Below are 115,343 nucleotides of genomic sequence, written 5' to 3'. Positions count from 1 at the left end.
AATATTAGCAAACAAACCAAGTTCTTTACGAAGTTTCAATAAACCTTGTTCTGGGCGAACTTTTGCATTTGGGTTATTATCATATTTTGGATCACCAATAGCACCAAGTAAAACTGCATCAGTATTTAAGCACAGATTCAGAGTCTGCTCCGGCAAAGGATTTCCAGTTTTATCGATAGCAACCGCTCCCATCAGCGCTTCTTCAAAAACAAATTCATGATTATATACTTCGCCAATGGCATACAAAGCTTTCTTAGCTTGTAAAATTACTTCTGGCCCAATTCCATCTCCCGGTAAAACTGCAATTTTTAAATTCATAATCTCTCGCTCTTTATGTCTTTAAATCCTTATTGTTCCTTAAAATTCTTATTTTGAAATATTTAGTTTCTTATTAAATCCCCTTCTATTTTAGAAGCTTCAATAATTTGATGAATATCTGCGTCTACAACTTCTTTTTTAATGTCAGCGAATTTCAAAAACTCGATGTAAACGACATCCAATTGTGTTTTTGTCAATTCGTACCCAACTTTTTTAGCACGGTAAGCCAAAGTCGCTCGTCCGCTTCTAGCTGTCAAAATGATTGAAGATTCATTAACTCCCACATCTAACGGATCCATGATCTCGTAAGTTGCTCTGTTTTTAATTACACCGTCTTGGTGAATTCCAGAACTGTGTGCAAAGGCATTTGCTCCAACAATCGCCTTATTTGGCTGTACAATCATTCCCATACTTTCAGAAACCAAACGGCTCATTTCGTTTAATTCTCTAGTATTAATGTTTGTATCTAAATTCAAGTAAGGGTGCTGTTTGAAAATCATCACTACTTCTTCAAGTGCTGTATTTCCTGCTCTTTCACCAATACCATTAATAGTGCATTCTATTTGTCTTGCTCCATTTATAGCTCCTGCGATAGAGTTTGCAGTTGCCATACCTAAATCATTATGACAGTGACATGAAAGGATTACGTTTTCGATTCCTTTTACGTTTTCTTTTAAGTATTTAATCTTTGCTCCGTATTCTTCTGGAAGGCAATACCCTGTTGTATCAGGAATATTTAAAACCGTTGCACCAGATTTAATCACTTCTTCACAAACTTTTGCAAGGAAAGCATTATCCGTTCTTCCTGCATCTTCAGCATAAAATTCAACATCTTCAACATATGATTTTGCGTGAGCTACTGCAAATTTTGCTCTAGCAATAATATCTTCGGGCGTAGTTTGTAATTTGTGGAGGATATGAGATTCTGAAGTTCCGATTCCGGTGTGGATTCTAGGTTTCTTAGCATGCTTCAAAGTCAGCTGCTGCAACATCGATGTCATTTTTTACGGCTCTTGTTAATCCGCAGACCGTTGCATTTTCTACAATTTTACAAATCTCAGAGACCGATAAAAAATCGCCCGGACTTGACACAGGAAAACCTGCCTCGATAATATCAACTCCCATTTTGTCTAGTCGTTCTGCGATAACTAATTTCTGTTTAGTATCTAACTTACATCCTGGAACTTGTTCACCATCGCGCAAAGTGGTGTCAAAAATTTGAACTTTCTCTCTATTCATATTCATTAATTTAATGTAATTTCACATTGTGATAACAAATATATATTGTACTTATGCAGTACGAAATTCAATTTAATGAAATTATACTGTTCATAAATCATTTTATATCCAGTTAATTACTTTAAAATCAATAAGTTATATTATTATTTTTTACAATGGCTAACCATCAAAAAGATTTCTTATTTGTTCTGATTAAATCGCTTTCCAAATCTGAAAAAAGACAATTCAAAATTTTTGCGAGTCGCTTAGAAACCAGTTCGAACACAAAATTTATCGAGCTGTTTAATATTTTGGATAAATCTGAAACGTATGATGAAAAGCTTATTTTAAAAAGCGGAAGCATCAAAAAAGTTCAGCTATCCAACTTAAAATCATACCTATACAAACAAATCCTTGTTAGTATTCGCTTGAATATTCCGAGTCAAAATATTCGTTATCAATTACGCGAACAAATAGATTTTGCTGTTATTCTTTATAATAAAGGTTTGTACAAACAGAGTTTAAAAATTCTGGACAAAACAAAACAGCAAGCTTTGGAAAATGATGAAAAATATATGGCGTATGAAATTGTAGAATTCGAAAAATTGATCGAATCGCAATATATTACGCGAAGTATTCAAGGCCGCGCTGATGAATTGGTTATTCAAGCAAAAGAATTGAATTACAGAAATACGATTTCAAGCAAACTATCGAATTTGTCGCCGCAATTGTATGGAATAATGCTGAAAACGGGTTATGTGAAAAGTGATGCCGAATACAAATATATCGACGATTATTTTAACCGACATATAGCAAAACTTGATGAAAGCAAATTTGGTTTCAGAGAGAAATATTGGTTTTATAATGCTAATTTATGGCGCAGTTTCTTGGTTCAGGATTTCTTGGCGAGCTACAAATATGCCTATAAATGGGTAACGCTATTTTATGATAACCCGAATATGATTTATTTGAATCCGGTATTTTTCTTAAAAGGAAATCATTATTTCTTGGAATCGCTTTATATGCTGAAATATACCTCTAATTTCAAAAGATATCTTTCACTTTTAGAAGAAACAATTAAAGATCCGAGATTTCCGGTAAACGATAACATTGCATCACTATCATTTCTTTATATATATAACAATAAATTAAATCTACATATCTTAGAAGGAACTTTTGCTGAAAGCGAGTATTTGATTCCGGAAATTTTAGAAAGACTGAAATTACACAGCGAACATCTTGATGAACATCACGAAATGTTGTTTTTCTACAAAATTGCTTCAATTTATTTTGGAAATGAAAAATATAATGAATGTATTCTTTATTTAGATAAAATCATCAACAACAAGAACTTGACGATGCGTGAGGATTTAATGTGCTTTGCAAGACTTTTGTCATTGATTGCGCATTATGAATTAGGAAAAGATTATTATTTAGAAAATCATCTTAAAAGCACCTATAAATTCTTATTGAAAATGAACGACTTACATGAAGTTCAAAAAGAGATTATTAAATTCTTAAGAAACTTAAATAACTTTTATCCGGCAGATATCAAGAAGGAATTCAAAAAATGCACGCCCGTTTTGTTGAACTTGAAAAGAGTACTTACGAGAAAAGAGCTTTCTTGTATTTAGATATTATCTCGTGGTTGGAAAGCAAAATTGAGAATCGCAAAATTGCTGATATTATTAAGGAAAAGGCGAAATTGAACAGCAGATAAAAATTTCAATTTTTATCCCGAGGCCTCGGGACCAAATTCCAATAAAAAAAGCGTGGGAAATTTAATTTTCCGCGCTTTTTGTCATTTCGACGAAGGAGAAATCTTCGTAAGTAGCTCTGCAAAGATTGACGTTTTTGGGAATGGAGCTACTTGTGGAGATTTCTCCTTCGTCGAAATGACAAACTATTCGCAAAAACAAACCCGACAGGTTTTTAAAACCTGTCGGGTTTGTTATGGAATTTAATAGACATAAAAAAATCCTAAACTCCAGCAATTGGAATTTATTGAAGTTTTATTCAACTATATTAGAAGTCGTAACATAAAAATCTTTATCAACTTCTACTTTTCTATCTTCATTTTCAGTCTTCACAGATTGCCATTCTGTTGTTGGCTTTAACCACATTTCAACACCATTTAATTTTACTCTTACCGGCATGTCAAACTTAGCAACGCAATTTGTCCAATGATATCCAAAAGTTCCATTTTTGAACATATATTCAAAAACCGGAATTTGAGTTGTAGTCAAGTATTGAGCAAAAACTCTATTGAAATTAATTCCTGATTGTTCGTTGATATAATCCTGAATCTGTTTGCCAGTAACAGTTTGATGATAAAATGTTTTATTCATTCCTCTTAGAATAGCTTTCCATTTTGCATCATCATTAATTACCTGACGAATCATATGAAGCATAGAAGCTCCTTTTGGATACATATCTCCTGAACCTTCATTGTTTACATCATAATGACCAATAATTGGAGTGTCATTTTTAATGTTTTTTCTGCATCCAATAATATATTCAGATGCGAGCATCTTTTCCATAATAATATTCTAGAAAAAGGCTTTCAGAATAATTTGTGAAGCTCTCATGAACCCACATATCTGCAATATCCTTATACGTGATATTATTTGCAAACCACTCATGTCCAGACTCATGAATAATGATGAAATCAAATTTCAATCCCCAACCAGTTCCGCTTAAATCACGCCCTAAATAACCATTTTTGTATGCATTCCCGTAAGTCACCGAACTTTGGTGCTCCATTCCTAAATACGGAACTTCAACCAATTTATAACTGTCTTCGTACCAAGGATAAGGTCCAAACCAGTTTTCAAAAGCTTTAAGCATTTTTGGAGCATCTTTAAATTGCTCTTTCGCTTTAGCCAAATTATCTCTCAAAACATAGTAATTGCAATCTAAATCACCTTTTTCTCCTTTATAAACCTCAGAGAAATTAACGTAATCACCAACATTGATATTTACACCGTAATTATTAATTGGATTCGAAACGTACCAATTGAATGTTTTAGTTCCGTCTTTTTCTTTCTTAACACTTTGCAATCTCCCGTTTGAAACATCAGTCAAGTCTCCAGGAACATTCACACTGATCAAAATATTATCAACTTCATCATACATATGATCTTTGCATGGCCACCAAACGCTTGCGCCCAATCCTTGACAAGATGTTGCAATAAAATCTTTTCCGTTATTGTCTTTTTTCCAAGAAAATCCTCCATCCCAAGGAGCTCTTACCGCTTCTTTAGGTTTTCCTTCATAATACACTATGATTTCTTTTGTATCTCCTATTTTTTGCTCAGCTGTTAATTGAATAATAAATGCATTTCCATCTCTTTCAAATTTCAATTCTTTTCCATCCTGAGTTACTTTAGTAATCTGCATTGGCTCCTGTAAATCAATTTGCATTTTACTATTATTCTTTAAAATTGAATAATTCTTAAGAACAGTATAACGAACTGTATTTGAACCTGAAATTGATTTCTCAGAAGGATTTACTTTTACATCCAAATGGTAATATTTCAAATCCCACCAAGCTCTTTCTTTTGTTATGCTTCCGCGTAAAGTATCCTGATGTGTAAAAACGGTTTCTGACTTATTTAAAAGCCCTTGTGCATTTGCGCCGAAACCAACTAAAAAAGCGATAAAAGCGCCACCAATGTATTTCTTCATTATTTAAAAATTTGTAAAAAAAGATACGTAAACCTATATAGTCTTCAGCAAATGTAAACAAACTGTTTAAGTTTTTGAAAATTTTATGATTTACGAAACAAAAAAACAAATCCCGACAAAAATTAAATACTCTTGTCGGGATTGATTTTTAAACAATTACAGAATTTAATTATTCAAATTGGATTCGATTATATAAAAATTCTTGTCAACTACTAAAGCATTCTGCTCTCCTTTCACATTCATATCTTGCCATTCTGCAGTTGGCTTGAGCCAAGTTTCAACGCCATTTAGAGTAACTTTAATAGGCATGTTGAAATTTGAATTGCAATTGATCCAATGAAAACCTAATCTATGATTAGCGAAAAAATATTCTAAAGTTGGCACTTGTGCTGTTCTTAGATATTGATCAAAAACAGTCTTTAAATTAATACCCGATTGTGTGCTTATATAATCTTCAATTTGTTTAGTAGTAACAGTTTGATGATAAAAAGTACTATTCAAACCTCTTAAAATTGATTTCCATTTGTCATCATCATTTACAAGTTGGCGAATTGTATGCAACATGTTTGCTCCTTTTGGATACATATCTCCAGAACCTTCCTTATTTACATCATAAATACCAATAATGGGCTTGTCATTGCTAATTTGCTTTCTTAAACCTTTTATATAAGCATTTGCGAGCATCTTTTCCGTAATAATATTCTACAAATAATGCTTCTGAATAATTGGTAAAACTCTCATGAATCCACATATCAGCAATATCTTTATAAGTGATATTATTGGCAAACCATTCATGCCCAGATTCATGTATAATGATGTAATCAAATTTCAAGCCCCAGCCGGTTCTACTCATATCATGACCCAGATAACCTTTTTTAAATTCATTTCCGTAGGTAACAGAGCTTTGATGTTCCATTCCTAAATAAGGTGCTTCGACCAATTTATAGCTGTCTTCATAAAACGGATAAGGTCCAAACCAGTTTTCAAAAGCTTTCAGCATTCGTGGAGCATCTTTAAAATGTTCTTTAGCAACCGCCAAATTATCTTTTAAAACATAATAACTACAATCTAAATCGCCTTTTTCGCCTTTAAATTTTTCAGAGAAACTAACATAATCTCCAATATTAATGTTTACCCCATAATTATTGATTGGGTTGGCAACATACCAATTGAACGTTTTGGTTCCGTCTTTTTCTTTTTTAACGCTTTTTAGTCTTCCGTTTGAAACATCGGTCAAATCTCCAGGGACATTTACCCTGATCAACATATTATCTACTTCATCGTACATATGATCCTTGCACGGCCACCAAATACTAGCGCCAAGCCCTTGACAAGATGAGGCAATAAAGTCTTTTCCGTTTTTGTCCTTTTTCCATGTGATCCCTCCGTCCCATGGCGGATTAACAGCTTCTTTAGGTTTTCCTCCAAAAAAATCACAATCTCTTTTGTTTCACCAACTTTTTGATTTTCGGTTAAATAAAGAAAAAACGCATTTCCGTCTCTTTCAAATTTTAGATCTTTTCCATTTTGAGTCACCTTTGAAATGTTCATTGGTTCTTGAAGGTCAATCTGCATTTTATTATTTTCAGATAAAACAGTGTAACGCACAGTATTTGAGCCTACAATTGTTTTCTCAGACGGATTCACTTTTATATCCAAATGATAATATTTCAAATCCCACCAAGCTCTTTCTTTTGTGATGCTTCCGCGCAAAGTGTCTTGATGTGTCAAAACATCTGTTTTACTAAAAATGGATTGCGCCTGTGTTTGAAAATTGGAAATAAAAGCGAGCAAAATAGCGCCAAAATACTTTTTCATAGAATAACTTTATTATTAACAGAACATTTAGTTAGCGAACTGAAAATTAGGAATATATTTTAGAATAGAGTAAAAGTTTATTGGTTATTACCCATACGATTCTAGTACAATCTGAGCGCCTCTCTTCAATTGTCTTTTTCCAACAATGCCATTGACAATAAGTCCTAAGCCAGACAATACAGCACCATAAAAAATAATTCCACCACCTGTTCCTATAGAAAACACCAACCCAAGAGTTGAAAGAACAAGGCCAATTATAATGTTTCTAGTAAATTTTCTTGAAAAATCTTTTCGGGCAAGACCGTTTAAACTGTCAATTTTTTTCAGAATTGAAACTGGAATTTTGATGCTTCGCTGTTCAATAATATTGCTGACAATAAAGTAATTTTCTTTAGAATGACCATCTGAAAATTCCCCGAATTTCCCGTTTTCAATAATCTTATCGAGTATGCTTTCAAAGTTTTGTAGCAGTTCTTCGTCTGTCAAATCTTTATTGCTGTTTTCAATAATATCCTCGATATTCTCTTCAAATTCAAGTCTTTTTTCAGATAAATATTCGATTTGTTCCAAAGGAGAAAGATCCTCAATATGTCTTTTTTCAGGCTCTTTCTCCGTTTGATTATTTTCACGCTCTTCTTTAAGAATAGTTTCGATATCAATATTTCTGGAAATCAATATTTCCTTTGCTACAAGTAACGCATCAGGATTGTATTTGCTGGCGTTTTTAGTCAGCATTAAAATCAGATCATCATTGGAATGATCTACAAAACGTTTTCTGAAAGTTTCGATATCCATAAATTAAATATTTACGTAAATATCAAAAAATAATTTTTATTTTAACATAATTTAGTAAATATTTTTTCGCAAATTCACTACTTCTGACGCTTTTTCAAAATTTCGACAACGTCATTCAATTGGTAGCCTTTTGCTTGCAGTAAAATTAGATAATGAAAAAGTAAATCGGCACTTTCGCTAAGAAACAAATCATCATTATCATCTTTTGCTTCGATCACAACTTCAACAGCTTCTTCTCCTACTTTTTGAGCAATTTTGTTAATTCCTTTTTCGAATAAAGAAGCAACGTAACTTTTCTCTGAATCAGCATTTTCTCTTCTAGTTTTGATGGTATTTTCTAATTGAGAAATAAAACCATAATTTGCATCATTTGGTTCCTGCCAACAAGTATCTGCGCCTGTGTGGCATGTCGGCCCAACTGGTTTTGCTTGAATCAAAAGTGTGTCTCCATCACAATCGTTTTTAATGCTTACTAAATTTAAAAAGTTGCCACTCTCCTCGCCTTTTGTCCAAAGTCTTTGTTTTGAACGGCTAAAGAATGTTACTTTTTGCGTTTCTATTGTTTTTTGAAGCGATTCTTCGTTCATATAACCCAACATCAGAACATTTTTAGTCTCTGAGTCTTGAATTATAGCCGGAATTAATCCGTGTGCGCTTTTGATATCGATTTCCATAATTATTTTAGATTTTAGAATTCAGATTTTAGATTACTGAACTCTTTTATTTTTAGATTTTTTGGAATTTGGAATTTCAAAATTGGTGTTTTTTACAACCTTACTTCAATTCCGTTGTTTCTTAATTCTTGTTTTAAAGCTTTGATTTCGATTTCTTTAAAGTGAAAAACACTTGCTCGCTAATGCGGCGTCTGCTTTTCCTTTTTGAAACGAATCAACAAAATGCTTGCATGTTTCCTGCTCCTCCTGAAGCTATAATTGGAATATTTACTAATTCTGAAAGTTTAGCCAAAGCTTCGTTTGCAAAACCATTTTTAGTTCCGTCATTATCCATCGAAGTGAACAGAATTTCACCTGCTCCACGTTCTGCAACTTCAACGGCCCAATCGAACAAATTTAATTCAGTTGGCACTTTTCCTCCAACTAAATGCACAATCCAATGTCCGTCAATTTGTTTGGCGTCGATTGCAACCACAACGCATTGGCTTCCAAATTTCTGAGCCAAATCATTAATCAATTGCGGATTTTTAACTGCCGATGAATTGATTGAAACTTTATCAGCTCCGTTATTCAGCAGAATATCAACATCTTCAACAGATGAAATTCCACCTCCAACCGTAAACGGAATATTGATTTTTTCTGCAACACTTCGCACCATATTTACAAGCGTTTTGCGTCTTTCTTCTGTTGCCGAAATATCTAAAAAACCAATTCGTCTGCACCTTCAGCCGAGTAAATCTCAGCCAATTCCACAGGATCTCCCGCATCACGCAGGTCAACAAAATTAACGCCTTTTACGGTTCTTCCGTTTTTTATATCTAAACAAGGTATTATTCTTTTTGCAAGCATTTTTAATTTGGTTGTTGGTTGTTGGTTGTTGGTTGTTGGTTGTTGGTTGTTGGGCAATATGATAAACTATCAACCGACAACCAATAACTATCAACCTATTATGTAATTCTCTAATTGTTTTAAACTGATTCTTCCTTCATAAATTGCTTTTCCGATGATTGTTCCTTCACAGCCTAATTCAGCTAATTTTGGCAATTCATCGAAAGTTGAAATTCCTCCTGAAGCGATTAGCTTTATTCCTTTGGCTTCGGCTAAAATTTTGCTATACAAATCAAAACTTGGACCTTGAAGCATTCCATCTTTAGCAATATCAGTACAAATTACATATTCAATTCCTTTTTTCATATAATTTTTTATAAATGGAACTAAATCTTCATTTGAATCTTCTAACCAGCCAGAAACTGCAATTTTTTCATCTTTAGCATCAGCGCCTAAAATGATTTTCTGTGAACCATATTCTGAAATCCATTTTTCGAAAATGGCTCTATTTTTTACAGCAATACTTCCGCCAGTAATTTGATTTGCACCACTTTCAAAAGCAATTCTCAAATCATCATCCGATTTTAATCCGCCTCCAAAATCAATTTTCAAGCTCGTTTGCGTTGCTATTTGTTCCAATATTTTATAATTGACAATTTTGCTAGATTTTGCACCGTCAAGATCTACTAAATGCAGATATTCGATTCCGTGTGCTTCGAATGATTTTGCCACTTCAAGCGGATTCTCATTGTAAATTATTTTGGTATCATAATCACCTTTGGACAAACGAACGCATTTTCCTTCAATGATATCTATGGCTGGTATTATTCGCATTTAATTTTAGATTTTAGATTAACGATTTTAGATTTTAGATTCTCCAAAACCGATTAATATTTTTATTGAATTTTGATATTGAAATTGATTTTTGATATTAAATTTTTACATTTTTAAGAAATTGCCCAAAATCTTTTCCCCAACATCACCGCTTTTTTCTGGGTGAAACTGGGTTCCGTAAAAATTATCTTTTTGCAATGCCGATGCGTATTCTACGTCATAATTTGTTGTTGCGATAGATTCTGTGCAATTTGGAGCGTAAAAACTATGAACCAGATACATGAACTCATTCTCAGAAATGTCTTTAAACAAATCGGTTTTTAAATCATAAATCTGATTCCATCCCATTTGTGGCACTTTTACATTGTTTGAAAATTTCAAAACATCAACGTCAAAAATTCCTAAGCCTTTTGTATTTCCTTCTTCTGTTTTATTGCACATTAATTGCATTCCAAGACAAATTCCTAAAACAGGCTGTTTTAATTGCGGAATCAAACTATCCAAACCGCTTTCGCGAAGTTTTGCCATTGCCGAGCTCGCCTCACCAACACCAGGAAAAATCACTTTATCAGCCGATTTGATTTCTTCTGGATTATTGCTCAAAACAGCTTTAAAACCCAATCTTTCAATAGCAAACATAATGCTCTGAATATTTCCTGCTCCGTAATTTATTATTACTATTTTCATTTGTTTTTTGTTTGTTTTGTTTCAGGTTTCAGGTTTCAAATTACTCAACAAAACGTGAAACCTAAAGCTTTAAACTTGAAACAAAATTTGATGTTGTTTAATATAATTTATCTGAATTCGCATTTAACAAATCTATAAATTCTTCAAATGTTTCACATACTTTTTCGTTTGTAGTATTCATGAAAATTCCATTTCTGCTCTTCATATATCCCATCGAATGAGAATTTATTAAATAATCGCAAAAAGCGATATAATCAAGATTCTGGTCGAATTTATACTCTTCATATATTCTTTCTAAAGACCACAATGAAAACATATTTTTATTCCATTCAAAATCTACAAATCCGTTTACTTTCAAATAAAAAGATCTAAAGTCTTTTGGAAATTTAAAATTCAATTTCTTTTCAAACTCTAAAATTAATTCCTCTGAAGCACCAGATTGTAATTTTATACCTGCTTCATTCCAAATAGATATTGTATAATTAAATAAATCCATTAAAAAAAATTACATTTTAGAGACAACCAGAAACTTGAAACTTTAAACCTGAAACAAAATTCTTTAAAGCATTCCCTTCGTTGAAGGCAAAATCATTTTTTCAGTATCTCTTTTTACGGCTACTTTTATTGCTTTAGCGAAAGCTTTAAAAATCGCTTCAATTTTGTGATGCTCGTTGATTCCTTCTGCTTTGATATTTAAATTGGCCTTTGCACCGTCTGTGAATGATTTAAAGAAGTGATAGAACATTTCTGTCGGCATTTTGCCCACCATTTCACGTTTAAATTCTGTTTCCCAGATCAGCCAGTTTCTTCCTCCGAAGTCAATTGCTCGCTTGTGCTAAACAATCATCCATTGGAAGGCAGAATCCGTAACGTTCGATTCCTAATTTATTTCCTAATGCTTTCGCAAAAACTTCGCCCAATGCAATTGCGGTATCTTCGATTGTATGGTGTTCATCTACTTCTAAATCGCCTTTTACAAGAATTTCTAAGTCCATTTGCCCATGACGGGAGATTTGATCTAACATATGGTCAAAAAATGCAATTCCGGTATCGATTTTACTTTTTCCTGTTCCGTCAAGATTTAGATTGATGTAAATATCCGTTTCGTTTGTTTTTCTTGTAATTGAAGCTGAACGCGCTTCTAATTTCAAAAACTCATAGATTTTCTTCCAATCCATTGTTTGCAAAACGATTGTCTCGTTTAATTCTTCACGTTTTGCCGAAATTTCATTGCTTCCCGCTCCGTCAGTATCGTTCATGAAAATCGCTTTTGCGCCAAGGTTTTTAGCCAATTCCACATCTGTCAAACGATCTCCTAAAACAAAAGAATTTTCTAAATCATATTCTGGATTATTCAAATATTTAGTCAACATTCCTGTTCTTGGTTTGCGTGTAGGCGCATTTTCTTCTGGAAAAGTTCGGTCAACGAAAATTTCATCAAAAACAACTCCTTCGTTTTCAAAGGCTTTTAAAATAAAATTCTGTGTTGGCCAAAAGGTTTCTTCCGGAAAACTATCCGTTCCTAAACCATCCTGATTGGTTACCATTGCTAATTCATAATCCAATTCATTGGCGATTTTTGCCAGATATTGAAATGCTTTTGGATAAAATTCTAGTTTATCTAGGCTATCTAATTGTAGATTTTCAGGTTCTAAAACAATCGTTCCGTCACGATCGATAAAAAGTACTTTTTTCATATTTTTTTTCTGCCACAGATTACACAGATTAAATGGATTTTTCTTTTTTGCCACGAATTATACAAATTTCACTAATTCAATTCGTGTAAATTCATGTAATTCGTGGCAAAAAAATTATACACAAACAGAATAAAAAATCATGTTAATCTATATAATCTGTGGCTATATCTTTTTTAACTTAATAATTTCAATTCTTTAATTACAATAGCGTTTTCTTCTTTTGTTCCAATGGTAAAGCGAAGACAATTTTCACATAAAGGTTGTGTAGTTCTATTACGAATTACGATTCCTTTTGCGATTAACTGATCATATCTTTTATTAGCGTCATCAACTTTAGCCAAAATAAAATTGGCTTCTGTTGGATACACTTTTTCAACAAAACACACTTCAAGTAACACTTTAAGCAATTCTTCTCTTTGTTCAATAATTGAAGCTATTTCTTGTTTTATTTTTTCAGAATCTTTCAAACGCTCGATCGCTCTTTGTTGCGTTAATTCGTTTACGTTATAAGGAGGTTTGATCTTGTTTAAAATTGAAATGACAGCTTCAGAAGCATAGCAAATTCCTAAACGAATTCCAGCCAACCCATAAGCTTTAGAAAGCGTTTGTGTTATCACTAAATTCGGATAAGCATCAATTTCTGCAAGCCAACTTTCTTTATTTGAAAAGTCTATATATGCTTCATCAATAACCACTAAACCTTTGAAATTCTGGAGCAATTTCACCACACTTTCATCTGAAAATGAATTTCCTGTTGGATTATTTGGCGAACATAAAAAGATGATTTTTGTATTCTCATCAACTGCTCCTAGTATCTTTTCTACTTGTGGCTGAAAATCTGTTGTTAAAAGAATTTCTCTGTTTTCAACCGCATTAATATTCGCCAAAACACCATACATTCCATACGTTGGCGGAAGTGAAATAATATTGTCTTTATTTGGTTCGCAGAAAGCTCTGAAAAGCAAGTCCAAGACTTCATCGCTTCCGTTTCCTAATAAAATCTGATTTTGTTTTATTAGATTATTTTTAGCCAAAATAGCTTTAACTGAATTCTGTTGTGGATCCGGATAACGGTTTACGCCATTTTGATACGGATTTTCATTCGCATCCAAAAAAATCATGTCGGCTGTGTCAAAATCTTCAAATTCATCTCTTGCAGAAGAATATGGTTTTAAAGACTTTACGTTTTCTCTTGTTATTGTATTTATATCGAATGTGCTCATTGTGTTATTTTTTTCAAGAAGCAAGAACCAAGAAGAAAGAAAGACATCATAAAATCTTGCTTCTCTGCTCTTTTTCTTCCTTTTTCTTTTATTCTAAACTCTTTAATCTCAACGTTACTGCATTCTTATGAGCTTGCAAGCCTTCAGCTTCCGCCATTGCTTCAATCGCTTTTCCGATGTTTTGGATTCCGGTTTTAGATATTTTCTGAAACGTCATTGATTTCATAAAACTATCCAGATTTACACCGCTATAATTTTTAGCATAGCCATTTGTAGGCAAGGTATGATTTGTTCCTGAAGCATAATCTCCAGCACTTTCAGGCGTATAATTTCCAATGAAAACTGAACCTGCATTTACAATTCCGTTACAGTAGAAATCATCGTATTCTGAACAAATTATAAAGTGTTCCGGACCATACTCATTGATTAGATCCAAAGCAATTTGATCGTTTTCAACATAAATCAATTTCGAGTTTTGAATTGCTTTTTCAGCGATCGCCTTTCTTGGAAGAACTTCTAATTGTGATTGGATTTCATTTTCAACTTCATTGATTAATTTTCTCGAAGTCGAAACCAAAATCACTTGACTGTCTGTCCCATGTTCTGCCTGAGACAATAAATCCGAAGCCACGAAAGCTGGAACCGCTGTATCATCAGCCACGATCAATAATTCTGATGGTCCAGCCGGCATATCAATCGCAACACCAAATTGTGTTGCTAATTGTTTGGCCACGGTCACAAATTGATTTCCTGGTCCGAAAATCTTATACACTTTTGGGATTGATTGTGTCCCGAAAGTCATTCCTGCAATAGCCTGAATTCCGCCAACTTTTAGAATTTTAGTTACACCACATAAATTGGCGGCGTATAAAATTGCTGGATTAATTTTCCCTTTTTTATCTGGTGGCGAACACAATACGATTTCTTTGCAACCTGCAATTTCAGCCGGAACTGCCAACATTAAAACAGTCGAAAACAAAGGCGCAGTTCCGCCAGGAATATACAAGCCGATCCTTTGAATTGGTCTTTTTTCTTGCCAGCAATTTACTCCTTCAACAGTTTCGATCTCAATTCTGTCTGTTTTCTGTGCACTATGAAATTTATAAATATTGTTTTTTGCTAACTCGATAGCTTCTTTCAACTCATTCGGAATCAAACTAATAACTTCATTGATTTCTTCTTGTGAAACTTCATAATTACCTAATGAAATTCCGTCGAAAATTGAAGTATATTTCGCGACAGCTTCATCTCCTTTTCTCTGAACTTCTTTGAAGATTTCTTTTACCGTAACCTCAATATCATCAATAGTTTGAGTTGGTCTTTTTAATATTTCTGACCAGATTTCTGGTTTTGGATTGTCTATTTTATTCATGTTTTTTTGCTTTATGCTTATTTGCTATAGGCAATAAGCTATAGGCTTTAAGCTTTTTTAACTTTGTGTTTTTTTCTTTGGCGTAAAGCTTAAAGCTTATTGCCTAAAGCGCGCAAAGCGCATTAAAGAACCATTTTCTCAATTGGGCAAACTAAAATTCCTTCTGCTCCTACTTCTTTTAATTGATCGATTACATCCCAAAAAGTATCTTTATCAATTACGGAGTGAACACTGCTCCAGCCTTCTTGTGCCAAAGGAAGAACTGTTAAACTTCTCAAAACCGGAAGAATTTTTCCAACCGCTTCAATTTTATCGTTTGGAACGTTCATTAAAATATATTTCGAATTTCTGGCTCTTAAAACGGCTTGGATTCTGAATTTTAAAGTATCAATGTGTTTTTGGATTTCTGGAGATACTTTTGGAGAAACCGCCAGAACTGCTTCACTTTTTAAAATTACTTCAACTTCTTTTAAGTTGTTTTTGAAAAGTGTGCTTCCGCTTGAAACGATATCTACAATTGCATCTGCAAGTCCAATATTTGGAGCAATTTCAACCGAACCAGAAATTTGGTGAATATCTACAGTTAATCCAAATTTACTGAAATATTCGTTTACTGTATTTGGGTAAGAAGTCGCAATACGAAGTCCTGCTAAATCTTGAACGGAATTGTATTCGAAAGTTTTAGGAACGGCAACTGAAACTTTGCATTTTGAGAATCCTAATTTTTGAACTACTTCGATTCCTTTTCCTTTTTCTACTAAAAGATTGTCGCCAACAATCGCTAAATCTACTACTCCATCAATTAAATATTGAGGAATGTCTGAATTTCTAAGGTATAAAACTTCAAGAGGAAAGTTTGAAGCTTCAGCTTTTAACTGGTCGATTCCGTTGTTGATTGAAATACCGCAATCTTTAAGGATTTGAATGCTGTCTTCGTTTAAACGACCTGATTTTTGAATTGCAATTTTTAAAGTACTCATTTTTTTAGTTGTTGTTTGATTAATAGTTTGAGTACAAAGAATTGGTATAAAAAAACCCGTTTGATGTACTCAAACGGGTTTTAAAATATGATGATTTACACGCATACCATTAACACATCGCTTGAGAGCAATAATGAAAATGATGATGATGTAATTGATTTGAAATCATTGTTTGGTTTGTTTTATAATTCTTTGATTCGGTTGCAAATATACTAGTTAATTTCATAAAAAAGCAATTTTTAATATAACTTAACGATAGTTTATTGTTAAATAAAAATTGAAGTGTCGTTTTCACTGCCGATTTTCAATTTACTATAACGTTTTCTTAATCTTCTTTAAAAGTCAAGATTACAGTTGTTCCTTCTTCTAGTTCGCTCTCTATTTTGAGCTTGATATCCAGTAATTCAGTAGTTCTTTTGACAATAGACAAACCTAGCCCAGTACCTTTAATTTCAGGATGATCAGTTGAATTTGATCTGAAAAACGGATTCATGATAAATTCTAAATCTTCTTTCGCAATTCCGATTCCATTATCTTTTATTTTGCAGATCGTCTTGCCGTTTTGCTTTAAAAGCAAAACCAAAATGCTACCTCCGTTATTTGTGTATTTAATTGCGTTTGAGATAATATTCCTTAAAATCGTAATCATCAAAAATGTATCCGACTGAATATAACAATCGGTAATCGCATCAAATTTTACTTTAATATTCTTTGCACTAATCTTTTCAGAATTCAATGTCAAAACATCTAAAATCAATGAATTCAAATAAATCGATTCTGTTTTAATATTCTGTTTCTGATTCTCAAAACGCGCCATCATAAGCAATTGATCTACAAGCGCATTCAAATGATCAACTTCGTTTATGCAATAATTAATCTTTTCTTCATATTCCTTATTATCACGAGGTTTGCGAATCAAAACTTCAAGCGTTCCTTTAATTACTGTAAGAGGCGTTCTTAGCTCATGTGAAGCGTCTGAAGTAAACTGTTTTTCGCGTTCAATAGCGTCTTCAATTCGGTTTAATAAATTATTTATGGTTTTTGAAAGTGTAAATAATTCGTCACGTGTTTTCGGTAACGGAATCCTCGTTTTTAAATTGTCTTTTGTAATTATTTTAGACGTATTTATAATTGCATTTATTGGCCTAATACTTCGTCCAGCAAAAAACCTCGCAATTAAATAAAGTACTACCAAGATTATTGGAAAAGCAATCAACAAAGTATCCAAAAGGTTTCCTAATACTTTAGCCGAGTCAGAAAGCGACATTGCAATGATCAAATAACCTACTTTTTTAGACTTTATATGAAGCGGAATTTGAATTTGCCTGATTTTATTGCCCAATAATTTGGTATCAAACAATTCATAATGATCTTTACTTTCGTGGTAAACTAATTTTTCGTTTTTTAAATTTGGAGATTTTTCAATTATTCTCTTATTCAAATCCAAAAACTGAACAAAAACCGGATTAACATCAACAGAATTGTGCTCTCGCTCCTCCCATTCTTCGGCATCCATAAAAATCACCTTATTTTTTTCGATTCTGATTTCTTTTAAATGATCGTTAATTTCAATCATCAAATTTTCATCAATATGCTTGTAAACAGTAAATTTTACAGTAAAATAAGTAGCTGAAAAAACCACCAATATTAACAATCCCGTAGTTATGATATAGTTTAAAGCGATTCTGTGCTTAAAAGATAGTTGTTCCATTTACAAATCATTAGCTATATAACCAATTCCACGAATCGTTTTTATATAATCTTCTTCAATTTTTAAATTGAGTTTTTTTCTGATGGCATTCATAAAAACATCAATTACGCCTGTATCATACTCAAAATTAATTTCCCAAACATCTTTTAAAATTTGGTTTCGAGTACAAACTTTACCTTTATTCTGAATTAAATAGGTCAGCAATTCAAATTCTCTCTGTGTAAGCGCCACTTCTTCCTCATCTTTAAGCACAATATGTTTCGACAAATCAATTTTTATGGTGCCAAGCGTTAGTTCCTGATCTCCTTTTTTATGTCTGAAATGAATTTTAATACGTTCCACAAGCTCCTCAAAACTAAAAGGTTTCTTGATGTAATCATTTGCACCAGCTTTTAGGCCGGCAATTGTTTCTTGCACAGTATCTTTTGCCGTCAAGAAAATAATCGGAGTATGCTGATCTTTGATTCTGATCGCCTTACACAGATCCAAACCGTTAATTTTAGGCAACATCCAGTCTAACAAAATTAAGTCATATTGATGCTCCTGAACCAATTCAAATCCTTTCGAGCCATCATTGGCCGTTGTCACCAAATAACCTTCCTCTTGTAGTCCTTGCCGCAGAAATTGCACAATTCCTAATTCATCTTCAACTATTAAAATATGCATGTATTTACGATTTAGATATAAAACTGAATCCCTTCTTAGTTTGTCAAAGATAAAAATTTTCATACTTAGAAATAGCCTTAATGCTCTATAATAAACCAATTTAATCATCTTAAGACAACATTAAGTTAACGCTAAGCAAGGTAAAAGCATATCTTCATCTGCCATTCATTAATGCAAATTAATTTTGCATAAAATATAATACCATGGTTTTTTATAAAAAGTTTTCACCTTTTTACAATCTCGCAATCTTCTATTTTTTAGTTAGTTTTTTATTGCGAATTGTTCTTTTCTTTCACCCAATAACACAGAGCTCATTTACAATCCTTGAAAGTTTAAAGATTTTCAGTTTAGGATTAGTTTCTGACTTTTTTGTTTTTGTATTGGCGAGTGGATTTTTATGGCTTTATTTAATTTTCATTTCTAATACAAAATACAACAAACCATACGGATACATTATCCTTAGCGGTTTTGTTGCTTTGCTCTTATATATTGCTTCAGGAAAAAGCATATTAGATGAATACGGCGGTGCTTTGCCACGAATTGTTTTAATATTTGTTGGAATAAAAACACTCCTTTTTTCGCTATTGCTTTTTCTTCCAAAATGGAGAGACAAAATCAGATATTGGTTATTTGCTTTTGTTATTTTCCTTTACGTTTTATTGATTCTTCAAAATGGATTGAGCGAATATTTCTTTTGGAATGAATTTGGAGTAAAATACAACTTCATTGCAGTAAATTACTTGATTTACACGAATGAAGTAATTGGAAATATCATGCAATCTTATCCTGTGGTTCCTATTTTTTCAGTTCTTTTTATTATCACTGCCACTATTACTTATTTTATTTTAAAAAGATCCAAAAACTATCTGGAAGAAATTCCTAATCTAAATGAAAAATTAAAAATTTCAGGAATCTATTTAGGTCTGTTTTTGATTTCTTTATTTGCAGTTCCAACGATGTCAAAAACTGAAAACTCTAAAAATGTTTTTGTCAACGAATTGCAATCAAACGGAATATATAAGTTTTACTTGGCTTTCCAAAACAACAAATTAGATTATTTCAAGTTTTACAAGACATTGCCGAATGATAAGGCATTTGCTAATTTAAAAGAGCAATTTCCTAATATTTCAGGCGACAATACTACCAGAAAAATCACTAATGATTCTCTTGAAAATCATAAAAATGTTGTCCTGATTACAATCGAAAGTTATAGTGCCGATTTTATGAAGGCTTACGGAAACAAACAAAACATTACTCCTTTCCTTGATAGCTTAGCACAAAAAAGCTTGCAGTTTACCAACTTGTACGCCGCAGGAAATAGAACTGTTCGCGGTCTTGAAGCAGTGACTTTATGCTTGCCTCCAACTGCGGGCGAAAGCGTTGTGAAACGCGAAGACAACAAAAACAAATTTTCAACTGGATCTGTTTTTAAAGAAAAAGGCTATAACGTAAAATTCATGTATGGAGGCGATGCTTTCTTTGACAACATGAGAGATTTTTATTCTGGAAATGGATATCAAATTGTAGACAAATCAAGCTTTTCTCCAGAAGAAATCACGTTTTCAAATGTTTGGGGAGTTTGTGATGAAGATATGTACAATAAAGCAATCAAAGTAATGAACGCCGAAGCTAAGGAAAACAAACCTTTCTTTAATCATATTATGACGGTGAGCAATCACAGGCCATTTACATATCCTAATAATAAAATTGATATTCCAGGTGATATTAAATCTCGTGAAGGCGGTGTAAAATATACTGATTTTGCGCTTCGAAAATTCTTCGAAATGGCAAGCAAACAAGCTTGGTTCAACAATACTGTTTTTGTTATTGTGGCCGACCATTGCGCTTCAAGTGCAGGAAAAACGCAACTTCCATTAGACAAATATAGAATTCCGGCCTTTATTTACACGCCAAATCAAAAACCAGCGCAATACAACCAATTGATGTCGCAAATTGATTTAATGCCGACGCTTTTTGGAATGTTGCATTTTGATTATGAAAGCAAATTTTTCGGCCAAGACGTTTTTAAAACCGATTATAAACCGAGAGCTTTCATCGCAACTTATCAAGACTTGGGACTTATAAAAGATAATGTTTTGACTATTTTGTCGCCAAAACAAGTAGTAAAGCAATATGCCTTAAAATTAAAACCAATGGCAGGAGTTGCCAAGGATTTTCAAATTATGTACGAAGAAAGTCCATTGAAAACTGAAAGAACCGATTTGGTAAATGATGCCATTTCTTATTATCAATCAGCTTCTTATTTATTAAAAGAAAAACAATATCAGTTTAATGATTTAAAAGCAAAACATGCCAAGTTGTATGCTGATGAAAAATTATAAGAAGCCATAAAAACAAAAAAGAAAGCCTCAAATTCCTAAGAACTTGAGGCTTTCTTTTTTATTTGAACTTGATCGAAACTTAATCGTTTTGATTTTTCATTCCGAATAAATCACCTTTTTGGTATAATTTTAAATCGTCTTGCAAAGCTGGATAATTTCTTTGAGTAACAGCTGGAGCATCTAAAGTGCTTAAATCTGGTTTTCCAGCATTTACCCACGCTGTGTACCAAAAACTTGCTGTTGCGGCGATCGCTTTTCTCATTTGAGACTCAACCATTCCATTCAGATCTTTATGCAATTTCTCAGCATATTCTTCAGAGAAAACAGCAGTATTGTATTTTGTTTTCAAAATTTTGCCTTCAGCATCTTTCTTAAACACACCATCTTCTGGAGTTGAAGTTCTCAATTTTTTGTCAATGTCCAATAACGGCTTAACTAAACTATGTGTATCATTAATCATAGCCCAAGTTGCTTTATGAACATCTTCATAATATTGTGCTTCAGGAACATTTAATTTATAGTTTTTTGCGAATAATTCTGGCAATCTGCTTTCCCAAAGTGAATGAATTCCTTTTTGATCGCTCAATTGTCCGTCATGATTTGCAGAAGTATGCAAAGGCATGTGCGCATCTCCAATATAATGACCTAAATCTGCGGCAAGAAATAAAATTTCAGCTCTGTTTTTATCTTTAAAAGCTTTAGTCAACTTTGCCATCATTTCTTCAATGTACCATGGTAAAATTCCATTGTCATTTAAGAATTTAGCATCATATTTTTGTTTTGCTTCTTCTAATGTCTGTGGCAAACTCTCAGCAGGTCCAACATTTTCCATATCAAAATAATGTCTCCCATTCTCTTCTTTATAATTTAAAGCATATTTACGAATGTCTGGAACTGAAGCCTCTTGAGTAATAAAATCAATGTGATTGTAAAAGAATACTTGTACTTGTTTTGGCAAAGCCATTACAGTCGCTTTGTTGATTCTTTCATGGCCAACAATACCCCATGATAAAGTAAAAAAACCAATAATTAAAGCAAATAAGGCGATTAACCTTGGTCTCATTCTGAAGTTTTTCATTTGTTTTTTGTTATTTGAGGGGGCAAATCTACACATAATTTAAAGATAATTCAAAGAATACTATTTAAGATTGTACTAATTTAATTTTTTGTCCATTTTGAGCTTTATAAGTGCCATAAGTTTATTTCTGGCTCAAATTTTATTTGTAAGTTTGATTTTACAATTTAACAAAATCACTATGCGCCTTGTTCCTTTACATCTATTTCTTTTCTTGACTACAATTTCATTCGCACAAGAAGCTGATATCCAACTAAAAAATGTTAGCGATACTATTTTAAACACTAAAAGAACATTAAAAATTGCCGAGCCATTTAATGTGGAAACTGCAATGTTGAAATTATTTCCAGGGAAAATATACCATTACGCTGATAAAAACACTTTTATAAGTTGGAAATGCAAATCTTGCAAACCTGCTCCTTTTCTAGATGTAAACGGTGTTGAAGGAGATCAGTTGTTCCCTTATACAGAAGGCGTTGCTACCAGACTTTTAGCTAATATTGATTATAAAGATTCCAAAGGAAACCAGTTTAAAATAGTAACATTTAATCACTCTGTTCATGATGAGGATGGACTTCAGACAGGGCGTTTTTCTGGAGGACTACTTGGTTTGGCAAAATTTGCAAAAAATGGCAATTCTTGGGAAATGAAATCTTTTCAACCCGCAGTTGCCGCATTTGGTTCTTTTGCGCAATGTCCAATTCCAAAATTGGTTGAAATTGGAGAAGACCAATATGCTTTGTCTCTTTTACATGCAAATGGTGGTGCAGGCGCTCCGTACAACGGTTATTTTTACATAATTGCAGGATTTGACGGGAAATACCAACCTTTAATGGAAGTTGACAATTACTCACTTACAAATAGTATTAGTTCACAATGGTCAAGCTCTTATGCTGTTATTACAGATAACAATAAAAAATTTTTCAGAGATTTTAAAATTATTACAACAGGTTCATACAAAAAAGCTAAAGGAACAGAAGATGATTTTGAAGTTGATTTACCTGCTGAACTTACAGAAATGGCAAAAACTAAAAAGCAATTTAACTTTGTAGTCGAAAGGCATTATTCATTCAAAGGAAAATTTTACAAAATGATTGACAAACCAATCGTAAAATTCTCCAATGTGAAATAACATTATCCTAAATAAACAATCGAAACTAAGCTTAAAACTGCTATAAAAATCCAAAGAAAAACACCTTGAAGCAAAGGCTTTACTCCTACTGCTTTTAAAGTTGTAAAATTTAAAGTAGCGCCAATCAAGAACAAAGTTATCGTCAATCCAATTTTTGCAACATTTACAATATGTGGCGCAAAATGAGAAATATTTGGAACGTAAGAATTCAACAACATTGCCAAAATAAACAGTCCGATGAAATAAGGAATCTTTATTTTTGTCCCGACGTTTCGGGATTTGTTCTTGAAAATCACGGCTGTAATAAGCGAAATTGGAATAATCCATAATGCTCTGGCTAATTTTACCGTTGTCGCAATTTGCAAAGCTTCAGCACCATATTTATTTGCTCGCGCCAACAACAGAACTGGTATCATGAATGGCAATGGCGCACCATAACCCAAAATCTTTTTGAGATAGATCCAATTGATGTCCAATAAACGGAAAAACAAATAATGCAATTGAATTTAGGATAAAAATAACGCCCAATGCAATCGAAGTCTGATTTTCATTTGACTTGATTACTGGCGAAATCGCCGCAATTGCGCTTCCTCCGCAAATTGCTGTTCCGCACGAAATTAAGTGAGATGTTTTTTCTCTGTTTTCAACCATTTCCCTAATAGAAATCCAAAAATTAAGGTGCTGAAAATTGAAAATACAGTTAATACAAAACCTTCTTTTCCAGCTGAAAAAGCGCTTGAAGCATTCATTCCGAAGCCTAATCCAACAACGGAAAGCCGCAATAAAAATGTAATTGCTTTGGCATTAAATTCTACAAATGGATTTCCGAAAACATTCACAAGCACAATACCTAATAACAAAGCAATTGGTGGCGAAATAATCGAAAATAAGCACAACAAAATTACTAGAGCAAAAAGTAATTGTTGCAAAGATTGATTGATTTCAAATAATTGTGATGCTGTTTGTTGTTTTGTTTTCAAAATAAAGGTAATTGATATTTACTTTGCAAAGGTCAGCTGTTTTTAGCAGAATCACCAATCGCAAATAACAATCTGCTATAACTTTAAGTTATAGTGATACGAGATATTTTGAATAAACAATTCTGATAAAGGATCTGACTTCCCTAATAAAGTAATAATATAAAAATATCTTTCGATAGTTAAATTTTTCACATCCAAAACCGTCAATTCTTTGTTTTTCAATTCATTGCCAACAGCATGAATAGACATAAACGCAAAACAATCTGAATTTAAAAGATAGGATTTTATGCTTTCTGTACTTCCTAACTGCATTTCAATTTGCAAATCAGAAAGTTTCAATTTTATATTTTTTAAAGCAAATTCTATAACTTCAAGTGTTCCTGAACCACGTTCTCTTGTTATGAATTTCATTGATTTTAAATCATTTACCGAAATTTCATTTTGCTTCGCCAACGGATTTTTACTGCCGCACACTAAAACCAATTCATCTTTTAAAAACGGAATATATTTAATCGACTGATTTTTAGATTGCCCTTCAACAATTCCTATTTCAATTTCTTTATTAATCAAAGCATTTTCAATCTGCTCTGTATTTCCATTCAGCAAATTGACTTTTATATCTTTTTGTTTTTGGTGAAAACGTGCCAAAACTGGAGAAATAACATATTGAGAAATTGTTGTACTTGCTCCTAATCTCAGCAAACCTTGACGCTCACTGATAAATGAACTCATTACAAAATCTATTTCACGGTAAATTTCAAAAATATCTTTGGTATGTTTTAATAGAATTTGCCCAGCTGGAGTCAAAGCTATTTTAGAACCGTTTCGTTCAAAAAGTTTGGTTTTATAAGTTTCTTCGAGTTCTTGAATGTGTTTTGAAACTGCAGGTTGTGTAATATACAATTCGGTCGCCGCTTTAGTAAAGTTAAGGCGGAGCGCAACAGTGTAAAATACTTTTAGCCTGAAATCCATAATCATAAATTTTTAATTCCTAATCCACTTTTTTTTGCAACGAAATAATTTAAAATTTACAATAAAAGTTCAGGTCGATACTCAAAATGCATTGTGTCATAATGTTTCCAATTTCCTCCCCAAATAAAACCGTATTTTTCGAAAATTGAAATTAGCTTGAGTGGAATTTGATTTCTATACGAAAGAGTAGCATCTTCATTTTTACATTTACAATCCCATTGCCAATAACTAGAATTTTTGACATTAATATCAATTGTCATTCCAAAACTATGCATACTCAATCGGTTTGTTCCTGAAATTTTCCTCCAACTAAATGTTCCTCCAATATCACTAATGTATTTTTTAAATTCTGGATTATTATCTAATTCTTCCGAGAGTTTTTTTACTATTTTATCAATTCCATTTACGGTCGTTACTTTTACACTCTGATTAACTAATTTCGGACACCAAATGATTTCAGTCATTTTTGATTCAACTTCTGATTTTGAACTTCCGTAGATTTTCTTAAAAAAAGCTTCATTTCGAATTCTTCCTGGATCTTCCTTTGGAACAAAATTCTTATCTGCTCTATTATAAACAAACTTAAATTGATCCTCAATATCAGGATTATCTAAAAGTTCTTGATCCGTTTTATTTTTAAAATCATCATAAATTAAACTTGATTTATCTCTAAAAATAATTTTATTGTCTTTATAACCAACAATTTGATCTGGATATGCTTTAATTAATTTTTGAACATTCAATGGAATTTCTTGAGAAAAAGCATTTTGAAATATAAGGACTAAAAAAAGGAATTGTTTCATTTAAAAACGTTTTAATTGTGAAGAACTAAAAGTCCATTCAGGGGTTTTCAGAGAAGTTCCAAAATCAACAGCGTACCAAGGACTTAACGAACTATTATTTGGATTTTTCAATATTTGAATTTCCTGTGCTGGCATATAACTTTGTGCCAAAAGAATAATTTTCTGATTGTTTTTTGGATTCACAGCCATATCAACTACAATAACTGCATGACCCGGAAAGCCTCCTTTTATGAAAACATCCCCTATATTTATATCTAAAACATTAATTGGTTTCAGTTCTTTTTCTAGCGAAGCCGTCCCTGCATACATAAAAACCGTCTCTAAGTATTTCCAGTAAGTTTCATAACTGTCAGATGGTTTTGCAGTTTTAACCCAACTTGTTTTATTGCCTTTAACTGCAATTCTGTAACCTGAGACCCATTTACTAAAATCAGCTCGAAAACCGTTTGTAAAATTAAAATGTATTTTATCGTATTGTTTTTGGCTATAAAAATAATCCGCTCGCAAACGCATCACGGCATCAGCGCATTGGTGCAGATCCTGTTTTCCAATGGGCAAATCCACAACCGCTTCATAAACGTTTCTATTTGGTTTTGCAGATCCATCAAAATACAAAACATTTGAACCCTGGGGTTTTAATGGAAGATTTCGCAAAAAAGATCCAAACGAAGTTTTAGGCTCCTCTTCTCTCACAAATCCCTGAGGCAGTTGAAAACGTTGCTGGATCGTGTTTTCCAAAAGATTGCTTTTGTTGGTATTATCTGTCTTCGAAAATGAAAAAAGCAAAAAATCACCGTCAAGAATACTACAATAAAAAAGAATTTAACTTTCATAATTTTAGACTTTATATTTTATAATCACAGATTAAAAAACGCTAAGAATTCGATTATATTTCATTACAGTAAACCATTCCGTTGTTAATTGAGCTAAGATTAAAATCAGCAACCAAACTCGCTTACTATTTAGTCCCTAAGGGACAACTTTACTTATCACATATTTTTTTCTACCAACATCAAGCTCCTAACGGAGCTAAAACAAATAGCAAACAATCCCGTAGAGATTAAATATTGGTAACCTTTATCAAATATTCTTTTTCTACCAACATTAAGCTCCTAACGGAGCTAAAACAAATAGCAAACAATCTCCTAGAGATTAAATATTGGTAACCTCTTTATCAAATATTCTTTTTTCTACCAACATCAAGCTCCTAACGGAGCTAAAACAAATAGCAAACAATCTCGTAGAGATTACATATTGGTAACTTAAAGCCTAACAACATTCTTTATGTCCCGTAGGCAAAGCACAAAAACTACAAAAGTCCATTATACTTCCGAACAAACCATTCCGTTGTTAATAAAGCGGCAATTAAGATCAACAACCAAACCCAGTCAATTATTGGTGTTTTTGTTGAAACGTTTTTCTCGATTGATTTGTATTCTTTGTTTTCTAAAAGCGTGTTAATCAAATCATCTGCCTGATTTTCGAAGAATGCTTTTCCATTAGTTTGTAAAGCTAATTGTTTTAGTTTTAAAACGTCAGGATTTACGAATTGTTTTTCGATGTCAAAATCTAAAATCTCAAAATGACTAGAATACGAAGTATTTGAATTTAATTCTTTTACTGTAAAATTGTATTTTCCGGCAGTTAATCCGTCTAGATTTACGGAATAGGAATTATTTCCTTTTAATAAATCGTAGTTTTTGCTTTGTTTCGTTTCGGCATTTGTAACTGAAATTGTCAATCTTGCTTTTTCGTCAAATTCGTAGTTTTTATTGAAATATTGCGCATTGATGACAAGTTCATCTCCCGAATTATAAAAACTTTCATGCGTTACCACCAAAGATTTTTTTGAAGCCGAAGTTGCCAAAAACTGAATGATCTTATCTATAAAAACATCATATTTTTCAAAAGATTGATTGTCGATATGACTCTGCAAACGCCATTTCCAGCTGTTTTCTCCTAAAAGAAAAGCAGTTCTTTTTCCTTGATTTTCGGCGAAAGCCAATAAAGGTGCATTTGTAGAAACATTTCTGATTCTTGAAGAAAGCAAAACCGAAACATTTCCGTTTGTTGAAATGCTTCCGAATGCATTTTGTAATGGAGGAAAATTTTCGAAACCTATATTATCGATTGCAAACAGATTAAACTGAGATTGGAATTCAGATAAATAATCTTCTGTTTGTCCGCTCATTTTAAAAATCAGATTGTTTTGTTGCTGATTTAAAAAATTGAAATCGGTATTGTTTCCTGTGATGATGAAGATATTTCTTCCTGCATTTTTATTGTTGTCAAAAATGGCTTTGAAAGATGCATTTGGTTGATATAAAACCAAAACAGAAGCTTCTTGCAACTGATTGATATCATTTGGTTTAACCAAAATCACTTTACGTTGGGCATTAACTTCAATTGAACGTCTTAAAGCCGCAATATCTGGATGATTTATAGCCGAAACAATTGCTATTGTAGATTTTTGATCGATGATCTCTACTGCAAAATTCTTGATATTATTGTAGCTGTTTTTCTCTTTTGCATTTGAAGAAACACTAGCTCTAAAAATCTGCAACCCCACTTTATCTGCAGGCAAAAGCAAATTTATTGAAGCTGTTTTCTTAGAAGGCGAAAAAGAAACTTTCTCTTTTGCAACAACTGAATTCCCTTGCGAAATAGTAAAATCAGCAGTTGTAGCTTTGTCTCCTGAATATTGAAGAAAAACTTCGACAGGAAATTTATTTTTATTAAAAGCGTATTTATTTACATTAAGTTGATTGATTTTTAAATCGAAAAAAGTGGTTGTATCTCCCACAACCAAAGGATAAACTTTATTAGCAGGATCGAATCTATAAACGTAGTCGTTTCCTGTAGTCTGATTTCCGTCGGTAATAATTACGGTTGGGAAAGTCAGGTTTTTGTTGATGCTTTTTAGATTTTTGGCAACTTCATCAAGATTGGTTTGATTGCCTTTGAAATCAAATTTATCCGAAGATTTAAAATCGGCATCAAATTGATACGATTGAATTTCAAACTTTTCCTTTAAAGCAGGATTTGAAATCAATTTTTGATACAATTCAACAACTTTTTTATCTGATTTTAAAGCTGTTATTGAACTTGAATTATCAACTGCAATTGCCAAAGGCGTTTTTATAACTTCAAGCGAATTTTTCGAAATTATTGGGTTTATCAATAAAACCAATAATCCAAAAATGGCCAAAAAACGCAAAAAAGCCAAAAACCAAATCAGATTCGATTTGTTTTTGGCTTTAAAAAATATTGAAAATACGACAACCCACCAGCAATTATTAAAGAAAGCAATAATAAAAAAATCGTGTTTGTAGTCATATATTATTTGGGTTTATAGTTTATAGTTTTTGGTTTATAGTTTTGGTTGCAGAACAATAAACAACAAACCATAAACAATCAACTCCTTAGGTAAGCATTCCTCCGCAAACGTTAAGAACTTGTCCTGTAACGTAAGCACTCATATCTGAAGCTAAGAAAAGACAAGCATTTGCAACATCTTCTGTAGTTCCTCCACGTTTCAATGGAATTCCGTCTCTCCATCCTTTTACTACATCTTCAGGTAATTTTGCAGTCATTTCAGTTTCGATGAAACCAGGGGCGATTGCATTGCAACGAATATTACGAGAACCTAATTCAAGCGCTACAGATTTTGTGAAACCAATTGCACCTGCTTTAGAAGTCGCGTAGTTAGTTTGACCAGCGTTTCCAGAAACACCTACAACAGAACTGATATTGATAATAGAACCAGCACGTTGTTTCAAAAATGTTTTTTGGATTGCTTTTGTCATATTGAAAACCGACTTCAAGTTAACATCAATAACTTGGTCAAAATCAGCTTCAGACATACGCATTAATAAGTTGTCTTTTGTAATTCCGGCGTTGTTGATCAAAATGTCAACCGTTCCAAAATCAGCCAAAACAGCGTCAACAAAAGCTTGTGCTTCATTGAAATCAGCCGCATTCGATTGATAACCTTTCGCTTTTACTCCCAAACTATTCAATTCAGCCTCAAGAGCTTCTGCAGATGCGACAGATGAACTATATGTAAATGCTACGTTTGCGCCGTGTTTAGCAAAAACTTCAGCAATTCCTTTTCCAATTCCGCGACTAGCGCCCGTAATGATTGCTACTTTTCCTTCTAGTAATTTCATATTAAGGTATTCGTTTTTATTTTTTGAAATACAAATATAGATTATTTGGGCGTTTAATAAAATTTGAAGTACAAAAAATGGCATTTAATCTTCTTTTTTAACCCAAAAAAGCAACCCAAAAATTGGATTGCTTTTAGCTCAAAAAAATAAAAACAAAAAATAAAATCTATAAATAATTTTGTCGCGTTAGTAAATACCCGATTGCAAGCAATACAGCCACAATAAACATCTTAAAAATAGCAGATTGAAATTTTATCGTTCCGTTTTGTTTGTCTTCTTTTCGCTGTTTTGTCAGATTTATAACCATTACAGGAAAAATTATAAGAATTGAGGCATACAAATAATATCTTGTGTATTGCGGATATGATTCTGAAAACGTAAGCAATACAAATCCCCAAAAAAGGAAAATAACATTCACCGGAGTTATAATTCTTTTCATCATACTTTAGCAAATATTTTTATTATTTATTAATGATACTCTTCTTTAAAAAATAGTGAAAAAAAGCAACCCATAAAATGGGTCGCTTTACCTCCAAAATTAAAACAAAACTAAAAACTAATTAAGTTTCCAAGTGGTCATCCTAAATGGACTTGATGCACTTGTAAATGTATATACAGGATCTGAATAGAATAATCTGAAGCTTTCCGCTTTTACATAAAGTCCTTGAGGATCCATGAAATATTTATCAATACTAGCCAAGAAAGCAGGTGTTGCAACAGTAGTGTTTCCGTTCCAAGATTTATGCTTTAAGATTATTTTCTTGCCTGCCGCATCTTCTTGAACAGTTACATGATGTTGTAGCGCGCCTCTTCCCACGAAAGTGTAATAAATAAAAGTTCCGATAGAATGATTACCATATATCTGAATAGAAGCAATACTTTGTCCTGCCGGCAAAGCCGCATTAACTTTTTCTAGCTCAGCATAAAATAAAGGTGAATTTGCAGGAGAATCTATCGTATAATCATCTACAAAGAATCCAAACCATGCTAATGGCTGTCCAGGAAGCATAAATTTATAATCATCTGTAAGAACCAAAGGTTTATCAGTGTATTTTATAATTGCAGATACACCGCCCGTTCCAGTTGCTGTAAAACTTCCATCAGCATCATTATAAATGAAATTAGAAAGTTTTTGTCCTCCAACTTCAACGGCTGGACTTACAATAATTCCAGTTGGCGTGTAGCCAATTCCCATGTTGTAGCTAACAGAATAACCAGATTCAATAGAATTTGAGTTTGCAAAACGCGTTGCCGCTGTAAATGAAAAATCAAATTTATGAATGGCTTTACCATCGTTTGTTTCAAGAAGTCTAAAAAGTGGTCTTTCTTCTCCACCAATAACATTTTGCTCCATATCTAGATTCTTAGACAAATTTGCCCAATCATCTGCAGTTGCTTTTACAAATCGAACTTCATGATTATTTCTGTTGGCTTTAAAAATGATTTCTCCATTTTCTTGTCCGTAATAAAGAAATTGAAAATCTCCTAAATAACCTTTTGCTCGCAATGCTGGAATTGGATAATTGTTTGAATCTGATAAAAGGTGAATTCTGTTGTGTGTCGTAAAAGTCAAACTTACTGTACTTCCAACTTGAATTGCGTATTCACTTTTATACGTTTTTGTGTCATCATCAAAATCAGAAGCCATTTGCACAGTTCCATCTTTTGCAAACGTAAACAAATGAGTATAGCCTCCCAAAACTGTATTATCAGTAAAATAAACCGCTTTCCATCCATATTGTGACGAAAGCAAAGCCTCGCTTAATTCCGCTTTTTGATTATTTAAACGTGTCGTAGGCGTTTCTTCAAATAGTTGTTCTGCATCTGTATTATTGTTACATGCAGTCAATTGCAGTATTAAAATAGCCGCAAATAAATACTTATATAGTTGTTTCATTTTCATAATGCTAATTTTAATTTATTACAGATGTTGTATTTTTTTCGGCTTCATCTCTCAAAGCGTAAAAATCCATATTAAAAGCTTCTTTGAAATATTTTACCACAATTGCTTCTTTAGCTTTTAAAGCTTGAAGCGCAAAAGGACTTTGAATACCTGCCAAAAATGTCGCATATTCAGCTTTTGAATAAATCAGAATCATTGAAGCTGTTTCGGCAAAATCCTCATTAATATTTGATCTTGCATAACTTGTAATAAAGCCAAGCTCATTTGATTCTGGAATTTCATAATTGTACCAATCAGCTGTATAACCGCCTGGAGTTAATGTTTTCCAAGTTTTTTCATCAAAAGGCTTGTTTTGATTTAAAATATGAATGTATTCGTGCTGAATGGTATGTATGAACTCTGATACGTTTGCACGGTTTGACTTATCAATATAATCTGTTTCAAACAAAGTAACTCGTTGTCCTCCTTCGGCCAATCCTAAAGTTCTTGTTCCAACACTATTTAAATTGACCCCTCCAACCAAAACAATTTCTCGTGGCGCAATTTTCTTTACAAAGTCCGGCCCGCCAATTGCGGCGTAACTTTTAAGCCATATTGTTTGCACTATTTCAAGAGCTGGTTTTACTTTATCAACTGTAGGCGGAAATAAATAACGGCTATTGTCTACCGTGTTTTGATTCCATTTATATTGAACATTAATATTATATGGTTTTAGATAAGTACCATCAATCCAGTTATCTAAACTTGTTTTTTCAGGTTGCGTAAAATCTAACTGACTCTCTCCTACAAGATCATCACTGCCACATGAAAATAGTGTTATTGAAACTAGTGCTAAAACCGCAATTTTATTATATTTTAATAATTTCATAATTTTCAATTTTAAGATTATCTAGGATTTAGTTCTATACCAGTGTTTGAAGCATGCAACGGAATCTGCAAAGCTCTTCTGTTGTCATCTTTTACCAATGTGTTCGCTGGTTTGTTTGATGTTTCGTGTTTCACAACAATGTTGAAACGCTTAATATCAAACCATCTAAGTCCTTCGTGAATAAAATCTCTTCTTCTTGTTTCTGCAATTGCTTTTACATAAGAGGTCTGTACCGGTGTCATTGCATAGAATGGAGTATATTCATCTGCAATTACAGGGAATTTAGCCACTACTTTTGCCTCTGTTAATTTATCTGTTGTTGGATTATAAGTTGGAGTTCTTGTCGCTAAGAAATACTCTAATTCTGCAGTAGCTGTAGCGATATCGCCTTTCATTACGTGAGCTTCTATTCTGTTCAAGAAAAACTCGTCATTGCTTAATAAAACTTCAGCAACGTAAGGATCTCCAATTCCAGCTGTTACATTAGAATATTTAAAGTATTCATAGAATTTTGGAAGAAACAAAGTAATACTTCCGTTTGAAGAATAGAAGTTGTAATAATAAGCTTTATTAAAAAGGTTTGTAGTTGATCCGAAAATTTCCGGACGACGCAAACCTGATAAATTATAGCGGTTTAAAGAGTATAATCTCCCTACAATGGTATTTGCTGAAACAATCAATAAATTGGTTTCAACATCACTTGCACCATATTTTAACTGTTGATCTTCTACACCTATAGATTCATAAGTTGCAAAATCTCTTAATTTGCCTACTGGTTTCGAACCTAAATCGTTAGACAATTCAATAACTTTATCCCAGTTTCCTTTTACTAAATAAAATCTACTTGCAAAGGCTTTCGAAGCGACGACATTAAAGTGGAACTTTGGTTCTTTATAATCGTTTGTCACATACTTTAAACCATCTTCGATATCTTTTTCAAGAAAAGCAAAAACTTCAGCAATTGTATTTCTTTTGTATTTTGTCAGCAATTCTGTTTCTGGTTTTGTTACATACGGAATCCCTAAATCAGTATTAGCCGTCGATGGATTATAACGCTTTGACCATAATGAAACCAGCATAAAATGTGAATATGCTCTTGCCATTAGAGCTTCGCCTTTTTGCGGATTCAAACTTGCTGGATTCCCTAATTCTTCAATTGCTTGCAATGCTTTGTTGGCGTGAGCGATTGCTTTATAACAAGCATCCCAATAATAGGCTTGAGTATCAATATCGGTTGCTTCTGTGTTGATTTCCCAATTGTAGTTTTGCTCATTTTTTATTAGTGTAGTAGCTAAACCACTGTCAAAAACATTATCAGACATTGTTTCAGCAATCTCAAAATAACTCATTTGAGGATAAGCTTCTACCAATAATTCCTTTATTTTTTCTGGTGTATCAATTTCTGTTCTATTATCTGGTTTCTCTGATAAGAAATCATCGCGACTAGTAATACTTATAAGTATCAATAGGGACAATGCTATTTTTAAGTTTTTCATGATCTTGACTATTATAATGAAAGGTTTAAAGTAAATGTGTATTGAGAAGTAACTGGCAAAGCAACTCCTCCAGAATTACGAAACTCAGGATCTTGTCCGTTTAATCTTTTATCAGAATAAATCAACCAAGGATTTACCGCCGAACCTTTTAAAGTAAAGGTGCTCACTCCTATTTTTTTCTTGAAGTCGCTAGGAAATTCCCAACTCAATGAAATGTTCTTCAATCTGACAAAATCTCCATCGGCAATACGAACATCTGAATAGTTGTAAGTATTATAAGCTCTCGCTAAAATTCGATCACCTCCATAATTAGCATTCAAACGTTTGTCTGCGATAACTGGCACATTTGTAAAATTTTCATCTCCCGGATTAATCCATCTATTTGTAAAATCTTTTGTAAATACGGTCAAGTCATCATAAGTGCTATCATATACTGGGTTTAAACGCACCTTATTTCCTCCTGAACCTACGAAAAACACATATAAAGACCAGTTTTTGTATGTAAATGTATTGGCTAAACCAATTGATTTATTCGGCTCAATTGATCCTTCATATTTCAAATATTTAGTAACATTCAAATTATCCTGAAAGTTGGCATCTGTAATGTTGTTTTCAGCTCCGTCCTGCAATATAAATGTTGGAAGACCTTGATTATTCAAACCTGTAAATTGATAAGAATACAATGAATTTCTAGGATGACCTACTGTATTCCCTCCATTTGCATCAATTAAATCAAACGCAGTTGGAGTGTTTTGCAACTTTGTAATTTCTTGATTATAAATTGAAAAATTAAGATTTGTTGACCATTTAAAATCTTTTGCATCAATGTTTTTAGTTGTAAATGCAACCTCCAAACCTTTTGTTTCCATATCAGCATTATTACCTTGTCTGATCCTTTGACCACCAACACCTGAAGTAATTACATAATCAACCAAGTCAAAAGCTTTACGACGGTAAACATCTGTTGTAAATTGAATTCTGTTATTGAACATGCCAAGATCAACCCCAATGTTAGTCTCAAACTGTTTTTCCCAAGTTAAACTTCCATTTTGTAGTTCTTCAATTCTAATAGCTGATTCTCTGTCATCAAGTCCGAAACGGTCTGTAATAGCACTTTTATAAATCGCCAAAGAGTTTGTTGCAGGTCCTGCAGTCGCCGTTAAACCATAAGAAGCTCTCAGCGCCAAAGTATTTACTGATTGCACATTTTTCATGAAGCTTTCTTCGGCCACATTCCATTTTCCACTAAAAGTATAAGTTGGCAACCATCTTGAAGAATCGCTGTCTCCTTGCCTGTTAGAACCATCATAACGCCCTGTAACAGAAGCCGTGTAACGACGATCGTATGTATAACCTACTTTTCCAAAGAAACCAACTGTTCTTTCTTTTTCTTCATTAAAACCATAATACGAATCTCCTGCGTTTATTATTTTTTCAATAATTCTTGGATCCGTAAAAGCTGTCAATCCTCTATCATATTGTAAACCTGCGGCTGTAAATTGATCGCTTGTTCTGTCAACCACTCTCATTTCGGTTCCAAATAAACCTTCTAGTTCATGTTTTTCGTTGAAGATGTTTCTGTAATTAACACTGTTTCTTAAATTATATGAAACCATGTCATTTGTAAACTTTCTTAAGAATCCTCCGTTTGGCAAAACCGATTCTTTTGGGGCTGTCAAATCATTAGGATCTTGATATAAAAAGATGTTTTGATCTCTCACCAGAGTATTTACTCCATCTTCACCAATTGCAGTTCCTGCTCTATAGGCTCCAACAACGTTTGATCCTTCTAAGATTTTATGCTCACGGCTTGTGTTTGCATAACGAGCCGAACCTGTTAAATTATAAGTCAAGTGCGAATTGATCTTGTAATCCAAATCCAATTGAAAGCGAATATCTTTTACCTCGATTTCCATGAAATTGTTGGCTAATTCGTTTACGATATTCATTTTAGCCCAGTTATTTCTGTAGTATTCTAAGTTGCCATTTTCATCATAAGGCCTAAGCGTTCTGCTCGTATTCAAAACATAATTAAATGGATTGATGTCGAAATCACGTGTCACTTTTCCAAAAACAACATCTTTTTCACTCTCATAACTTCCTGGTGCGCCTTGATCACGAACAGAAGCAAGCGTAGATAATGTAACATTCAATTTGTCATTGATAAAAAATGTACCTTTAATATTAGATGAAAGCTGTTTTACATCATCAGCAATTGTCCATCCTGGATCTGTATAATACCCTAATGAAGCATAAAAAGTATTGTTTTTTCCTCCGCCAGAAAAACTTAAAGAGTGGTTTTGCGTAATAGCCGGTCTAAACAAAACACCAAACCAGTCTGTGTTTGCTTGCTCGTATTTTTTCAAAAAGTTATTACGGCTCACAGGATCATTATTTACTAAATAAGTCCCAGTTTCTGGATTGTACGTGTTTATGGCTCTTCCTAAAATATTATACGCACCTCCGTATCTTCCATTTACTGTAGATGGCAAATCCAAATAACCTTTCGCTTCCATTTCCTTAAAAATACTCATAGATTCCTGAGAATTCAAGATATCGTACTGACTGTAATTAGGAACCGCTCTTACAGTTTGTTCTAATCCGTAAGAAATTTTCAACGGAGAATCTCTTCGTCCTTGTTTGGTATTCACGACCACCACTCCATTCAATGATCTTGATCCATAAATTGACGTAGCCGATGCATCTTTAAGAATTTCAATGCTTTGAATGTCGTTTGCATTCAAACCGGCAACAGATGAGCTTAATAAAGTTTCAGAATTTCCAGATGCCAAGTCGGCAAATGTTAAATTAATAATGTCCTCTTGTACCACACCGTCAATTACCCACAATGGTTTTGTGTCTCCAAAAATTGAAGACGAACCACGAACTGTAATTTTAGGCGCTGTACCAAAAGTCCCCGTGACATTTTGAACTGTAACTCCGGCGACTTTTCCTTCGATCATTCGGCTTACGTCAACTACTCCATCTATTTTTAATTCACTTCCAGAAATTTTACTGATTGCTCCTGTAAAAGTTCTTTTAGATGTTTTTTCATAACCTGTTGTTACTACTACTTCTTTTAGGTTTTGGCCTAATTCTGTCAAAACGATAGTTGGAGAAGTATTTGAAGTACCAATTTCTTTTGTTTCCATACCCACATAAGAAACCACTAAAACTGTACTGTTTGCAGGCATTTCGATAGAGAAATTTCCATCAAAATCTGTCAAAACTGCAATTTTGGTTCCTTTTGCCAATACTGTTGCTCCAGGAAGCGGGTTTCCTGTCACATCGGTTACTTTCCCTTTTATAATTGGTCCCGCAGTAAATATGTTTGATAAAGCAACATGATTTGCAGTGCTTGAAAATGAATCTTCAGACACACTTTTTTGCAAAACAATTTGATTGCTTACTTCAGAAAAAGTAATATTAAAAGGCAATAAAATTCTATTCAAGATACTTGAAAGTGTTTCTTGATTGGCCTCGATGCTGACCTTTTGGTTTAATTGAGGCAATCTTGAGTTATAAGAAAATTTTACCTGCGCCGATTTTTCAATTTTAGACAAAGCATTGTCTAATGTCAAATTCTCAACTGTAATGGTAACTTTAGTATCTAATTTTTTTGCCCATTTACACTGTTTGCCATAGTAACACTTGAAAATATAAGTGCTAAGACAAACTGAAATAGTGTTATTTTCATGATTCGATGGAGTAATCGTTGTTTACCAACTGGTTTTTTCATAATTTTGGTTTGTTTTGATTAATACTGATTCGCGTGTATTTTAAGAAACGAACTGAATTGTTCTTTACAGAGAGCAATTCAACCCAATAAGTGTCGAGAATGTTACAGCATTTCGGCACTTTTTTTATGCTTTGGTTTTTACATAGGCTTATACTATTAGTTTGGTTTTTGGTTAATTTTTGGTGTTAAATTTTAGGTTCAATCAAAAAACGTTTTACAATTACAGTTATAAAACAAAAATTAATTGCAACCTTCAGAAGTTATAATAATCTGATTTCCATTCATTTCAAAATTGGTTGTAGCACTTATACTTTTACAGACAATCTTAAGTTTTTCGGGCAATGGCTGATCGCTCAATGAAGTGGTCAAATGGCAATCTTTCAATTTATTTTTAGGATAATCAATCTTGACTTGATAGGCTTGTTCAATTGTCTCAAAGATTTGAGAAACGGGAATATCACTAAATTCAAAACTCAATTGCTCAATATTGCCTGCGCTCTGAACCAATTCCTTATCTTGTGTGACATTTGTTATTTTATTGAATTTCAGCTCGTTTCTAAAAAAGCGAAGCGCCTGATTCGGAAGAAGCACTACTTCCTCCTGATTTGCTTTGGCAACCAAATCATTTGATTTTACCTTCACTTTACCGGTGCGCACAAGAACTTCAACATCTGGCTGATCAGAAAAAGCTTTAACTCTAAAACTAGTTCCAACAACTTTTGTGACAATCTCATTTGCGTAAACGAAAAAAGGCTTTTTAGGATTTTTACTAATTTCAAAGAAACCTTCGCCGGATAAATACACCTTTCTTTCGTTCCCGGTAAAGATTTTAGGGTAACTTAATTTACTATTTGGCTGTAATAAAACTGAACTTCCGTCAGATAATGTGATAATTTGAGGATTATTCGAATTGTTTGTCTGCTCTACTAAGCCTTCACTATTTTCGGCTATCAGTTCTTTATAAGTGACAATATTGTCTGCTGGTATATAATTTTTATAATACCATACAGCAATCAAACAAAAGAATAAACTGGCGACAATTCCAGTAAAAAAATAGTTTTTGAAAAACTTAGTATTGGCATTTTTGCTGAAAAGAATTTCATTTTCTTTTTCTTCGATTTTCAGCCAAGTCTTTTGAAGTGCTTTTTGAACATCAGATCTTTCTAAATCTGAGTCAGGAACTTTCATTGCCAATAGTAAATGCCTAGCATCTTCTACCAGTTTGGCACGTTCAAGGCTTTCTAAAGTCCATTCTTCCCAACCATCTTGATCCATTTTAAGTAAGATCCATGATTGAAAAGATTCATCAGACAAGAAGTCTTCAATTTGAGTATATGTGTTACGTTTTTGCATCTAAAAATGAGGTTACAAAAACATAGAGGACAGCTCTCTTATTATATACTCACTAAATTGTGATTTTTTTTATTTTTTTTGAAAGAAAATTAAAAACTACTTGCAGATAGCAGAAGAAATAAGGCAAAATTACCTTTCCAATCCTTGCGAAGACTCATCAATCCACGATGCAACAAATTACTAGCAGATTGATAGTTAACATCTAACATTTCTGCAATTTGTTCTACACTTAAACCTTGATGATATCGAAGATATATAGCTTCTTTTTGACGCGCTGGTAAATCATTCAATAGTTTGTTCAGGTGGATAATTTTTTCTTTGGCATCATCATCAGCTTCGTCTAAAAGTTGGTGATCAACTGAAAATTCAAGAAGGAAGGCTATTGAATCTGTGCTGGCAGTTTTTCGAAAAATATGATCGCGTTCATGCAAACGCGCAATTCGCTTGCGCACACTGGACAGCAAATAAGCTTTTACGACAACTGAAGATTGCAATGAATTTCGATAAATCCAAATATCAGTAAAAACATCCTGAATACAGTCTTGGACTTTTTCCTCAAATGGAGAAAGCGAATTTCCGTATCGAACTAAATCAGCATAATATCTTTCAAACAACATTGAGAATGATTTTTCATCACCATCTCTCAATTTGTTCCAAAGCGTATTATCATCAAATAAATTGGACGTTAAGGTTGAAGTTTTCATTATCTATTTGGAGCAACTTTCTCTTTTAAAATAATTTTTATTAATAGAGAGATTATAATTTTTTAACAATATCTTTCACTTTTGTGCGATAAATATATAAAAGCTAATATTTAAAACCAATTTATTTACACAAAAGAGACAGTTTTCTAATATTAAAAACTGTCTCTTTTTATTGATTTAAAAGGGATTTTGTGCGAATGTTAAAATTCCTTTTTTCTAAGACATAATTCTAATTATAAGACTTTTCATCTTAAAAAAAGCGATTTAGTCTTTGATGAATTTTACTGCCGAAGTACCCGAATTTGTTTTAACTTTCAATATATAATTTCCTGTTTGTAGTTTTGAAACATCAATTTTTGAAACATTTTCAGCATGAGGAATCGCAATAATTAATTGTCCCAACATATCATAAACAGACATTGCTTGCTTTTCAACTTCAACTTTAGAATTGATATTCAAAATATCTTTAACTGGATTTGGATAAATATTGAAGTATTGTGAAAACTCAAAATCCTGCGTTCCTAAATTTTTAAAAGTTGAAGATGCTTTATTGGTTAAGATTGGGAAATTATAATCAAAGTAAATATTGGCTTCATTTTCAAAAGTGTCACCAACTTTTAAAGTTGGCAAGGTTTTGATTTTAAAGGCGATATACCCATCATTATGCGCATCATCAAAAGGAAGTTTTATCTTTTCAAAAATAAATTCCACCTTATTGCCCTCCGAGATTTTTATTATATAAGAATGGCTCGAACTTGTTGGAACCAATGTCGAAATATCAAATTTTGACAAATCAATCATATCTTTCACTACTATATTTTCAGCATAATAAGTTCCTATATTTTCAAAGCGAATCAAATAATGTACATATTCTCCAATTAATTCAGGTTTTATAATATTCCCTTCTAAACAAGTTTTATCATTGGGATCGACTGCGCCTACAACTATTTGATTTAAAGCAAAATAATTATCATCCGGAGTTATATCAATTTGCTCAGAACTAATTACTGCTTTAAGTTTCAGTATGTCATTATTATTAACTGGAGGCGTTTCTGTTGGTGAATTTAAATTCATGTCAACTAAAATTTCTTTCATCTCCAATGGTTTTAAATTCTCAAATTTCCATGATAAAGTATTTGTTTTTTCACTTGAAATTTGAGGAACAGCGCTTATTACATCTAAAATAGCATCATCATAACTCAAACTAATCTCGCCCGATTGTGGAATATTTCCTTTGTTTTTATAAATAATTTTATATTTGGTATAAAAGCCTGGCCTCGCTACATCTAGCGGTAACATTGTGATTTCTAAATCTGGTTTTGGATTTTTTAGACTAATACAAAAATCCCTAGAATCAATATTAGTAGCTAATGGAATAGTTAGTTTTAATGATGCTGGAGAAACCGTAAAATACTCACTATTTTCAAGTAATGGTGTTATTGTATAAGTTCCAGCCTGAACAGTTATGTTATAATTACCTGAATTATCAGAAAATAAATAGTCAGTCAGAGTCCCATTTGAAATACTATATTTTAAATTTGATACAAACGGATCTAAAGCATCACAACCATCGTTAAAAACATCAATCTTATTTTTTCCTTGAACTGTATAAAACGCTTCTCCTGGTACGAATGAGCAATATGAATTTACATTGCATTTTGTATAATTATATTGCTTTAATAAATTTTGAATTCTTAAAATGTTGTTCTGATCAACACAGATGTATTCTAAATTTGGACAAGAGCTAAAAGTGAGGTCTGCCTCCCATATTTCCATTTTTCATAAAAATAGTTTTTAATGGCGTATTGTTATCACATTTTAAACTTTGCAACTTTTTTAATTCACCTAAGCTTAGAGTTGAAAGCATATTATTTTCACAACTTAGATAACTAATAATCGGAGAATTATCAAAGTTTAAAGAAACAAGTTTATTCGAGGCACACTCTAATCTGTCTAATTTCGATATAGTGCTTAAATCTAGAGAAGCAAGCTCATTCAGTTCCACATTTATTTTAAAAAGTTCACTACAACCCATTAAATTTATTGAAGTCAGTTTGTTTTTGTAACAACTTACCACTTTAAGCCCTTTTAAATTACTAAGGTCTAAATTTTGAAAATTGTTAAACGCAACATCAAGATCTTGCAATTGAAGCAAACCTGACAAATTAATAGAGGTAAGTTTATTGTTCGAACAGTATAAATTCATTAAAACCTTTAAATCTCTTACATCTAAAGTTGCAATATTATTATAACTACAATTTAATGTAACGAGATTTTTAAAATATGCTATTCCTTCCAGATTCGCTATATAATTGAGACTACCTCCGGGAGAAACATCCAAATAAATCAAATTTTCAGCTTCACTAACTTCAATTTCATTATTACCGTTTAAATCTACTGCCGTATAATCTCCAAACTTATTTTTCGCTTTATTGCTAAAACGATCGATACTTAATAGTTTCGCTTTAAAATTAGCATCCGGAATATTGATTATTTGAGAATTTACTGAAGAAAAAATACACAAAGCCAGTAATAGCAAGTAGTTCTTGGTCATAGGATTAGATTGTTTTTGTTTTTTTAAATATATAAAATCAAAAACTTAAAACCTAAAATTTCATAAAAAAAGCCTTACTAATTAAAGTAAGGCTTTTTGGCTTTTTAATCTATTTGAAAATAACTTAGAACGCTACATTCCAACGTGGTAATTTTCCGTTTGCATCTAAGAAATTTTGTAATACTTGTCCTTCAACAGCAGTTGGGATTGCTTTTGCATCAGCATTGAAAGTTTCATACCAAACTACTTCAAGCTCAGAAATGTTCTCTAATTTCATTTGTGCTGGCCAAGAATATTTTCTTCCCGTTTTTGCAAATTGATGTCCGTTTACAATTTTATCATATAAACCTCCATTTTTGGTTTTTAACGTTCCATCATTTTGAACTGTTCCAGTAGAACCTACCATGATCAATTCTTTCTCTCCTCCTTCAACAGCATAAACTACAAAAATTCCTGCACTTCCTTCTGGAGCGTTGCAAACTTCTTCTAAACTGTCTTCAATAGTAAAAGCAAAACTGCTTGTTGCTTTAAACTTTTCTAATTCTTTACTCATATTTTCTTTTCTAGCTTCTAAGATACTGAGGTTCTGAGATGCTACGTTTTTTCTATATATACCTCAGTTTTTAAAATGTAAAAAAGTCTCAACTAATAATTGAGACTTTTTGGAATTTATTATTTCAAGACTTGAAGATTATCCAAGTACTTCTTTTACTTTTTTACCAATTTCAGCTGGTGAATCAACAACGTGAATTCCGTTGTCTCTCATGATTTGTTTTTTAGCGACAGACTGTATCGTCAGAACCTCCAACAATAGCACCTGCGTGACCCATTGTTCTACCAGCAGGAGCAGTTTCTCCAGCGATAAATCCAATAACTGGTTTACGGTTACCATCAGCTTTAACCCATTTAGCAAGCATCAGCTTCTAATTGACCACCAATTTCACCAATCATAATGATTGCTTCAGTTTCTGGATCATTCATTAATAATTCAACCGCTTCTTTAGTTGTAGTTCCAATGATTGGATCTCCACCAATACCAATAGCTGTAGTGATTCCTAAACCTTGTTTTACAACTTGGTCAGCGACTTCATAAGTTAAAGTTCCTGATTTAGAAACGATACCAACTGTTCCTTTTTTGAAAACGAAACCTGGCATAATACCAACTTTAGCTTCACCTGGAGTAATAACTCCTGGGCAGTTTGGTCCAATTAATCTTGAACTTCTTTCTTTAACATAATTATTTGCTTTAATCATATCTGCTACAGGAATTCCTTCTGTAATAGCAATAATTACTTTAATTCCCGCGTCAGCGACTTCCATAATTGCATCAGCGGCAAAAGCTGGCGGAACAAAAATGATAGATGTATCAGCTCCAGCTTGATCAACAGCGTCTTTTACTGTATTAAAAACCGGACGGTCTAAGTGGCTTGTTCCACCTTTTCCTGGAGTAACACCTCCAACAACATTAGTACCGTACTCAATCATTTGAGAAGCGTGGAAAGTTCCTTCACTTCCTGTAAATCCCTGAACAATTATCTTGGAATCTTTATTAACTAAAACACTCATGATATATATTTTATGTAGTTTTTAAATTTGTGTTGCAAAAATAAGGTTTTGTAATGTATTTTGCCTCTTTTATTGTCAAAAAAATATTAAGAAAATTGACTCATCTGATAACCTCTAAAAAGTTTATCATCTTTTATTTGCCAAATAGTTGAAAAATGTGCCAATAACATCTCTTCTCGAGGGTTTTCAATAGTTTTTACATAATGTGAGTAACGTATTGAAACTAAGTCATCTTCCTCAATAATATGACTGATTCTGACCTTAGAACGCACATACGCACGACTTAAATCATTTGCCATATCCAACATCGAATTATAATCCATTTCGATCAATCCTTTTGTACTGTGCCACTCCAATTTTATTTCTGGATGCAAGTACGTTTTCATGATTTCGCTATCAATTAAGGCATCCGACTTATAAAATTTTTGAACAAATTCTTTTATAGACATATTACTTCAATTTATTTAGAATTTCAGGAATCTTTTTGATATTGGCCAATTGCTTTAACTTTTCTCTTGACTCTTCTATTGGTGTTCCAAAATATGATTTTCCGCCTTCAACTGATTTGGTCACACCAGTTTGCCCCATAATAACAGCCTTTGCTCCTATTGTAATGCCACTCGTTGTCCCTACTTGTCCCCAAAGTGTTACTTCATCTTCAATAATTACACATCCAGCAATACCGGTTTGCGATGCAATTAAGCATTTTTTTCCGATTATAGTGTCATGTCCAACGTGAACTTGATTGTCAATTTTTGTTCCGGCCCCAATAGTTGTATCACCCGTAACTCCTTTGTCAATTGTACAAAGAGCACCTATTCCAACGTTGTCTTCGATTACTACACGCCCTCCAGAAATCAACTGATCGAAACCTTCTGGACGTTTTTTATAATAAAAAGCATCTGCCCCTAAAATAGTTCCTGCATGAATAATTACATTGTCACCAATAACTGTATGATCATAAATTGAAACATTTGAATGAATCAAACAGTTTTTACCAATTTTCACATTATTTCCAATAAAACTATTCGGCTGAATTACGGTACCTTCACCAATTTCTGCGGTTTGCGCAATCGCAACATTGGCAAATTGAAATGGTTTAAAATGTTTGGTCAAAGTATTGAAATCTCTGAAAGGATCATCAGAAATCAAAAGCGCTTTTCCTTCTGGACAATCTACTTTTTTATTAATCAAAACAATAGTTGCGAGCAGATTGCAAAGCTTTGTCATAATATTTTGGATGATCAACAAAAACAATATCACCAGGCTCTACAACATGAATTTCGTTCATGCCCAAAACCTGAAAGTCTTTGTCACCAATAAATTCGCAATGCGGCAAATTTGCAATTTCTTGTAAAGAATGACTCTTTGGAAATTTCATATAGTATAATTAGAAAATTTGTCAATTAGAAAATGAGTCAATTAGAAAATAAATTTACAAAAATTGTGTTGATCGAAAAATTATCTAATTGACACACTGTCAAATTATCTTAATTTAAAAAATTGTTAATTAGAAAATGAGTCAATTAGAATATGAATATACAAATTTTTGCTGATTCACAAATTTTCTAATTGACTCATTGTCAAATTATCTTAATTAAGAATTACTCTTTTACACGCTCCATGTAAGAACCTGAAGCTGTATCAATTTTGATTTTATCACCTTCGTTGATAAACAAAGGAACGTTTACAGATGCACCTGTTTCAACAGTAGCATTTTTTGTAGCATTTGTAGCTGTATTTCCTTTTACTCCTGGCTCAGCGTAAGTAACTTCAAGAATTACAGATGCAGGCATATCTACAGATAAAGGCAAATCTGTTTCTGTATTAATTTGAACCATTACATTTGTTCCTTCTTTTAACAAATCTGGAGCATCTAAGATGTTTTTGTTTAAAGAAATTTGCTCAAATGTTTCAGCATTCATAAAATGAAATTCATCTCCTTCTGGATATAAAAATTGGAATGTATGTGTCTCAACACGAATAACATCAATTTTGTGTCCTGCAGAAAAAGTATTGTCCAACACTTTACCTGAAGTTAAACTTTTAAGTTTTGTTCTTACGAAAGCTGGGCCTTTTCCAGGTTTAACGTGAAGAAATTCAATAATTTTATAAATGTCGTGATTAAATTTAATACACAATCCGTTTCTAATATCTGATGTAGATGCCATTGTAATTTATTTTATTTTATTTTTTGTTGAATCGTCGAATCGTTTAACTGTTTTTTCGATTAAACGATTAAACAAATAAACAATTAAACTTTTATTTTAATAGTTTCCTGAATAACCTTTCATAATTCCTCGTGATGAGTTTCTGATAAAATCAAGAATTTCATCTCTCTCAGGAGTCGCTTCCATCTCAGCTTCAATAATACTCAAAGCTTGTGTTGTGTTATAGTTCTTTTGGTATAAAATTCTGTAGATTTCCTGAATTTCTCTGATTTTCTCAGTACTAAAACCTCTTCTTCTTAAACCAACTGAATTGATACCAACATATGACAATGGCTCTTTTGTCGCTTTTGTATAAGGAGGAACATCTTTTCTTACCAATGATCCACCTGAAATCATTGCGTGATCTCCAATATGAATAAATTGATGAATTGCCGCCAATCCTCCAATTACTGCGTGATTTCCAACAACTACGTGGCCAGCCAAAGCAACACCATTTACAATAATTGCATTGTTACCAATTTCACAATCGTGTGCAATGTGCGCATACGCCATTACCAAGCAATTGTTTCCTAGAACAGTTTGTCCAGATGCAACTGTGCCCCTATTAATGGTTACACACTCTCTAATTGTACAATTATCTCCGATGATAGCAAGAGAATCTTCACCGCCGAATTTTAAATCTTGTGGCACCGCAGAAATTACAGCTCCCGGAAAAATGTTGCAATTTTTACCGATGCGCGCACCTTCCATGATGGTCACATTTGAACCAATCCAAGTACCATCACCAATAACAACATTATTGTGAATTGTTGTAAAAGGCTCAATTACAACGTTTTTAGCGATTTTAGCGCCAGGATGAACATATGCTAATGGTTGATTCATCTGTATGTTTTATATTTTAAATTAAAATAGTCTAATTTGAGGGCAACAAACCTAAACAATAAATTTGATTATTTATTGTTTTCTTGCAATTTGTGCCATTAATTCTGCCTCAGTCACTAATTTTCCGTTCGCGTATGCATTTGCTTGCATGTGGCAAATTCCTCTTCTAATTGGAGAAATCAACTCACATTTGAAAATTAATGTATCACCTGGCAACACTTTGTGCTTGAATTTAACATTGTCAATTTTCATGAAATATGTCAAATAATTTTCAGGATCTGGAACCGTGCTTAAAACCAAAATCCCTCCCGTTTGTGCCATAGCTTCGACAATTAAAACTCCTGGCATAACTGGTGCTTCTGGAAAGTGTCCTACAAAGAAATTTTCATTCATAGTAACATTTTTCAAACCAACAACATGACGATCAGACATTTCAATAATTCTATCGATCAATAAAAATGGAGGTCTATGAGGAAGCATTGCCATGATTTTATGAATATCCATCAATGGCTCTTGGTTCAAATCATAAACTGGAACATGGTTTCTTTGCTCAATTTTGATGATTTTTGCCAATTTTTTAGCAAACTGAGTATTTACAAAGTGACCTGGTTTATTTGCAATGATTTTTCCTTGGATACGAACTCCAATTAAAGACAAATCTCCAATAACATCAAGCAATTTGTGTCTTGTTGCTTCGTTTGGATAATGCAACGTAAGATTATCTAAAACTCCGTTTGGTTTAACAGAGATTTCATCTTTTCCAAAAGCTTTCTTTAAATTCTCCATTGTAGACTCAGAGATTTCTTTATCTACATAAACAATTGCATTATTTAAATCACCGCCTTTAATAAGTCCGTGCTCTAATAACGATTCTAATTCATGCAAGAAACTAAAAGTTCTTGAACTTGCGATTTCAGTTTTAAAATCTGCAATACTTTTAAGTGTAGCATTTTGAGTACCTAATACTTTTGTACCAAAATCCACCATTGTTGTAACCTGATATTCATCGCTTGGCATAACAAGGATTTCGCTTCCTGTTGCTTCGTCAGTAAAAGAAATTACTTCTTTTACTACATAAACATTACGTTGGGCATCTTGTTCTTCAATTCCAGCTTTTTCAATCGCTTCAACAAAATATTTTGATGAACCATCCATAATAGGAAGTTCAGAGGCATCTAATTCAATGATAATATTATCCAAATCGCAACCAACTACTGCCGCTAAAACGTGTTCCGGAGTTTGTATTTTTACACCTAATTTTTCTAAATTAGTACCTCTTTGCGTATTAACAACATAATTAGCATCAGCCTCAATGATTGGCTGACCTTGCAAATCTACTCTAACAAAAGTGAAACCATTATTAATAGGAGCTGGTTTGAAAGTCATTGTAACTTCTTTTCCAGTGTGTAATCCAACTCCTGTTAGTGAAATTTCATTTTTGATGGTCTTCTGTTTAACCATTATTTCCATTTTTTGGGTTTATTATTTGTTTTTTTATTTCTTCAACTTCGGCAACTATCTTAGGAAGATTTTTAAAGTGAACATACGATTTATTAAAATCAGTATAGCCAAGAGATGGAGTTCCTTGCAAAACTTCGTCGTCTTTAATGTTTCTTGCCACTCCAGACTGTGCCTGAAGCCTAACATTATTCCCAATAGTTAAATGGCCTGCGATACCTACCTGCCCACCAATCATACAATTCTCTCCTATTTTTGTAGAACCAGCAACACCACTTTGTGCGGCAATCACTGTATTTTTACCAATTTCTACATTGTGAGCGATCTGAATTTGATTGTCTAATTTCACTCCTTTTCTAATTATTGTAGAACCAAGAGTTGCTCTGTCTATTGTAGTATTTGCCCCAATATCAACATTATCTTCAATGATAACATTTCCAATTTGTGGCACTTTGCTGTATTCTCCATTTTCATTAGGGGCAAATCCAAAACCATCGGCTCCAATTATAACACCTGAATGAATCGTGCAATTGTTTCCAATTACGGTTTCTGAATAAATTTTTGCACCTGCAAAAACATATACATTGTCACCAATTATAACATTGTCGCCAATAAAACTGTTTGGATAAATTTTGACATTATCACCCAAAACAACATTTTGTCCAATATAGCTAAAGCTTCCTAAATATAGATTTTCTCCATATTTTGTTCCTTCAGACATAAAAGACTGCGCTTCGATTCCTGCCTTATTCAATTTTACCTGATTGTAAAAATGCAAAAGCTTAGAAAAAGCGGCATAAGCATCTTCTACTTTTATTAAAGTTGTGGTAATTTCTTGTTCTGGAATAAAGCTGTCGTTGACAATTGTAACTGTTGCTTTTGTAGTATATATATAATTGACATACTTTGGATTAGCCAAAAAAGTAAGCGATCCATCCTCGCCTTCTTCGATTTTAGATAGCCGAGAAACTTCTGCATTGGGATTCCCAACAACTTCTCCTTCTAAAATTCCTGCTATTTGTTCTGCTGTAAATTTCATCGCGACAAAAATATAAAAAATAGATTTTAAATGTTAATTTTAGATAAGTTGTTTTGGAAAACAGATGTAATATTTTGTAACCAATTTAGATAACGATTTCAAATTCAGCTGGTCAGATGCTTCTACAACATCTTCAATTGTCTTATCTTTTTTCAAAATTCGTATCGGTTCGGCCGCTTTGCTGTAGGCTTGGTTTTTAATTTTTCCTCTAAAAATAAAATATCCCGCTTCTAACAATGAAATATGATGATCTTGTGCAAACTCTTCTTTCATGGCTTGAGATTCTTCTATTGAAATCTTCTCTGCGCTCATCTTTATTTTAAGCAAATCTCTGTTGATTATCATTTTGCTCAATGTAGAAAGTATAAAATCGTCTTGTCGTTGCCATGCTTTCAAAGCACTTATGATATCAAAATCATCTAATTGAGAAAACAAATCCAGTTTTTCGGCATCAAAATCTTCAAGTGTAATTTTGTTTTGCATAAAAAACAAAAGCGGTTCGCCGCAAGGAAGAGTAATTCCTTTTAAAGTAAGTTCTTTTGCTCTTTTTAGCACTTTCATTAAAATCAATTCGGCAACCAAACTTGTTTTATGCAAATAGGCTTGCCAATACATCAATCGTCTTGAAAGCAGAAATTTCTCAACCGAATATATTCCTTTTTCTTCTATAACTAAAATGTCATTCTCAACATTCATCATCTGAATCAATCGTTCAGAATTGACATTTCCTTCCGCAACTCCAGTATAAAAACTGTCACGTTTTAAATAATCCATTCGATCCATATCCAATTGACTCGAAATCAATTGCAACATGAATTTTCTGTGATATTCACCTTTAAAAACCTGAATAGCCAAACTTAATCTTCCGTCAAATTCTTCATTCAACTGATTCATAAATAATAAAGAAATTGCTTCGTGATGCACATCTTCAACAATACTCTTTTCCATGGCATGAGAAAACGGCCCGTGTCCTATATCATGAAGCAAAATCGCTATTAATAACGCATTTTCTTCTTCCTCAGAAATTGCAACATCTTTAAAACGTAGTGTGTCAATTGCTTTTTTCATTAAATGCATGCATCCCAAAGCATGATGAAAACGGGTATGATTGGCTCCCGGGTAAACCAAATACGAAAGTCCCATTTGTGAAATACGGCGTAAACGCTGGAAATATGGATGCTGAATTAAATCGTAAATAAGTTCGTTCGGGATTGTAATAAACCCGTAAATGGGATCATTGAATATTTTTAACTTATTAATATGAGTCACTATTTGGTTATTTTTAGGTCAACAAATATAAGTAAATAACTATAGTTTTTCATTTAAAAGTTGACATTAAATTTAACTGATATTGAGGTAAATACTTAAAATTCAAAAAGATTTTATATCAAATTTAGGCTTCATTTATCCGAAATTTATACTATTTTTAATAGTTTTTAAGTTCTATACCTCTAAATTGCATTAAAAATAAATTTGTTTATGGATAAGATAAAAATACTTTGGGTCGATGATGAAATCGATCTTTTAAAGCCACATATATTATTTCTGGAGAAAAAAATTATTCGGTAACAACTTGCAACAACGGCCTTGATGCAGTTACTTTATTCGAAGAAGATAATTTTGACATTGTTTTTTTAGATGAAAATATGCCGGGAATGAGCGGTTTGGAAACACTTTCTGAAATGAAAGAGAAAAATCGGCTATTCCGATGATTATGATCACCAAAAGCGAGGAAGAATATATTATGGAAGAAGCGATTGGTTCTAAAATCGCCGATTACTTGATAAAACCTGTGAATCCGAATCAAATCCTGTTAAGTTTGAAGAAAAACCTGGATGATTCAAGATTAATTACTGAAAAAACGACATTGGATTATCAGAAAGAATTCAGAAAAATTTCAATGGAATTAGCGATGGTTAACTCTTATGAAGACTGGGTTGAACTGTATAAAAAATTGCTTTTTGGGAACTAAAACTGGAAGACATCAACGACACGGCGATGATTGAAATTTTGGAATCTCAAAAAGTTGAGGCCAATTCGCAATTCGGGAAATATATTGAACGAAATTACGAAGACTGGTTTGCACCAAAAGCAGATAAACCAATACAATCCAATACTTTATTCAAAGAATTAGTTGTTCCTGAAATCAAAAAGAAAGACAAACCTATACTTTTTGTGGTCATCGACAATCTTCGTTACGATCAGTGGAAATCTTTTGAAAGTGTTGTCTCAAATTATTATAAATTGGAAAAAGAAGTTCCGTATTTCTCTATTCTTCCAACTGCTACTCAATATGCCAGAAATGCAATTTTCTCGGGATTAATGCCCGTAGAAATGGAAAAACAATTTCCTGAATATTGGAAAAATGATGTGGAAGATGGTGGAAAAAACCTTTACGAAGCCGAATTTCTTTCAGCTCAATTAAAACGTTTAGGCTTAAATATTAAGGAAGATTATTTCAAAATCACGAATTACGCTGGCGGAAAAAAACTGGCAGAAAACTTTAAAGCCTTAAAAGGAAATGATTTAGTAACTGTGGTTTACAATTTTGTTGACATGCTTTCGCACGCTAAAACTGAAATGGAAGTCGTTAAAGAATTAGCGTCAGATGATAAGGCCTATCGTTCATTGACTTTGAGCTGGTTTAAAAACTCACCTTTGTTAGAAATCATTCAGCAAGCACAGCTTTTGGGCTTCAAACTGATTTTAACAACAGATCACGGAACAATAAATGTAAAAAATCCGTCGAAAGTTGTGGGAGATAAAAATACAAGCCTAAATTTGCGTTACAAAACTGGTCGTAGTTTGACATACGAACAAAAAGATGTTTATGTGGTAAAAGAACCTAAAACTATTGGCTTGCCAGCTATAAACATGAGCAGTTCGTTTATTTTTGCCAAAAATGATTTCTTTTTGGCCTATGTAAACAACTACAATCATTATGTGAGTTATTACAAAAACACGTATCAGCACGGCGGAATTTCGTTGGAAGAAATGATTATTCCGTTCTTAGTATTCAATCCTAAATAAAAGTATATCGCCACGAAATTCACGAATTTGAATTAATTCATTTTAAAACTCAAAAAATAAAATTTTAATTCGTGAAAATTTGTGAAATTCGTGGCAAAAAATAAACAACAATGAACATCGTTTTTTCATTAGATCAAATTCAAGAAGTTGCAGAGCAGATTATTGCTTCAAATCCTAAAAAAATCATTCTTTTCAATGGAGAAATGGGTGTTGGAAAAACAACCTTGATCAAACAATTGTGCAAAACTTTAGGAGTTGAAGATGCCACAAGCGACCCAACTTTTTCTTTGGTAAACGAATATCAAACTTCTAACTATCAAACGGTTTACCATTTCGACTTTTACCGATTGAACAAAGAAACAGAAGCGCTTGATATGGGCGTTGATGATTATTTATATTCTGGAAGCTGGTGCTTTATAGAATGGTCTGAAAAAATCGCCAATCTGCTTCCTGAAGAATATTCAACAATAAATATTGAGTTGTTGGAAGATGGAAAAAGAAAGTTAGTTTTGTCTTAAATAAAATATGAAAAAAAATTCATTATTCTTATTTTAACCCTAATTACATTTACTGGTTGTAACAAAGACGAATATAAAGGAATTAAATTCGGCTCCATTTTAGTTGAAAATCAAAGTTACTCTGAAAATAATAATTTATGTCGGATTATTGACAATACAATAAAACTTGATAAAAATTCTCTTCATGAACTAATCAATTTTAACTGTGGAGATGGTGCTGGTTGTTATGAGCTAGGGAGTATTATAGTTCAAGTTATTGATAAAATTGGCGAAGAAAAGTTTTTAAAAATATCTCAGACATTAAGCAATCAAGACAAATCAATGCTAAATTCTCTTATCAAAATTGGTTTAGAATATGGATTTCGCTTAGACAGTAAATTTCAAAATAAAAGTTTTGAAATTCAATTTCCGAAACTAAATCAAGAATTAAACTAAAATGGTTACCCAAAATAAAATAGAGATAATCCCCTTTTCTCCAGATTTAAAAGAACACATCAAAACCCTAAATATAGCGTGGCTGGAAAAATATTTCAGAGTTGAAGACAAAGACAAAATCACGCTTTCAAATCCGCAAGAAGAAATTATTGATAAAGGCGGTATGATTTTCTACGCAAAATATAATGATGAAATTCTTGGCACAGTCTCATTATTAAAAGAAAACGATTTTACTTTTGAATTAAGCAAAATGGCAGTTTCCGACAAAGCTCAAGGTCTGGGAATTGGCAACAAACTTCTTGAACATTGCATAAAAATTGCTAAAGAAAAAGATATGAAAACACTCTTTTTATATTCAAACACCGCTTTACTTCCTGCTATTCATTTGTATAAAAAATTTGGTTTTAAAGAAATTCCATTAGAAAAAGGAATTTATGAAAGAGCCGACATAAAAATGGAGAAAAAAATTTCTTAACATTGTCATTATAGTATTAGCAGAATTTTTGCATTAATTTTAAATCTTTTTGCGTAATTTGTACCTTTAATTTTTTGCACAACCCATGTCAATCACGTTAACTCCATTTACAAAACAACAATTAATCCCACAGGAAGAAAAACTTGAGATTGGTCGTTTTAAAAGAGAACTTTTCATAGGAATCCCGAAAGAAACTAGCTATCAGGAACGTCGTATATGCCTGACTCCTGACGCCGTAAACTCACTTACTTATGAAGGCCATAGAGTGATGATTGAATCTGGTGCAGGCGAAAGTTCGAGCTATACTGACAAAGAATATGCAGATGCCGGCGCCGAAATTACAAAAGATACCAAAAGAGTTTTTGGCTGTCCGTTTTTATTAAAAGTAGAACCGCCTACTCTAGCTGAAATCGAAATGATCAATCCTGAAACGGTTATTATTTCAGCCATTCAGCTTAAAACCAAAAAGAAAGCGTACTTCGAAGCTTTGGCACAAAAGAAAATTACAGCATTAGCTTTTGAATATATTAAAGATGAAGACGGTTCTTATCCAGCAGTAAAATCATTAAGCGAAATTGCCGGAACTGCTTCCATCCTTATTGCGACCGAATTAATGATTACGGACGAATTTGGAAAAGGACTTTTGTTTGGAAATATAACAGGAGTTCCCCCTACTGAAGTTGTGATTCTTGGAGCTGGAACAGTTGGCGAATTTGCCGCTAAAACTGCAATTGGACTTGGTGCAAACGTAAAAGTTTTTGATAATTCGATTACGAAATTGCGACGTTTGCAAAACAATTTAAATCAAAGAATTTTCACTTCAACAATTCAGCAAAAAGGTTTATTAAAAGCGTTGCGCCGTTGTGATGTGGCGATTGGAGCGATGAGAGGAAAAGAGCGTTGCCCGATTGTAGTAACTGAAACCATGGTCGAGCATATGAAAAAAGGTGCTGTAATTGTTGACGTAAGTATTGATACCGGCGGATGCTTTGAAAGCTCTGAAGTTACGACACACGAAAAACCGACATTCATTAAAAACAATGTTTTGCACTATTGCGTGCCAAATATTCCTTCTCGATATTCCAAAACCGCCTCATTATCAATCAGTAACATTTTAACTCCTTATCTTCATCAGATAGCCGAAGATGGTGGTTTAGAAAGTGCTATTCGATGCAATAAAGGCCTTAAAAACGGAATTTATTTGTACCACGGAATCCTTACAAACAAAGCCATTGGCGATTGGTTTGATTTGCCGGACAACGATATTAATTTACTTGTTTTTTAAAGGAACTTTAGTGTACCTTTGCAAAAATTTTATTTCATGAAGTTCGTACACCGTTTTGCATATTATCTTATTGGCCTTGTATTAGGATGTTTTATTGTTTCAGGATTTTTTATTGGAAAAGATACGCGTTGCAATTATTTCCCAAATGCAAGAGTACTAAACAATCTTAGAACGAAACCTTTTCAATATTCAGACAAAGCTATTCAAACCTTGAACGAAAAATGGGTTGATACTGCTGATATCAAAAACACATTGACTTACGGAGATGTCGATTTTGATCAAAGCAACATTCCGTTTAAAAAAGGAAAACTTTACATCATTGAAGGAAAAACTGTAAAAAATCAAGAAATTATTCTAAAAGTAGTGAATTATGAAAATAAAGCTGTTTTAGAAGATATCATCAAAAAAGAAACGGAAAAATAGTTTCCCTGAAGTATCAAAACCATTCTATTTCTTCAATTCCTTTTGATTTTAGAAAAGCATTTGTTTGGCTAAAATGCTTGTTTCCAAACCATTTTCCTTGATTAGCGCTCATTGGAGACGGATGTCCAGATTCTAAAACATAATGTTTTGATCGATCGATCTTTAGTCCTTTTTTCTGAGCAAAACTTCCCCATAAAAGAAAAACAATATTTTCTTTCTTATCGGAAATTGCCTGGATTACGGCATCTGTAAAAAGATTCCATTTTAAATGTTTATGACTATTTGGACTATCTTTGCGCACGGTCAAAGACGCATTCAAAAGTAAAACACCTTGTTTTGCCCATTTTTCAAGATTACCTGAAGTTGGCATAAAAATCGAATCAAAATCAGTATTTATTTCTCTGAAAATATTACGAAGTGATGGCGGAATTTTGACATTATCATTTACAGAAAAACTCAAACCATTGGCTTCTCCTTCTCCATGATAAGGATCTTGGCCAATAATTACAACTTTCAAGTTTGAAAAACTGCAATTATCAAAAGCAGAGAAAATCAATTCAGCAGGTGGATAGCAGGTATGTGTTTTGTATTCAATTTCCAACGCATCCATCAATTCCTTAAAATAAGGTTTCTGAATTTCGTCTTTCATAACAGTCCGCCAATCTTGAGATAAATTAATTTTCATTTTAAAATTTTATTACAAATTACGCAAAGTTTTCTTCAAAGTGCCAACAAATAATGCATTTTAGTTTCAAAACTTTGTAACTTTGAAATCTTACAACTTACGATATATAATGGTATCTATTACAGAAAAAACATTACAAGATTTACAATTTCCAACAGTGCTTGAAACCATTTCAGATGGTTGCAATACTGATATTGGAAAAGAAAAGGCTTTACAAATAAAACCATTCAGAGATAAAGAAGAATTAATGCAGTCGCTGATGCAGACATCAGAATATGTTTCTTCTTTTCAAAATAATAACGCCATTCCCAACCACGGATTTGACGCTATAACACACGAAATCAAGTTTCTAGCAATTGAAGACAGCTTCCTTGAAGTAGGAAGTTTTAGAAAAATTGCCAATCTTTCTGCAACTACAAATGTCTTGTTGAATTTCTTGAAAAAATTCGACGATTATTATCCAAACTTAAATGCTAGAGCTTCTCGCGTTGAGTTGACCAAAGACATTATTACTACAATTGATACAATTGTTGACAAATACGGAGAGATCAAAGACAATGCATCACCTGCTCTTGCTGGAATTCGCCAAAATATGAATTTGGTTCGAGGAAAAGTAAACCAAAGTTTTGGTGTTGCCTTGACTCAATACAATGGCTTAGGATATCTAGATGATATTAAGGAAAGTTTTGTACAAAACCGCAGAGTTTTAGCAGTTTTGGCCATGTATCGCCGAAAAGTAAAAGGCTCAATTTTAGGAAGTTCCAAAACAGGAAGCATTGCTTATATCGAACCTGAAGCTACTTTGAAATATTCGAGAGAATTAGCCAATTTAGAATACGAAGAGAAAGAAGAAATTACGAGAATTCTAAAGAATTTGTCGAATGTCATTCGCCCGTATCTTCCTTTATTAATTGAATATCAAGACTTTTTGAGTGACATTGATGTAGTTGCCGGAAAAGCTAAATATGCTAATCGTATTAACGCAATTTTGCCAACAATTACTGAAGAAAGAAGATTGTTTTTTAGAGAAGCCTATCATCCAATTTTGTATTTAAATAACAAGCAAAAAAGGAAGTTACGCACCCGCAAACCATTGAACTAAAACAAGAAAACCGAATTATCGTAATTTCTGGACCGAACGCTGGAGGAAAAACTATCTCCTTGAAAACGGTTGGTTTATTGCAATTAATGTTGCAATCGGGGATTTTGATTCCGGTTCACGAAAGAAGCGAAACTTTCTTATTTGACAGAATCTTAACTGATATTGGAGACAATCAATCAATTGAAAATCATCTAAGTACATACAGCTACCGATTAAAAAACATGAATTATTTCTTGAAGAAATGCAACAGAAAAACCATGTTTTTAATTGACGAATTTGGTACTGGTTCTGATCCGGAACTGGGTGGAGCTTTGGCGGAAATTTTCTTAGAAGAATTTTACCATCGTGAAGCTTTCGGAATTATTACAACACACTATTCCAATTTAAAAATTCTTGCCAACGAATTGCCTTATGCAACAAATGCAAATATGATGTTTGACGAAAAGTCACTTGAACCAATGTACAAGTTAGCTTTGGGTCAGGCAGGAAGTTCGTTTACTTTTGAAGTTGCTCAGAAAAATGGAATTCCGTTTGGACTAATCAATCGTGCAAAAAAGAAAATCGAAGTTGGAAAAGTTCGTTTTGACAAAACCATCGCAACACTTCAAAAAGAGCGATCAAAACTGGAAAAAACTTCTTTGAATTTAAAAGAAGAAGAAACCAGGGCGCGCGAGGAAAGCAAAAAGATGGAAAACATCAATACTAAAATCCAGCAAAAATTGGAAAGCTATCAGGAATTATACGACAGCAATCAGAAGATTATATATATAGGGCAAAAAATTGATGATATTGCTGAGAAATATTTCAACAACAAAAACAAAAAGGAACTTATTGGTGAGTTTTTGAAAATTGTTGAGATTGAAAATTCAAAACGTAAAAAAGCAACTCCGAAAGAAGTCAAAGCAAAAGTTGAAAAGCAAAAAGAAATTATTGCCGAAGTTCAGGTAAAAGTCGAAGAAATCAGAAAAGAGAAAAAAGAGAAAAAACTTAAACCTGTAGTCGAAAAACCAAAACCAATTTTGAAAGTGGGCGATCGAGTAAGAATGCTCGACGGAAGATCTGTTGGAAGTATCGATTCTATCGAAAAAAATAAAGCAACGGTTAATTACGGAATTTTTACATCAAAAGTAAGTTTGGATGAATTGGAATTGGTTGAAGCTGTAAAAAAATAAAGTTTTCAGTTGCAGTCGCCGTTTTCAATCTCAAAAATTGACATAAAAAAACTTAAATTAAAATAAAGCGATTTAATAAACGTTTTTATTTTTAAAGCAAAATAATATTATCTTTTTCTAAAACTCGATTAAAATCAATTTATGAAAGCCGTTTTTAATTTATTAATTTTATAGAAATTAAAAATTCAATAGATAAAATTAATTCTTTAAATCTATAGAACTTTGTCAAAGTTTGAAAATTTGACAAAGTTTTTACTTTAAAACTATAAAATGGAAAACCTTCCAAAAAATAAAAAAATAGTTCTTTTTGACGGAATTTGCAATCTATGCAGTTCCGCTGTACAATTTATTATCAAACATGACAAAAATGATATTTTTAGATTTGTAGCATTACAATCTGATTTAGGAATTTCAATTTGCAAACATTTAGGAATCAGTTTTTCAAAAATGGATAGCATTATTTTATACGATCCTGGAACAGCTTATTTTTACAAATCTTCTGCTGTTATTGAAATAGCTAAAAATTTTGGAGGACTTTGGAAATTGACGCCAATTTTTAGAATTGTTCCAATTTTCATCAGCGATAGAATTTATGATTATATTGCTAAAAACAGATACAATTGGTACGGCAAAAAAGAGAGCTGTATGATTCCTAGTCCGGAGTTGAAATCTAAGTTTCTTTAAAAATTCCAATTTTTAAATTCCAAATTCCAACAGGCAAACTTTCTTTAAAATATATTCAATTCAAACCCGACAGGTTTTAAAAACCGGTTTACTTATAATTAAAATCAAATAAAAATCCCAAACTCCAATAATTTTGGAATTTGGGATTTTTTTATTGAAAATTTAGATTTTATTATCTAATCAATTTTCTGTATTTGATACGTTTTGGAGTCAAATCATTTCCAAGACGTTTCTTTTTATTTTCTTCATATTCAGTAAAACTTCCTTCAAAGAAATAAACTTCAGAATCTCCTTCAAAAGCTAGAATGTGCGTACAAATTCTATCTAAGAACCATCTGTCGTGAGAAATAATCACGGCGCATCCAGCGAAATTCTCTAAACCTTCTTCAAGAGCTCGAAGTGTATTAACATCAAGGTCGTTCGTAGGCTCATCCAGTAAAAGTACGTTTCCTTCTTCTTTTAAAGTCATTGCTAAGTGTAAACGGTTACGTTCTCCACCAGAAAGCATTGACACTTTTTTGTTTTGCTCTCCACCACCAAAGTTGAAACGTGATAAATAAGCTCTTGAGTTTACTTGCTTTCCGCCCATCATAATCAATTCTTGGCCATCTGCAAAGTTTTCCCAAATCGATTTGTTCGGATCGATGTTAGCGTGCGATTGATCTACGTAAGCAATTTTTACAGTATCTCCAACTGAAAATTCTCCACTGTCTGTAGCTTGTTCGCCCATAATCATTTTGAAAATAGTCGATTTACCAGCACCGTTAGGTCCGATAATTCCAACAATTCCAGCTTGTGGCAACGTAAAGTTCAAATTATCGTATAATAATTTATCTCCAAAAGCTTTCGCTACATTTTTAGCTTCAATAACATTTGTTCCTAAACGAGGACCATTAGGGATATAGATCTCTAACTTTTCATCAAGTTGTTTTTGATCTTCATTTAATAATTTATCGTAGTTCTGTAAACGCGCTTTTTGTTTTGTCTGACGACCTTTTGCACCTTGGCGAACCCATTCCAACTCACGCTCTAAAGTTTTTCTACGTTTAGAAGCTACTTTTTCTTCTTGAGCCAAACGGTTTGATTTTTGATCCAACCAAGAAGAATAATTTCCTTTCCATGGAATACCTTCTCCTCTATCCAACTCTAAAATCCATCCTGCAACATTATCCAAGAAATAACGGTCGTGCGTTACTGCAATTACAGTTCCTGAATATTGTGCTAAATGTTGCTCTAACCAAAGAACTGACTCAGCATCAAGGTGGTTGGTAGGCTCATCCAAAAGCAATACGTCTGGTTGTTGCAACAACAAACGACATAAAGCTACACGACGACGCTCACCTCCAGAAAGGTTTTTGATTGGTGTGTCACCTTCTGGCGTGCGCAATGCATCCATTGCGATTTCTAATTTCGTATCGATTTCCCAAGCACCAAGAGCATCAATTTTATCTTGCAATGCCGCTTGACGGTCCATCAATTTATCCATTTTGTCCTGATCTTCGTAATATTCCGGAAGACCAAATAAATCATTGATTTGATTGTATTCTTCTAAAACCGCCATTGTCTCAGTCGCTCCTTCACGAACAATTTCGATAACTGTTTTAGAATCATCAAGAATTGGCTCTTGCTCTAAGTAACCTACAGTATAACCCGGTTGAAAAACCACATCACCTTGATAGTTTTTATCAACTCCTGCAATAATTTTTAAAAGAGAAGATTTTCCAGAACCATTAAGACCCAAAATACCAATTTTAGCCCCGTAAAAGAAACTCAAATAAATATTTTTAAGTACTGGTTTGTCTGCTCCTTGATAGGTTTTACTCAATTTCTGCATTGAGAAAATTACTTTCTTATCGTCTGACATTTGTTTTTATTTTTTATTTAAATTATTTATTATGATCAAAAACAGATTAAACCCTTCCTTTCAAAGCATTGAAAACCCAGGCATTAGCAAAAAAACCAACTCCAACTGCGGCGAATCCCCAGCCCGAAACATCACTGTACCTAAAGATCCCAAGACCTATAAGCAACAATCCCATAAGCACCATTATCAAAGTGGCCCATCCTAAAATGGTATTTTTATTCATTCCCATAATTGTGTAATTATTTTTTAATCTGATTATTTTTTAGAAAGGCAAATATCGTGAATTATTACGGCTTAATTAAATATTTTATAAAGCATTTCTTTTAATAAATCTGATTGCGGAAGTGCATTTGCTCCTACTCCTTTGCTTTTTACATCAATATCTCGCAAAGCACCAACTATCTGACTTACTTTTCGCATTGGATAATTTTTGACCGCCAAATCATATTCTTTCAAAAAAATGGATTTACACCAAGAACAGAAGCGACATTTTTTGGGTTTTTATCTTTTAATCCGTGGTATTTTAAAAGTCGCACAAAGAATCCGAAAACCAATCCTGTAGTCATAACCAACGGATATTCCTTTGGATTATGAGCAAAATTTTCGGCTATCTTATACGCTTTCAATTGATTGCGTTCTCCAATTGCTTTTCGAAGTTCAAAAACATTATAGTCTTTACTAAAACCAATGTTTTCCTCAATATGTTCTGCTGTAATCATTGTGCCTTGTGGCAAAATAATTTGCAGTTTTTCTAATTCATTGTTGATTTTGCTCAAATCGGTTCCTAAAAACTCTACCAACATGGCATTTGCTTTTGGATCAATTGTATATTTTTTCCCGCTAAGACACGCTTGATCCAATCACCAACTTGGTTTTCGTAAAGTTTTTTGCTTTCGTAAACTAATCCGTTTTGAGCTAGAACTTTCGTTACTTTCTTGCGTTTGTCCAGCGTTTTGTATTTGTAGCAAAAAACTAAAACCGTAGTTTCCATAGGATTATTGGCATACGCTTCTAATTTATCAATATTTCGAGATAAATCTTGTGCTTCTTTTACAATAACAACTTGACGATCAGCCATCATAGGATAGCGCTTGGCGGTTGAAACAATATCTTCAATAGAAACATCTCTTCCGTACAAAACAGTTTGATTGAAACCTTTTTCTTCTTCAGCGAGCACATTCTCCTCAATATATTCAGTTAACTTATCTATATAGTAAGGTTCTTCGCCCATGAAAAAATAAATTGGTTTTATATTTCCAGCCTTAATATCATTGACAATCTTTACAACTTCGTCCATTTAAAATTTGTTTCAAGTTTAAAGTTTCAAGTTGGTTTGAAACCTAAAACTATTTTATATTTTTGCTTTATGCGACAATTAAATTTCCCAACCTATAGTTTTCGATTCAAAAATAGCGAAAATAAAGTGTCTATTTTTGATGAAATCAGAAAAAATTTATCATTCTTACCCCAGAAGAATGGGTTCGCCAGCACGTCGTTCATTATTTGATTCACGAAAAAAATATCCCAAATCACTAATAAACGTTGAGAAAGTTTTAAAAGTCAATGGGTTACGAAAAAGATATGATGTTGTTGTTTTTAACTCAAATGGCTCTATACATATATTAGTAGAATGCAAAGCGCCCGAAGTAAAAATTTCTCAAGCTACTTTTGATCAAATTGCTCGCTACAATATGACAATGCAGGCACGGTTTTTGAATGTCACAAACGGACTAAACCATTTTTATTGTCAAATGGATTTTGAAAACGAGAAATATGAGTTTTTGAGAAGCCTTCCTGATTATAAAGAAAACCATTAAAATAAATAATTTAAGAACTTTTGGATAAAATAGCAGTTGTCATTTTAAATTGGAACGGAGTAAAATTGCTTGAGCAGTTTTTACCATCTGTTATTCAGTTTTCAGAAGGAGCAACAATTTATGTTGCCGACAATGATTCTACAGATAATTCAGTTGAATTTGTTCAACAAAATTTCCCTACAGTAAAAATTGTAAAAAATACTGGTAATTATGGTTTTGCAAAAGGCTACAATGATGCATTGAAAAATATTGATGCAGAAATTTATGCTCTAGTAAATTCAGATATTGAAGTAACTGAAAATTGGCTGAAACCCATATTGGAAACTTTTGAATCTGAAAAACAAACCGCAATTATTCAGCCTAAAATTCTTGACTTTAAAAACAAAGAATATTTTGAATATGCCGGAGGAGCTGGCGGATTTATTGATAAATATGGTTTCCCGTTTTGTCGCGGACGCATTTTTGATACCGTAGAAAAAGATAATGGCCAATACAATGATAATTGCGAATTATTCTGGGCTTCTGGGGCATGCTTTTTTATCCGAAAGAATGTTTACGATGAATTAGGTGGGTTTGACGAAAGTTTTTTGCGCATCAGGAAGAAATTGATTTATGCTGGCGCGCGACAAATGAAGGACATATTATAAAGTATAATTCGAAATCTGTTGTTTATCATGTTGGAGGCGCAACTTTACAGCAAGGAAATCCACGGAAAACGTTTTTGAATTTTAGAAATTCATTATTGATGCTTGTGAAAAATTTGCCAAAGAAAGGATTGTTTTTCACTATTTTCTTCCGAATGGTTTTAGATGGAATTGCGGGTATCCGTTTTCTTACACAAGGGAAATTCAGCCATACTTTTGCTATTTTAAAAGCACATTTCTCATTTTATTGCCTATCTTTAAAGTATCTAAAAAAGAGAAAAGATTTTCAAATACAGCAATACTATACCGTAAAAAGTATCGTTTACCTATATTACGTAAAGAAATTGCTGGTTTTTAAAGAAATCTTTAACAGTAAACAAAATATTAAAAACTAAATTTGTAATCAACGTTTAATTAAATATAATACCTATGAGAAAAATAGTTATCGCACTATCAGTATTAATGGCCTTAACTTCGTGTGTATCGAAAAAGCAATACGCGACACTTGAAGCTAAGAACAAAGAGACCCAAGATTTATTAAACTCTTGTACTGTGAAATTAAATTCTTGTCTAGAAGAAAAAGCTGGTTTGGTCGCTACAGTTGACGGTTTAAAACAACATAATCAAGACTTAATCAACAGTTCAAAAGATTTAACGGTTTTAACTACTAAAGGAGCTGAAAACCTAGAAAAATCTCTAGAAAGCTTAAAAGAGAAAGATTTGAAAATCTCAAGACTTCAAGATGCTCTTACGAAAAAAGACAGTGTAACTTTAGCATTAGTTACAAGTTTAAAAGGAGCTGTTGGAATCAACGATCCAGATATCGAAATCAATGTTGAAAAAGGAGTTGTATTTATTTCTATTGCTGATAAATTGTTATTCAAAAGTGGAAGTTATGACGTAAGCGACAAAGCAAAATCTGTTTTAGCGAAAGTTGCTAAAGTTGTAAATGACAAACCTGACTTTGAATGTATGGTTGAAGGTCATACAGATGACGTTCCTTACAAAAGCAACGGAGTTTTGCTAGACAACTGGGATTTAAGTGTTAAACGTTCTACTTCTATCGTTCGTGTATTAACAAATGATCTTGGAGTTAATCCTGCAAAATTAATTGCCGCTGGTAGAAGCTCTTACGTGCCATTAGTTGCAAATGATACTCCAGAAAACAAAGCTCGTAACAGAAGAACTCGTATCGTGGTTATGCCAAAAATCGATCAGTTCTATGATATGATCGAAAAAGAAATGAAAAAACAGGCTAAATAATCCTTGTTTTACATATCATAAAAACAGAAAAAGCAGGTCTTACGACCTGCTTTTATGTATCCTTAATTTTTTTAATAACCAATTAAATATAAATTAAGAATAGCATTATTTTTAATCAACTAACTAAATTTTAACTATACTAAAGTTAGTGATTATTTTTTAACATTTACACAATTTCAGTTTTTTTTACAAATATACCATGTTGCCGTTTTAAACATTACAATTATTCGATTCCATAATTTAAAGGCAACATATCACCAACTCTTTTTTCCGAAATTTTTCCTGAAAAAAGTATGTCTTGAATATTTGAATTATTTCCATACTTATAAATATAAAAACTTTTTGTTTCAAAAGTGATTCTCGACGCTTCTTTTTTATCAAAGATAAGATTATATGATACAATATACTTTGAGTTTAGATTTGTATTTTCGCCATTATCTTGAGGAATCAATTCTACTTTTGCAAAATCGCCTTCTTTAGTTATTTTAAAACATTTAGTTGGATCCTGATTATATTTACCTTTAAACAACAAAAACTTCTTAGCTTCCCAATCTGTATTTGCTAAATTTCTGAAAAACTGAATTTGAGATCCCTGAAACGTTTTTTCTCGTCTTTTTAAAACTTTAGCACTATTATCAATTTCTTCAAATCGACTTACGCCACCATAAAAATTTTTATATGCATCTATTGAATTAATGCTGAATCTATTAAAAGAAACTTCAAAAATCACCAATTCAAAATCAATTTTATATCCTAAGGCTGGATTTATAATTACCAAAGGTTTATCTGAAGAGGCTGTAAACAGCAAATTCTTTTTATCATAATTAAATTTAATATCATCTTCATTTTTAATAATAGCTGATTTAGCATTACTAGTTTTTCCTAAAAATATTCTCTAAACAGCTTTAGTTTCTGAGCTCTTGTAAACTCATTATTATTGTTAACTACAACTTCTTTAAGCTCATTTTCCGAAATCTTCAGTGTAATATTTAATGGCTTCGAAACATCTAATCCCGACAGATATTCGGTTTGATATCCCATTGAACTAATTACTAAAATACTATTAGCATTAGGTTCATACTTGATAGAAAATTTTCCATCAGCATCTGAAACTGTTGAAATTGTTGTACCATCATAGTAAATATTTACTCCTTCTATTGGAGTATTATCCTTGCCTATAATTTTACCATTAAGATTATGTTGTGAAAATATAGTGACCGCAGAAAATAAAAACAAAAGAGTAAAGAGTTTTTTCATTAAAGCCAAAAGGTTTGATTAATTAGTAGCTAATTAACCAAACCTTTTTGTATTTTCCTAAAAATATACCTATTTTCTTATAAAATATCAATATCGCCTTTACCTTCCCTCACAACAACTGGCTCATGTTCTGACAAGTCAATAATAGTCGAACCAACGTTGTCGCCATAACCTCCATCAATTACCATATCTACAAGATTTTGCCATTTCTCGAAAATCAGTTCAGGATCTGTGGTATATTCAATCACGTCATCTTCATCACGAATAGAAGTTGAAACAACCGGATTTCCAAGCTGACGAACAATTTCTAAAATAATATTATTATCAGGTACACGAATACCAACTGTAGTTTTCTTTTTGAACTCTTTTGGCAAATTATTATTACCTGGCAAAATAAAAGTATAAGGACCTGGCAAAGCTCTTTTCAATATTTTGAAAGTCGATGTATCGATCTGACGCACATAATCTGATAAATTGCTCAAATCATGACAAATAAAAGAAAAATTTGCCTTCTCTAATTTGACCCCTTTAATTTTTGCAATTTTTTCTAATGCGCGTGAATTGGTAATATCACAACCCAAACCGTAAACAGTATCTGTCGGATAAATTACCAAACCTCCATTCTGAAGCACTTTAACCACTTTTGCAATGGCGGCTTCACTAGGTTTATCTGGGTATATTTTTATGAATTCAGCCATTATGCTTTTTGTTTAAAGTTTTGTTTGTTTCAGGTTTAAAGTTTGTCAGGCTGAGCGAAGTCGAAGCCCACGTCCAATTGGAGCGCCCTTCGACTTCGCTCAGGGTGACAAATGTTTTCAAAACTTGAATTTTTTTATCCTACGACATCTAATTTAGCAAATCTTAACAACAATTTCTTGATTCCGCCTACTTCAAATTTAATTTCTGCTTTTTTATCTGCGCCAACACCTTCCAGATTAATCACTTCGCCTTTTCCAAAACGCTCGTGCATTACTACATTTCCAACCGTTAATTTGCTATCAAATAAATTTGGAGCACCAGCATTTGGATTCGTTCCTCCAACTGGCTTAAGCTTTCTGATATTTAAATCCGGTTTTGGACTATTGTCTGTAATATGTTTTGGCGGAGTTCCTCCAACTGGCTTGCTTAATCTCAGTTTCGATTTATCAACATCTCCAAAAATATCTCCGTCAATTGGAGATTTGTAACGATAATTAGTTTCAGACGGAGTCAAATATTCTAAATACTGACCATCAATTTCCTCGATAAAACGAGACGGTTCACTATCAGTTAATTTTCCCCAACGGTAGCGAGATTGCGCATATGTCAAATACGCTTGATGTTCTGCACGTGTCAATGCCACATAAAACAAACGACGCTCTTCTTCCAATTCGCTTCTTGTACTCATACTCATGGCAGAAGGAAACAAATCTTCTTCCATTCCCACCACAAAAACGTGCGGAAACTCCAATCCTTTTGCCAAGTGAATCGTCATTAGAGCCACACGATCTTCATCGTTGGTATCTTTATCTAAATCGGTTGCTAAAGCTACATCTTCCATAAATTCAGAAAGTGCACCTCTAGCTCCGTCAATCTCTCTTTGTCCTTCAGTAAAATCTTTGATACCATTTAAAAGTTCTTCGATATTCTGAATCTTCGCCATTCCTTCCGGCGTAGCATCTTTCTTCAATTCTTGAACCAATCCGGTTTTCTTTGCAACGTGATCCGTGATATAAAAAGCATCCTGATTTTGATCAATAACCTGAAAGCTCTGAATCATCGTTACAAAATCTTTCAATTTGTTCTTGGTTCCAGCATTCAGTTTCAGGTCGATTTTATCGATATTCACCATTACTTCCCAAATAGAACGCTTGTAATGATTTGCCGCAATAGTTAATTTTTCAACAGTTGTATCCCCGATTCCACGTGCTGGATAATTGATGACACGAATTAAAGCTTCTTCGTCTTTTGGATTTAAAACCAAACGCAAATAACATAAAACGTCTTTAATCTCTTTACGTTGATAGAAAGACAAACCTCCATAAATTCGATACGGAATATCACGTTTTCTTAAAGCATCCTCCATTGCACGTGACTGCGCATTTGTACGATACAAAATGGCAAAAGCGCCATTATGCAACTGATTCTGCATTTTCTGCTCAAAAATCGTGCTCGCTACAAAGCGCCCTTCTTCGGCATCTGTCAAACTTCGGTGGACTTTAATTCTTGGTCCAAATTCATTCGCTGTCCAAACTACTTTATCAAGCTTTGTTTTATTATGATCCATTACAGTATTTGCCGCTTCAACAATATTTCGTGTCGAACGGTAATTCTGCTCCAAACGGAACATTACCACGCCTTCATAATCTTTCTGGAAATTCAAAATATTATTAATATTCGCTCCGCGGAAAGCATAAATACTCTGTGCATCATCTCCAACCACACAAATATTCTGAAATTTATCCGATAAAGCTCTAACAATCAAATACTGAGAATGATTCGTATCTTGGTACTCATCAACCAAAATATAACGGAAACGATTTTGATATTTCGCCAAAACTTCAGGAAAACGTGTCAGCAATTCATTGGTTTTCAACAACAAATCATCAAAATCCATTGCGCCGGCTTTAAAACAGCGCTCCACATATTGCTGATAAATTTCACCCAATCTTGGTCTTTTTGCCATAGCATCGGCTTCAACCAATTCCGGATTATTAAAATAAGCTTTAACGGTGATTAAGCTGTTTTTATAACTAGATATACGACCTAAAATTTGCTTTGGTTTATAAATATCGCGATCCAACTGCATTTCTTTAATAATTGAAGAAATCAATCTGGCCGAATCCTGAGAATCATAAATCGTAAAATTGGAAGGATAACCCAAATGATCTGATTCTGCTCTAAGAATACGAGCAAAAATAGAGTGAAACGTTCCCATCCAAAGGTTTTTCGCTTCAGATGCTCCCACAATATCCGAAATCCTGTGTTTCATTTCTCTCGCCGCTTTATTGGTAAAAGTCAGCGACAAAATATTGAATGCATCAATTCCCTGATGCATCAAATAAGCAATTCTAATCGTTAAAACACGGGTTTTTCCCGAACCTGCACCAGCAATAATAATCATTGGCCCGTCTTTCTTTAAAACAGGCGCTCTCTGTGCTTCGTTGAGCTGGTCAATATATTTCTGCATGTAATTTATCTCCTTATATATGCAAAAATAAGAATTAAAACTCTAAATAGCTACTAAGATTCTAAGGTTCTAAGATGCTAAGTTTTTTCTTTTTTTAAGCCGAACATTAGGCATTTTTTCAGGCATGGGTTCCCGCTTTCGGCTATATCTCTTCGCTCTGTCGCGAGGATACCGCCTCAATCGGGGCTAAGAACAAACATTTTTTTGAGATCCTAAGCCACTAAGACTCTAAGTTTTTTATTTAGGCAAAAAAGAAAAACTTAGCAACTTAGCATCTTAGAATCTTAGCAACTTACTTAAAAAACACATCGTAAGCAAATCGAATCAAAGTCCCTACCACAACAATCAAAAAGAAAATCCTAATAAAACTATTTCCTTTATTAATAGCCAGTTTTGCACCAAGCCATCCTCCAAGACCATTGCTGATTGCCATTGGAATTGCGATTGCCCAGATTATTTTTCCCTTGATCATAAAAAGACAAATTGAACCAAAATTCGTTGCCAGATTTACCATTTTGGCATTCGCGGAAGCGTGCAAAAATCAAACCCTAAAAGCGCAATAAATGCAACTACAAAAAAACTTCCTGTTCCAGGGCCAATAAATCCGTCGTAAAATCCAACAATCATACTAATTAGAACAGCATAGATAATTTGCGTAACTTCTGAATGTTCTTTGGCTTCATGCTGTCCAAAATTTTTCTTTGCATACGTATAAACAAACAACAACGACAAAACCACCAATAAAAGCGGTTTCATAAAATCATTGCTCACTAATGTCAAAATTGTAGAACCCAAAAATGCCGATGGAACTGCCAAACACATCATTATAATCAACAACTTCCACTGAATTACAACCTTTTTTAAATATTGAAAAGTCGCAAAAGAGGTTCCCGTAAATGCTGGAATTTTTAACGATCCAATAACTGTGGAAACTGGAAGATTTGGCAATAAAATCAATCCCATTGGAGTTTGGATTAATCCACCACCGCCGACAATAGCATCAATAAAACCCGCTGCAAAAGCGACCAAACAAAGCAAAATAATTATATATGAATCCATTAAAAGTATGTTTCGGTAGATTTTGAAAAAGTACTTGCAAAAGTAAGCCTTTCCGTTTTGTTTATTACCAAAAATTTAAAATGGATTTCTCATCAAAAAGTATATTTTTGCTAAAAAATTAACCCAAATGGATTTTACAAGAATTATAGAATTAGCCAGTTATACTTTACCTGCAATTGTAACCGGATTTGTAGCATACAGTTTTTTTGAACTGCATATCAAAAACAACGATAAAAAACGTGCTTTTTTATTGAATAGAGATTACCAGAAGCAATCATTACCTATACGTTTGCAAGCGTATGAGCGTATGACGTTATTTTTAGAACGCATCAATCTGACGAAATTACTAATTAGAGTTGCGCCAATCTCTAACGACAAACACGATTACGAAAATTACCTTATTGACCAAATCGAAAATGAATTCGAGCACAATTTGACGCAACAAATTTATATGTCTGAAGAATGCTGGACCATAATCACAACGGCAAAAAATGCAACAATTCAAATGATTCGTAAAAGTGCAATGAGCGACCGTGTTGAAAATGCAGATAAATTACGTGAAGTTATTTTGAATGATTTATTAGAAAAACAATCTCCAAGCAATGTCGCTTTGAGTTTTATTAAAAATGAGGTTGCGGACTTGTGGTAGAATAAAGATTTGAAATTGCAGATTGTAGATTTTGACATTTTAATCTACAATCTAAAATCTACAATCTGCAATCTCAAATCAATATCTTATTATCACTCATAACTTCAGACTTATTCTGAGCATATTCATATCCTTGCTTCCACCATTCCTTCATGATCTCTTTATTGAAAATCAAAGCATTATCAGTAAGTTTAATTGGGGTATAGTATAAATTTAGTTTTACATCTTTGTTGCTTGCCATAAGTTTTCCTATAGCAATATCATGTTTTTCTACTTGATCGAGCGCAATTCGGAACAAATCAATCATTAATGAAAACGGATTTTTACCAATAACCGTTTTAGTAGTATTTACTTCCGTTTCCAAAACAATTACATCAATTTCAGTAGCGCCGCGATTGATAGCTTCACGAATTGGCACTAAACTTGAAAAACCGCCATCACCATATTCGCAGTTGTTCTTTTCAACCAAACTCATAAACGGAACATAATTACTTGAAATCCAAGACCATTCTATAAACTCTTCATAAGTACAATCTTTCACCGATTTATATTCAGATTCGTTTTTAGTAAAATTAGTAACGGTTACAATAACATCAGTTTTGAGTTTTTTAAGCTTATTAAAATCCGATAAAGAAAAATTGTTTCGGATATATTTCTTCAAACCTTTGCTTTCCCCAAAAGTTCGTTTTCCTTTAAGAAACTGGCGCAAAACATTGAAGTGATTTATTGTAACAATATCAACGCCTTCTTTGTTTTTAACTACAAATGGACAAATATTAAAAATACTGGACATTGTAACATTAGTATAAACCGAATGGATTTTTTTGATGTGTCCAAGAGCTAAATGCGGAATAAGCAAACTCCCTGTAGAAGTGCCTAAAAACAAGTCGTATTCGTGATTTTTTTCTTCGATTAAATATTGTGCAACTCCGCCGGCAAATGCGCCTTTACTTCCGCCGCCAGAAATAACTAATGCTCTCATATGTGGTATTGTAGGTTTTATTTTTTTAGAAAATAGAAGAAAGATGTAAGAGCAAAGACATATAAACATAAATCTTTAATCACTTTTTGTTTCTTGATACTTTCTTGTCTCTTGCCTCTATTTTATTCTTTCAGCAATCGATTCAATTGAAATTGTTCATCGGGGGTCAAATTAGGCAAAATTCTTTCAAACGAAGCACGCATTTCCGAATTTTTTAATAACATTCTGATTGTATCTCTTCCAAATTTTGAAAACTGCCACATATGATGCGTTGTCGATGCAACTAAGTTACTCAAAACCTGATCGTTGATAATTTTAAACGCAATTAGTTTTTCAAGCGCATTTTGTCTGGTTGTTGCTTCATATTTGGTTGAAGAAAAATCAATCAATTCAGTTACAAGTTCCTCAGGATTTTCAGCATAATTTGGAGTAGATAATGCCAGTGAAAGCCACATCGTACGAAGATTATAATCATTAAAACCGATCCAATCTTTTGATTTCTCCAAATAAGTTTTTCGATGTTCTGGAAAATTTCTCCACAGCCAATATAATGCTACTTCTTGGGTTTGATAGGATTTATCATCTAGTAAAGTTTCATATTCAGCTCTAAAATCTTCAGGTAATTTAATTAAACTTTCAGCAACGGTTTGACGAATCTGAACATCATTGGTTTTCATCGCTAATAACAATAATTCCTTTTTAGCTTCGTATTTCTCATTTTCCAATTGATCAATAATTGCTTCTTTTACCGAGTGATAAACATCTGAATTCAAGGTTTTAACAAAAAAATCTTTCTTTTCTTCCAAAGGCGTTTTTTTCAATTTATCAACCTCTAACCGAATCTGAATTGCTTTGTTTTTGCTCAATAGCGCATTTGCAGTTGACGTATCAAAAACCGTCGATTCTAACCATGTTTTTTGAAATTTTTCCAAATCAAAATTAGATACTTTTCTGATTTCACTAAAAAAATCTTCTGTTTTTACCGTTTGATACGCATATTTTTTAAGATAACTTTTTATTGCTTTTTTAAATGCTTTATCTCCAATTGATTCATGCAAAACAAAAAGCGCCCAAGCTCCTTTTTCATAAAAAGTAAGTGAACTGGCTTTTGGATTCAAAACCGGAATTGAATCGGTTCTTGAAGCAAATTTTATTTGTTGAGCAGTGTCATAAAGTTTCGAATAAAAATAATCGTCGCCAAAAATATCGCGTTCAGCTAAAGCCGCGTAATAAGTTGCAAAACCTTCCTGAAGCCAATGATGTTTACTGCTTTCGGCTGTAATCAAATTCCCAAACCAATGATGCGCTAGTTCATGCGCATCGACATTTGTATAATTGCGATCTCCAAAACCAATTGAATCAACAACATATCTAGTCGCAAAAAGTGTCGAAGTTGTGTTTTCCATTCCGGCATACAAAAAATCTCGCACGGGAATCTCTCTATAAATTCCCCAAGGATATTTTACGCCGATTTCTTTCTCTAAAAAATCAAAAATACGTTTTGAATAGCGGTAAGTAGATTCAAAGCGCGACGCATCTTTATTTTCTAAATAATATTCTAGAGGAATACCCGATTTTGATTTAGATTCTTTTTTATCGTATTTCCCAATAGCAAGCATTAAAACATAAGAACTCATTGGTTTTTCCATTTCATATTGCCAATAAAATGAATTTCCGTTTTGAGTTTTTTCTTTTAAAATTCCGTTCGAGACAACTTGATAAGCTGTATCATAAGTTATTCCTAGGTTAAAAACGACTTTTTCATTTACATCATCAAAACTCGGAAACCAATTGCTGGTGTATCTTCCCTGCCCTTGCGTCCAGATTTGAACCTCTTTATTTTCAATATCAACAAAATACAAAGCTTGCTTTGGTTTTGCTGTATATTCAAAAGTCAAATGATTTTCGCCTTTTTGAAAATTAGAAACGATTGCCAATTGCTTACCGGAATTAACGAAAACAGCATTGTGATTATTGATTTTTACATTGGAAAATTCCATGTTTTTTGCATCAATTTTTATGGTATCAATTGGTTTTAAAACCGAGAAAGTATAGTCGACATTTCCTGAAATTGATTTTTCTTTCGAATTTAATGTTAGTTTCCCCGAAGCCGATTTAAAATCAACATATTGGGTTTGTTGGGCAAATACGAAAGAAGTTATGAAGAGAAAAATGTATTTCATTAAAATTTTGAATTTATTCCAAATTCCCAAAGTTACAAACCTTTCATCAACAAATAGAATGAAATTTGTAAGTTTACGATTTAAAATTCCAAATCGTGTCAACACCTAAAAAATCCATATTCAACTGGAGCAGCCGGAAAAGATTCTGCTCTTTCTCTCTATAAAATTCTTCAAAATCCTGATTTTAAAATCGAATATTTGCTTACGAGCGTGAATCAACAATTTCAGCGAATTTCAATGCACGGCGTTCGCGTTGAATTACTGGAAGCGCAAGCAAAAAGCATTGGAATTCCATTAAAAATCATGGAAATTCCGGAAATGCCAACTATGGAAGTCTATGAAAATGTGATGTTTGAAACATTGGCAGAACTAAAAAATAAAGGCATTTCGCATTCTGTTTTTGGCGATATATTTTTAGAAGATCTTCGCAAATACCGTGAAGATCAATTAGCAAAATTGGGCTTTGAAGGTGTTTTTCCAATTTGGAAGATTTCGTCGCATGATTTGATTCAGGAATTTATTTCTCTCGGTTTTAAAACTATCGTGGTTTGTGTAAATGAAAAATATCTAGACAAAAGTTTTGTTGGCCGAATTATAGACCAAGATTTCATCAATGATTTACCAGAAAATGTCGACGTTTGTGGAGAAAACGGCGAATTTCACACTTTTGCTTTCGATGGTCCGATTTTTTCAAAACCTATAGATTTTGAAATTGGTGAAATCGTTTACCGCAAATATGAAAAACCAAAAACCGACGATTCTTCAAACAAAGCTTGCGACACAAACGACAAAACTGCTTTCGATTTCGGATTTTGGTATTGTGATTTGATCGCCAAGTAAGAAGTTAATTTTGCAAATAAAGCTAATTAAGATGATTTTAAAAGAGAATACTGAATTGAAAAAAGCATTAAAATTCCTGAACGAAATAGGAATTGATGTTATAGAAAAACAATTGGATTCAACTTTTTTGCCTGGATTAGAATTGGGTTCTAATTGCATCTATATTGATTATGAAAAACTTTTATACCCTGGCGATATATTGCACGAAGCAGGACATCTTGCAGTTGCAACTTCTGTAGAAAGAAAATTAATTGGCACCAATCAAATTTCTATCGACTGGCCGACACAAGGAGACGAAATTGTCGCAATTTTATGGTCATATGCGGCTTTACACCATTTACAATTGCCTTTAGAATTTGTATTTCATTCTAATGGCTACAAAAATTCTTCAGATTGGTATATTTCAAATTTTAACTCCAAAAATTATATCGGTTTACCACTACTTGAATGGATGGGGTTGTGTCTTGGAAACGAACGTGCAGAGAAAGAACATAAAACTGCATTTCCTGCAATGCAAAAATGGCTACGTGACTAAAATTTACTCCGCATACATTTGTAGTAGATTCGTAACGGTATTCCAGTTTCTCATTGTTGTGATAACATTCAATTTTTTCTCGATGTATTTACCTTCCAACCTTGTTTTTCCAGCTCCAATGGCATATTTAATAAAAATCCTATTACCGTCAATACTTGCTTCATCTGGCTTAAATTGACTGATTTTCAAATCATTTATACTTTCTTTTTTAAGGCAATTGAGACAAAGGCCACATAAAGCTTTTTTGTATCAATATCTTTCTCTTTCAGGAAAGGATTGTTTTTAAAACACAATTCTAAATCTTCTTTGGCAATCACAATCGTAGGAACTTCATGGCCAAAAACTTTAAAAATTTCCTGTTTTATCATGAAACCAACTTTCGCCGCATCTTCTTCGCTGTCAACAAATACATTTCCAGATTGCAGATAAGTTCGAACATTTTGAAATCCGATGTTTTCCAGCATGGTTTTCAAAGCATCCATTTTCATCATGTTATGACCAGAAACATTGATTCCGCGTAAAAGAGCTAAGTGTGTTTTCATATTCAAAGTTTTTTAAAAAGAAAAAAGTATTCAATTAAAAAAAGAATACTTTTGATTGTTTAGCAAACTTACGGTTTTTATTTTGCTTTTTTTGTACGTATAGTCGCGATCACACATACTTGCATTGTCTTTTAAATAACCTGATTTATCCAAAGTTAAACTCTCAATTAAACCACCTGTACAACTTGATATTAAAAAATTTTGCTCTGTGTACGTTAAAACAAAAACAGTTGCGTTTTCGGTTGTTTTTATTTCAAAAGTTCCTGATAAAATTGTGATCTTATTATCATAATTTCGTGTTTTTGTAAAAGTGTTATCTTTATTAAATTGATACGAAAATTGTGTCGAAGATGGGTCACTTGCATACGGTTCAACAGCAAATTGATTCCATTTTCCATAATAATCAGAAACAACCACATCATCAGAATCATTGTTTGAGCAAGAAATAAGCGTTAGAACGAAGGCAAATAATAGTACAATTTTTTTCATTTTTTCTAAAGTTTTAAGGTTAATATTAATAAGACTTAACTTTATAAAAATAGTTGCGCCTTAAGCTATTGAATTAACAATAAGATAATATGGAAAGCTTGAAAACATTATCAAAATCAAAAAAAGCACTAAACATAAGATTTTCAAATTTCCTAATTTAAATCTATCTTCGCTTTTTAATAAAATTCCAATTAATCCCGATGCATCGGGACCAAATTTCAAATCCAATCAATCTAAAATCAACAATCTAAAATCTAAAATTCCTAAATGTCTAACAATCTTCTTGAAACTCCTATCGAATACCTAAAAGGCGTTGGCCCGACTCGTGGCCAGTTGCTTCGCAAGGAATTGGGAATTCATAAATACGGAGACTTAGTTAATTTTTTTCCGAATAGATATATTGACAGAACACGCTATTACAAGATAAACGAACTCCAAAATACAGGAACTGAAGTTCAAATTATTGGAAAAATCATCAATATCAAAACAGTTGAATTTGCCAAAAACAAAAAGCGTTTGGTTGCCACTTTCGTGGATGATACTGGGCAAATTGAACTGAATTGGTTTCAAGGACATAAATGGATTAGGGAGAGTTTAAAACTGAATGAGACTTTAGTAATTTTTGGAAAATGCTCTCTTTACGGAAGTCAATTTAGTATGGCACATCCGGAAGTTGAGCTTTTAAGCGAACATGAAAAAAGTCTTCGTTCTGCAATGCAACCTGTTTATCCTTCGACTGAAACTCTTGCTAATCGAGGGATTTCGAATAGAACAATCAATAAATTAATGGAACAATTGTTTATTGAAACACAAGCTTTGTTTACTGAAACTTTTCCGCCATATTTGATTGAAGAATTGAAATTGATTCCGAAAAGAGCGGCTTTATTCAATATTCATTTTCCAAAAAGCACTGAAATTTTGGCGAAAGCCCAATTCCGATTAAAATTTGAGGAATTGTTTTTCATTCAACTTCAATTAATTACAAAAAATTTAATCCGAAAACATAAAATAAAAGGGCATCCGTTTACTAAAGTTGGTGAACTTTTCAATGCATTTTACCAAAATCATTTGCCTTTTGATTTGACCGGAGCTCAAAAAAGAGTACTAAAAGAAATCCGTACCGATATGGGAAGCAATGCCCAAATGAATCGCTTGCTTCAGGGTGATGTGGGTTCTGGAAAAACAATTGTTGCCTTTATGAGTATGCTTTTGGCAATTGACAATGGTTTTCAGGCTTGTTTGATGGCGCCAACGGAGATTTTGGCCAATCAGCATTTTATTGGTTTATCGGCATTTGCCAATACTTTAAATATCAATATTCGAATATTGACCGGCTCAACGAAAACTTCTGAACGAAAAATTATTCACGAAGAACTTGAAAACGGAAGCTTGCAAATTATAATTGGAACTCATGCTTTGTTAGAAGATAAAGTGAAATTCCAAAATTTAGGTTTATCGATTATTGATGAACAACACCGTTTTGGTGTAGAACAACGATCAAAATTGTGGAAGAAAAATGATATTCCGCCACACGTTTTAGTTATGACCGCAACGCCAATTCCGAGAACTTTGGCGATGAGTTTATATGGCGATTTGGATATTTCTGTAATTGATGAATTGCCACCAGGAAGAAAGCCCATCCAAACGGTTCATAGATACGACACAAACCGTTTGAAAGTCTGGAAATTTCTTCGCGATGAAATTGCCAAGGGAAGACAAATTTATATTGTTTATCCGTTGATTCAGGAATCTGAAAAAATGGATTACAAAGATTTAATGGACGGCTACGAAAGCATTTCAAGAGATTTTCCTTTGCCACAATATTCGATTTCAATTCTGCACGGAAAAATGAAACCTGCAGAAAAAGATGCAGAAATGAAACGCTTTTCTGAAGGGAAAACCAATATCATGGTGGCAACAACTGTAATTGAAGTAGGCGTAAATGTGCCAAATGCCAGTGTTATGATTATTGAAAGCGCAGAACGTTTTGGCCTTTCACAGTTACATCAATTGCGTGGGCGTGTTGGCCGTGGTGCCGAACAGAGTTATTGTATTTTAATGACGAGCCATAAATTGAGTTCCGACAGCAAAGTTAGAATGGAAACAATGGTTGGCACAAATGACGGTTTTGAAATTGCCGAAGTTGACCTTAAACTTCGTGGCCCAGGTGATTTAATGGGAACACAACAAAGCGGTGTTTTAAACCTTCAAATTGCTGATATTGTAAAAGATCGAGAGATTTTATCTTTGGCCAGAAATTATGCCATGAAAATTTTAAAAGAAGACAGCGCATTGCAAAAACCTGAACATGCAGTTTTAAAAGCTGTTTTTATTGAATTGACCAAAAAGAAAAATATCTGGAATTATATTAGTTAGTTTTTTTAGAAACAAAGGCTCAAAGGTGCAAAGTGACAAAGATTACAACAAACGTGAAACTTGAAACTTGAAACCTGATCCCGAAGCCTCGGGAGAAACAAAAAACACTCCGCTATATCAAACTTAAAATTATCTAGGTGATTAGATTTGTTGGGGGGCAAATTAATAGTGATTATTTTGATTGATACAGCGAAGCATTTTTTGAATAATGAACTATTTCTTCAGATTATCTTTCTTTTCAAAAAGACTTCCAAACAAACCTTTGCTTACTTTAATTTTGCAATCTTTTCCGGTCGCAACAAGATGATCAATGTATTCCATATAAGTTTTTTTGCGTTCTTCTAAAAAACCAACTAAATATTCTTCTGATGCCAACATACCGCTGGCTTCCTCAATATGCAAAAGCTTATTGTACAAAGGCTCAATAAATTTGCTTACAATATCTTCACGAACCGATTTTCTTGTTCCAAAATAACCTACTATTTCTCCATTTGAATCGGCAATAATTTTAAAGTCAGTGATTACCCAATAGTATCTTCCCGTTTTTGACATGTTTTTAATGATCACATGAATATTTCTACTCGATTTAATACTATCCCATAAAAACTTGAAAATTACTTTAGGCATGTCAGGATGGCGAATAATATTATGAGGTTGTCCTATTAATTCATATTCATCATAGCCTGAAACATCTATAAAATCTTCATTGGCGTATAAAATAGTTCCTTTTGTGTCTGTTTTACTGAGTAATACTTTATTCTTGTTCCAATCAACTTCTCGGTCTGATGGATTTGGACGGGGGATTCTAATATCCATAAATTCTGCATTTAAAATTAATATGTGTTTAAGTTAGGTGCTTGTACTATTGCATTAAATTCAATTAAAGCGGTTTTTTAATAAAGTTTAATTATTGATTTGAATTTGTTTTGCCAGTCACAGATTTAAAATGAATATCATTTACAAGATCATCAATTTTTTTGGCGCTTTCTTTCATCAAATCAAGATAATTCAAGAGCTGATCGTTATCAGTATGCCCTTTTGAAACATCAATCAGTTTTAAAACAGAACTTACCGGCATTTTTAAATCTAAAGTCGTTTTATGGATAAAATCATTATACTCTTTTGTTGCAGACATTGAACTGAATTTTGCAGAAGCCAATTTGATATTCTCTAATTCATATTCATCAGAAATTTTAGTGATGTGGTTTTGGCTGTGCGTCTTGAAATAATAAGCCCAGTATCCGTTCATAAAAAATACTGCGCCAGCCAATACAACGTGAATCAAGAAAGTTTCAAGATCAAAATTTACTTGCGAAAAATAAACTTGCAATCCATTTGCATCGTTGTAAACATAATTTTGAAGATATGCCAAAGCTCCATGATGTACGATCACCAAAAGAGTTAGCGGAATTTGAAGTTTCCAATTTTGATAAATAATTAAAATGGTACTAGCCACAAATACTGTAAAATGCATTTCAAATAAACCATGCATTTGATAAATATACTGAGCCATAAAAATTGCCAAAACTACTGAAAGCACATATTGATAAAATTTAGAATTTCTGACAAATAATTTAGCTGAATAATAAGCTAGTAAATTCAGCGTTCCTACGCCTGCTCCAATTTCCCAAGTATCATATTTAAAAGATAACGCAATTCCGAGAAGAAAATAAAGGGCAAGAACATAATTGATAATAGTATCCGATTTTTCTGTCATTGTTGACATAAAACTACGCAGGTAATCCTGCTCATTCAAACTAGCTTTCTTTTTCATAAATTTAGGTAATTTAGGGGTTAGATTTATTTAGTGCATTTTGGTAATGAACATCCATAAGCTTTCAAAGCCAAAGCATCAAATGATGGGGCATTTGTCTTTTTTAGCAACATTTCTATGGCCTGTTGGGCATAATTTGTATCAGCATCAGTACAATATCTTGTTTTATTGTAATTCCCTCTAAAATAAAGCATTTGCGAACTGTCAATGAGTGCGGCTTGTGGTGTTGAAAAGACACCGCAGTTTTTTGCAATTGATTGGTCAAAATAAACTGGAATTTTGGCATCAAATTTTTGCTGAATTTCCCCAATAGTGACACTTTTTTCATTGTTTATGACGACAATTTTAAAGTTAACACGATCTCCATATTTTTTTATCAATTCAGTGACATGAGGAATATTAAAACGGGAGCATGGGCATTCCGGGTTAAAAAAGTGAATGAAAACAGGTTTTTGATTCATTATGCAACATTTTAAATCAATCTTGCTTCCCATCGCAACCGGATGATAATCCTTAGGAATGGGTGTTGGAAGACTGTACTGAAATTCATTTTTCCAAAACAAAACCGAAATAGCCGCAAGAAGCAAACAAAACCATAAGCCAAGGAGTAGTTTTCTCATCATAAATAAATAGATTTTGATTTAAAAATATAAACACTTGTTAATTTTAAAATTTGACGAAGCAAAAATTCAAACTAAAAACAAATAAAAAAACCTACATTTATCAATAACGCAACAAAAAAATAGCACGACATAATCAAAAATGCCATTATTTTGTTTAACCTTATCAATGTTACAAATAAAATCGATAAAGCGCAAAATAATTGAGCTAAAATGCATTACAAAAAAAACATCGTAAGTTTTCTCCTAATTTTAAAACAAGTATTTTTACGTTTTTTATAAACAAAATCTTACTTTTAAATTTTTCTTTTTTCAGAATTTTACTAAACCAAAATCATTTTGAATGAAATCATAGAGAAAAGTATTTTTTTCTACCAAGATTAAACCATTGTAAAGAAAAATAGTCTAAACCAATTGGCAATGCAAAAACTTGTACATACAAATGTTAAATAAAGGCTAAGCTCTTTCGTTTTCGTATCAAAAAGTTAAATTTGTTAGCTACAAAAACAAAAACCCAAAAAAACATATCACTTTAATTTTATGAAAGTAAAAAACCTAATTTACGCCCTGATAATTATTGTTTTAGGAGGATTTATTACCTACAGAATAGTATCCAATAAAAGCAAAAATGATGAATCAAAAAATCTGGCGACAAAGACAAACCAACAACAGTTACTGGAATTGTTGTTAAAACAGCCACTTTTGATAATAATTTATCTTTATCAGGATCAATTGAAGCTAATGAGCAAATAGAAATCAGAAGCGAAGTTTCTGGAATCGTTGAAGGAATTTATTTTAACGAAGGAAGTTACGTAAATAAAGGGCAAGTACTTTTTAAAGTGAATGATATTGAATTGAGAGCGCAATTGCGTCAAGCGCAAACTAGAGAAGGTTTGGTCGCTGAAAATGAAAGAAGAGCAAAATTATTGCTTCAAAAAGAAGCGATCAGCCAAGAAGAATTTGATGTAGCAAATGCTGATTATGCTTCTGCAAAAGCACAAACACAATTGATCAAAGCCCAAATTTCAAAAACCTCTGTAAAAGCTCCTTTTTCAGGAAAAATTGGTTTGCGTTCTATTTCGCCAGGAACGTACATCACTCCTACTATTTTGGTTGCAAAATTAGTCAACATGGGCAAAGTGAAAATCACTTTTTCAATTCCTGAAAAATATGCTACACAAGTAAACAATGGTTCAAGCATTGATTTTACAGTTTCTGGTTCAGACAAAACCTATAATGCCAAAATCTACGCTATAGAACCTGAAGTTGCCGTTGCAACAAGAACTTTACAAATTAGAGCTATTGCCGATAATACTGATGGAAAACTTTTCCCTGGAACTTTTGCAGATGTAAAACTTCCTCTAAATATCATTAAAGATGCAATTGTTGTTCCATCAGAAGCTATCGTTCCTGTTCAAAGCGGAAAGAAAGTGTATATCTCTGATATGGGCAAAGCCAAAGAAGTTATGGTTGAAGCAACGACTCGTACTGATGCTTCTATTTTAATTTTATCTGGATTGAAAGCTGGTGACACACTTGTTACAAGTGGTGTAATGTCTCTTAAAAATGATGCGCCAATAAAAGTTAAAATAAAATAGTCATAAAGTCGAAAGTCCAAAGACTTAAATATAGATTTAAAGATAAGAGTAAGATTTAGCGATAAATCAAAAGTCTAAAATCATAAATCTAAAATCTAAAATCATAATATGAGTTTATCAACCACAAGTATAAGAAGACCCGTTTTAACGATTGTACTGAATCTTTTGATTATTTTATTCGGTTTCATTGGTTATACTTTTTTGGGTGTTCGAGAATTCCCTTCAATTGACCCGGCGCAGGTTTCGATCAGAACAAACTATACCGGAGCGAATTCAGACATTATTGAATCGCAAATTACAGAACCACTTGAAAAAGCAGTAAATGCCATCGATGGAATCAGAAATATTACTTCTTCTAGTAATCAAGGAAGCAGTAATATTACAATCGAGTTTAATCTAGATAAAGATTTAGAAGAAGCCGCAAATGATGTACGTGACAAAGTTTCGCAAGCCATCAGAAGTTTACCTCAAGATATTGATGCACCGCCAGTTGTATCAAAAGCTGATGCTGATAGTGATGCCATCATTTCGATGACGGTTCAAAGTGATAGCCGAAATTCGCTTGAATTGAGTGATTACGCTGAAAATGTTATTTCGCAACGTTTAGAAACAATTCCTGGCGTGAGTGGCGTACAAATTTGGGGGCAAAAACGTTATGCAATGCGCTTATGGATTGATCCTGCTAAACTTGTCGCCTATGGCTGTACAGTGGCAGAAGTCCGTACTGCCTTAAACTCACAAAACGTAGAGCTTCCATCAGGAAAACTGACCGGTAACAATACAGAACTTACTGTAAAAACTATTGGAAACCTTTCAAAACCTGAAGAATTCAACAATATCATCATCCGCACTGACGGAGACAAAATTGTTCGTTTCAGCGATATTGGTGGTGCAGAACTTGGTCCAGAAAATATCGAAACAAAACTGAGTCAGTCTGGTTTGCCAATGATTGGTTTGGCAATTGTACCAATGCCAGGAGCAAATTATTTAGATATTTCAGCTGAATTTTATAAAAAATACGAAGCTTTAAAAAAGGATCTTCCAAAAGACATTAAACTGAATATTGCGCTTGACAATACTATTTTCGTAAAAAAATCAGTGATGGAAGTTGCTGAAACTTTAGGAATTTCTATTGTTCTGGTAATTATCATTATCTATTTATTCTTTAGAGACTGGGCAATTGCTTTCAGACCTTTAATTGATATTCCCGTTTCCTTGATTGCTACATTTTTCATCATGTGGCTTTTTGGATTCTCAATCAACGTTTTGACTTTACTTGCAATTGTACTTGCGACCGGTCTAGTTGTAGATGATGGTATTGTAGTCACCGAAAATATCTTCAAAAAAGTTGAAGAAGGAATGTCGCCAATTGAAGCCGCAATTAAAGGTTCAAATGAGATTTTCTATGCAGTAATTTCGATTTCTGTTACACTTGCGGCGGTATTTTTACCTGTAATTTTCTTGGAAGGTTTCGTAGGCCGACTCTTTAGAGAATTTGGTGTCGTGATTGGTGCCGCAGTTTTGATTTCTGCATTTGTATCACTTACGCTTACGCCAATGTTGAACGCCTATTTAATGAAAGGTGGCGAACAGAAAAAATCAAAATTCTATATTAAAACTGAGCCATTTTTTGAAAAAATGAACAGCAATTATGCTGAATCGCTTTCAAAATTTATGGATAAAAAATGGATCAGCTTCCCAATTCTTATTGCATGTTTCGGGTTGATCTATTTGTTCTTTACCATTCTTCCAAAAGAAACAGCTCCGCTTGACGACAGAAGTTCGGTAACTATGCGTATGACAACTCCTGAAGGTTCATCTTATGAATATACAGACCGTTTTATGCAGGAAATCTCAAAATTGGTTGACGATTCGATTCCGGAGAAAAAGTGAGTTTAGTAATCACTGCACCAGGTTTTGGAGCTTCGGCAACAAATACTGGTTTTATCAGACTTTCACTAAAAGAGCCAGACGAAAGAAAAGCGTCTCAAAAAGATATCGCTGATAAATTGACAAAATGGACAAAAAAATATCCTGAAGCTAAAACTGCCGTTATTCAACAGCCAACAATTGCTGTAAACAGACGTGGAGGTTTGCCAATTCAGTACATTATTCAAGCTCCAAATTTTGAAAAACTAAGAGAAAAAATTCCATTGTTTATGGAAGAAGTTGGAAAAAGTGACGTTTTCTCGACAACAGATGTAAACTTGAAATTCAACAAACCAGAAATCAACGTAAGCATCAATCGTGAAAAGGCTGAAAGTTTAGGGATTTCGATCTTAGATATTGCTCAAACATTGCAACTTTCTTTGAGCGGACAACGTTTTGGATATTTTATCAAAAACGGAAAACAATACCAAGTTATTGGTCAGTTTGATCAAAAAGACCGTTCAAAACCATTGGATTTAACTTCGATGTTTGTCAAAAATAATAAAGGAGAATTAATCCAAATGGATAACGTTGTGAATGTTGAAGAACAAAGTAATCCGCCACAATTGTATCACAATAACAGATATATGTCGGCTACTGTTTCTGCAGGTTTAGCCCCAGGAAAAAGTATGGGTGACGGAATTGAAGAAATGAACCGAATCAAAGCTAAAGTTCTAGACGAAACTTTCACAACCGATTTAGCTGGGGAATCAAGAGATTTTGTAGAAAGTAGCTCAAATACTTCATTTGCATTTGGTTTGGCTTTACTTTTAATCTTCTTGATTTTAGCGGCGCAATTTGAGAGTTTTATTGATCCGTTCATTATCATTTTAACAGTGCCGATGGCGGTTGCTGGAGCGTTATTCTCGCTTTGGTTATTCAATCAAACATGGAATATTTTCAGTCAGATTGGAACTGTAATGCTTATTGGATTAGTAACGAAAAACGGTATTTTGATTGTCGAATTTGCGAATCAGCTTCGAGAACAAGGAAAGCCTAAATTGGAAGCAATTTTAGAAGCTTCAGAAGCGCGTCTTCGACCAATTTTAATGACCAGTTTAGCCATTGCATTAGGAGCTTTGCCAATTGCAATGTCGCTTGGAGCCGCTTCAACAAGTAGAATTGGGATGGGAGTTGTAATCGTTGGAGGAACAATTTTCTCTCTTGCTTTGACACTTTTTGTAATTCCGGCAATTTATTTAATGTGGTCAAAAGCTAGAAAACATTATCCTGAGTTCGATCATATTGATGAATACGAAAAAGAAAGTATAAAATAGTACCCAAAAAAATCATGAATTTTGCTTCTTGCAGTATTCATGATTTTCTGGCAAAAGAATATAAATATGAATATTAAAAATTTATACAGCACTTTACTAATTATCTTTTTGTGCCTTGCAAAAACAAGCGCTCAAGGAGTTTTGACTATTGAAGATGCTACAAAAATCGCTTTAGAAAACAATTTTGAAATTAGAATTGCTAAGAACAATTCAAAAATAAGCGAAACCAATGTTACGATTGGAAATGCGGGATTACTTCCAACCGTTGCCGCTACAGTAAATGACAATAACAGTGTTACAAATTCATCACAAACACGTCAGGACGGAACAACAACTTCGTTAAATAATGCAAAAAACAATACTTTAAGTTATGGAGTTGGCCTGAACTGGACTGTTTTTGACGGAATGAAAATGTTTGCACGTTTGGATCAATTAAAAGAGCTTCAAAAACTAGGTGATTCTGAGTTAAGAAGAACTGTTTTGATCAAAATTGTCCAAGTGAATTCAGCTTATTATGATCTTGTGCAACAACAACATCAATTGGTCGCTTTAGATACGACAATCGTAATTTCGAAGCAAAGATTGACATTGGCACAAAACCGTTTCAGTATTGGAAAAGCTTCAAAATTAGAAGTTTTAAATGCTCAGGTTGATTTAAATTCAGATCAGGTTGCTTTGTTAAGACAAAAAGAAACCTACGCTAATGCTAAAATTTTGCTGAACCAATATTTAGCACGAGATCCTAAAATCGATTTCACGGTTACCGATTTGGTTACCGTTGACAATGCAATGAATTTAGCTGAATTATCTGATTTAGCGCATAAACAAAATCCAGCTGTTGAAGCTCAAATTATTAATAAACGAATTGCAGAACTTCAATTAAAACAAATAAAAGCAGATCGTTATCCGGTTGTAAATCTTACTTCTGGGTATAATTTTTCAGAAAATCAATCAAGTTTGGGTTTTACTAGTCAATCGTCTTCAAAAGGTTTTAATTACGGTTTTAATGCAAGATTGAACATATTTGACGGTTTGAATCAGCACCGAAATGAAAAAGTAGCACAAATGGAAATTGAAAATTCTCAAATTGCTATTGATCAGCAAAATATGATTTTGGATACACAATTGAGCACCGCATTTCAAACTTACCAAACAAACTTGGGATTAATTGATTTAGAAGAAGATAACGTAACAATTGCCAAACAAAACTTAGATATTACGTTAGATAAATTTAGAATCGGAACTATTACAACGCTTGATTTCAGAACAGCACAATTAAATTATGTTAATGCAAAAGTGCGTTACAGCAATGCTCAATATCAGGCAAAATTATCTGAAATTGCCTTGAGAGAATTAGCCGGAAATATTAATTTTTAATTTAAATTTGTTTAAAAAAACAAATATAAATGATTGCATACAACACAAAAGAGTGGTTTAGTTTTATTTTTCATTTTCATAAATCAGACACGATCAGGCAATTATTTCCCGTAATGATTTGCATTGGTATTTATGCTGGCATTGTCGGTTATGTTGAAGTAATTTATTTTGGAATTGATGAAAACCATTATCTTAAAAATATTCCTGTAATGCACGGAATATTGGGTTTTGTGATTTCACTTTTATTGGTTTTTAGAACAAATACTGCATACGACCGCTGGTGGGAAGCCCGAAAACTTTGGGGCGGATTAGTCAACAACAGCCGTAACTTTGCGATAAAACTTTCGGCTATTTTAAAAGATGAAAATGACCGAAAGTTTTTCAGAAAGTTCATTCCTGGCTATGCTTCCATTTTATACAAACATTTGAACAACTCCGACACCGCAAAACAGCTTTTTGAAGATGTTGATTTAGAGTTGGACCATCACAAACACAAACCGAATCAAGTAAAGCAAATGATGTACAATAAAATCAATGCTTTATATGAGTCACAAAAGATAACTGGGGATCAGCTTATTATTTTAAACGCAGAATTAGTTGCTTTTACAGATATTTGTGGTGCCTGCGAACGCATCAAAAACACACCTATCCCCTACTCTTACAGCGCTTTTATAAAGAAATTTATTTTCTTTTACATTATGACTTTGCCTTTTGGATATTCCTTGAGTCTAGGTTATTATGTCGTTCCTGTTGTTGTTTTTATCTTTTATGTTTTGGCAAGTTTGGAGTTAATTGCCGAAGAAATTGAAGATCCTTTTGGCGATGATGAAAATGATTTGCCAATCAAAAAAATATCGGAGAACATTAAAAGACATGTCGAAGAACTGATTTAGCAAAATTGCATTATCCGCAATTAAATCCCTACAAAATTTCCGCTTAACCAATAAAACATTTCATTCAACGACTATTCTTTGAAATGTTGAAATTTTGCCATAAACTTTGTGTCAGCAATTTAAACCGCCTCTTTTGAGTTGCATCTAATTTTTTCTTATTACTACTTTAAATTTTGTTATTATGAAAAAAATTATTCTACTCATGGTTTTTGCTTTTCTGATTGGCAACTGTACTACTGAACCTGTTAGCACTGACATGCAAACCGAAGCTAAACAAACAGACAGTTCTTCTCTTACTGCAAAAGGAACTTATTCAGAATGTGATCCTATTTCAATCGACATTAAGGCCGGGCAATTTACAAACTCGGGCAAAATTTTAGTTGAAAATGATGCCACAAACCTTTATGTGACATACACTGCTTTACCAAATTGGTATTTTAGCGAAATGCATTTATATGTTGGTCCGTATGCTAATGTACCAACTGCAAATGGAAATCCAATTCCGGGTCAATTTCCATACAAAAAAAGCTTTAATCCTTTAGTTCAAATGTACACTTTTACAATCCCTCTTTCGTCAATAATCTTAGATTCAAATAGATGCCTATACATTGCCGCTCATTCAGTTATGAAAAATATTGTAAACGGCACTACAGTAAGAACCGAAACCGGTTGGGCTGGAGACATTAAATTTCCTGGTAAAAATTGGGCAACTTACTTTAACTACTGTTTAAGAACTTGTACCTCAGACGATCCTCCTGGAGAAACTACTTGCGATACAGCATACATGTTTGGAAATAACACTTTCAACAGCTTGAATCTTTCTGAAAAATGGGGCTGGGTTACTTCTTATAACAATGTAACAAACGGAACTTACACCTATAATTTGTATGCAGGCGCTGGGCAAAATAATATCAACAATGGATATTTGGCAGGAACTGTAACGGTTGTTATCCAAGGAAGCAACGTACAAGTAACCCTAAATGCAACTCATACTGGAACTATATTTACAGAAACACATGTTTATTTATCTGATAGTCCACCAACCACTGTCGCTCCTGGTCAATATGGCAATCAGCATACTTTAAACAATACAACTACAGACACTTACAACCTAACATATAGTGGAGATGGAAGTTTCTGGTTAATTGTCCATGCAGGAGTATGTACCACTAATTAAATTAAACTTAAAGAAAAAGAGAGAAATTAATTCTCTCTTTTTTTATGCATTAGTAAAACTTAGATAAAAACATTTATTTTGAAAAAACTCCTTATCAAAAAACAAAAAAAATGTTTCCAACTCCGCTGATCAATCCTTATATTTACATCCTCATACAAGAATAATAAAACTAACATGAAAATATCTTACAACTGGCTAAAACAATTTATTAAAACAGACTGGACTTCAGAACAAACATCAGAACTTCTTACTGATTTAGGTTTGGAAGTAGAAGTTGTAGAAAAATACCAATCTATAAAAGGTGGTTTAGAAGGAGTTGTTGTGGGGCATGTACTTACTTGCGAAAAACATCCTGATGCAGACCGATTGAAAGTAACAACTGTAAATATTGGTCAAGAAGCTCCTGTACAAATTGTTTGCGGTGCATCAAATGTGGCCGCAGGACAAAAAGTGCCAGTTGCAACTATTGGAACTGTTTTATATGATAAAGATGGTGCTGAATTTACCATCAAAAAAGGAAAAATTCGTGGGCAAGAAAGCCACGGAATGATTTGTGCCGAAGATGAATTAGGATTAGGTACAGGCCACGACGGAATTATGGTTCTTGATGAGGCGTTAGTTCCTGGAACTCCAGCCGCAGAAGTTTTCAAAATTACAAATGACGAAGTTTTCGAAATTGGTTTGACTCCAAACCGTGCCGATGCAATGAGCCATTTCGGTACAGCTCGTGATTTAAGAGCCGGAATGTTGCAACGTGGTGTAAACGTTGAATTAATTACGCCATCTGTAAGCAATTTTAGAGTGGACATGCGTACACTAAAAATCGATGTTAATGTTGAAGATTCGCATTTAGCTCCAAGATACTGTGGAGTAACAATTTCAGGAATTACGGTTCAAGAATCTCCAAACTGGCTTCAAGATCGCTTAAAAGCTATTGGATTGACTCCAAAAATAATATTGTCGATGTTACTAATTATGTTTTACACGAATTAGGGCAACCGCTTCATGCTTTCGACGCCGCAAAAATCAACGGAAAAGTAATCGTAAAAACATTGCCAGAAGGAACAAAATTTGTTACTCTTGATGATGTTGAAAGAACATTACACAAAGAAGATTTGATGATTTGTGACGAAAAAGGTCCATTATGTATTGCGGGAGTTTTTGGAGGAAAAAATCTGGTGTTACTGACGGAACAACTACAATCTTTTTAGAAAGCGCTTATTTTGACGCTGTTAGCATTCGTAAAACGGCTAAAAGACATCAATTAAACACTGACGCTTCATTTAGATTCGAAAGAGGAATTGACCCAACAATTACGGAATATGCCTTGAAACGTGCGGCGCTTTTAATCCAGGAGGTTGCTGGTGGAAAAATAACTTCTGATGTTGTAGAGGTTTATCCTAAAAAAGTAGAAGATTTTTCTGTTTTATTGAATTTTAGCCACGTTTATAAAATAATTGGGCAGGAAATTCCAAAAGATACGATCAAAAAAATATTAGTTTCTTTAGATATCAAAGTAAACAGTGTTTCTGATTCTGGTTTAGGATTGACAATTCCTGCTTACCGTGTTGATGTGCAACGTGAAATTGATGTTATTGAAGAAATCTTACGTGTTTATGGCTACAACAACATTAATTTTTCTAAAAAATTCAATGCAACTGTAGCAAACTCACCAAGAACAGAAGATTATAAAGTACAAAATGTAATTGCCTCTCAGTTGAATTCTCAAGGTTTCCATGAAATGATGGCAAACTCTTTGACAACAGCGGCATATGCAAAACTTTCGACTTCATTAAAAGAAGAACATAACGTAACGATGTTGAATCCTTTGAGCAGTGATTTATCAACAATGCGTCAATCTTTGTTGTTTTCTGGATTGGAAGCTATTTCATACAATATCAATAGAAAAAATTCGGATTTGAAATTATTTGAATTCGGAAAATCATATCATAAATATTTGACTGGCTACGAAGAGCACAAACATTTGACTTTATTGATTTCTGGAAACAGAAACAAAGAAAGCTGGACAAATCCTCAAAAAACAACTGATTTCTTTTTATTGAAGGGATATGTAAAAGCTGTTTTGGCTCGTTTAGGGATTGACAAAATTTCGAATGCGCCAGTTCAATCTGATATTTTTTCAGAAGGAACAGCTATTTGCTACAACAATGATACTTTGGTTGAAATGGGAGTAGTTAAAAAGTCAATATTAAAACACTTCGGAATCAAACAAGATGTTTATTATGCTGATTTCAATTGGGATTTAGTTTTGAAAATCATTACTGGAAAAATTAAATACACTGAAATTCCTAAATATCCTGAAGTGCGAAGAGATTTGGCGTTATTGATTGACCAAAGTACGACATACGAAAGCATTTTTAATTTGGCAAAACAAACTGAGAAATCACTTTTAAAAGACATCAACTTGTTTGACGTGTATGAAGGAAATAAACTTCCAGAAGGCAAAAAATCGTATGCTTTGAGTTTTACCATTCAAGATAATACAAAAACACTTACAGATGCTCAAATCGACAAAATCATGTCGAAATTGCAACAAACTTTTGAAACGGAACTTGGTGCAAGTTTAAGATAACAATATAATTTTCAATAAAAAACCTAGCTTAACGGCTAGGTTTTTTTTATTAAAAATTGACTCTCGTCGACAATCTCCTCGCTCCTGCCGAGTTTGGATGAATTTCATCTCGCCAATATTCTGAAGAATTTAAAAGTCCGCGGTAATCAATTATCCTGCATTGGAAACGATAACCGTAATAACCAAAATGATTCTTGATTTGACACAATAGAGCATAAAATTTGTCCAATAAACGAATAATGATATACGATCTTAAAATTTCATCGGCAATTCCCAAACGATCAAAAACCGGTTTTATCCAAGGACCAAGAGGCAAATCGACGCCTACAATTGAAGGTCTTACACCAAGCTTAAATAACGGATAATCGTAAGTATGCATATAAAAAAAGTATTTGGCGTTGCGTATGTATTTACAATATTTCCAAAACTCAGATAATTTCGCATAATTGTACTGAAAATTGAATTCAAATTAACCGAATTAAACAGCGCACGATCAAAAGTATTTGTATTTAGAAATCTTTTATATAAAATACATTTTTGGTACAACGCATCTCCAGACAAACTTCTGAGTTCTGTCAACTTCGCTTGATCAGTAAAAAAGCTTGGATCGAAAGAAGTTACACCAGCATTTACTATTCTGCCCAACTGTGGAAAGACATCGTTTCCGCCTCCGCTAAAATAAATTCGGTCAATGCGATAACTGCTTACATATTGCACAAAATGAGTTCTGTCGGCATACATTTGTGAAGTTGTTTCACCAAATTTCGCTAAATGCAGACAATTCAAATTCAATCTTTGATTTCGATCTGTAATTGTATCGTATAAATCCAGAATAGTCGGAACCGGATAATCCAGCCATGAATCTCCTTCAAAAATAACATTCAATGTATTTGCGTTTCCTGCATTTCTTCTAAATAAAAATGAATTTGTTAAGAACGGCTGATGCAGGGATTCGTCTTCCGATTCAACCAGCGAAGTATTTACACTATTCAATTGTTTCAAGACATTAAAAGTCACATCACCCGGATTAATATTCCCAGTGACCTGAATGCTATTATTCGCCTGAAAGTTAAGAATAGAGATAATGGTGCTATCCGTTTGATTATTTACTATACTCCCGCTGGTTTGCACGGGATAACCTAATGTTTTTAAATAATTTTGTATTAGTAGTACGTCAGATCTATTGTTTACTGCATTTAACCCTACACTGTTTACAAGTGCACTTACTACAGGAGGATTTTGATTTACAACTGAGGGATTTGAAATTAAATTTTCCATAGTATTCCATGTTTATGTTATTTTATTCGGATTGATATAGCCGTGTCCAGCTCTAAAAATCTCGAAATTATTTTCCTTAAAGGAAGCAAGATCACAGGCGTTGAAAAGTTTTTTTCTTATTGAAATAATATCAAGATTAGGTTCTTTCTCAAGAATTTTCATTACTAAAGAAGCTACATATGGAGCCGCCATACTACTACCACTTTTTGATGTTAGCTTATTTGATGCTCTATTTTCTCTGTTTGAAGACGAGCAGGATGATTTTATTTTAAAACCAGGTGCAACAAGCTCAGGCTTCATGCGTCCATCTGCTGTTGGGCCAGAACTGCTGAAAGACAAAATAGGTTTTGAGTCATCATTTTGATTATAAGCTCCAACAACAATACTGTATTTTGAATTGCAAATTGAATTTGTAGTATGGGTTTTATTTGCAATTGCAGGCAAAAAAATAGATTGTCCGCCATCATCACGCTCAATATAACAATGATAACGCCCGTTTTTTACAGTTCTGCCAACCAATTCTATCGTCCAAAATTTCGAATCCAGTTTGCCGTTAACCAAAATATTGATTTGATTTTTTCCTGTATTGGGTTCGTTGCTTCTGTGCAGGCAAATCCCGACTTCATCATCATCTTTTAAAATTATTTCATCTTTAAAAGGTTTTGAAGAAAGCAAGAGTTTCATATTATCATCATATATATCTACGCTTAAAATATCGTCTCCATGATACCAAATTTCCATTTCATTGGGAGTCCGATCGTGTTTTTTAAACATCCATGGAATTTTGACCTTTTGATTTTCTTTGATATCGCCGTAAGTATGCGCATTTGACTGATGATAATTTCCTGTACTTTGCACAATAGCAGTTCCTTTTCGTGTCGTTACAATATGATCGATGATCTGTTCAAATAACGTTTTTCCCATATGTGCATCACCATGACCACCCAAACTCATATTGATTACCAAAGGTCTTTCACCAGCTTCATTCGTAATCAAACACAAACCTTCAGCACCTTTCACTGAATCACCTAATGATAAATTAGATCCATTAACAAGATTAGTTCCCATATCAACTGCAATTATTGGCACATTTGGAGCGAAACTTTTGGGCGCAACTGAGCCGTTGCCACAGGCAATTCCGAGTACATGTGTTCCATGTGTTCCATTGCCAAACAAATCCGATTTTCCTGGATGATAACCTAGTTTTTTAAACGGAAATTCATCTAACAAAGCTTCGTTTATTTGTGCTTTTGTAATGATTCTTCCATATCCATATTTATTGCCGTCATATCGATCAGATTGTACCCAAATTTTCTCAAAACGTGTTTTTCCATTGCTTATAAAATCTGGATGTGTAAAATCAAATCCAAAATCAATAATTCCGAATACAACATTTGAAACTGCCTCATCTAAAACATCATTTTTTTGTCCAAAATTTGGGTTTCAGGAGCAAGTTCAATATAATCATTGGCAGGAACAACCATTGCCGCCTTTAAGCTTTTTACCTTTTTACTTTGGTAAATTGGGCATAAAAAACGTCGTTGTGTTCTAATACTCACAATATTTCCAAATTCCGAAATGATTTTACAATTATCAGGATACTCCTTTTCTTTTTCTAAACGCATCAAAAGCGATAATTCTTCATCGGGATTTCCGTATAAAATAACTTTGAGTCTCGGATCCATAATGCGTAATTTTAATGATGTAGACGAATTAAACTTAACTTGCCATCAATATCAAAGAGTTCAGAATTTAGATAATTGAAGTAAAGCATTTCTTCAGCCAAGGAAGAGAAAACTACATCAAAATCATTGCCCTGCAATACAAAACTGTTGATCTCATAAACATATTGGCTGTTTTTGAGATCAATATTTTTTAATCCTACAATAAAATTTTGATCCTTTTGATCTAGTTTGGAAAAATCAGGATCTTCTGAAACCTTGATTAATAATTCTAACGTTTTATCAATTGAAAAAATCTTTTTCGGAATCAATTCCTTAAACAACTTTGTCTTTTCTTCTTCAGCTTTTTTTGAAAATTTTAGATTTTTCGCATAAAAACTTGGGCGAATCGAGTTTATTTTTTTAAAATTTGAGCCGTATTTTCTTCAATTTTATTTAAACGAATAGTTTCTTGGTCAGTGACAGCTGTTTTCATCTTTTTACATTTTTAACAGGTGGTTTTTGATCGACAACAGCGGAAGCTTCAGAAGCAGGAAGCGCTTTAGCAATAACATCTAATCTGTTTTTAATTTCCTGAATAGCAACATTTATATCAGCATTATTCTTTTCCAAAATTTCAATTCTTGGTAGTAATGTTTCTGCTATGATTTTTTCTACTTTACTGTTATTCTCTGAAATTTTAGCGATCTGACTTTCCAGATTTGCAGTGCTTTCTGAAATTTTTGCTTGTAAAGTTTCTAAGGTTACCACATTTGCGGTAGCATTTCCTTCAGATTGCGTTGCTTTAGGATCATTCTCTGTCGTAGTTGTAGCCGTAGTGGTAGACGCAGTACCTGAAGTAGTATTTCTTCCCGGATCAGTAGCTTTGTCAGCAATAAATTTATCACCTTCAATCTTGGCTTTATTCTCTATGATTAAATAATTCAGCAACGGATTTTCAGAAACTGCACCTGCTAAAAGCGCTGTATTTGTAATTTCCTGATTTCCTGAAACATTATAGAAACTTGCTCTGCTGTTGGCAATTACATAATTGATTAATATACTAAATGGATTCATCTTGCATAGTTTTAAGGTTAATAGAAAATAAAGGGCAATTGAGGCTCAACTGCCCTCTCTGTAATTTACTTATTCATCATCATCATCAATGCAATAGGCAAAATGTTGTTGTTATTTGCTGTATTGCCTTGATTTTGTTGTGATAATATAAGTACTAATGGAAGCATCATATTTGAATTGTCTGATTTTCCAGAACCTGAATCACCCATTGTAGTCATCATTGGCAATAGCAAAGACATCGTCTGATCAATGTAAATTGGATTTTTACCATCTTTGGCTATAATTTTAGCATCAGTTCCTGAACCCGTAACTTCAAGATTTTCTGTTACTAATTTTGGCTGATTTAATAGTGATCCCATCATGCTCATCATTTGCATATTTTTGAGAACTTTTGTTTGATTGTCGCCTTTTCTGGCATCTATCTTTGCAAGTTCTGTATGCTTTTGATCTAATGCAACCAAAGTTTTATTAGTTGCAATTGATGTTTTTTTCAGCTCATTTACCTGATTTGAAATCGCATCCAATGATTTTTTCAATTCACTTTTAGTGGCGTAATCATTAGCTCTTCCGCTCAAGGCTTTTCCAAAGTTTGACTTTTGTTTAACTGCAGAACTAATACTTGGTTTAATTCCTTTTATGAAAGGTTTCTTTTTTACAGCTTCATCATAACTTTCGTCATAACTTTCTAATAAATCTTCGCTTAAAAGATCTTCGTTGAAATAATCTTCATTCAATAAATCTTCGTCTAAATAACTTTCAAAATAGCTCATAATTTTAATTTTTAATGGTTAATTTTTGTTGAAATAATGTTTGTTATATTTCTGGATGGCTGGTTGAATATATTTGTTGAAAAGAATAAAATCTGGAACATTGTTGCCTGGTTTTCCAGTGCCGAAGCATTCTGGACAGTCTGGATTGTCTCCAAAACATTCTGTGCAGGCACCAATCGCTTTTGCTAAATCATCATTTTGATTTAATTCAAATTCCAGCTGAAATTTCAGCCCTTCAATTATGGTAAAAAGTTTATGATTGATTTTTTTAGTTTCTTGACTCTTTCTTCAAGTTCTAAATCAATTTTTGGGATTTCTTTTTCCTCTTCAGGCTCTTTTTTTCCATCATGGGTCGCATAAGCTCAAAATATTTAGCCATTTCAGGATTATGTTCTTTCAAATATTCTAAATAAGCATCCATTGGTATAACATTTAGGTTTTATAAACTTGCAATAGAATTTTCAAGTCTATTGATTCGGTTAGGAGTGTTTGTGCCCACAAATTGGCCATATTGATCAACGTAGTAATCTTCAGTAGGAATCAATCCTCCGTTGTAATATTCATACAAGATATTCTCTGTTAGATAATTAACATTTTCAATCAATTCAGCAAAAGAGTGGCTTTCAATTGGCGCATTTGGACTTGCAGTACCTAAGCTTTGTTGTGCCTGACCAGCCTGAAATTGAGGATTATTAATCACACCGCCCAACTGATTGTACAAACCTTGTATTCTACCAATATCTTGTGCGACTTGAGGGCGAAGCGCCACTGGATTGTCCTGCACATACTGCTGAATTGCTGGAACTACAGCTCTACCTGCATTCGCCAAATAACGTCCTGTGTCGCCTAAAGCTTGTCTAAAAGCTGACGGTTGTGCCGGTCTGCGTTGTGGCTGAGGCGCTGGTCTGTAGGGCTGTTGCGGTGTTGGTCTGCGTTGTGGCTGACGGCTATTATCTAAAGCCGCGCTACCAGCTCCTGCTAAATTACTAACCAATCCTCCAACGGCACCACCAATCTGAGGCGCGCCAAAATATGTTCCAACGGCAGTTCCAACAATTGGAGCTACAGCCGAAACACCGCGTAGAACTCCAGAACCAATACTGCTGGCAACATTTCCTAAACTTGACCAAAATCCTTCTGCCTCACTTTCGGTCATTTGATTTACTCGTGATAAAAGGACATCTTCTAATTCACTTTCGCTTAAATTAGAATATTCTGGCCCTAAAACATATCGTACAGCTTCAAAATAATTGTCTTCGCTGAATGATTCTCCCTGAAAAACTTCATGATATAAACTCATAACTTTTAGTATTACAATTTGTTCTTACTCTATTAACAGGCTTTTCAGATTTCGCCTATCCATTTTGTGCACAAAAGGAACGATGTAAAATTGTTTCTTTATAATTTCTTACAAAACAGTACTTTAACCCAAATTTTTAAATAAATTTACCCTTACAAAAAAGGGGATATTTCCCCTTGCCCGCTGTAAGGCTTTAAAATAATTTTGCCCATACTATTTGATTAAAACAGTAGTCAACAAATCAATTAAACCATCAATTATTAAAGATTTAATTTTATCATTATGGAAAGAGAAACTGGAAGACCGACTCAATTAATTACTAGAAAATTTGCAAAAGAATTGCATTCTAATTTCATGAAATACCGAGCCAGCATTATTGCGAAATACATTAAAAAGGAAGATGCCAATGCTGTTTGGTTTTCTGTCGAAGAACTTGAAAACTATATTCATTATATTAAATCAAAAGGTGAAAAGACTGGATATGACGTAAATGGAATTCGTATTTATTTTGGGGTATATCCCGAACAAAAAAAATATGAAGAAAAAGCAGGTTTAATGACCGTTTTTTTACAAGCTACTGGAAAGAAAATAAGAAAGGTAGCTAAAGAAGGAGAAGTACATACTCTTGCATTAATGATGGAAAATGGAGAAAGCGACATTTCAAGTATCGAACCAATGAATTATGGCAGTATCGGAAGACCGCCTGCTCTAGAATATTAAAAAATATGTTTGAATTTTTACGATTTTACACTTTCTATTTAGCTTTATTTTCTGGAATTATTGGATTGCTAGCCATAAAAAAACTTCCAAACTTTAGAGCTAAATTTTTAGTAGTTCTAATTTGGTTTTCTGTAGTAATTGAAAGAGTTGGATATTATTTCACAGAATGGACCGGATTATTGAATTACTACGTTTTCAATTTCTATATGCTCGTCACGTTTTCGGCCTATATCTTGCTTTTGCGGAGCTTATTAACAAAAGTAAATCATCGTTTAACAGCTCTTCTTTGTTTTTTCTTGTTTATTGTTTCTTACTTTTTAAACATTTTATATTTCAAAGAAGATATAAACCATTCTTACACATATAGTTTTGCAATTGGAGTTTTATTAATTATGATATTAGCCTGTTTATATTTGGTCGAAATTTTTAATTCGGATAAAATATTAAATTTCAAAAAATCAGTTTTCTTTTGGTACATATTAGGAATATTGGTTTTTCATGTACCCTTTCTGCCCTTTATGCTTGCATTAAATTGGTTTTTGATCAAACACGATGAATCCATTTTTAGCCTAGTAGTATTTTTATTGAATCTTTTAGCACACAGTCGCTATATTATCGGATTTTTATGGAGCGAAAAGAAATACAATTATTAGTCATTTCATTAGGCATTGTTTTTTTAACTTTGCTAATCATCTTGTTGGTTATTTTCTTTTATTTTTTGAAGAAGAAAAACAATTATTTGGTTGAAAAAATGGAATCTGAACTCTATTTTCAAGCCGAATTAATCAAAACCCGAATCGAAATAAAGGATCAGACGCTAAGCGAGATCAGCAAAGAGCTTCATGACAATATTGGCCAGATTATTTCTGTGGCCATCATGCGACTCAATATGTATCATGCGAGCGGCAAACAGCTTCAAGAGCAGGAACTAAACGATCTTAAAGAAATATTAGCCAAATCATTAGATGAAATCAGGATTTTATCCCGCATCATCAATAAAGATAATTTACTGCAGATCAATTTTATCCAAGCCATACAACTCGATTTAGAACGCATAAAAAAATTAAAGAAGATTGATTACAAATTCAATCTAATTGGAGAAGCCCCAATAATCAGCCAAGAACACGACTTATTTATCTACCGTATATTCCAGGAAGCACTCCACAACAGTTTAAAACATTCTCGAAGCGATTTATTTGAAGTAAATTGCACTACCACCAATACCGTTTTTTGTTTAGAAATAAAGGATTTCGGAATTGGCTATGATAGTGCTCATATAAATTCAGGATTGGGTTTAAACAACATGAAGTTAAGAGCCAAACTAATTGGTGCGAAATTAATTATGGATTCATCTCCATCTGGAACAACCGTAAACTTAGAATATCCCTTAACCAAAACCAATGAAACCGAACACTAACAAAAAAATAATTATAGTAGATGATCATCAGCTTTTTTCGCAATCATTAGAACTTTTGATCAACAGTTTTAAAGATTTTGAAGTCATTAACCGATTTGAAAACGGAAAAGTTTTTCTTTCACATTTAAACGATCATCCTGATACAGAAGCCGACCTGATTTTATTAGATGTAAATATGCCCGTTTTAGACGGCGTAAGTACCATGAAATGGCTCAAAGAAAACAAACCCGATTTAAAAGTAATAGCACTTTCGGTAAACGATGATGAGGAAGTAATTATTAAAATGATTACAAATGGCGCAAAAGGTTATCTGCTTAAAGATACTTCGCCCGAAATTTTTAAAGATGCCATAACCTGTGTCATCGAAAAAGGGTTTTATTTTACCGAATTGGTTTCTGGAATGTTGATTAAAAAAGCCAATAACGAATCCAAAAAATAAATTTAAAGGAAAAAGAAATTGTTTTTATCAAACATGCCTGCACCGAAAAAACATACAAAGAAATTGCTTCTGAAATGTGTTTGAGCCCAAAAACAATTGATGGTTACAGAGAATGTCTTTTTGACAAACTTGAAATCAAAACTCGTATTGGGCTTGTATTGTATGCTATAAAGAACAAAATAGTTCTGGTTTAAATCAATATGTAAGCGCGGCAAAAATTGGGTGATCTTTAATTTTTTCTCTTCCATTCAAGAAAGACAATTCCATTAGAAAATTACATTGCACAATTTCGCCACCTAATTTTTCTACCAATTCACAAACTGCTTTTGCGGTTCCTCCAGTTGCCAAAACATCATCATGAACCAATACGCGATCTCCTTTTTTTATTGCGTCAGTATGCATCTCCAAACTATCGAAACCATATTCTAGTTCATACGATGCTGAAATCGTTTCAAATGGAAGCTTCTTTGGCTTTCTCACCGGAATAAACCCTGCATTTAATTCTTGTGCCAATAAAATTCCGAAGAAAAAGCCTCGACTTTCTGCTCCTACTACCTTATCAATTTTTTGTCCTTTTAGAGAATCTGCTAAAATTTTAAGGCAATTTGTTCGCGCTTCGGGGTTATTTAACAAAGGCGTGATATCTTTAAACAAAATTCCTTCTTTAGGAAAGTCCTGAATATCACGTATATAATTTTCCATGTCCATTTTTTTTATTTTTATCTAATTTTTCTCTTGTTTATCTCACATTTATGTCTATCTTTGCACCCGCAATAAGCAATCAACAAAGCTACAAAAAAATAGCTAATTGATAACAAAAAGGCCTCGTGGCGCAACTGAATAGCGCATCTGATTACGGCTCAGAAGGTTACTGGTTTGAATCCAGTCGAGGTCACTTATTTAGATTAAAAAACAAATGCAACTATCTTATTTTTAAATAGTTGCATTTGTTTTATTGAAAAAGTTAGTCCATATTTAGTCCAGAATTAATTTAGATTTGATAGTAATGCAATTAAAATAATATTTTTCTTCATAATTAAGTTTTAGTTAATTTCAAATATAGAATTATTTACTACACAAAAAACTTTTCATTTCTGAAAGGTTTAAATATTCATTCGCTAAAATCAATTATTACATCGGGCGTATCTGATTCATTCCTTGTAACACTCATACAAGAATATTGTTTTGCTGTTGGATCTGCTCGGATTTCGGAAATTATCTTTTGCATCTGCGGAATAAGTCTTTCGTCTGGGTCTTCTATACCGTTTTTCGCTTCGTCATTATTTAAGATAATCTGGATAAATGTTATCGGATAATTTTTCAATACTTCTTTAAACACAAGATACTTGTCGAGCTTAGATATTTTATTGTCCAGTACAAACTTTTCCAACTTTTCGAGGGTGTCAATTTTAACTTCATTCAATTAGTTTTAAAGGTTCGGGTACTGCTGTAATGTTGACAATTATGGGCGTAAATACAAAATTCCTCAGGTTACTAAACAATAGCATGTTTAAATTGCGATTAGATATTTATAATTCATATTAAAGATGCTTATTTAATACGACCCAAAACCTCTAATAAATACAAACTATTTTAAATTAAAAGGAAAATCAAAAAAATTTTCAAACCATAAAAAAGGCCTGAGAGTATGTCTCCTCAGGCCTTTTATTTTTCAATTGTTTTGCACATCCACTTTCATTATAATATTATCTAAAATACAATTCTTAGATAATAATGTTGTATTTTTATTTAACATTTTGACAATTAATCATTTATTAGAAATAAAAAAACTGTAATTATGAAAGTAAAACACATTATCTGTATTGCCATTATTGGTTTTCTTTCCATTCAATGTCAAAAATCGAAAGATAAATCTGCCGAACCTACAACCACAGAGGCAAAAAAGTTTGATCCCGCTATGGAGCCACTGGCTGGCCAGCCCGCTTTTGACGCTAAACCTTCAACAGAAGATCTGGAATATCAGGTAAAATACCACCGAGCATTTGAAGCTGTATTATGGGCCTTGCCTGCTGTAGACATTTATCGCTTTAGAGCTGCATGACGATGGAAGATTTAGGATATAAGGATAATGACATTATTGCTTATTCAAAAGTAGCATCTCCAAAACTGGAAGCCATTACTGCTAATAGTTCAACACCATATATTACCGCATTTTCAGATTTGAGCCAAGGTCCAACTGTATTGGAAATTCCGAGTCGCCGGAGCTGATGGTTCTTTATACGGCCAAGTTGTTGATCACTGGCAGTTGACTATAGCCGATATTGGCCCATCAGGTTTAGATAAAGGTAAAGCATCAAAATATTTGTTTACGCCACCAAATTACAAAGGCGCTATTCCAAATGGTTATTTGCACGTTGCTTCTCCAAGTTACCGAATTGCTTTTGCTTTTAGATCGGTAAGAGCACCTGGTAAATCTGTAGAAGATGCTTATGCTTATGCAAAACGTTTGAAAATGTATCGTCTTAGCGAAGCGTCGAATCCGCCGACACAAAAATTCATTGATCCATCTAATCAGAGATATGCCACTTTGCCTTTCTTTAATGACAAATATTTTAATGATGTTCAAGCCATTTTTTCTGTAGAAAATGCAAATCCTACTGATAAAGTAATGATGGGAATGCTAGCATCTTTAGGAATTGAGCATGGAAAAAAGAATTTAATCCTGATGAAAAAACAAGAAAAGCAATGAACCAAGGTGCAGTAGATGCTTATTTCTACATGTTGAAATTGTGGGATAATTATCCGAAATCTTGGCTTTACTGGCCTGACAGACACTACGCATCATTAATGCAGGCTGATAAAAATCAAGCTTTCACTTATGAATACGAAAACAGTATTGACATTGAAACAAGGGCGCCGCAATATTTTCAATGTACTTATGTTCCAAAAAACTTTCGGCTAATCCTGCAACACAATACATAATGTGTATGAATGATTCTAAAGGCAATTTGCTGGAAGCTGGAAAAACATATAAAGTGGATGTTCCTGCTAATATGCCTGTAAAACAGTTTTGGGCGCTTACGGTTTATGATAAAGCTACGTACAGTTTTATTTACTCGAAATCAAACAGAACGACTTTATCGACTTATGATTTGCCAAATATGAAAAAAATACGGATGGCAGTGTTCCTATATACGTAGGTCCTGAAGCTCCAAAAGGTTTTGAAAACAATTGGATTCCAACCAGTGGAAAAAGGCCAATGCCAATGTTCAGATTATATGGCCCGACAGATGCTTTCAACAACAAAACATTTAAAATGCCTGATTTTGAAATTGTCAATTAATCACGGATAAAAAGATATTGAAATTTGTCCTGTTCCTATAACACAGCCAAAAGGCGCCAATTGAAGACAATTGGCGCCTTTTTTTATTTTATAACTTACTGCTAAATCTTATATAAATTTGTCCTTCCTGAGTCATCAAAACCGAAAGGTGCCAATACAATTGTCTCCTTATTTTTTATTTATACTACTTAAACAGGCTAATTTTGAATGATTTTTGCTTTTATAAACTCATAAAAATAGAATATAAAAACTCGCACTAGTGGTGCGAGTTTTTAGAAATATCACATTTATCTTAAAAATCAATTAAATTACAGGTACTTAATTGTCAAACTTTTTTCAAATCTCCATTTTTAGCCCTCCATATTCTCTATTTGCACTTAAGCTTTTTTCTCTGGTTTAACTTCAATATCAACAGATTTGATATGTCCTTCAAACTTAAATGGCGCTTTGTAATCTTCGGTAACAGGCGAACCGTCATCTTGTCCAATTCCAAAAGTATCAATTCCGAATCGCCCTGCAACAGTAGCTTTAATTCTGCCCTCTCCTACTTTTTCATTGTTCAGATAAAGTGTAAATAAACCACCTTTTCCTAATCCGCCTCCATCATATTTGAAATCCATTTTTATTGTAGCCTCTCCATCAGGTAATTTTTTAGTTGATTTAATAACTACTATTTCTGATTCGAAGAAATTATATAAAAACGTAGGATAGCCATCTTTTACATAAAGTCCATATCCTGATCCTAATCCTCCCATAGCAGTAATTACTCCATTTTTGCCATTTGCAGATGTTTCTACTTTAGCTTCCATTGCCCACGAACAATTTTTGGTATTTGGTGCTCGCTGTTTCCGGAATACGTGTGGCACCTTCGTAAAAAGTAAACTTGGTACGACCGGCAATTGGTGAAGGTTTTGGTATTGAGATTCTCTGAGAACCTCGGTCATCAAGTGGGTAAACATGATTTTTCTCGGCTTCGCTATCAAATAAAGCTTTCAATTCTTTTAGTTTATCAGGATTTTTAGTCGCGACATCTTCCGCTTCAGAAAAATCTTTGTCAATGTTATACAACTGCCATTTTTCATTTTCAAAACCAGGTGCAACATCCTGCTTCCAAGGAAGCGTATGCTGATGTCTTGCTACCCACCCATCATGATAAATGGCTCGATTACTAAATTCCTCAAAATATTGTGTATGTCTAAACTCCGGCGCATTTTTATTGGTAAATGTTGCCACAAAAGACTTACCATCTAATGGCTCCTGTTTTATTCCATTAATATATTCTGGCATTTGAACTCCTTCAACCTCTAAAATAGTAGGCATAACATCAATCAAATGAATGAATTGTGAACGCATACCTCCTTTATCTTTAATTACTTTTGGCCATGAAACAACCATTGGGTTTCTACTTCCTCCAAAATGAGAGGCTACTTGTTTTACCCACGGAAATGGTGTATTTCCTGCAAATGCCCAACCAATAGGAAAATGAGGTTCTGTAGTTGGTCCGCCAATTTCATCTGCTTTCTTAAGATTCTCTTCTATTGTACTAGAAATTCCATTAAGTCCTTTAATTTCATTTATAGTTCCCTCTAATCCACCTTCTGCACTAGCTCCATTATCTCCCACAATATAAATAATCAAAGTATTGTCTGCATCTGGCAATTGATTTATCGCATCGATTAATCTTCCAACCTCATGATCAGTAAAAGATAAATAGCCGGCAAAATTTTCATATAATAATGAATATAATTTTTTCTCTTGATCGCTTCTTGAATCCCAAGTCGGCACTTCAGGATTTCGAGGTGACAGTTTCGCATCGGCAGGAATAATTCCCATTTTTTTCTGACGCTCATAAGTTATCTCACGCTCTTTGTCCCATCCATAATCAAATTTTCCTTTAAACTTCTCTCTCCATTCTTTAGGAGCATGATGCGGAGCATGTGCTCGCACCTGGAGCAAAATACATGAAAACGGGTCTGTCTGGTTGCATTGTTTTTTGCAATTGAATCCATTTAATGGCACGATCGGTCATATCGGTCATAAAGTGATAACCTTGTTCTGGCGTCTTATCCGGTTCAACCGGAACAGTATTTTCGAAAATTACCGGATAATACTGATGTGTTTCTCCGGCATTAAAACCGTAAAAATAATCAAATCCTAAACCTGTCGGCCAGCGGTCAAATGGTCCTGCTCGCAGATGTTTCCCAATCTGCTGTGTTATGATTTTTTCCAAACCAGGAAGTATTTATTCCATTGTATTTTAAAACTTGCGCCACCGTTCCTGTACTCTTTTTCATTAGAGTAGTATAACTCGGAAAGCCAGTAGCCCATTCTGCCAAAAAACCGTTCCCTGAAACGTGATGATTTCTTCCAGTCAACAATGCGGCTCTTGATGGTCCGCAAATTGCAGTGGTGTGAAAACGATTGTATTTAAGTCCATTATCTGCTAATTTTGTAAGATTTGGAGTTGGTATAGATCCTCCAAAAGTACTTGTCATACCAAAACCAACATCATCTAATAAAATGATCACAACGTTTGGGGCTCCTTTTGGAGGTTCAGGAAATTTAGGCCATGCTCGCTTCAGAATCCTTGTACGTTTTCCCGATTTTACCGGTAAAAGCAGGATCGTCGTAAGGAAGTTTGTTACCCGTAGTTTGTGCCTGAATTGTCGTATATAAAAACAAAAGCACTACTGTTAAAATCTGTCTGTAATAATGTAAAGATGATTTCATTTTAAATTTATTTTATTAATAATTTTGAAAAAAAACTGCATTACTATAAAGAACTTGAATAGATGGAACATTATTTACCTAAATAACAATGATTTCATTTTTTAAAATATACCATTAAAATCACTTTTCTGTTAATTCGGAAATTATATGTGATTGAATAGTATCAAATATAAGAAAAATTTCCACAAACTTAACCTAATAAGCTATTTATAAAGCACATAAAATAAGTTGACTGCCATAAACAAATTTAGTTTTTATAATTTTTACATCAATCTCAACGGTACACCTATATGCATATGGACATAATCTGAGCTAGCAATTCCTTTTAAAATCTTAATCCTTTACGTTTCGCATATTTATATTATAAGATCTCGGCAATGTTTTTGAATATCACTTTTAAAACTTTAAGTCTATATTTTACAGCCCAAACAACATGACAAGTTTATCTGCTTTTTACATGCGAACCTTTTATTAAATCTATAGCCATAATAAAATAAAGATTTTTTCGCATTCCTAAGGTACTAGAATGAATTGCAAGGTTTTAAACCCGAATCTGAGACCAATAATGATTAATGCCAAGAAGCTACAAATGATTTGCAGTTTCTTGGCATTTTTAATACGCTTTTTTATACTAATACGGCTCCACCATCTATAAAAAGAGATTGCCCTGTTGTATAAGACTGTTTGATAAGATAAAGAAAAGCTTGTGCAATATCTTCAGGTTCACCCACTCTTTTTAACAAAGAACTATCTTCGATATATTTGTAGAATTTAAAACGATCTTCCTCACTTAAGTTGTCCCATAAATTTGTTTTAATAACCCCGGCGACAATGTTATTTATTCTTATAGGTGCAAGTTCAACTGCCGGCGTTTGATTTGTGAAACTTTTTAAAATTGTACAAAACTGATTTTCTTAAAAAAAAGTTAGTTACAGCATTTCCACTCTCTTTTACAACAGTAATCTTTGATACTCCTTTACAAACAAAAAAAGTTCTCTGCTGATACGATTTGGATATAAAAGATAGTCACCTTCCCTATATTCACGTTTGTCGAATACGCTATCTATAAATAATTTATCTTCTTTTTTCAATAAAAGTAAAAGATTCTAAGTAGTTTATTAATTGTTTGGCCATACTAAGACTGCATATTTTATTATAGTGATGAATAATTATTTCATGAATATTCTTTGTAAAATTATAGCATATTATTTTTAAAATTAGATTAAAACTTCTGCTTTAAATTTATCCATAGAAGCAGAAATTTTAAACTTCCTAAAAATCATGGCAAATAACACAGTAAGAAAATTTTTAAATGCAAACAATATTTTTCAGCTTTTAACTAGAGTACAGCATAAAGTTTTGTTCAATCACAAAAAAATAAACATTGGCTTTATACCAGTTCAAAACCATACAGTCATTTTAATTTCAGCAGAAAAAAACAATAAAGTCCTAATTTTCATTAGGACTTTATTGTTTGTATAGCAAACATTTATTTTTTTACATTAACAGTAACCTTGTCAATTTTTCCTTTAAAAATAAATGGAACTTCATAGTCTCTGGTAACTGGAGTTCCAAAATCTTCCCCAACATCCAGCGTTTCATCAGAAGAGAAGCGGCTTGGAACTGTTCTCGGAATATCCCCTTTTGCGGCTTCTTTGCCATCAACAATTATCGTTGCCTTCGCAGACTTTTCCAACTCCGCCTCCGGCATAATCAAAGTTAAGTACAATAGTGTGTTTTCCAGCAGTTAGTGCTGATGGAGACTGGATAGTCCATTTATGATTTGGATAATGTGAGAATGCATAAGAAAAAGTTGGTTTCCCTTTTGAAGCATTAATGCAAATCCTGCAAAATAACCTCCCTGTGTTATGATCATTCCCTCATCTCCTTCTTTGACATCGATGTCGGCTTTTATGCTGAACGAGGTATTTTTCAAATTAGGTGCCATTCCTTCAGTAATACGTGAAAGACCTTGGTGGAATACATATTCTGTTCTGCCAACATTAAATTTAGGGCGGTTCTCCGGATTTACCCTGTCGATATAACGGTCATCAAAAGGAAACACTTTGTATTTTTCTGCTTCTTCCATAAAGGCTTTCTGCATTTCCTTTAATTTTTCCGGATTTTTTGCGGCAATATCATTTGACTGTGTAAAATCTTTGGTAAGATCATACAATTCCCATTTGTAGTCTTTTACAGGATCTTCAGTTGGAACTGGATGTCCCTGCCATGGTAAATTTTTTGGAGTAGTGCTTGCCATCCATCCGTCTTTATAAAAAGCTCTGTTGGCAATTACCTCAAAATACTGCGTTTTATGTGTTTCTGGTGCATTGGCATTATCAAATGTATAGACTAAGCTTTTTCCTGCTATCGGCACCTGCTCGAATCCGTCAACTGTTTTAGGTCATGGAATATTTGTCGCTTCTAAAATAGTAGGCACAATATCTGTTATGTGCGTAAACTGGCTTCGAATCTGGCCTGTCTGCTTAATTCTGGCAGGCCATGAAATGACCATTCCGGTACGGCTACCTCCTAAATGCGACGCTATCTTCTTATCCCACTGGTATGGCGTATTCATTGCATGTGCCCAGCCATTGGAATAATGTTCTGCCATCCAAGGCCCTCCAAATTCATCAAGATTTTTCACCATAAAATCTTCTGTATCTTCAACTCCGTTAACCAATACACCAATCTCGCTTGTCAAACCTTGACCAGTCGGATCTTCTGCACTGGAACCGTTATCTCCCATAATAAAGATAATCATAGTGTTATCATATTCTCCCAAATCTTTAATGGACTGGATTATTCTTCCAATCTGATTGTCACAATAAGCAAGCATTCCGGCATATACTTCCATTTCGCGTGCGACAACTTTTTTCATACCAGGAGAAAGCGCATCCCATTTCTGATAATCAGAAGGTGTTGGAGCTAGTTTTGCATCAGCAGGAATAATTCCAAGTTTTTTTGGTTTTCATAAGTGGCTATACGCTGTTTATCGAATCCTTGGTCAAATTTTCCTTTAAATTTTGCAATCCATTCTTTAGGTGCCTGATGCGGAGCATGTGCCGTTCCAGGAGTATAATAAGCAAAGAAAGGTTTTTTGGGAGAAACATTTTTTTGTGTCTGAATCCAGTGGATCGCATGATCTGCCAGATCCCTGTCCAGAATGTAATCAGGATCAACCTTTTCATCTTTTAAATAAGGGTCAACTGGTTTTGTTCCTTCAAATAAAGCTGGTCTGAACTGATGTGCATCGGCACCAAGAAAACCATAAAAGTATTCAAATCCTAAACCTGTAGGCCATAAATTAAAAGGACCTGCTGGGGTTGTCTGCCAATCGGGCACATTATGATTCTTTCCAAACCATGAAGTTCCATATCCATTATCGGTTAAAATTTTTCCTATCGTTGCAACAGTCGCTGAGCACTAGACTATTATAACCTGGATAAGGTGTCGAAAACTCCATAATAATTCCCGTAGCGACAGTGTGATGATTACGCCCTGTAATAAGAGCCGCTCTCGATGGAGAACAAACCGCTGTGGTGTGAAAACGATTGTATTTTAATCCGTTTTTTGCCAATTCGTCAAAATTTGGCGTCGGAATTGGTCCTCCAAATGTAGAACTTGCTCCAAAACCAACATCATCAATCATAATAAGAAGCACATTAGGAGCGCCTTCCGGTGCACCGATTTCCTTAGGCCATTCTATAGGATCTGAGCCCTTTATAGTTGGGGCAACTTTGCCAACCTTCTGATAAGGTTCAATCGGAAGTGAAGTTCTATCCGGCCAGTTTCCGGTCTCCTGTGCATACAGTCGCTCCAGCAAAAAACAGCGCAATAAATGCTGTAAACAAATAACGGAAGGGTTTCATAAGTCTCTAATTGTTAAGTTATTTTATATACACTTAAAATTAGATTATTGGGATATGCTCATAGAAAAAACCAATTAAAAATTGGTTGCAAATTATAATTTGCAACCAATTTTTAAACAAATACTATTAGATCTTTTTTATAGACAGCTCCAATCATTCATCAAAAAACATTATTCACTGCCTTTTTCGATTTGATAAATTTTGTCTCGTATAGTAATGGTAGTTAATTTATATAATTCATCATTGATAAATTTTGTCGCGAATATTAAAAAATAATCTCCGATTTATTGTATAAACCAAATCGTTTTCTTTAGCAGTAATAAATTTTATTTTCAAGTTCTTTTAAAAACTATTACACTTCAACAAGTTTAAATATAAATGTATTTTAACATTTTTTAATGTTTAACCTCTACAGGACATGCAAACCGCTTCTAAATGAAAAATTAAAATAATTATCTTACAAATTTACTTGAAAATAGGCTAATTTCTTTAAATCTTGTATAAAATGATTTGGAATTTGTATCATAGAGTCACTTAAGGAGACAACTAGACAATAGTTGTCTCTTTTTTTATGCCCAAACATATTGATTTTACAGGCCTTCACAGCCTAATATTTGTGGTTCGATTTTTTCATAGGAAATTCTTAGTCTGTTTGAAATAAACAGTCTTAAAGTGGCGTTATCAGAGATTTAATCGAAGCTGAACGATGGTTCGAAATCCCGTTAAGGATATAGGATTTTTTTCTCTTTTGGTTTTTCGTAATTTTTTGATACTAAATACAGTAATTCCAAAATAATTTTAGCTTCCTTCTCATCTACCTGAATGCCGTTTTTGGAAAGAATAATAACGGCTTTCTCTACTGAAACATTCTTCTCAATGAAATTCATTTTTTCTATTGTTTTTTCGGTTTCTCTTTTTTGATAATATTTTTAAAAATGCTTGATTTAAGCCTAAAGATAGATCTCCTGTTTTAAAATTAATTTCCGTCGGTGGAATAAGGTTTACAAGATGTCTTTTATCTGAAGCCTCAAATTCAGAAAATCTTTGAAAGATTTCAACTAATGCTTTTTCTTCTATTTGATTTTTTCTATCAATCCCTTTTAATTTAACGGCAATATCATGCACTTCCTTTTTAAGATTTTTGGTACTGACTTGATTCTCTTTTCTTAATTGGTTGTAGTCATCAATTTTTAATATTCCAGCTATAAATAATTTTCTGCCTCGAGAAAGGGTCAGCTCCTCCTCATTTATTTTCCTCTCTAATGCTTTTTGAGCATATAAATAATTTGCTTTCTGCGTCTTTATATTCTGATCTTCCAAAACTTTTTTAAATAATTCAACTGCTTTCTTCGACAGCATCAATTGTCGAAGCTTGTTATGATAACAGTCATTAAGAAATAAAGCATTTATTCTTGTTCTACAGCCATTATGACAATGATAATATGGATAGTTCTTTGATCTGCCTTTTGAAACACTTCCGCTAAGTTTTCGATCACAAACAGGACATACTAAAAAACTTCTAAGAAAAAATAATGATTGTAAATCATCTTTTTTGGCAGTAATTCTTCTTCTTGTATTGATAACAGACTGAACCTGATTAAACAATGACTCAGATATCAATGGCTCGTGTAATGCTTTTACCACTCCTTCATTACCAGAGTCAAGTGTTACTGGTATAAGACCGCAATAAACAGGATTATGTAAAATCCTGAAAAAGTGTGATCTTGAGCATACTAATCCTTTATCATTGACTATTTTAATGATTTTGGATATTTTATGATCGTTCCTCGCAACTTGATAAAAAGCCCATTTTATAATTTCGGCTTCAGGCTCTTTAGGAACGATACCCTTTTTACCATCCATCATTGTCAAATTGATAAATCCTAATGGTGCCTTACTGGGATGTCTGCCCATCAGCTTCGCCCGACGAATGCCATTTGAAGTGTTTTGAGCCCTTCTCGCATTTTCTGCTTCTGGAACAGCCAAATATACAGCCAGCATTACTGTGCTTTCCGGTACAGAAAAATCAATTGGCTGATCAATAGCCTTTGCTGTTGTTTTGTATTTCCGGAGCTTTCCAATCATTTCGTAGGCATATTCAACATTGCGGCTGAATCGATCCCATTTGATAAATAATATATTTTTGTCTTCTCCTGAAGATTTCTTTTTGATTTCTGAAAACAATCGGTTCCATTCTGGTCTATTGAAATTCTTGGCTGAATAATCTTCTCGATAAATTCCTTTGACTTCGATATCGTAATATTTACAATACTTCAATAGCCTGTCTTCTTGCTCCGGCAAGGAGTAACCTTTTCTTTTTTGTTCGTCCGTACTTACACGAACGTATAAATAGGCTGACTTCATATAATTTATTTTTATTTGATTTACTACTGAATATTTTCAAACGCATTAAATGATTGATTAGAAAATCATCCCATACAGTATTAAGTAAAACGTCATAAAGAACAAAAACATATCTAAATCACTATAAATCAATGACAACTTTTTTTGATATTGTATTCATACTGGAATGTGTGATGTTTATCATATAAAAAGCTAAGGTCAATTTTAAATTTCAACCTAACCTCTACTATAAATACTATCAAAAAATAATCAAGTAAAATGATCTCCAATTTTTATCTCCAATCTCCGATAGCACAACCCATAACATATCCTTCAAAAAACAGATGCGAAAAGCATTATTATCCTATTAAATTTATAACTGGTATTTGGACTTTATGACTTTTTACCAAATAATAATTATTATGGAACTATTCGGTTGATAAAGATTTTACATTATGCAATAAATAGAAACGTATCCTAAAGGCAAATCACAAAAAAGAATGGCAGAAAAATTTAGGCAGATGTCAGTTAAAAAAACATAATGCTGTAAAGGGACTAGAAGTTTTGCTAACGTAAAAATCAATACAAAACAGTAAAAAGTTGTCATGTCAGAAAATCATTTCCTAGAGATTGTCAAATGTCAAATCATTAAATAATTCTCGGATTTAGTGACGAAAAATAATCCCATCAAAATGATCGAACAAAGCTCTCATTTATTAGCTATTTTAATATCTAGCAGTAAATTTTAAGACATGCAAAAATTCAAAAGGACATATTAAAATGCAAAATAAGCACACTGACAAAATGACAATTATCAAACAATATAACAATAATACTACGAATTACACATCTATAATAATAAATATATCATTTTTTTATCAAAAAAAACTGCAATATAACGAGTTTTTGTGTATTTCAACGATTACAGTATTTTCATACTAATTTCGGCACAAAGATTGAATAATTACAATCAAATCAATAGGAAATATATTTTAATTGTGATTACGGATTAGCGTATAGAAACGACGAAATAAAGCCAAACATTTGTATGTCAAAGTAAAACTATTTTTCCATTATAATTTAGAATAATTAACAAATAACATATTAGAATTATGAGCAAAAACAATAAAACAACATCAAATAACATTGCTTCAGTGGCGACCAAAGTATTGCAAAACGAAAACTCTTCTCAAATTGCAAAAGAACTTGCCGGGTCTGCACTTTCTCAAAAAAATAAAGGGAATCAAACCGGAAGTGTTATGGAAGAAAAAGCGACAAAAGTTTTAAACAGTACAAAATATAGCGACGAAACCAAATCTTTGGCGACATCTGTTCTTTCACAATCGAATAAAGACCGTTAGTAAAGGAATGCGGCAAGAAAATTTAAAATAACTAATCAAAAAAAACTTTAAAATGAAATTTATGAAAAACCAAATCATAAAAATTCCTTTGCAATTGTGTCGCAAGGCGAGCTTCTCTAAAACTTCAGAGATCGGAAAGATGAAAACTATGACTAATTCTTTAATTAGTGAAAGGAGCGAAAATAATGAGTAAAGCACCAACCAACTCTATTAAATTCTATCCCGTAGGAAACGGCGATACTTCCTTACTTACACTTTCGGAAAATCAACATATTCTGATTGATTGCAAAATAGATAATGATGCTCCTACAAATAAAGATAAATTCAACATCAAGGAAGATTTGGACTCGTTGTCGCCAAAAGACAGTGATGGGAGATCACATCTTGACGTTTTTATTCTTACCCATCCAGACAATGATCATTGCGCCGGATTTAAAGATAACTTCTTTTGTGATGATCCCTCCAAATACGATCAAAACGCTAAAGAACGAAAAGCAATCATAATTGATGAATTGTGGTTCAGCAATACATTGTTTGACCGTTTCAAAGATCCTTTATCTGAAGCGACAAAAAACTTCAAAGCTGAAGCCAAACGCAGAAAAGACTTATTTAAGAAAGATCCCGAGAAAGGAAAACTAGCT

92 protein-coding genes, 1 tRNA gene and 26 pseudogenes (2 of these 119 cut by a window edge) are annotated in these 115,343 nt (G+C 33.1%); 36 read left to right on the top strand and 83 right to left on the bottom strand.

The features are described 5' to 3' along the window. Positions 1 to 318: pseudogene (gene leuB, locus ACQ9BO_RS16170) on the bottom strand (3-isopropylmalate dehydrogenase) (it extends 800 nt beyond the left edge of the window). Between the two features lie 62 nt (positions 319 to 380). Further along, positions 381 to 1,557 (bottom strand): annotated as a pseudogene (locus ACQ9BO_RS16165) (2-isopropylmalate synthase). Positions 1,558 to 1,712: 155 nt separating this feature from the next. Between ACQ9BO_RS16165 and ACQ9BO_RS16160 the strand changes: the two are divergent. Next, positions 1,713 to 3,256 (top strand): annotated as a pseudogene (locus ACQ9BO_RS16160) (hypothetical protein). A gap of 292 nt (positions 3,257 to 3,548) precedes the next feature. Here ACQ9BO_RS16160 and ACQ9BO_RS16155 read toward each other — a convergent pair. The 14 genes and pseudogenes from ACQ9BO_RS16155 to ACQ9BO_RS16090 form a co-directional block, all read right to left on the bottom strand. Further along, positions 3,549 to 5,223, bottom strand: a pseudogene (locus ACQ9BO_RS16155) (M1 family metallopeptidase). Between the two features lie 165 nt (positions 5,224 to 5,388). After that, positions 5,389 to 7,041 (bottom strand): annotated as a pseudogene (locus ACQ9BO_RS16150) (M1 family metallopeptidase). A gap of 87 nt (positions 7,042 to 7,128) precedes the next feature. After that, complete coding sequence (locus ACQ9BO_RS16145) at positions 7,129 to 7,836, bottom strand: hypothetical protein (RefSeq protein ID WP_431241572.1); 708 nt, start codon at positions 7,834 to 7,836, stop codon at positions 7,129 to 7,131. A gap of 77 nt (positions 7,837 to 7,913) precedes the next feature. Continuing rightward, complete coding sequence (gene hisIE, locus ACQ9BO_RS16140) at positions 7,914 to 8,510, bottom strand: bifunctional phosphoribosyl-AMP cyclohydrolase/phosphoribosyl-ATP diphosphatase HisIE (protein WP_431241571.1); 597 nt, start codon at positions 8,508 to 8,510, stop codon at positions 7,914 to 7,916. 92 nt (positions 8,511 to 8,602) lie between these two features. Then, a pseudogene (gene hisF, locus ACQ9BO_RS16135) lies at positions 8,603 to 9,359 on the bottom strand (imidazole glycerol phosphate synthase subunit HisF). Between the two features lie 90 nt (positions 9,360 to 9,449). Continuing rightward, a complete protein-coding gene (gene hisA, locus ACQ9BO_RS16130; RefSeq protein ID WP_431241570.1) occupies positions 9,450 to 10,172 on the bottom strand; it encodes a 1-(5-phosphoribosyl)-5-[(5-phosphoribosylamino)methylideneamino]imidazole-4-carboxamide isomerase in 723 nt (240 codons plus the stop codon). A gap of 105 nt (positions 10,173 to 10,277) precedes the next feature. Then, positions 10,278 to 10,859 (bottom strand): imidazole glycerol phosphate synthase subunit HisH, encoded by a 582-nt coding sequence (gene hisH, locus ACQ9BO_RS16125; RefSeq protein ID WP_431241569.1) that lies wholly within the window; start codon positions 10,857 to 10,859, stop codon positions 10,278 to 10,280. A gap of 97 nt (positions 10,860 to 10,956) precedes the next feature. Beyond that, complete coding sequence (locus ACQ9BO_RS16120) at positions 10,957 to 11,355, bottom strand: SMI1/KNR4 family protein (protein ID WP_431241568.1); 399 nt, start codon at positions 11,353 to 11,355, stop codon at positions 10,957 to 10,959. A 63-nt stretch (positions 11,356 to 11,418) separates the two neighbouring features. Then, a pseudogene (hisB, locus tag ACQ9BO_RS16115) lies at positions 11,419 to 12,556 on the bottom strand (bifunctional histidinol-phosphatase/imidazoleglycerol-phosphate dehydratase HisB). 173 nt (positions 12,557 to 12,729) lie between these two features. Beyond that, positions 12,730 to 13,779: a histidinol-phosphate transaminase gene (hisC, locus tag ACQ9BO_RS16110; protein ID WP_431241567.1), complete on the bottom strand. Its 1,050-nt coding sequence runs from the start codon at positions 13,777 to 13,779 to the stop codon at positions 12,730 to 12,732. Positions 13,780 to 13,867: 88 nt separating this feature from the next. Continuing rightward, positions 13,868 to 15,151: a histidinol dehydrogenase gene (gene hisD / locus ACQ9BO_RS16105; RefSeq protein ID WP_431241566.1), complete on the bottom strand. Its 1,284-nt coding sequence runs from the start codon at positions 15,149 to 15,151 to the stop codon at positions 13,868 to 13,870. Positions 15,152 to 15,273: 122 nt separating this feature from the next. Further along, positions 15,274 to 16,131 (bottom strand): ATP phosphoribosyltransferase, encoded by an 858-nt coding sequence (hisG, locus tag ACQ9BO_RS16100; RefSeq protein ID WP_431241565.1) that lies wholly within the window; start codon positions 16,129 to 16,131, stop codon positions 15,274 to 15,276. A gap of 325 nt (positions 16,132 to 16,456) precedes the next feature. Next, positions 16,457 to 17,842 (bottom strand): sensor histidine kinase, encoded by a 1,386-nt coding sequence (locus tag ACQ9BO_RS16095; protein WP_431241564.1) that lies wholly within the window; start codon positions 17,840 to 17,842, stop codon positions 16,457 to 16,459. Further along, positions 17,843 to 18,508, bottom strand: a complete 666-nt coding sequence (locus tag ACQ9BO_RS16090) for a response regulator transcription factor (RefSeq protein WP_431241563.1) — start codon at positions 18,506 to 18,508, stop codon at positions 17,843 to 17,845. 203 nt (positions 18,509 to 18,711) lie between these two features. Between ACQ9BO_RS16090 and ACQ9BO_RS16085 the strand changes: the two genes are divergently transcribed. Continuing rightward, positions 18,712 to 20,850: an LTA synthase family protein gene (locus tag ACQ9BO_RS16085; protein WP_431241562.1), complete on the top strand. Its 2,139-nt coding sequence runs from the start codon at positions 18,712 to 18,714 to the stop codon at positions 20,848 to 20,850. A 79-nt stretch (positions 20,851 to 20,929) separates the two neighbouring features. Here ACQ9BO_RS16085 and ACQ9BO_RS16080 read toward each other — a convergent pair whose 3' ends face one another. After that, the gene (locus tag ACQ9BO_RS16080) at positions 20,930 to 21,913 is read right to left on the bottom strand and encodes a zinc dependent phospholipase C family protein (RefSeq protein ID WP_431241561.1); all 984 of its coding nucleotides are present in this window, start codon (positions 21,911 to 21,913) and stop codon (positions 20,930 to 20,932) included. 166 nt (positions 21,914 to 22,079) lie between these two features. Here ACQ9BO_RS16080 and ACQ9BO_RS16075 point away from each other — a divergent pair, with 166 nt between their 5' ends. Continuing rightward, on the top strand, positions 22,080 to 23,057 hold the full coding sequence (locus tag ACQ9BO_RS16075; protein ID WP_431241560.1) for a hypothetical protein: 978 nt from the start codon (positions 22,080 to 22,082) through the stop codon (positions 23,055 to 23,057). 2 nt (positions 23,058 to 23,059) lie between these two features. On the opposite strand, the gene ACQ9BO_RS16070 is transcribed toward ACQ9BO_RS16075, so the two are convergent. From ACQ9BO_RS16070 to ACQ9BO_RS15950, 25 genes and pseudogenes are all read right to left on the bottom strand, one after another. After that, positions 23,060 to 23,500: a putative sulfate exporter family transporter gene (locus ACQ9BO_RS16070; RefSeq protein WP_431241559.1), complete on the bottom strand. Its 441-nt coding sequence runs from the start codon at positions 23,498 to 23,500 to the stop codon at positions 23,060 to 23,062. After that, positions 23,439 to 23,896, bottom strand: a pseudogene (locus ACQ9BO_RS16065) (YeiH family protein). Before ACQ9BO_RS16065 ends, ACQ9BO_RS16070 begins: the two are co-directional and overlap by 62 nt. Before the next feature lie 216 nt (positions 23,897 to 24,112). Then, positions 24,113 to 25,009 (bottom strand): LysR family transcriptional regulator, encoded by an 897-nt coding sequence (locus ACQ9BO_RS16060; RefSeq protein ID WP_431241558.1) that lies wholly within the window; start codon positions 25,007 to 25,009, stop codon positions 24,113 to 24,115. Positions 25,010 to 25,065: 56 nt separating this feature from the next. Beyond that, positions 25,066 to 25,812 carry a M15 family metallopeptidase gene (locus tag ACQ9BO_RS16055; protein ID WP_431241557.1) on the bottom strand — a complete coding sequence of 249 codons (747 nt, stop codon included), beginning with the start codon at positions 25,810 to 25,812 and terminating at the stop codon, positions 25,066 to 25,068. Next, positions 25,813 to 26,550 carry a DUF4846 domain-containing protein gene (locus tag ACQ9BO_RS16050; protein ID WP_431241556.1) on the bottom strand — a complete coding sequence of 246 codons (738 nt, stop codon included), beginning with the start codon at positions 26,548 to 26,550 and terminating at the stop codon, positions 25,813 to 25,815. It lies immediately after the preceding gene. Positions 26,551 to 27,121: 571 nt separating this feature from the next. Beyond that, a pseudogene (locus tag ACQ9BO_RS16045) lies at positions 27,122 to 29,148 on the bottom strand (hypothetical protein). An 86-nt stretch (positions 29,149 to 29,234) separates the two neighbouring features. Next, positions 29,235 to 29,981, bottom strand: coding sequence for a 3-oxoacyl-[acyl-carrier-protein] reductase (fabG, locus tag ACQ9BO_RS16040; RefSeq protein WP_431241555.1), 747 nt, complete (start codon positions 29,979 to 29,981; stop codon positions 29,235 to 29,237). 166 nt (positions 29,982 to 30,147) lie between these two features. Then, positions 30,148 to 30,423 (bottom strand): hypothetical protein, encoded by a 276-nt coding sequence (locus ACQ9BO_RS16035; protein WP_431241554.1) that lies wholly within the window; start codon positions 30,421 to 30,423, stop codon positions 30,148 to 30,150. A 114-nt stretch (positions 30,424 to 30,537) separates the two neighbouring features. Continuing rightward, on the bottom strand, positions 30,538 to 31,878 hold the full coding sequence (locus ACQ9BO_RS16030) for a DUF4302 domain-containing protein (protein ID WP_431241553.1): 1,341 nt from the start codon (positions 31,876 to 31,878) through the stop codon (positions 30,538 to 30,540). Between the two features lie 16 nt (positions 31,879 to 31,894). Beyond that, a complete protein-coding gene (locus ACQ9BO_RS16025) occupies positions 31,895 to 32,752 on the bottom strand; it encodes a zinc-binding metallopeptidase (RefSeq protein ID WP_431241552.1) in 858 nt (285 codons plus the stop codon). 17 nt (positions 32,753 to 32,769) lie between these two features. Further along, positions 32,770 to 34,248 carry a RagB/SusD family nutrient uptake outer membrane protein gene (locus tag ACQ9BO_RS16020; protein WP_431241551.1) on the bottom strand — a complete coding sequence of 493 codons (1,479 nt, stop codon included), beginning with the start codon at positions 34,246 to 34,248 and terminating at the stop codon, positions 32,770 to 32,772. An 11-nt stretch (positions 34,249 to 34,259) separates the two neighbouring features. Then, positions 34,260 to 37,987, bottom strand: a pseudogene (locus ACQ9BO_RS16015) (SusC/RagA family TonB-linked outer membrane protein). A gap of 240 nt (positions 37,988 to 38,227) precedes the next feature. Continuing rightward, entirely contained in the window at positions 38,228 to 39,340 is a 1,113-nt protein-coding gene (locus tag ACQ9BO_RS16010; RefSeq protein WP_431241550.1) for a FecR family protein, read from the bottom strand. A gap of 89 nt (positions 39,341 to 39,429) precedes the next feature. Then, positions 39,430 to 40,044: an RNA polymerase sigma factor gene (locus tag ACQ9BO_RS16005; RefSeq protein ID WP_431241549.1), complete on the bottom strand. Its 615-nt coding sequence runs from the start codon at positions 40,042 to 40,044 to the stop codon at positions 39,430 to 39,432. 264 nt (positions 40,045 to 40,308) lie between these two features. Then, complete coding sequence (locus tag ACQ9BO_RS16000; protein ID WP_431241548.1) at positions 40,309 to 41,820, bottom strand: T9SS type A sorting domain-containing protein; 1,512 nt, start codon at positions 41,818 to 41,820, stop codon at positions 40,309 to 40,311. Next, the gene (locus tag ACQ9BO_RS15995; RefSeq protein ID WP_431241547.1) at positions 41,789 to 42,598 is read right to left on the bottom strand and encodes a leucine-rich repeat domain-containing protein; all 810 of its coding nucleotides are present in this window, start codon (positions 42,596 to 42,598) and stop codon (positions 41,789 to 41,791) included. Before ACQ9BO_RS15995 ends, ACQ9BO_RS16000 begins: the two co-directional genes overlap by 32 nt. Before the next feature lie 124 nt (positions 42,599 to 42,722). Next, the gene (locus ACQ9BO_RS15990) at positions 42,723 to 43,151 is read right to left on the bottom strand and encodes a hypothetical protein (protein ID WP_431241546.1); all 429 of its coding nucleotides are present in this window, start codon (positions 43,149 to 43,151) and stop codon (positions 42,723 to 42,725) included. 138 nt (positions 43,152 to 43,289) lie between these two features. Beyond that, positions 43,290 to 44,164 (bottom strand): annotated as a pseudogene (gene sucD / locus ACQ9BO_RS15985) (succinate--CoA ligase subunit alpha). 86 nt (positions 44,165 to 44,250) lie between these two features. Further along, positions 44,251 to 44,613, bottom strand: coding sequence for a nuclear transport factor 2 family protein (locus ACQ9BO_RS15980; RefSeq protein ID WP_320567387.1), 363 nt, complete (start codon positions 44,611 to 44,613; stop codon positions 44,251 to 44,253). 1 nt (position 44,614) lies between these two features. After that, positions 44,615 to 45,545 (bottom strand): annotated as a pseudogene (locus tag ACQ9BO_RS15975) (UDP-3-O-(3-hydroxymyristoyl)glucosamine N-acyltransferase). Positions 45,546 to 45,768: 223 nt separating this feature from the next. Continuing rightward, a complete protein-coding gene (efp, locus tag ACQ9BO_RS15970) occupies positions 45,769 to 46,335 on the bottom strand; it encodes an elongation factor P (protein ID WP_132991049.1) in 567 nt (188 codons plus the stop codon). A gap of 96 nt (positions 46,336 to 46,431) precedes the next feature. Then, positions 46,432 to 47,217, bottom strand: a complete 786-nt coding sequence (gene lpxA, locus ACQ9BO_RS15965; protein ID WP_431241545.1) for an acyl-ACP--UDP-N-acetylglucosamine O-acyltransferase — start codon at positions 47,215 to 47,217, stop codon at positions 46,432 to 46,434. 72 nt (positions 47,218 to 47,289) lie between these two features. Beyond that, positions 47,290 to 48,678 (bottom strand): bifunctional UDP-3-O-[3-hydroxymyristoyl] N-acetylglucosamine deacetylase/3-hydroxyacyl-ACP dehydratase, encoded by a 1,389-nt coding sequence (locus ACQ9BO_RS15960; protein WP_431241544.1) that lies wholly within the window; start codon positions 48,676 to 48,678, stop codon positions 47,290 to 47,292. Then, complete coding sequence (lpxD, locus tag ACQ9BO_RS15955) at positions 48,671 to 49,714, bottom strand: UDP-3-O-(3-hydroxymyristoyl)glucosamine N-acyltransferase (protein ID WP_431241543.1); 1,044 nt, start codon at positions 49,712 to 49,714, stop codon at positions 48,671 to 48,673. Before lpxD ends, ACQ9BO_RS15960 begins: the two co-directional genes overlap by 8 nt. 39 nt (positions 49,715 to 49,753) lie before the next feature. Continuing rightward, positions 49,754 to 50,983: an HD domain-containing protein gene (locus ACQ9BO_RS15950; protein WP_431241542.1), complete on the bottom strand. Its 1,230-nt coding sequence runs from the start codon at positions 50,981 to 50,983 to the stop codon at positions 49,754 to 49,756. A gap of 210 nt (positions 50,984 to 51,193) precedes the next feature. On the opposite strand from ACQ9BO_RS15950, the pseudogene ACQ9BO_RS15945 reads away from it, so the two are divergent. The 5 genes and pseudogenes from ACQ9BO_RS15945 to ACQ9BO_RS15925 all read left to right on the top strand — a co-directional run bounded on the left by ACQ9BO_RS15945 (position 51,194) and on the right by ACQ9BO_RS15925 (position 55,880). Then, a pseudogene (locus tag ACQ9BO_RS15945) lies at positions 51,194 to 52,744 on the top strand (PglZ domain-containing protein). A gap of 110 nt (positions 52,745 to 52,854) precedes the next feature. Continuing rightward, complete coding sequence (gene tsaE, locus ACQ9BO_RS15940; RefSeq protein ID WP_431241541.1) at positions 52,855 to 53,262, top strand: tRNA (adenosine(37)-N6)-threonylcarbamoyltransferase complex ATPase subunit type 1 TsaE; 408 nt, start codon at positions 52,855 to 52,857, stop codon at positions 53,260 to 53,262. A 436-nt stretch (positions 53,263 to 53,698) separates the two neighbouring features. Then, positions 53,699 to 54,172 carry a GNAT family N-acetyltransferase gene (locus tag ACQ9BO_RS15935; RefSeq protein ID WP_431241540.1) on the top strand — a complete coding sequence of 158 codons (474 nt, stop codon included), beginning with the start codon at positions 53,699 to 53,701 and terminating at the stop codon, positions 54,170 to 54,172. An 85-nt stretch (positions 54,173 to 54,257) separates the two neighbouring features. Beyond that, positions 54,258 to 55,457 carry an alanine dehydrogenase gene (locus tag ACQ9BO_RS15930; protein ID WP_431241539.1) on the top strand — a complete coding sequence of 400 codons (1,200 nt, stop codon included), beginning with the start codon at positions 54,258 to 54,260 and terminating at the stop codon, positions 55,455 to 55,457. A gap of 36 nt (positions 55,458 to 55,493) precedes the next feature. Beyond that, on the top strand, positions 55,494 to 55,880 hold the full coding sequence (locus ACQ9BO_RS15925; protein WP_320567378.1) for a DUF4258 domain-containing protein: 387 nt from the start codon (positions 55,494 to 55,496) through the stop codon (positions 55,878 to 55,880). 13 nt (positions 55,881 to 55,893) lie between these two features. Here the strand turns inward: ACQ9BO_RS15925 and ACQ9BO_RS15920 are convergent, their stop codons facing one another. Further along, on the bottom strand, positions 55,894 to 56,565 hold the full coding sequence (locus ACQ9BO_RS15920) for a uracil-DNA glycosylase (RefSeq protein WP_431241538.1): 672 nt from the start codon (positions 56,563 to 56,565) through the stop codon (positions 55,894 to 55,896). A 109-nt stretch (positions 56,566 to 56,674) separates the two neighbouring features. On the opposite strand from ACQ9BO_RS15920, the pseudogene ACQ9BO_RS15915 reads away from it, so the two are divergent. Next, positions 56,675 to 58,839 (top strand): annotated as a pseudogene (locus tag ACQ9BO_RS15915) (endonuclease MutS2). A 270-nt stretch (positions 58,840 to 59,109) separates the two neighbouring features. Further along, the gene (locus ACQ9BO_RS15910) at positions 59,110 to 59,523 is read left to right on the top strand and encodes a thiol-disulfide oxidoreductase DCC family protein (RefSeq protein WP_431241537.1); all 414 of its coding nucleotides are present in this window, start codon (positions 59,110 to 59,112) and stop codon (positions 59,521 to 59,523) included. Between the two features lie 172 nt (positions 59,524 to 59,695). On the opposite strand, the gene ettA is transcribed toward ACQ9BO_RS15910, so the two are convergent. The 3 genes and pseudogenes from ettA to holA form a co-directional block, all read right to left on the bottom strand. Continuing rightward, positions 59,696 to 61,387 (bottom strand): energy-dependent translational throttle protein EttA, encoded by a 1,692-nt coding sequence (gene ettA / locus ACQ9BO_RS15905; protein WP_431241536.1) that lies wholly within the window; start codon positions 61,385 to 61,387, stop codon positions 59,696 to 59,698. A 46-nt stretch (positions 61,388 to 61,433) separates the two neighbouring features. Then, positions 61,434 to 61,616: a CAL67264 family membrane protein gene (locus tag ACQ9BO_RS15900; protein ID WP_035643908.1), complete on the bottom strand. Its 183-nt coding sequence runs from the start codon at positions 61,614 to 61,616 to the stop codon at positions 61,434 to 61,436. Positions 61,617 to 61,681: 65 nt separating this feature from the next. Further along, positions 61,682 to 62,684, bottom strand: a pseudogene (gene holA / locus ACQ9BO_RS15895) (DNA polymerase III subunit delta). Between the two features lie 69 nt (positions 62,685 to 62,753). On the opposite strand from holA, the pseudogene ACQ9BO_RS15890 reads away from it, so the two are divergent. The 3 genes and pseudogenes from ACQ9BO_RS15890 (at position 62,754) to ACQ9BO_RS15880 (ending at position 65,111) form a co-directional block, all read left to right on the top strand. Next, a pseudogene (locus tag ACQ9BO_RS15890) lies at positions 62,754 to 63,204 on the top strand (type I restriction enzyme HsdR N-terminal domain-containing protein). A 20-nt stretch (positions 63,205 to 63,224) separates the two neighbouring features. Then, positions 63,225 to 64,243 (top strand): annotated as a pseudogene (locus ACQ9BO_RS15885) (glycosyltransferase). Between the two features lie 34 nt (positions 64,244 to 64,277). After that, positions 64,278 to 65,111 carry an OmpA/MotB family protein gene (locus ACQ9BO_RS15880; protein WP_431241535.1) on the top strand — a complete coding sequence of 278 codons (834 nt, stop codon included), beginning with the start codon at positions 64,278 to 64,280 and terminating at the stop codon, positions 65,109 to 65,111. Positions 65,112 to 65,334: 223 nt separating this feature from the next. Here ACQ9BO_RS15880 and ACQ9BO_RS15875 read toward each other — a convergent pair whose 3' ends face one another. The 5 genes and pseudogenes from ACQ9BO_RS15875 to ACQ9BO_RS15855 all read right to left on the bottom strand — a co-directional run bounded on the left by ACQ9BO_RS15875 (position 65,335) and on the right by ACQ9BO_RS15855 (position 70,596). Further along, complete coding sequence (locus ACQ9BO_RS15875) at positions 65,335 to 65,919, bottom strand: hypothetical protein (RefSeq protein ID WP_431241534.1); 585 nt, start codon at positions 65,917 to 65,919, stop codon at positions 65,335 to 65,337. Between the two features lie 74 nt (positions 65,920 to 65,993). Next, positions 65,994 to 66,368, bottom strand: coding sequence for a carboxypeptidase-like regulatory domain-containing protein (locus ACQ9BO_RS15870; RefSeq protein WP_431241533.1), 375 nt, complete (start codon positions 66,366 to 66,368; stop codon positions 65,994 to 65,996). 77 nt (positions 66,369 to 66,445) lie between these two features. After that, positions 66,446 to 67,066, bottom strand: coding sequence for an L-threonylcarbamoyladenylate synthase (locus tag ACQ9BO_RS15865; protein WP_207296351.1), 621 nt, complete (start codon positions 67,064 to 67,066; stop codon positions 66,446 to 66,448). A gap of 134 nt (positions 67,067 to 67,200) precedes the next feature. Then, positions 67,201 to 69,537 (bottom strand): ATP-dependent helicase, encoded by a 2,337-nt coding sequence (locus ACQ9BO_RS15860; protein ID WP_431241532.1) that lies wholly within the window; start codon positions 69,535 to 69,537, stop codon positions 67,201 to 67,203. A gap of 292 nt (positions 69,538 to 69,829) precedes the next feature. After that, positions 69,830 to 70,596 (bottom strand): annotated as a pseudogene (locus ACQ9BO_RS15855) (sulfite exporter TauE/SafE family protein). Positions 70,597 to 70,723: 127 nt separating this feature from the next. On the opposite strand from ACQ9BO_RS15855, the gene ACQ9BO_RS15850 reads away from it, so the two are divergent. Then, complete coding sequence (locus ACQ9BO_RS15850; RefSeq protein ID WP_431241531.1) at positions 70,724 to 71,245, top strand: hypothetical protein; 522 nt, start codon at positions 70,724 to 70,726, stop codon at positions 71,243 to 71,245. Between the two features lie 73 nt (positions 71,246 to 71,318). Here the strand turns inward: ACQ9BO_RS15850 and ACQ9BO_RS15845 are convergent, their stop codons facing one another. Next, the gene (locus tag ACQ9BO_RS15845; RefSeq protein WP_431241530.1) at positions 71,319 to 72,227 is read right to left on the bottom strand and encodes a patatin-like phospholipase family protein; all 909 of its coding nucleotides are present in this window, start codon (positions 72,225 to 72,227) and stop codon (positions 71,319 to 71,321) included. Positions 72,228 to 72,349: 122 nt separating this feature from the next. Continuing rightward, positions 72,350 to 74,410 (bottom strand): M1 family metallopeptidase, encoded by a 2,061-nt coding sequence (locus ACQ9BO_RS15840; protein ID WP_431241529.1) that lies wholly within the window; start codon positions 74,408 to 74,410, stop codon positions 72,350 to 72,352. A gap of 95 nt (positions 74,411 to 74,505) precedes the next feature. Between ACQ9BO_RS15840 and ACQ9BO_RS15835 the strand changes: the two are divergent. Continuing rightward, positions 74,506 to 75,250 (top strand): annotated as a pseudogene (locus ACQ9BO_RS15835) (diphthine--ammonia ligase). Between the two features lie 55 nt (positions 75,251 to 75,305). Next, complete coding sequence (locus ACQ9BO_RS15830; RefSeq protein ID WP_431241528.1) at positions 75,306 to 75,785, top strand: hypothetical protein; 480 nt, start codon at positions 75,306 to 75,308, stop codon at positions 75,783 to 75,785. Between the two features lie 3 nt (positions 75,786 to 75,788). Here the strand turns inward: ACQ9BO_RS15830 and ACQ9BO_RS15825 are convergent. Together ACQ9BO_RS15825 and ACQ9BO_RS15820 are read right to left on the bottom strand one after the other, a co-directional pair. Next, positions 75,789 to 76,327: pseudogene (locus ACQ9BO_RS15825) on the bottom strand (DUF1697 domain-containing protein). 30 nt (positions 76,328 to 76,357) lie between these two features. Continuing rightward, a complete protein-coding gene (locus tag ACQ9BO_RS15820; protein ID WP_431241527.1) occupies positions 76,358 to 76,816 on the bottom strand; it encodes a hypothetical protein in 459 nt (152 codons plus the stop codon). A 267-nt stretch (positions 76,817 to 77,083) separates the two neighbouring features. Between ACQ9BO_RS15820 and recG the strand changes: the two genes are divergently transcribed. Then, positions 77,084 to 79,192: an ATP-dependent DNA helicase RecG gene (gene recG / locus ACQ9BO_RS15815; RefSeq protein WP_431241526.1), complete on the top strand. Its 2,109-nt coding sequence runs from the start codon at positions 77,084 to 77,086 to the stop codon at positions 79,190 to 79,192. Positions 79,193 to 79,405: 213 nt separating this feature from the next. Here recG and ACQ9BO_RS15810 read toward each other — a convergent pair whose 3' ends face one another. From ACQ9BO_RS15810 to ACQ9BO_RS15800, 3 genes are all read right to left on the bottom strand, one after another. Further along, a complete protein-coding gene (locus ACQ9BO_RS15810; RefSeq protein ID WP_431241525.1) occupies positions 79,406 to 80,008 on the bottom strand; it encodes a PAS domain-containing protein in 603 nt (200 codons plus the stop codon). Between the two features lie 91 nt (positions 80,009 to 80,099). Next, the gene (locus ACQ9BO_RS15805) at positions 80,100 to 80,966 is read right to left on the bottom strand and encodes a hypothetical protein (RefSeq protein ID WP_431241524.1); all 867 of its coding nucleotides are present in this window, start codon (positions 80,964 to 80,966) and stop codon (positions 80,100 to 80,102) included. Between the two features lie 26 nt (positions 80,967 to 80,992). Continuing rightward, entirely contained in the window at positions 80,993 to 81,589 is a 597-nt protein-coding gene (locus ACQ9BO_RS15800; protein WP_431241523.1) for an AhpC/TSA family protein, read from the bottom strand. 537 nt (positions 81,590 to 82,126) lie between these two features. Here ACQ9BO_RS15800 and ACQ9BO_RS15795 point away from each other — a divergent pair. The 6 genes and pseudogenes from ACQ9BO_RS15795 to pheT all read left to right on the top strand — a co-directional run bounded on the left by ACQ9BO_RS15795 (position 82,127) and on the right by pheT (position 92,430). Beyond that, positions 82,127 to 83,184, top strand: a pseudogene (locus tag ACQ9BO_RS15795) (efflux RND transporter periplasmic adaptor subunit). 108 nt (positions 83,185 to 83,292) lie between these two features. Beyond that, positions 83,293 to 86,390 (top strand): annotated as a pseudogene (locus ACQ9BO_RS15790) (efflux RND transporter permease subunit). Positions 86,391 to 86,456: 66 nt separating this feature from the next. Further along, on the top strand, positions 86,457 to 87,767 hold the full coding sequence (locus ACQ9BO_RS15785) for a TolC family protein (protein WP_431241522.1): 1,311 nt from the start codon (positions 86,457 to 86,459) through the stop codon (positions 87,765 to 87,767). Positions 87,768 to 87,796: 29 nt separating this feature from the next. After that, the gene (locus ACQ9BO_RS15780) at positions 87,797 to 88,660 is read left to right on the top strand and encodes a bestrophin family protein (protein ID WP_431241521.1); all 864 of its coding nucleotides are present in this window, start codon (positions 87,797 to 87,799) and stop codon (positions 88,658 to 88,660) included. Between the two features lie 181 nt (positions 88,661 to 88,841). Continuing rightward, positions 88,842 to 89,837: a hypothetical protein gene (locus tag ACQ9BO_RS15775; protein WP_431241520.1), complete on the top strand. Its 996-nt coding sequence runs from the start codon at positions 88,842 to 88,844 to the stop codon at positions 89,835 to 89,837. A gap of 174 nt (positions 89,838 to 90,011) precedes the next feature. Further along, positions 90,012 to 92,430, top strand: a pseudogene (gene pheT / locus ACQ9BO_RS15770) (phenylalanine--tRNA ligase subunit beta). 49 nt (positions 92,431 to 92,479) lie between these two features. Here pheT and ACQ9BO_RS15765 read toward each other — a convergent pair. The 8 genes and pseudogenes from ACQ9BO_RS15765 to ACQ9BO_RS15730 form a co-directional block, all read right to left on the bottom strand. Further along, entirely contained in the window at positions 92,480 to 92,809 is a 330-nt protein-coding gene (locus tag ACQ9BO_RS15765) for a hypothetical protein (RefSeq protein ID WP_431241519.1), read from the bottom strand. After that, the gene (locus ACQ9BO_RS15760; protein WP_431241518.1) at positions 92,770 to 93,708 is read right to left on the bottom strand and encodes a peptidoglycan-binding domain-containing protein; all 939 of its coding nucleotides are present in this window, start codon (positions 93,706 to 93,708) and stop codon (positions 92,770 to 92,772) included. Before ACQ9BO_RS15760 ends, ACQ9BO_RS15765 begins: the two co-directional genes overlap by 40 nt. A 12-nt stretch (positions 93,709 to 93,720) precedes the next feature. After that, the gene (locus tag ACQ9BO_RS15755) at positions 93,721 to 94,392 is read right to left on the bottom strand and encodes a S8 family serine peptidase (RefSeq protein WP_431245135.1); all 672 of its coding nucleotides are present in this window, start codon (positions 94,390 to 94,392) and stop codon (positions 93,721 to 93,723) included. Between the two features lie 210 nt (positions 94,393 to 94,602). Beyond that, a pseudogene (locus tag ACQ9BO_RS15750) lies at positions 94,603 to 95,091 on the bottom strand (S8 family serine peptidase); the annotation flags it as partial. A gap of 26 nt (positions 95,092 to 95,117) precedes the next feature. Continuing rightward, positions 95,118 to 95,393, bottom strand: coding sequence for a hypothetical protein (locus tag ACQ9BO_RS15745; RefSeq protein WP_431241517.1), 276 nt, complete (start codon positions 95,391 to 95,393; stop codon positions 95,118 to 95,120). A gap of 11 nt (positions 95,394 to 95,404) precedes the next feature. Continuing rightward, complete coding sequence (locus ACQ9BO_RS15740; RefSeq protein ID WP_431241516.1) at positions 95,405 to 95,713, bottom strand: hypothetical protein; 309 nt, start codon at positions 95,711 to 95,713, stop codon at positions 95,405 to 95,407. Between the two features lie 148 nt (positions 95,714 to 95,861). Continuing rightward, positions 95,862 to 96,446, bottom strand: a complete 585-nt coding sequence (locus tag ACQ9BO_RS15735) for a hypothetical protein (RefSeq protein ID WP_431241515.1) — start codon at positions 96,444 to 96,446, stop codon at positions 95,862 to 95,864. Positions 96,447 to 96,511: 65 nt separating this feature from the next. Beyond that, entirely contained in the window at positions 96,512 to 97,216 is a 705-nt protein-coding gene (locus ACQ9BO_RS15730; RefSeq protein ID WP_431241514.1) for a hypothetical protein, read from the bottom strand. 76 nt (positions 97,217 to 97,292) lie between these two features. On the opposite strand from ACQ9BO_RS15730, the gene ACQ9BO_RS15725 reads away from it, so the two are divergent. Continuing rightward, the gene (locus ACQ9BO_RS15725; RefSeq protein WP_431241513.1) at positions 97,293 to 97,418 is read left to right on the top strand and encodes a hypothetical protein; all 126 of its coding nucleotides are present in this window, start codon (positions 97,293 to 97,295) and stop codon (positions 97,416 to 97,418) included. Between the two features lie 93 nt (positions 97,419 to 97,511). Here the strand turns inward: ACQ9BO_RS15725 and ACQ9BO_RS15720 are convergent, their stop codons facing one another. Both ACQ9BO_RS15720 and ACQ9BO_RS15715 read right to left on the bottom strand, forming a co-directional pair. Then, on the bottom strand, positions 97,512 to 97,637 hold the full coding sequence (locus ACQ9BO_RS15720; protein WP_431241512.1) for a hypothetical protein: 126 nt from the start codon (positions 97,635 to 97,637) through the stop codon (positions 97,512 to 97,514). A gap of 18 nt (positions 97,638 to 97,655) precedes the next feature. Further along, positions 97,656 to 98,516: a hypothetical protein gene (locus tag ACQ9BO_RS15715; protein WP_431241511.1), complete on the bottom strand. Its 861-nt coding sequence runs from the start codon at positions 98,514 to 98,516 to the stop codon at positions 97,656 to 97,658. 282 nt (positions 98,517 to 98,798) lie between these two features. On the opposite strand from ACQ9BO_RS15715, the gene ACQ9BO_RS15710 reads away from it, so the two are divergent. The 4 genes and pseudogenes from ACQ9BO_RS15710 (at position 98,799) to ACQ9BO_RS15695 (ending at position 101,286) form a co-directional block, all read left to right on the top strand. Next, positions 98,799 to 99,236 (top strand): hypothetical protein, encoded by a 438-nt coding sequence (locus tag ACQ9BO_RS15710; RefSeq protein WP_132991091.1) that lies wholly within the window; start codon positions 98,799 to 98,801, stop codon positions 99,234 to 99,236. Positions 99,237 to 99,241: 5 nt separating this feature from the next. Continuing rightward, positions 99,242 to 99,889 (top strand): hypothetical protein, encoded by a 648-nt coding sequence (locus ACQ9BO_RS15705; RefSeq protein WP_431241510.1) that lies wholly within the window; start codon positions 99,242 to 99,244, stop codon positions 99,887 to 99,889. A gap of 98 nt (positions 99,890 to 99,987) precedes the next feature. Next, positions 99,988 to 100,653, top strand: coding sequence for a sensor histidine kinase (locus tag ACQ9BO_RS15700; RefSeq protein ID WP_431241509.1), 666 nt, complete (start codon positions 99,988 to 99,990; stop codon positions 100,651 to 100,653). Continuing rightward, a pseudogene (locus tag ACQ9BO_RS15695) lies at positions 100,637 to 101,286 on the top strand (response regulator transcription factor). The gene ACQ9BO_RS15700 and the pseudogene ACQ9BO_RS15695 overlap by 17 nt, the downstream one beginning before the upstream one ends. Before the next feature lies 1 nt (position 101,287). Here ACQ9BO_RS15695 and ACQ9BO_RS15690 read toward each other — a convergent pair. Further along, entirely contained in the window at positions 101,288 to 101,800 is a 513-nt protein-coding gene (locus ACQ9BO_RS15690) for an adenine phosphoribosyltransferase (RefSeq protein ID WP_431241508.1), read from the bottom strand. Between the two features lie 113 nt (positions 101,801 to 101,913). On the opposite strand from ACQ9BO_RS15690, the gene ACQ9BO_RS15685 reads away from it, so the two are divergent. Further along, positions 101,914 to 101,987 (top strand) — tRNA-Arg (locus ACQ9BO_RS15685). Between the two features lie 216 nt (positions 101,988 to 102,203). Here ACQ9BO_RS15685 and ACQ9BO_RS15680 read toward each other — a convergent pair. Continuing rightward, the gene (locus tag ACQ9BO_RS15680) at positions 102,204 to 102,515 is read right to left on the bottom strand and encodes a hypothetical protein (RefSeq protein WP_431241507.1); all 312 of its coding nucleotides are present in this window, start codon (positions 102,513 to 102,515) and stop codon (positions 102,204 to 102,206) included. A gap of 375 nt (positions 102,516 to 102,890) precedes the next feature. Between ACQ9BO_RS15680 and ACQ9BO_RS15675 the strand changes: the two genes are divergently transcribed. From ACQ9BO_RS15675 to ACQ9BO_RS15655, 5 genes and pseudogenes are all read left to right on the top strand, one after another. Next, a complete protein-coding gene (locus ACQ9BO_RS15675; RefSeq protein ID WP_431241506.1) occupies positions 102,891 to 103,154 on the top strand; it encodes a hypothetical protein in 264 nt (87 codons plus the stop codon). 2 nt (positions 103,155 to 103,156) lie between these two features. Continuing rightward, complete coding sequence (locus ACQ9BO_RS15670) at positions 103,157 to 103,321, top strand: DUF1254 domain-containing protein (protein WP_431241505.1); 165 nt, start codon at positions 103,157 to 103,159, stop codon at positions 103,319 to 103,321. Continuing rightward, positions 103,290 to 103,802, top strand: coding sequence for a DUF1254 domain-containing protein (locus tag ACQ9BO_RS15665; RefSeq protein WP_431245134.1), 513 nt, complete (start codon positions 103,290 to 103,292; stop codon positions 103,800 to 103,802). The genes ACQ9BO_RS15670 and ACQ9BO_RS15665 overlap by 32 nt, the downstream gene beginning before the upstream one ends. Further along, positions 103,799 to 104,035, top strand: a complete 237-nt coding sequence (locus tag ACQ9BO_RS15660) for a hypothetical protein (RefSeq protein ID WP_431241504.1) — start codon at positions 103,799 to 103,801, stop codon at positions 104,033 to 104,035. Before ACQ9BO_RS15665 ends, ACQ9BO_RS15660 begins: the two co-directional genes overlap by 4 nt. Beyond that, positions 103,984 to 104,396 (top strand): annotated as a pseudogene (locus ACQ9BO_RS15655) (DUF1214 domain-containing protein). Before ACQ9BO_RS15660 ends, ACQ9BO_RS15655 begins: the two are co-directional and overlap by 52 nt. 377 nt (positions 104,397 to 104,773) lie before the next feature. On the opposite strand, the gene ACQ9BO_RS15650 reads toward ACQ9BO_RS15655, so the two are convergent. From ACQ9BO_RS15650 to ACQ9BO_RS15590, 13 genes are all read right to left on the bottom strand, one after another. Next, on the bottom strand, positions 104,774 to 105,205 hold the full coding sequence (locus tag ACQ9BO_RS15650) for a hypothetical protein (RefSeq protein ID WP_431241503.1): 432 nt from the start codon (positions 105,203 to 105,205) through the stop codon (positions 104,774 to 104,776). Further along, a complete protein-coding gene (locus ACQ9BO_RS15645) occupies positions 105,195 to 106,343 on the bottom strand; it encodes a sulfatase-like hydrolase/transferase (RefSeq protein ID WP_431241502.1) in 1,149 nt (382 codons plus the stop codon). Before ACQ9BO_RS15645 ends, ACQ9BO_RS15650 begins: the two co-directional genes overlap by 11 nt. Next, positions 106,312 to 106,626: a sulfatase-like hydrolase/transferase gene (locus ACQ9BO_RS15640; RefSeq protein WP_431241501.1), complete on the bottom strand. Its 315-nt coding sequence runs from the start codon at positions 106,624 to 106,626 to the stop codon at positions 106,312 to 106,314. The genes ACQ9BO_RS15645 and ACQ9BO_RS15640 overlap by 32 nt, the downstream gene beginning before the upstream one ends. Continuing rightward, on the bottom strand, positions 106,571 to 106,924 hold the full coding sequence (locus ACQ9BO_RS15635; RefSeq protein ID WP_431241500.1) for a sulfatase-like hydrolase/transferase: 354 nt from the start codon (positions 106,922 to 106,924) through the stop codon (positions 106,571 to 106,573). Before ACQ9BO_RS15635 ends, ACQ9BO_RS15640 begins: the two co-directional genes overlap by 56 nt. Positions 106,925 to 106,958: 34 nt before the next feature. Beyond that, positions 106,959 to 107,126, bottom strand: a complete 168-nt coding sequence (locus tag ACQ9BO_RS15630) for a hypothetical protein (RefSeq protein ID WP_431241499.1) — start codon at positions 107,124 to 107,126, stop codon at positions 106,959 to 106,961. A gap of 626 nt (positions 107,127 to 107,752) precedes the next feature. After that, a complete protein-coding gene (locus ACQ9BO_RS15625; RefSeq protein WP_431245133.1) occupies positions 107,753 to 108,022 on the bottom strand; it encodes an SDR family oxidoreductase in 270 nt (89 codons plus the stop codon). A gap of 593 nt (positions 108,023 to 108,615) precedes the next feature. Beyond that, complete coding sequence (locus tag ACQ9BO_RS15620; protein WP_431241498.1) at positions 108,616 to 108,822, bottom strand: hypothetical protein; 207 nt, start codon at positions 108,820 to 108,822, stop codon at positions 108,616 to 108,618. Between the two features lie 51 nt (positions 108,823 to 108,873). Next, positions 108,874 to 109,503: a hypothetical protein gene (locus tag ACQ9BO_RS15615; RefSeq protein ID WP_431241497.1), complete on the bottom strand. Its 630-nt coding sequence runs from the start codon at positions 109,501 to 109,503 to the stop codon at positions 108,874 to 108,876. Positions 109,504 to 109,530: 27 nt separating this feature from the next. Next, on the bottom strand, positions 109,531 to 110,007 hold the full coding sequence (locus ACQ9BO_RS15610; RefSeq protein WP_431241496.1) for a sulfatase-like hydrolase/transferase: 477 nt from the start codon (positions 110,005 to 110,007) through the stop codon (positions 109,531 to 109,533). Between the two features lie 47 nt (positions 110,008 to 110,054). Continuing rightward, complete coding sequence (locus ACQ9BO_RS15605; RefSeq protein WP_431245132.1) at positions 110,055 to 110,522, bottom strand: sulfatase-like hydrolase/transferase; 468 nt, start codon at positions 110,520 to 110,522, stop codon at positions 110,055 to 110,057. Further along, on the bottom strand, positions 110,509 to 110,952 hold the full coding sequence (locus ACQ9BO_RS15600; RefSeq protein ID WP_431241495.1) for a sulfatase-like hydrolase/transferase: 444 nt from the start codon (positions 110,950 to 110,952) through the stop codon (positions 110,509 to 110,511). The genes ACQ9BO_RS15605 and ACQ9BO_RS15600 overlap by 14 nt, the downstream gene beginning before the upstream one ends. Before the next feature lie 768 nt (positions 110,953 to 111,720). Next, on the bottom strand, positions 111,721 to 111,885 hold the full coding sequence (locus ACQ9BO_RS15595) for a PTS sugar transporter subunit IIBC (RefSeq protein WP_431241494.1): 165 nt from the start codon (positions 111,883 to 111,885) through the stop codon (positions 111,721 to 111,723). After that, complete coding sequence (locus ACQ9BO_RS15590) at positions 111,872 to 113,362, bottom strand: recombinase family protein (protein ID WP_431241493.1); 1,491 nt, start codon at positions 113,360 to 113,362, stop codon at positions 111,872 to 111,874. The genes ACQ9BO_RS15595 and ACQ9BO_RS15590 overlap by 14 nt, the downstream gene beginning before the upstream one ends. A gap of 1,091 nt (positions 113,363 to 114,453) precedes the next feature. Between ACQ9BO_RS15590 and ACQ9BO_RS15585 the strand changes: the two genes are divergently transcribed. Then, on the top strand, positions 114,454 to 114,702 hold the full coding sequence (locus tag ACQ9BO_RS15585; protein WP_431241492.1) for a hypothetical protein: 249 nt from the start codon (positions 114,454 to 114,456) through the stop codon (positions 114,700 to 114,702). A gap of 185 nt (positions 114,703 to 114,887) precedes the next feature. Then, on the top strand, positions 114,888 to 115,343 hold the beginning of the coding sequence (locus tag ACQ9BO_RS15580) for a hypothetical protein (protein ID WP_431241491.1). Its footprint extends 687 nt past the window's final position; 456 of the gene's 1,143 nt are visible here — the first part of the coding sequence; it begins with the start codon at positions 114,888 to 114,890; its stop codon lies off the right edge, out of view.

Source organism: Flavobacterium sp. P21 (assembly GCF_050632225.1).
GTDB lineage: Bacteria > Bacteroidota > Bacteroidia > Flavobacteriales > Flavobacteriaceae > Flavobacterium.
The sequence above is the reverse complement of the archived record's forward strand: the minus strand, read 5'-3'. Positions and strand labels throughout refer to the sequence as shown.

Coding starts and splice junctions, on each gene's coding strand:
- ACQ9BO_RS16145 (WP_431241572.1), bottom strand. CDS start 7,836: ATGGATATCGAAACTTTCAGAAAACGTTTTGTAGATCATTCCAATGAT.
- hisIE (WP_431241571.1), bottom strand. CDS start 8,510: ATGGAAATCGATATCAAAAGCGCACACGGATTAATTCCGGCTATAATT.
- hisA (WP_431241570.1), bottom strand. CDS start 10,172: ATGCGAATAATACCAGCCATAGATATCATTGAAGGAAAATGCGTTCGT.
- hisH (WP_431241569.1), bottom strand. CDS start 10,859: ATGAAAATAGTAATAATAAATTACGGAGCAGGAAATATTCAGAGCATT.
- ACQ9BO_RS16120 (WP_431241568.1), bottom strand. CDS start 11,355: ATGGATTTATTTAATTATACAATATCTATTTGGAATGAAGCAGGTATA.
- hisC (WP_431241567.1), bottom strand. CDS start 13,779: ATGAGCACATTCGATATAAATACAATAACAAGAGAAAACGTAAAGTCT.
- hisD (WP_431241566.1), bottom strand. CDS start 15,151: ATGAATAAAATAGACAATCCAAAACCAGAAATCTGGTCAGAAATATTA.
- hisG (WP_431241565.1), bottom strand. CDS start 16,131: ATGAGTACTTTAAAAATTGCAATTCAAAAATCAGGTCGTTTAAACGAA.
- ACQ9BO_RS16095 (WP_431241564.1), bottom strand. CDS start 17,842: ATGGAACAACTATCTTTTAAGCACAGAATCGCTTTAAACTATATCATA.
- ACQ9BO_RS16090 (WP_431241563.1), bottom strand. CDS start 18,508: ATGCATATTTTAATAGTTGAAGATGAATTAGGAATTGTGCAATTTCTG.
- ACQ9BO_RS16085 (WP_431241562.1), top strand. CDS start 18,712: ATGGTTTTTTATAAAAAGTTTTCACCTTTTTACAATCTCGCAATCTTC.
- ACQ9BO_RS16080 (WP_431241561.1), bottom strand. CDS start 21,913: ATGAGACCAAGGTTAATCGCCTTATTTGCTTTAATTATTGGTTTTTTT.
- ACQ9BO_RS16060 (WP_431241558.1), bottom strand. CDS start 25,009: ATGGATTTCAGGCTAAAAGTATTTTACACTGTTGCGCTCCGCCTTAAC.
- ACQ9BO_RS16055 (WP_431241557.1), bottom strand. CDS start 25,812: ATGAAACAATTCCTTTTTTTAGTCCTTATATTTCAAAATGCTTTTTCT.
- fabG (WP_431241555.1), bottom strand. CDS start 29,981: ATGAAATTACTAGAAGGAAAAGTAGCAATCATTACGGGCGCTAGTCGC.
- ACQ9BO_RS16035 (WP_431241554.1), bottom strand. CDS start 30,423: ATGATGAAAAGAATTATAACTCCGGTGAATGTTATTTTCCTTTTTTGG.
- ACQ9BO_RS16030 (WP_431241553.1), bottom strand. CDS start 31,878: ATGAAACAACTATATAAGTATTTATTTGCGGCTATTTTAATACTGCAA.
- ACQ9BO_RS16025 (WP_431241552.1), bottom strand. CDS start 32,752: ATGAAATTATTAAAATATAATAAAATTGCGGTTTTAGCACTAGTTTCA.
- ACQ9BO_RS16020 (WP_431241551.1), bottom strand. CDS start 34,248: ATGAAAAACTTAAAAATAGCATTGTCCCTATTGATACTTATAAGTATT.
- ACQ9BO_RS16010 (WP_431241550.1), bottom strand. CDS start 39,340: ATGCAAAAACGTAACACATATACTCAAATTGAAGACTTCTTGTCTGAT.
- ACQ9BO_RS16005 (WP_431241549.1), bottom strand. CDS start 40,044: ATGAAAACTTCAACCTTAACGTCCAATTTATTTGATGATAATACGCTT.
- ACQ9BO_RS16000 (WP_431241548.1), bottom strand. CDS start 41,820: ATGGAAATATGGGAGGCAGACCTCACTTTTAGCTCTTGTCCAAATTTA.
- ACQ9BO_RS15995 (WP_431241547.1), bottom strand. CDS start 42,598: ATGACCAAGAACTACTTGCTATTACTGGCTTTGTGTATTTTTTCTTCA.
- ACQ9BO_RS15990 (WP_431241546.1), bottom strand. CDS start 43,151: ATGAGTAAAGAATTAGAAAAGTTTAAAGCAACAAGCAGTTTTGCTTTT.
- ACQ9BO_RS15980 (WP_320567387.1), bottom strand. CDS start 44,613: ATGTCTATAAAAGAATTTGTTCAAAAATTTTATAAGTCGGATGCCTTA.
- efp (WP_132991049.1), bottom strand. CDS start 46,335: ATGGCATCTACATCAGATATTAGAAACGGATTGTGTATTAAATTTAAT.
- lpxA (WP_431241545.1), bottom strand. CDS start 47,217: ATGAATCAACCATTAGCATATGTTCATCCTGGCGCTAAAATCGCTAAA.
- ACQ9BO_RS15960 (WP_431241544.1), bottom strand. CDS start 48,678: ATGGTTAAACAGAAGACCATCAAAAATGAAATTTCACTAACAGGAGTT.
- lpxD (WP_431241543.1), bottom strand. CDS start 49,714: ATGAAATTTACAGCAGAACAAATAGCAGGAATTTTAGAAGGAGAAGTT.
- tsaE (WP_431241541.1), top strand. CDS start 52,855: ATGAACATCGTTTTTTCATTAGATCAAATTCAAGAAGTTGCAGAGCAG.
- ACQ9BO_RS15935 (WP_431241540.1), top strand. CDS start 53,699: ATGGTTACCCAAAATAAAATAGAGATAATCCCCTTTTCTCCAGATTTA.
- ACQ9BO_RS15930 (WP_431241539.1), top strand. CDS start 54,258: ATGTCAATCACGTTAACTCCATTTACAAAACAACAATTAATCCCACAG.
- ACQ9BO_RS15925 (WP_320567378.1), top strand. CDS start 55,494: ATGAAGTTCGTACACCGTTTTGCATATTATCTTATTGGCCTTGTATTA.
- ACQ9BO_RS15920 (WP_431241538.1), bottom strand. CDS start 56,565: ATGAAAATTAATTTATCTCAAGATTGGCGGACTGTTATGAAAGACGAA.
- ACQ9BO_RS15910 (WP_431241537.1), top strand. CDS start 59,110: ATGGAAAACCTTCCAAAAAATAAAAAAATAGTTCTTTTTGACGGAATT.
- ettA (WP_431241536.1), bottom strand. CDS start 61,387: ATGTCAGACGATAAGAAAGTAATTTTCTCAATGCAGAAATTGAGTAAA.
- ACQ9BO_RS15900 (WP_035643908.1), bottom strand. CDS start 61,616: ATGGGAATGAATAAAAATACCATTTTAGGATGGGCCACTTTGATAATG.
- ACQ9BO_RS15880 (WP_431241535.1), top strand. CDS start 64,278: ATGAGAAAAATAGTTATCGCACTATCAGTATTAATGGCCTTAACTTCG.
- ACQ9BO_RS15870 (WP_431241533.1), bottom strand. CDS start 66,368: ATGAAAAAACTCTTTACTCTTTTGTTTTTATTTTCTGCGGTCACTATA.
- ACQ9BO_RS15865 (WP_207296351.1), bottom strand. CDS start 67,066: ATGGCTGAATTCATAAAAATATACCCAGATAAACCTAGTGAAGCCGCC.
- ACQ9BO_RS15860 (WP_431241532.1), bottom strand. CDS start 69,537: ATGCAGAAATATATTGACCAGCTCAACGAAGCACAGAGAGCGCCTGTT.
- ACQ9BO_RS15850 (WP_431241531.1), top strand. CDS start 70,724: ATGGATTTTACAAGAATTATAGAATTAGCCAGTTATACTTTACCTGCA.
- ACQ9BO_RS15845 (WP_431241530.1), bottom strand. CDS start 72,227: ATGAGAGCATTAGTTATTTCTGGCGGCGGAAGTAAAGGCGCATTTGCC.
- ACQ9BO_RS15840 (WP_431241529.1), bottom strand. CDS start 74,410: ATGAAATACATTTTTCTCTTCATAACTTCTTTCGTATTTGCCCAACAA.
- ACQ9BO_RS15820 (WP_431241527.1), bottom strand. CDS start 76,816: ATGAAAAAAATTGTACTATTATTTGCCTTCGTTCTAACGCTTATTTCT.
- recG (WP_431241526.1), top strand. CDS start 77,084: ATGTCTAACAATCTTCTTGAAACTCCTATCGAATACCTAAAAGGCGTT.
- ACQ9BO_RS15810 (WP_431241525.1), bottom strand. CDS start 80,008: ATGGATATTAGAATCCCCCGTCCAAATCCATCAGACCGAGAAGTTGAT.
- ACQ9BO_RS15805 (WP_431241524.1), bottom strand. CDS start 80,966: ATGAAAAAGAAAGCTAGTTTGAATGAGCAGGATTACCTGCGTAGTTTT.
- ACQ9BO_RS15800 (WP_431241523.1), bottom strand. CDS start 81,589: ATGATGAGAAAACTACTCCTTGGCTTATGGTTTTGTTTGCTTCTTGCG.
- ACQ9BO_RS15785 (WP_431241522.1), top strand. CDS start 86,457: ATGAATATTAAAAATTTATACAGCACTTTACTAATTATCTTTTTGTGC.
- ACQ9BO_RS15780 (WP_431241521.1), top strand. CDS start 87,797: ATGATTGCATACAACACAAAAGAGTGGTTTAGTTTTATTTTTCATTTT.
- ACQ9BO_RS15775 (WP_431241520.1), top strand. CDS start 88,842: ATGAAAAAAATTATTCTACTCATGGTTTTTGCTTTTCTGATTGGCAAC.
- ACQ9BO_RS15765 (WP_431241519.1), bottom strand. CDS start 92,809: ATGCATACTTACGATTATCCGTTATTTAAGCTTGGTGTAAGACCTTCA.
- ACQ9BO_RS15760 (WP_431241518.1), bottom strand. CDS start 93,708: ATGGAAAATTTAATTTCAAATCCCTCAGTTGTAAATCAAAATCCTCCT.
- ACQ9BO_RS15755 (WP_431245135.1), bottom strand. CDS start 94,392: ATGAAACTCTTGCTTTCTTCAAAACCTTTTAAAGATGAAATAATTTTA.
- ACQ9BO_RS15745 (WP_431241517.1), bottom strand. CDS start 95,393: ATGGATCCGAGACTCAAAGTTATTTTATACGGAAATCCCGATGAAGAA.
- ACQ9BO_RS15735 (WP_431241515.1), bottom strand. CDS start 96,446: ATGAATCCATTTAGTATATTAATCAATTATGTAATTGCCAACAGCAGA.
- ACQ9BO_RS15730 (WP_431241514.1), bottom strand. CDS start 97,216: ATGAGCTATTTTGAAAGTTATTTAGACGAAGATTTATTGAATGAAGAT.
- ACQ9BO_RS15720 (WP_431241512.1), bottom strand. CDS start 97,637: ATGGATGCTTATTTAGAATATTTGAAAGAACATAATCCTGAAATGGCT.
- ACQ9BO_RS15715 (WP_431241511.1), bottom strand. CDS start 98,516: ATGAGTTTATATCATGAAGTTTTTCAGGGAGAATCATTCAGCGAAGAC.
- ACQ9BO_RS15710 (WP_132991091.1), top strand. CDS start 98,799: ATGGAAAGAGAAACTGGAAGACCGACTCAATTAATTACTAGAAAATTT.
- ACQ9BO_RS15705 (WP_431241510.1), top strand. CDS start 99,242: ATGTTTGAATTTTTACGATTTTACACTTTCTATTTAGCTTTATTTTCT.
- ACQ9BO_RS15700 (WP_431241509.1), top strand. CDS start 99,988: ATGGAATCTGAACTCTATTTTCAAGCCGAATTAATCAAAACCCGAATC.
- ACQ9BO_RS15690 (WP_431241508.1), bottom strand. CDS start 101,800: ATGGACATGGAAAATTATATACGTGATATTCAGGACTTTCCTAAAGAA.
- ACQ9BO_RS15675 (WP_431241506.1), top strand. CDS start 102,891: ATGAAAGTAAAACACATTATCTGTATTGCCATTATTGGTTTTCTTTCC.
- ACQ9BO_RS15670 (WP_431241505.1), top strand. CDS start 103,157: ATGGAAGATTTAGGATATAAGGATAATGACATTATTGCTTATTCAAAA.
- ACQ9BO_RS15660 (WP_431241504.1), top strand. CDS start 103,799: ATGAACCAAGGTGCAGTAGATGCTTATTTCTACATGTTGAAATTGTGG.
- ACQ9BO_RS15650 (WP_431241503.1), bottom strand. CDS start 105,205: ATGGAAGCTAAAGTAGAAACATCTGCAAATGGCAAAAATGGAGTAATT.
- ACQ9BO_RS15630 (WP_431241499.1), bottom strand. CDS start 107,126: ATGAAATCATCTTTACATTATTACAGACAGATTTTAACAGTAGTGCTT.
- ACQ9BO_RS15610 (WP_431241496.1), bottom strand. CDS start 110,007: ATGAAAAAAGTTGTCGCACGCGAAATGGAAGTATATGCCGGAATGCTT.
- ACQ9BO_RS15595 (WP_431241494.1), bottom strand. CDS start 111,885: ATGAATTTCATTGAGAAGAATGTTTCAGTAGAGAAAGCCGTTATTATT.
- ACQ9BO_RS15590 (WP_431241493.1), bottom strand. CDS start 113,362: ATGAAGTCAGCCTATTTATACGTTCGTGTAAGTACGGACGAACAAAAA.
- ACQ9BO_RS15585 (WP_431241492.1), top strand. CDS start 114,454: ATGAGCAAAAACAATAAAACAACATCAAATAACATTGCTTCAGTGGCG.